Source organism: Pseudomonas sp. xss_4, assembly GCF_043104125.1.
Lineage (GTDB): Bacteria > Pseudomonadota > Gammaproteobacteria > Pseudomonadales > Pseudomonadaceae > Aquipseudomonas > Aquipseudomonas parafulva_B.
This window is the reverse complement of sequence record NZ_JBICKJ010000048.1, coordinates 54,793-158,393: the sequence shown is the minus strand read 5'-3', so window position 1 is coordinate 158,393 and position 103,601 is coordinate 54,793. Positions and strand designations below refer to the sequence as shown.

The following is a 103,601-nucleotide window of genomic DNA, read 5'->3' as shown; positions in this document are numbered from 1 at the left end:
GTGCCGCGATGGGCCGCATAGCGGCCCCAGCAATATGAGCTGCGAAGCTGAAATCCTGGGGGCTGCTTCGCAGGCATCGCGGCCGCTCCGGCAAGAACGCGCCTAAGATTGGATCGCCCAATTAACGCCCTTCGCCAAAAACCGACAAGTCTAGAGGCCGCAGCGCCCCCATCCAGATCGCATGATCGCGGTGGTCTGCCAGCTCATCCCCGGTAAGCGGGTGCAAAAAGACCACCAGCCCCCTGCGGTGCAACGCCAGCCAGGGCAGCACCACGCCAATAAGCTCAGGCTCGAACGCCAACTGACAGCTCCAGTCCGGATGCGGCCCAACAGGCCTGGTGTGCATACGCCCCATGGTGACCGGAAACAGCGCGGCTGCCTCCTCGCACAAGGCTCGCGCCTGCTCCAAGGTGGAGGCGTCGTAGTACACGTGGGCGTGATAACCCTTGATTCTCTGCACAGCTACTCCTGATGTGCGTCGATTCTGACAACATGCCACAAGCGGGCCCAGCATCTCAGAGGCAACGCTCGTGCTCAAGCCAATCCACGAAGCGTGCGATCAACGCCCCGCGACGCTTGCGCGGCGGCAATACGGCGTAATACCCACGTGCCGACCGCAAGGTGCCCTCCAACGGCCGGCACAGCAACCCTTGGTCGACCAGCCCATCCACCAGATGCCGCCAGCCGATCGCCATGCCCTGGCCCGCGATGGCGGCCTGGATCAACAACGTGTAGTTGTCGAACCGCAGCTGCCCCGCAGGCGGCGCGCTGGTCACCCCGAGCCCGCGAAAGACACCTGCCCAGTCGAACCACCGGCTCGCCTGCTCACCCTTGAGATGCAGCAGCGGCAAACGCTGCAAAGCCGCGGCAGACAAGGGTTTGCCATGGACAAGGCGAGGGCTGCATACCGGGAAAACCTCCTCATCGAACAGCCAACGGCTCTCGCCTTGATGAAAACGCCCATCGCCGAATAGCACCGCCACGTCAATGTCCGGGCGCAACATGCCTTGGCTTCGCTCACCCGTCACCAGGCTTACATCGACCTGTGGATACGCTTCATGAAAGCGCTGCAGACGGGGTATCAACCAGAACGCAGCGAATGCAAAATCCGTCGCCACCTGAAGTACTTCACGCTGATGGCGCCCGCTTGCGCGGGCCACGCCATCGTCCATGGTTTGCAACCCCTGGCTGGCGTACTCGAACAACACTTGGCCCGCCTCGGTCAGCTCGATGCCCCGGTAGATGCGGTCGAACAGCCGCGCGCCCAGTTGCGCCTCCAGGCGTTTTACCTGCTGACTGATTGCCGGTTGCGTGGTGCCCAGCTCCAAGGCAGCTGCCGTAAAGCTGCGCAAGCGTGCGGCCGCCTCGAACACGCGTAGGGTATCCAACGACAATCCAGCAAGGTGTTCAAACATAAGCCTGGCTAATCCCACGCATTGCCCTACGGGGGCTTTACCCATGTTATGCACAGCCGCATCGTGGTAGGCAAGCATTGCGCATAACCTTCAACGATGGGAGCTTGCATGAAACGCCCTAATATCCTGTTCATTATGGCTGATCAGATGGCAGCACCCTTGCTGCCCATCTACGCCGACTCACCCATACAGATGCCTCATCTCACTCGTCTGGCTGCACAGGCCGTGGTGTTCGATTCGGCTTACTGCAATAGCCCGCTGTGCGCCCCCTCGCGTTTCACCCTCGTCAGTGGTCAGCTCCCTAGCCGTATTGGGGCCTATGACAACGCGGCTGACTTCCCCGCCGATATCCCCACCTACGCCCACTATCTGCGCCGCTTAGGCTATCGCACGGCGCTGTCCGGCAAGATGCATTTCTGCGGGCCCGATCAACTGCACGGCTATGAGGAACGCCTGACCAGCGATATCTACCCGGCCGACTACGGCTGGGCCGTGAATTGGGATGAGCCTGACGTGCGACCAAGCTGGTACCACAACATGTCCTCAGTGCTGCAGGCCGGGCCATGCGTACGTACGAACCAGCTGGATTTTGACGAGGAAGTGGTGTTCAAGGCGCGTCAGTATTTGTATGACCATGTCCGTGAAAACGACGGCCGCCCGTTCTGTCTGACAGTGTCCATGACCCACCCTCACGATCCCTACACCATCCCCAAACGCTACTGGGATCGCTACGACGGTGTGGATATCCCGTTACCCAAGCACACGGATAGCCAAGCCTCGCTCGATCCCCACTCCCAGCGATTGCTCAAGGTCTACGACCTTTGGGACAAACCGCTCCCTGTGGACAAAATCCGCGATGCCCGGCGGGCCTACTTCGGCGCTTGCAGCTACATCGACGACAATATCGGTCAATTGCTGCACACCCTTGAGGAATGCAACCTCGCCGACGACACCTTGATCGTGTTCTCGGGCGACCATGGCGACATGCTGGGTGAGCGCGGCCTCTGGTACAAAATGCATTGGTTCGAGATGTCAGCCCGTGTACCGCTCCTGATCCATGCCCCGCAACGCTTCTCGGCCGGACGCGTCAGTGCGTCCGTCTCGACCTGCGACCTGCTGCCTACCCTGGTCGAGCTGGCAGGTGGGGCTGTGGATAAATCCCTTCACCTGGACGGCCGCTCACTGCTTGGCCACCTGCAAGGGCAGAGCGGTCACGATGAGGTGATTGGTGAATACATGGCCGAGGGTACCGTCGGCCCGCTGATGATGATCCGCCGGGGTTCCTACAAGTTCGTGTACAGCGAGGACGACCCCTGTCTACTCTATGACCTGAGCCGCGACCCGTACGAGCGGGAGAATCTGGCTACCAGCCCGGATCATCAGGCATTGCTGCAGGGGTTCGTCACCGAGGCGCGCCAGCGCTGGGACATACCCGGCCTGCGCGAGCAGGTGCTGGCCAGCCAGCGACGTCGCCGTCTGGTGGCCCAGGCACTGGCCATTGGCAAGTTGAGCAGCTGGGATCACCAACCTTGGGTGGACGCCAGTCAGCAGTACATGCGCAACCACATCGATCTTGACGACCTCGAGCGCAAGGCACGTTATCCACAGCCCGCCCCACTGGATTGAAAAGAGAGCCCGCCATGCATACGTTCGCAGCTACCTTGTTCGCGCTAGCCGTCAGCCTGAGTACGCTTAACGCCCAGGCCGCCGATAACAACGCGCAATGCTCAACCGTCAAGCTGGCCGACCCCGGGTGGAGTGACATCGCCACCACCAACGCAGTGGCCCGGCTGTTGCTTGAACCCCTGGGGTACCAGGTGAAGGTGGAGAGCCTGGCGGTGCCGATCATCTATGGCGGGCTCAAGGATGGCCAAGTCGATGCCTTTCTTGGGAGCTGGATGCCTGCGCACCAAGGCTTCCATGACAAGTTCGTCGCCAACGGGGATGTGCAGCAGCTCTCGCGTAACCTGCAAGGAACCGAATTCACCCTGGCGGTGCCGGACTATGTGTGGAAAGGCGGGGTACGTGATTTCGCGGACTTGAACAAGCACGCCGATCAGTTTGGCAGGAAGCTGTACGGCATTGGCTCAGGCGCGCCGGCCAATCTCTCGCTGCAAGAGATCATCAAGGGTGATGCCTTCGGCCTGAGCAAATGGAAACTGGTGGAGTCCAGCGAGCAGGCCATGCTGGCCCAGGTGGATCGAGCGGTCAAGAAACAGCAGTACATAGCCTTCCTCGGCTGGACGCCGCACCCCATGAACGTGAAGCTGAACATGCATTACTTGACCGGTGGCGAGAAGTGGTTCGGTAGCAAAGGCGACGTGTTCACGCTGACACGTAAGGGTTATCCACAAGCCTGCCCGAACGCGGCAAAGTTGCTGAGCAACCTGAGCTTCACGCTGGACATGGAAAACACCATCATGGCCGAGGTTCTGGATAAGAAGATCAGCTTCGACGAGGCGGCCAGGGCCTGGGTGAAAGCGCACCCCGAGGCACTGGATGGCTGGCTGAACGGCGTGACCACCAAAGCGGGTGCAGACGCCGTCGCGGCCGTGAAACAAACCTTGTAAACAGCGAGTGGAGAGCGGGTCTGTCTGCGGTTGATTCGTGAAACAGATCACTCTCCAGAACAGACACATCCTGGGGATTTGACCACCCTATGCATCGCCTCATACGCCTGCTGCCCTTTCTAGCCTGGCTGCCGCGCCAGACGCCCCGCAGCTTGCGTCAGGACCTGCTGGTAGGTTTGAGCGGCGCCATCCTTGCGCTCCCGCAATCCATCGCCTATGCCCTGATCGCCGGCCTGCCAGCGGAATATGGGCTGTATGCAGCCATCGTCCCGGTGCTGATCGCCTGCCTGTGGGGGTCCTCCTGGCACCTGATCTGCGGACCGACGGCGGCCATTTCCATCGTGCTTTACGCCAGTGTCAGCCCGTTGGCAGTAGCAGGAAGCGATGACTACATCACCCTTGTGCTGCTGCTGACCTTTCTGGGCGGTGTCTTCCAGTTGCTGCTGGGGCTTCTGCGTTTCGGGGCCTTGGTCAATTTCGTCTCGCATTCGGTAGTGATCGGCTTCACCCTTGGGGCTGCCGTGGTCATCGCGCTGGGGCAGCTGCCCAACCTGCTCGGGCTGGATTTGCCCAGCCAGGCCACCGCCTTGAAGACGGCTCAGGACTTGGCCAGCCATGCCGGCGAAATGGATGTGCCGTCCTTGATACTGGGGGCGCTTACCGTTGCAGTGGGCATGGCGCTGAAACTATGGCGCCCCCGCTGGCCTAGCCTGTTGATCAGTCTGTTGGCCGTCAGCCTGCTGGCGTGGCTGCTGCCCGGCGTGTTCGAGCACGTGCCGCGTGTACCGGTGTTCGAGGGGCGCCTGCCACCTCTGAGTGCCGTGCCGCTGCTGGACATGGACCTGATACTGCGCCTGCTCCCCAGCGCCGTGGCCGTTGGCATGCTGGGACTGGTGACCAGCTTGTCCATCGCCCGTTCGTTGTCTGCGCGCTCCGAGCAACTGATTGACGCCGACCGGGAAATACGAGCCCAAGGGCTCTCCAACATCGTCGGTGCGTTCTTTTCCGGCTACCTCTCATCGGGCTCGTTCACCCGATCGGGCCTGAGCTATGACGCAGGCGCACGCTCGCCCATGGCCGGGGTGTTCTCGGCGCTGTGGGTAGCGGTGTTCGCCGTCGCCGGTGCCGGCCTGATCGCGCACCTGCCGATTCCGGCGATGGCTGGCAGCATTCTGTTGATTTGCTGGGGGCTGGTTGATCGCAAGGCCATCGGCGCATTGCTGCGTGTGAGCCGCGCCGAGTTCGTGGTCATGGCGCTGACGGCAGCGGCCACCTTGCTCCTGGAATTGCAGACGGCCATCTATGCCGGTGTGCTGGTTTCCCTGTTCTTCTACCTCAAGCGCACCTCGCGTCCGCGCATCCACCAGAGCCGCGAAGGCGATGCGGACATCTTGCGTGTAGGCGGCTCGATCTTCTTCGGTGCCGCGCATTACCTGCAAGTACGCCTGCAGCGCTGCCAGGGCCCGCAGGTGGTCATGGATGCGCGGCAGGTCAACTTCATCGACTATTCAGGGGTGGACATGCTGCACCGCGAGGCGAGGCGGCTGCAGCGAACGGGCGGCAGCCTGACCTTGCGCGGCGCCAGGCCACAGGTGATCGAAGAGTTGCACAAGCTCGAAGGCCCGGCGCGTTGCCCAATCCGGTTCGAGGACTGAGCAGCCACATGAAGCGCCGCTCAGGCGCTCAGATTGCTGTCAGCCCCGCGCCAGCTGGCGGCGCAGTTCAGCGAGAACCGGAGCAGTGTCCGGCCGCACACCGCGCCACACATAAAAAGCTTCGGCGGCTTGTTCGGCCAGCATCCCCAGACCGTCCAGCACCTTGGCAGCGCCATGTTGGGTGGCCCACTGGCAGAACGGCGTTGGCGCCTTGCCATACATCATGTCGTAGCACACCGTGCGACCGGGTTCGATGAGGCTGCTGGCAATCGGTGGCAGCTCACCGGCCAGGCTGGCCGAGGTTGCATTGATGATCACGTCCACCGCCTCTTGCAACCAGGCGAACCCGCTGGCCACCACCGGCCCCAGCTCATCGAACGCCTCGGCCAGGCGTTCGGCCTTTTCCACCGTGCGGTTGGCGATCACCAGTGACTGCGGGTTTTGCGCTAGCAGCGGCTCCAGCACCCCGCGCACGGCGCCGCCGGCACCGAGGACAAGGATGCGTTTACCTGCCAGTTCCACACCGGCATTGACGGTCAGGTCACGGACCAGCCCCGCACCGTCGGTGTTGTCCCCCTGCAAAGTACCGTCGTGCAGCTTGCTGAGCGTGTTCACCGCGCCTGCACGACGCGCGCGCGGGGTAAGGCTGTCGCACAGGCGATAGGCTTCTTCCTTGAATGGCACGGTGACGTTGGCACCGCTGCCTTGCTTGAAAAAGCCGCGCGCGCAGTCACTGAAGTCGTCCAGCGGCGCCAGCAGCGTGGCGTACTCCAGGTCCTGGCCGGTCTGTTCGGCGAACAGGCGATGAATCAGCGGCGACTTGCTGTGGCCGATCGGGTTGCCAAAAACGACGTACTGGTCCATGACGGCTCCTTGAATGGTTACAGGCTTACTGGCCGAGCCAGTCACGGTCTTGCAGGAAGTACTCGGTCAGCCGCGCCTCTTCACTGCCTGGCGCGGGTTTCCAGTCATAGCCCCAGCGTACCTGCGGTGGTAGCGACATGAGGATGGACTCGGTGCGCCCGCCAGACTGCAGCCCGAACAACGTGCCACGGTCGTAGACCAGGTTGAACTCGACGTAGCGGCCCCGGCGAAACTCCTGGAATTCCCGTTGCTGTGGGGTATAGGGCGTACCCTTGCGGCGCTGCACGATGGGCAGGTACGCGTCGATATAGGCATCGCCGATGGCGCGGATGAAGGCGAAGCAGGTATCGAAGTCCCACTCGTTCAGGTCATCGAAGAACAGCCCGCCGATGCCACGGGGCTCACCCCGGTGCTTGAGGTGAAAATACCGGTCGCACCAGGCCTTGTAGCGTGGGTAAACATCGGCGCCAAAGGGCGCGCACGCCTGTTCCGCGATTCGATGCCAGTGCACGCAATCTTCCTCTACACCGTAATACGGCGTCAGGTCGAAGCCACCGCCGAACCACCAGACCGGCTCTTCGCCTTCCTTCTCGGCGATGAAAAACCGCACGTTGGCGTGGGAAGTAGGCACGTGGGGGTTATGCGGGTGGATCACCAGCGACACCCCGAGCGCCTGGAAACCGCGCCCAGCCAACTCCGGCCGATGGGCGCTGGCTGAAGGCGGCAACCCGGTGCCGAACACATGGGAGAAATTCACCCCGCCTTTCTCGATGACGGTGCCTTCGCCGATCACCCGCGTACGGCCCCCACCACCCGCTTCGCGCACCCAGGCGTCCTCGACGAAGCGGGCGCCGCCGTCTTCGCGTTCCAGGGCTGAGCAGATGCGGTCTTGCAAGTCGAGCAGATAGGCTTTCACAGCCTCGGTGCGGCTAATCATCGGGTCACCAGGAGCGGGCAGGAAACAAGTGGCGCGTAGCATAACACCGCCTGCCAGCGCCCCGCAGTTGACGGCAGTCAAGCAAAGGCGTCCGATAGAGGCCCCTTTCCCGATCCCGAATCCAGGAGTACGAGATGGCCAAGCGTATCCAGTTCAGCCAGCACGGCGGCCCCGAAGTGCTGCAGTGGGTTGACTTCGAGCCCGCTGACCCTGGGCCTCAGCAAGTGCGCGTGCGCAACCACGCTGTGGGCCTGAACTTCATCGATACCTATTTCCGCAGCGGTTTGTACGCGCCGCCGTCCCTGCCTTCGGGCCTGGGTACCGAAGGGGCAGGGGTAGTCGAGGCCGTGGGCCCTGGCGTGTCCCGATTGAAGGTCGGCGACCGCGTGGCGTATGGCGGGGGCCCATTGGGCGCCTACGGCGAGGTGCACACGCTGCCTGAGGCCAACCTGGTCAAGCTGCCAGAGGCCATCAGCTTCGAACAGGCTGCCGCCGTCATGCTCAAGGGCCTGACCGTGCAGTACCTGCTCAAGCAGACCTACGCTGTGCAACCTGGCGATGTAATCCTGTTCCATGCGGCCGCAGGCGGTGTGGGTTCGCTGGCGTGCCAGTGGGCAAAGGCGCTGGGTGCCAAGCTCATCGGTACCGTGAGCTCTGCCGAAAAAGCCGAGCGGGCCAAGGCCTTGGGCGCCTGGGCCACCATCGACTACAGCCAGGAGGATGTCGCCAAACGGGTGCTGGAGCTGACCGACGGCAAGAAATGCCCAGTCGTGTATGACGGGGTGGGCGCCGACACCTGGCTGACGTCGCTCGATTGCCTGCAAGCGCGGGGGTTGATGGTGAGCTTCGGCAATGCCTCGGGTGCGGTGAGTGGGGTGAACCTGGGCATTCTGGCGCAGAAGGGCTCGCTGTACGTCACACGGCCGACCCTGGCGACTTATGCCAACAACGCCGAGAACACCCAGGCCATGGCTGATGACCTCTTCGCCATGATTGCCAGCGGCAAAGTGACGGTGGATATCCAGCAGCGCTACCCGCTCAGCGAAGCGGCCAAGGCCCAGAGCGAGCTGTCGGCGCGGCGGACTGTGGGGTCCACTGTTTTGTTGCCTTGATTGGCAGAAGGTCGCGTTATGGCGACCAGGTGCTTGCCTTGGTTTTTGTAGTGTTGCGCAGATCGAGCGCCACGCGGGCGGCGCTCGATCTCACAGGCGCGATAAACCTAAAGGCGAACACCTGTCAGCCCTCACACCTTCTTCTGCGACGGCGGAGTCGACTCGATGCCATCCAGGATGGCCTCGACTACGCCTTCTGCCATTTCAATCGCATGCAGGTTCGACCAGAACATGCCACGGCCTTCTTCTCGCAGGTAATCCAGGGCTTTGTAGCCGGTTTCGTAGGCGCTACGCAGGTACAGGGCTACGTGGACCAGAGCGTCCTCGGCGGAAATGTTCGGGTTGACTGCAAACAGCGGCTCGTGACCTGCGTCGCAGCGGCCAAATGGGTGGGCGGAAGTAGAAGGAAGGGGTGGATCAGGTACGATTTTTTTCAAGGCTTGCTCCAGACGATGAAGCTGGCGCCAAGCCGTTACCACACGGTTAAGGCGGCAGCTGTACGCGAGGTGGTAAACCGGGCTGGAGCGCTCCCGGCAGGCATGACGCCTCCCGCGCACAGCTGCCATAGCTGTGACGCCCCAGGTACATCCGGGTTACCACACCCGATCGCCAAGGTATTTGGCGACAGCTGAAGCCTATGGGGAGAGGTTCCTACTGAAAAGGTGATGGAAGGGGACGCGGCTCGTAGGATATTTCCCAAACCGAATATCAAACAACCGCCTTGGCAAAAATCAGAAAAAACCAAGTCGTCATGAGGGGGATGGCTCAGGCGCTCGGTCCAAGCCTGGCCAACAGCATGGCCCGCAGGTGCATCAACCCGGCCGCACCACTTCACCGGTAGCCAGATTGCGAATCAAACTCGGGTTCTTCCGCCCGCCCAACGCCCCACCCAGCACCAGATCCAGTTGTCCGTGGAAGTACTGCTCCACCCGCAGCCGGGTCTTTGCCGCAGGGCGCCCGCCAGGGTTGCACGACGTGGAGATCAGCGGCCCGACCAACGCGCACAGCTCGCGCACCACGGGGTGGTCGCTGACGCGAAGCGCTACGGTGTCGTGCTGCCCGGTCACCCATTCAGGTAACAGATCCTGATGCGGCACCAGCCAGGTGTTGGGACCAGGCCAGGTGCTGGCCATCCGGTCGATCCAGTCTTCGGGGAAGTCTTCGAACAGGAAGTCGAACTGGCGGATGTTGTCAGCGACCAGGATCAACCCCTTATCCACAGGTCGCGACTTCAGTGCCAGCAGCCGATAGACCGCGTCCTCGTTCCACGGGTCGCAGCCCAGGCCCCAGACCGCCTCCGTCGGGTAGGCGATCACTGCGCCAGCCCGGATTTCACGTGCGGCTTGTTGCACACGAAAACTGCTCACCATTGATGTTTCTCCACTGGGAATGTTGCCTGGGCGCAGTTTACTCAGCCCGAGCGGGCAAACCAACGCCCCGCTTGATTGCTGACCCGGCCAGCAAGCTCCAGTTCGGTGAGCTGCGCCAGTACCTCTGCCAGCGGCTGCTCACTGCAATGGGCTAGGCTTTCGGTGCTCTGCGGTGCCGCATGCAGCAGCGCCAGCAGCGGGTGATCGAAGGTGTCTGCAGCTGCCGGAGGCAGGTTCTGCCAGCCTTGCAGGGTTTCGAGTATCTGCTCGACGCTTTCGACAAGCAGGGCGCCGTCGCGGATCAGCTGGTGACAGCCTTTGGCGCCGGGGTGATGAATGGAGCCGGGAATGGCATAGACCTCACGGCCCTGCTCGGCGGCGAGCCGGGCCGTGATCAACGAGCCACTGGCCAAGCTGGCCTCGACCACCAGCACACCCAACGAAAGACCGCTAATGATGCGGTTGCGCCGGGGAAAATTACCGGGCAGCGGCCCGGCGTCGAGCGGATACTCCGACACCAGTGCACTGCCGTTGTCGATCATCGCCTGGGCCAACGGCTTGTGCCGCTGTGGATAAAGTTTTTCAAGCCCTGTGCCCAGTACGCCTATCGTGGCCCCGCCAGCCTGCAGCGCAGCACGGTGAGCGGCACCATCGATGCCTACCGCCAGGCCACTGGTGACGACGAAGCCCGCCTGGGCAAGGTACCTGGCAAATGCGCCAGCCGTGTCCACCGCCGGCGGCGTCGCGCGGCGGCTGCCCACGATCGCCAGTTGTGGGCGGCTGAGCAGTGAAGCGTTCCCCGCCACGAACAGCAGCGGCGGGGCATCGTCGATTTCGGCGAGCAGTGCGGGGTAGTCTGGGCTGTCCCACATCAGCAATTGCTGGCCCGGACGCTCTAGCCAGCGCATTGCAGCACTGGCCGCATCCCGCACTTGAGGGCTGCGCCTTGCATCGATGCTGGCATGGGGGATGCCCAGTGCGCGCCAGGCAGCACCGGGGGCACTGAGCGCCGATGAGGCACTTCCGAAGGCCTCGATCAGGGTAGAAAAGCGGCGCAAGCCGGTCTCAGGAAGGCAATGCAGGCGCAACCGCGCCTCCAGTTCTGCAGGCGGGCAAGTAGATAAAGAGCAATCAGACATCGGCAATCATCCTTGATGCGAAACGGTGGATTCAGGCTGCGCAACCTGTGGATAACTCTGTGAGTAACACTTTGAAAAGCTGTCCATTGGCTGGGGGCTATCACGCCAATAGTCACCCTAGACGAGGTTGCCTGGTGCCGAAGTCCGCGTTTCCCTTTATTATGTGTGTTCAGTTTTCAACCAAACGCACAGTGACTGCCTGACCTTATGGCCATTTTGAACATTCTCGAATTCCCGGACCCGCGCCTGCGCACCATCGCCAAACCGGTGACGGCGTTCGACGACGCCCTGCGCCAGCTGATCGACGACATGTTTGAAACCATGTACGAAGCCCCTGGCATCGGCCTGGCTGCGACCCAGGTCAACGTGCACCAGCAAGTCGTGGTGATGGACCTCAGCGAAGACCGCAGCGAACCTCGCGTCTTCATCAACCCGTCGGTCGAGGAACTGACCGATGACATGGGCCAGTACCAGGAAGGTTGCCTGTCAGTGCCGGGCTTCTACGAGAACGTCGATCGGCCCCTGCGCGTGAGGGTCAAGGCCCAGGATCGTGACGGCACACCGTTCGAGCTGGAATGCGAAGGCCTGCTGGCGGTGTGCGTGCAGCACGAGTTCGATCACCTCAATGGCAAGCTGTTCGTCGACTACCTGTCACAGCTCAAGCGGGATCGAATCAAGAAGAAGCTGGAAAAACAGCACCGCCAGCAAGCCTGATTCCCACCTTCCAGAAGGCTTGCTCCGGCAAGCCTTTTTCTTTTTGCAGCGAGAACACCATGCGCATCGTCTTTGCAGGCACTCCCGAGTTTGCCGCCGAACATCTCAAGGCTTTGCTCGACAGCCCGTACGAAGTCGTGGCCGTCTACACCCAGCCCGATCGCCCGGCAGGCCGCGGTCAGAAGCTGATGCCCAGCGCCGTCAAGGCGCTGGCCGTGGCCCATGACATCCCGGTGATGCAACCACCAAGCCTGCGCAATGCCGAGGCCCAGGCACAATTGGCAGCCTTGGCACCCGACCTGATGGTCGTGGTTGCCTACGGCTTGATCCTGCCTCAGGCGGTACTGGACATCCCGCGCCTTGGCTGCATCAACAGCCACGCGTCCCTGCTGCCACGCTGGCGCGGGGCGGCCCCGATTCAGCGGGCAGTGCAGGCGGGCGATGCCGAAAGCGGCGTGACCGTCATGCGCATGGAAGCGGGCCTGGACACCGGCCCCATGCTGCTCAAGGTCGTCACCCCGATCAACGCCACTGATACCGGCGGCAGCCTGCACGATCGCCTGGCGCAAATGGGGCCGGCGGCCGTCATCCAGGCCATCGCCGGGCTGGCCGATGGCACCTTGCACGGCGAGACGCAGGACGACGCCCTGGCTACCTATGCGCACAAGCTGAACAAGGACGAAGCGCGTCTGGACTGGTCCCTGCCAGCTGAACAGCTGGAGCGCCTGATTCGGGCATTCAACCCTTGGCCGATTTGCCACAGCACGCTCGACGGGGAAACCGTGAAGGTGCTGGGTGCGTGCTTGGCCACAGGGCAGGGCGCACCCGGTGAAATCCTGGCGGCAAGCAAAGACGGCCTGGTGGTTGCCTGCGGCGAGCAGGCGCTCAGCCTGACCCGCCTGCAATTGCCGGGTGGCAAAGCGCTAGCCTTCGCTGACCTGTTCAACAGCCGCAAAGAGAAATTCACGCCAGGCAAGGTGCTCGGCCAATGAACCCACGCCTGGCTGCCGCCCGTGCCCTTGCCGCTGTGCTCAGCGGCAAGGCCTCCCTCAACAGCTCCCTGCCCGCGCAACTGGACAAGGTCGAGGACCGTGACCGCGGGCTGACCCAAGACCTGGCCTTTGGTACCGCCCGTTGGCAGCCGCGCCTGGGCCTGCTGGCAGCGCAGCTGTTGCAAAAGCCCTTCAAGGCCGCCGATGCCGATGTGCAGGCGTTGTTGCTGATTGGCTTGTACCAGTTGTTCTATACCCGCATCCCGGCTCATGCCGCCATTGGTGAAACCGTGGGTTGCGCCGACAAGCTGAAAAAACCCTGGGCCAAGGGGCTGCTGAACGCGGTGCTGCGCCGTGCACAGCGCGACGGCGAAGCCATGCTGGCCGACATGGAGCGCGACCCGGTAGTGCGCACCGCCCATCCACGCTGGCTGCAAAAGGCGCTCAAGGCCTTCTGGCCGGACCAGTGGGAAGCCATCTGCGCCGCCAACAATGCGCACCCGCCGATGATCCTGCGCGTCAACCGCCGCCATCACAGCCGCGACGGCTACCTGAAGCTGCTCGCCGATGCAGGCGTCCAGGCCCAGGCCTGCGCGTATAGCCGTGACGGTATCGTGCTGGCCGAGCCGCGGGATGTTCGCGGCCTGCCAGGCTTTGCCGAGGGCTGGATCAGCGTCCAGGACGAAGCCGCGCAACTGGCCGCCGACCTGCTAGAGCTGGCGCCCGGTCAACGCGTGCTCGACGCATGCTGCGCCCCGGGAGGCAAGACCTGCCATGTGCTGGAGGCCGAAGCCGGGCTCTCTCACGTGGTGGCCATCGACCTTGAAGCCAAGCGCCTGGTGCGCGTGCGCGAAAACCTCGACCGCCTGAGGCTCGACGCCGAACTGATCGCCTGCGATGCCCGCGACACGGCCAGTTGGTGGGATGGCAAACCGTTCCAGCGCATCCTGCTGGACGCTCCTTGCTCGGCCACTGGCGTCATCCGTCGTCATCCAGACATCAAGCTCACTCGCCAGGCCGAAGACATCGCGCCACTGGCGGCCTTGCAAGGCGAGTTGCTCGATGCCCTGTGGCCAACACTGGAGGTGGGCGGCATGCTGCTGTACGCCACCTGCTCCAGCCTACCGACCGAAAATACCGAGGTGATCGGCGCGTTCCTGGCGCGCACGCCAGGCGCACGCGAGCTGGACCTGGCCACCGAAGCGGGCCTGCGCCAGACGCATGGGCGCCAGTTGTTGGCCCAGGAAGGCGGCCACGACGGTTTCTACTATGCCAAGCTGATCAAGATTGCCGCCTCGCGCGGTTGAGCACACTGGGGAGTAGCGGATGAAGATCATCATCCTGGGCGCCGGCCAGGTGGGCGGAACGCTTGCAGAGCACCTGGCCAGCGAGGCCAACGACATCACCGTGGTCGACACCGATGGCGACCGCCTGCGCGACCTGGGTGATCGCCTGGATATCCGCACCGTGCAGGGGCGTGGGTCGCTGCCTACGGTGTTGCGACAGGCAGGCGCCGAGGACGCCGACATGCTGGTTGCCGTGACCAACAGCGACGAGACCAACATGGTCGCGTGCCAGGTGGCCTACTCGCTGTTCCACACACCGACAAAAATCGCCCGGGTGCGCGAGTCGGCCTACCTGACCCGCGAAGAACTGTTCGACAACGACCACATCCCGGTCGATGTGCTGATCAGCCCAGAACAGGTCGTCACCCACTACATCAAGCGCCTGATCGAACAGCCCGGTTCGTTGCAGGTCATCGACTTCGCCCAGGGCAAGGCGCAGTTGGTGGCCGTGAAGGCGTACTACGGCGGCCCGCTGGTCGGCCAGCAGCTGCGCCAGATACGCGCGCACATGCCCCATGTGGAAACCCGGGTGGCGGCGATCTTCCGCCGTGACCGCTCGATCACACCGCGCGGTGACACGGTGATCGAGGCCGATGACGAGGTGTTCTTCATCGCCGCCAAAAAGGATATCCGGGCGGTCATGGGTGAGCTGCGCCGCATCGATGAAACCAACAAGCGTGTCGTCATCGCTGGCGGCGGGCAGATAGGCGAGCGCCTGGCCGAAGCCATCGAAAGCCGCTACCAGGTAAAAATCATCGAGATGAACCCGGCACGCTGCCGCTACCTGTCCGATACGTTGGACAGTACCGTGGTGCTGCAGGGCAGCGCATCGGACAAGGACCTGATGCTGGAAGAAAACATCGCCGACACCGATATCTTCCTGGCTCTGACCAACGATGACGAAGCCAACATCATGTCGTCCCTGCTGGCCAAGCGCCTGGGTGCACGCAAGGTCATGACGATCATCAACAACCCGGCCTATGTAGACCTGGTGCAGGGGGGTGAAATCGACATTGCCATCAGCCCGCAATTGGCCACCATCGGCACTTTGCTGGCGCATGTGCGCCGTGGCGATATCGTGAGCGTGCATTCGCTGCGTCGTGGTGCAGCCGAAGCCATCGAGGCGGTGGCCCACGGTGATGCGAAGTCGAGCAAGGTGGTGGGCAAGGCAATCGAGGACATAACCCTGCCCCCAGGCACGACCATCGGTGCCATCATTCGCCACGACAGTGTGCTCATCGCGCACGACACGACAGTCATCGAATCAGGTGACCACGTGATCCTATTCGTTGTGGACAAGAAACACATTCGGGATGTGGAAAAGCTGTTCCACGTCGGCTTGAGTTTCTTCTAGGAGGCGGGACATGCGCCAATCGTTGGAAAACATGCTGGCCAAGGGTGTGGATAACCCATTGCTGCGCTTTGGCTTGGGCAAGGCTTGGCTCGACGAAGGCAATGGCGCGCAGGCTGCAGTGCACCTGGCTCGCTGTGTCGAGCAGGACCCCAAGTACTCGGCAGCCTGGAAGTTGTTAGGCAAGGCCTACCAGTTGCTGGCGGACCTGCCAGCGGCGCGCAAGGCCTGGGAAGACGGCATCGCGTCGGCGCAGGCCCATGGTGACAAGCAGGCCGAGAAAGAGATGACGGTGTTTCTCAAGAAACTCGACAAACGCTGAGCTCGCTAGCGCCGACGCATCGGCTGCCAGACAGCCGCTGCTGGCGATGCGCGCCTCAATACCAGCGCGCCTCACCTGCCGGACGCTTCTTGAAGCGCTTCATGCTCCACATGTACTGGCTGGGATACTCGCGCACATACCGCTCGACCACCTTGCTCATCGCGGCCGCCGACTCGTGCACGTCGGTGCTATACATCGCCTCCGGCGCGGCTTCCAGAAACACCTTGAAGCCTGAGCCATCAGGCAGACGCAGGGCATGCAGGAAAACCCCGACTGCCTTGCCGCCAGCCAGCATGTTCGGCACGAACTTGCTGGTCAGCGCCTCAGTGCCCAGGAAGGGAACGAATACACCCGCCGATTCGGCCGGCTCGGGGTCGGCCGGGATGCCGACCTGGCCACCGCGCCGAACTTCCTTGATCACACTGAGGATGCCTTCCTTGGTCGAAGGTGCCACGCGGTTGCCCATCTGCACACGCTGCTCGCGCAGCAGGTCGTCCACCGCCTTGAGCTTGGGTGGCCGGTAAAAAATGATCGGCTTGCATTGGTTGCAATAGAAGTGGTTCAGCACTTCCCAATTGCCCAAATGGCTGGTGATACCCACAACCCCCTTTCCTGAAGCCAGGGCCTGCTCCAGCACTTCAAGCCCATGCACTTCCTTGACCAGTTCCAGCGAACGGTGTGGGGGCCAGATCCAGGCGCAGGCGCTTTCGACGAAGGATTTGCCGATGTCCCGCAGTGCCTGGCCGACCAGCTGCTCGCGGGCAACCGGGTCCATCTCGGGGAAGCATTTGGCCAGGTTGATGCGCACCACGTTGCGCGAGCCATTGGGTATTTTCCACATCAGCCAGCCGATGCCGGCCCCGACGCGTTGCACCGCACCCCAAGGCAACTTGGCGAACAGTCGCAGCACCCCGACCATCAGGGCGCCCTTGAACTTTTCCACAGGCGAGTTCCTTATTTCAGCAAGACGGGCATTGTAACCCTTCAGTGGGACAAGGCGGCGTAGCGATCACAGTCGGTGGTGTGGTCCATGACCATGCCGGTTGCCTGCATGAAGGCATAGCAGATGGTCGGGCCGACGAAGGTGAAGCCGGCCTTGCGCAACGCCTTGCTCATGGCTTGGGCTTCTTCGGTCACGGCCGGGACTTCGCTGCGCGTGTTGAAATGATTGATCTTCGGGGCGCCGCCGACGAACGACCATAGCCACTCGGCGGGGTTATCCACAGCCAGCCAGGCCTGGGCATTGCGCCTGGCAGCCTTGAGCTTGAGCCGATTGCGGATAATGCCGGCATCCTGCATCAACGCCTCGATGCGCTCGTCGCTCATCACCGCGAGTTTCGCAGGATCGAAGCCCTCCAGCACTTCACGGTAGCGCTCGCGCTTGCGCAGCACGGTGATCCAGGAAAGCCCTGCCTGGAACCCTTCGAGCAAAAGCATCTCGAACAGCAACGCCGGGTCACGCTGGGGCGTTCCCCATTCCTGGTCATGGTAGGTCTGGTACAACGGATCGTCGGTACACCAAAAGCAGCGTGGCATAAGGCTCCAATGAGTAGAGGGCGAGGCGAATCAGGTTATACTCCCGCTCTTTACATCCGCATCCCCAGATACAGGTGAATTTCGTGAGCCAGCCTACGCCAGCCGTGCGTACCTTCCAAGACCTGATCCTCGCCCTGCAGAACTACTGGGCCGAGCAAGGTTGTGTGGTGCTTCAGCCCTACGATATGGAAGTAGGCGCCGGCACTTTCCACACCGCTACCTTCCTGCGCGCAGTGGGTCCAGAAACCTGGAACGCCGCCTACGTGCAGCCAAGCCGTCGCCCTGCCGACGGGCGGTATGGCGAAAACCCCAACCGCCTGCAGCATTACTATCAATTCCAGGTGGTGCTCAAGCCCAACCCGGCCAACTTCCAGGAGCTGTACCTCGGCTCGCTGAAGGCCATCGGTCTGGACCCGTTGGTGCACGACATTCGCTTCGTCGAAGACAACTGGGAATCGCCAACCCTCGGCGCTTGGGGCCTGGGCTGGGAAATCTGGCTCAATGGCATGGAGGTGACCCAGTTCACCTACTTCCAGCAGGTCGGTGGTATCGAATGCTACCCGGTGACCGGTGAAATCACCTATGGCCTGGAGCGCCTGGCCATGTATATCCAGGGCGTGGACTCGGTCTACGACCTGGTATGGGCCGATGGTCCGTTCGGCAAGGTCAGCTACGGCGACGTGTTCCACCAGAACGAAGTGGAGCAGTCGACCTACAACTTCGAGCACGCCAACGTCGAGAAATTGTTCGAGCTGTTCGACTTCTACGAAAGCGAAGCCAACCGCCTGATCAAGCTGGAGCTGCCGTTGCCGACCTATGAAATGGTCCTCAAGGCATCCCATACGTTCAACCTGCTCGATGCCCGTCGCGCCATCTCGGTGACCGAGCGCCAGCGTTACATCCTGCGGGTGCGAACCCTGGCCCGCGACGTGGCGCAAAGCTACCTGCAGGCCCGTGCGCGCATGGGCTTCCCGATGGCGACCCCCGAACTGCGTGACGAAGTGTTGGCTAAGCTGGAGGCTGCACAATGAGTGCTCAAGATTTCCTGGTAGAACTGGGCACCGAAGAGCTGCCACCCAAGGCCCTTGCGACCCTGGGCGACGCGTTTTTGGCCGGTATCGAAAAAGGCCTGCAAGCTGCTGGCCTGAACTACACCGGCAAATCGGTCTACGCCGCGCCGCGTCGCCTGGCGGTGCTGATCCGTCAACTCGATGTGCAGCAGCCTGACCGCAGCATCAACATCGATGGCCCGCCCCTGCAAGCGGCCTTCAACGCAGAAGGCGAGCCGACCCAGGCTGCACTGGGCTTTGCCAAGAAGTGCGGTGTGGAGCTGGCCGACATCGACCGTAGCGGCCCCAAGCTGCGCTTCTCCCAGCACATCCCCGGCAAGGCGACCGCAGGCCTGCTGCCGACCATCGTCGAAGACTCGCTCAACGACCTGCCTATTCCCAAGCGCATGCGCTGGGCGGCAAGCCGTGAAGAGTTCGTGCGTCCGACCCAATGGCTGGTGATGCTGCTAGGCGATCAGGTGGTCGACTGCACCCTGTTGTCCCAGAAAGCCGGCCGCCAATCGCGCGGGCACCGCTTCCACCATCCGGAAAACGTCACCATCAGCGCCCCGGCCAACTATGTCGAAGACATGCGCAAGGCCTACGTGCTGGCCGATTTCAGTGAGCGTCGCGACCTGATCGCCAAACGCACCGCCGAGCTGGCCATGCAGCAGGAAGGCACCGCTATCGTGCCGCCCGCGTTGCTGGACGAGGTGACCGCGCTGGTCGAGTGGCCGGTACCGCTGGTGTGCTCGTTCGAAGAGCGTTTCCTGGAGGTGCCGCAAGAAGCCTTGATCACCACCATGCAGGACAACCAGAAGTACTTCTGCCTGCTCGACAGCGAAGGCAAGCTGCTGCCGCGCTTCATCACCGTGGCCAACGTCGAGAGCCGCGACCCCAAGCAGATCGTGCAGGGTAATGAAAAGGTCGTGCGTCCGCGCCTGACCGACGCCGAGTTCTTCTTCAAGCAGGACAAGAAGCAACCGCTGGAAACCTTCAACGAGCGCTTGAAGAATGTGGTATTCCAGGCCCAGCTGGGTACGGTCTATGACAAGGCCGAGCGAGTATCGAAACTGGCAGCGTTCATTGCGCCCTTGATTGGCGGCGATGCTCAACGGGCCGCGCGTGCCGGCTTGCTGTCCAAGTGCGACCTGGCCACGGAAATGGTCGGTGAGTTCCCAGAGATGCAGGGCGTAGCCGGCTACTACTACGCGCTCAACGACGATGAACCGCAGGATGTGGCGCTGGCGCTGAACGAGCAGTACATGCCACGCGGTGCTGGTGCAGAACTGCCTCAGACCTTGACCGGTGCTGCCGTCGCCATCGCCGACAAGCTCGATACCCTGGTGGGTATCTTCGGCATCGGCATGCTGCCAACCGGCAGCAAGGACCCGTACGCCCTGCGCCGCGCCGCACTGGGCGTGCTGCGTATCCTGATCGAGAAGCAGCTGGACCTGGACCTGACCGGTGCCGTGCAGTTCGCGGTCAAGCAATACGGGGCCAAGGTCAAGGCTGCCGGGCTGGCTGACCAGGTGCTGGAGTTCATCTTCGACAGGCTGCGTGCTCGATACGAAGACGAAGGCATCGACGTCGCCACCTACCTTTCGGTTCGCGCGCTTCAGCCGGGTTCTGCACTGGACTTCGATCAGCGCGTTCAGGCTGTCCAGGCCTTCCGCAAGCTGCCCGAAGCCGAGGCACTGGCCGCCGTCAACAAGCGCGTGTCGAACCTGTTGAGCAAGGCAGAAGGCGCCATCGCCGAACAGGTCGAGCCCAAGTACTTCGACAACGCCAACGAGTTCTCGCTGTACTCGGCCATCCAGCAAGCCGATCAGGCTGTGCAACCGATGGCTGCTGCACGCCAGTACAGCGAGTCGCTGGCGCGCCTTGCCGCACTGCGTGATCCGGTCGATGCCTTCTTCGAGGCCGTGATGGTCAATGCCGAGGACGCCAAGGTACGTGCCAACCGATATGCCCTGCTCAGCCGTCTGCGTGGGCTGTTCCTGGGCGTGGCCGACATTTCGCTGCTGGGGTAAGCCTTGAAACTGCTGATTCTCGATCGTGACGGGGTCATCAACCAGGACTCCGACGCCTATATCAAGTCGCTGGATGAATGGGTGCCCATCCCTGGCGCCATCGAGGCGATCGCGCAGTTGAGCAAAGCGGGCTGGACGGTGGCCGTGGCCACCAACCAGTCCGGTATCGCCCGTGGTTATTACCCAATCGCGACGCTCGAGGCCATGCATGCGCGCTTGCGCATGCTGGTGGCCGAGCAGGGCGGTGAGGTGGGGCATATCGTGTATTGCCCGCATGGCCCCGATGAAGGCTGCGACTGCCGCAAGCCCAAGCCGGGCCTGTTGCGGGCCATCGCCGAGCATTACCAGGCAAACCTTGAGGGCGTCTGGTTCGTGGGCGATAGCCAAAGTGACCTACAGGCTGCGCTGGCCGTCGATGCACAACCTGTTCTGGTAAAGACAGGCAAAGGCGAACGCACCCTGGAGAAGGGCGTTCCGGCCTCAACCCTGATCTATGACGATCTGGCTGCCATCGCCAGAGCACTTATCTAAACGGTGCGCCTTTGGGCGCACTTTTCTAAAAGCGGGCAAGTCCCGCAATGGTACGAACCACTATGTCGATCCTGCAGGCGATCAGAGTCTTTCTTTTTTACCTGCTGCTGGGTACCAGTTCGCTGCTCTGGTGCTCGCTGAGCTTCTTCGTTGCGCCATTTCTGTCGTTCCCCAAGCGCTACAGATTCATCAATGTGTACTGGTGCCGCTGCGCTATTTTCCTGGCACGCGTCATCGTAGGCATCGATTACAAGATTACCGGCGCTGAAAACGTGCCAGCCGAGCCTTGCGTGATCTTGTCGAATCACCAGAGCACTTGGGAGACGTTTTTCCTGTCCCAGTATTTCTCGCCGCTCAGCCAAGTGCTCAAGCGTGAACTGCTGTATGTGCCTTTCTTTGGCTGGGCCATGGCCATGCTGCGCCCCATTGCCATCGACCGCGACAACCCCAAGGAAGCCTTGCGCCAGGTGGCCAAGAAGGGCGATGAACTGCTCAAGCAGAAAACCTGGGTCCTGATTTTCCCGGAGGGCACACGCGTACCTTTTGGCACGGTGGGCAAGTTCTCTCGAGGCGGAACGGCGCTGGCGGTAAACGCTGGGCTACCGGTATTGCCCATTGCCCATAATGCCGGCAAGTACTGGCCGAAGAATGGCTGGGGCAAGCACGCTGGCACCATCGAAGTGGTGATCGGCGAACCCATGTACGCCAACGGCACAGGCCCTCGCGCCATCGCCGAACTCAATGACCGCGCCCAGGCCTGGAACGAAGCCACCCAACGGGGCTTGGGCTCTGTTGCGCAGGTCGAAGAAAGCACGCAGGCCCAGGCCTGAGCCGCTTGTGGATAACGTGTGAGCAAATTATGGATTAGCTGTTGCGAAAACTAGCTAAGCCTATGAATTTGCTGCATATTTGTTCTTTATTGATTTTTTGGAAAAACGTGCATAAGTTTTTTCAGGGCATAAAAAAACCGGCTTTTAGAGCCGGTTTTTTTATAGCTGCGGTTTAGCGAATCACACCTTGTCGATGTCCACATCCTTGGTCTCTTTGAGACAGAAGATGCCCACTACCAGGCTGATGCCTGTGACCAGTACCGGATACCACAACCCGTAGAAAATATCCCCGGTGTAGACCACCAAGGCGAACGATACCGTGGGCAGGAAACCGCCGAACCAGCCATTGCCGATGTGGTAGGGCAAGGACATGGAGGTGTACCGGATACGCGTAGGGAACAGCTCGACCATCACGGCAGCCAGCGGTCCATAGGTCATGGTGGCGATCAGGATCATGGCCACAATCAACACCACCACCATCACGCTGTTGACTTGGGCCGGATCAGCCTTGGCGGGGTACCCTGCCTGCTCGACCGCCGCACGCATGGCCGCTTCGTCATAGCCATTGATGGTTTTGTCGCCGATGCTCACGACCACGTCGCTGCCATCTACGCTTACCGAGTTGTAGGGTAAACCCTGCTTGACCAGGAAGGTCTTTACCTTGTCGCAAGGGCTATCGAAGCGGGCTTTGCCCACAGGGTCGAACTGGAAGGTGCAACCTTTCGGGTCAGCGGTGACGACGATGGGTGCCTGGCGGCTGGCGGTGTCGATCTGCGGGTTGGCGTAGAAGCTAAGGGCCTTGAACAAGGGGAAGTAGAGCACCGTGGCCAACAGCAGGCCCAGCATCAATATCGGTTTGCGCCCAATCCGATCGGACAGCCATCCAAAGAACACGAAAAACGGCGCCCCGATCACCACGCTGATGATCAGCAGGGTGTTGGCCTGGGCCGGGTCCATCTTCAACATCTGGGTCATGAAAAACAGCACGTAGAACTGTGCCGTATAGAAGGTGACAGCCTGACCCGCATTGATACTGAACAGGGCCGTGAGCACGACCTTCAGGTTTGGCCAGGACGTAAACGACTCACGGATTGGCGATTTGCTGATCTTGCCCTGTGCCTTCATTTTCACGAAGGCCGGGGACTCGTGCATGCTCATCCGGATCCAGGTCGAGATCCCCAACAGCACGATGGACAGCAGAAACGGCAGCCGCCAGCCCCAGGTTTCGAACTGATCACCACTCACGTAACGGCTGCCCAGTACCACCAGCAATGACAGCAACAGACCCAAGGTGGCGGTGGACTGAATGAACCCAGTATGGAACCCCCGCTTGCCAGGTGGTGCATGTTCGGCCACGTAGGTGGCTGCACCGCCGTACTCACCGCCCAGCGCCAGGCCTTGCAGCATGCGCAGCACGACCAGGATGATCGGCGCTGCGATGCCGATGCTGGCATAGGTGGGCAAAAGGCCAACGGCGAACGTGGACAGTCCCATCAGCACGATGGTGATGAGAAAGGTGTACTTGCGCCCGATCATGTCCCCCAGGCGGCCGAACACCAGCGCGCCAAACGGTCGCACCAGAAAGCCCGCGGCAAACGCCATCAGTGCAAAAATGAACGCGGTGGTGTCGTTGACGCCCGCGAAAAACTGCTTGCTGATCACGGCAGCCAGGGCGCCGTAGAGGAAAAAGTCGTACCACTCGAAAACCGTACCGAGCGATGACGCGAAGATGATCTTGCGTTCTTCACGACGACTGGGGCGGCTGGCGGCCGCATCCTGCTCTTGGATGTAATCCGACATCGTTGCTGTCCTCGGCCCGCAGGCCACAGTGATTATTCTTGTTGTTCCACTGCCGACAGCGTCCGACTACGCGCTGTCGTATTGCACACCCGGTCAGGGTGTTGGTACTGCATCCTGGTTGAGGAAGGTCGTAGTGGCTACTCCTTTCAAAATAAGCTGCGCCGCCTTCTCGGCGATCATCAGGGTAGGTGAACAGGTATTGCCCGACGTGATCTGGGGCATGATCGATGCGTCTGCCACGCGAAGGCCTGGGATGCCATGAACACGAAGCTGGTCATCGACCACATCCATAGGGCCATTGCCCATGCGGCAGGTCCCTACGGGATGGAAGATCGTCGTGCCTATCTTGCCCGCCGCTTCGTGCAGCTGTTCTTCGGTCTGCAGGGCAGGCCCTGGCAGATATTCCTTGGGCGCAAAGGCGGCAAGGGCAGGGGCCTGCACAATGCGCCGGGTGAGACGAATGGCGTCGGCGGCGACGCGCAGGTCCTGGGGGTCGCTGAGGTAATTGGGGTCGATCAAGGGCGCGCTGTGCATGTCTGCACTGCGAATATCGATACGTCCACGGCTCAGTGGCCGCAAATTGCACACCGAAGCCGTGAAGGCTGGAAACTGATGCAACGGCTCGCCAAAACGCTCCAGTGACAGAGGCTGCACGTGGTACTGCAAGTTCGCAGTGGCCTGGTCGGGGCTTGAACGCACGAATGCGCCCAGCTGGCTCGGGGCCATGGCCAGCGGACCGCTGCGATCGTACAGGTAGCGCAGGCCCATGCCCATCTTCCCCCACAGGCTATTGGCCATCTGGTTGAGGGTACGTGCGTTGCCGATCTGGTAGATCAGCCGTAGTTGCAAGTGATCCTGCAGGTTGCTACCCACACCCGGTACGGCATGGCGCACCCCGATACCCAAGCCCTCCAGCAACTGCTGTGGACCAATGCCCGAGCGTTGCAGGATGCCGGGCGAGCCTACTGCACCTGCACACAGCACAATCTCTCGTCGCGCCGAGAACTCGTGCCAGCTGCCCTGCCAATAGGCTTTAACTGCGCGAGCACGCGTGTTGCTGAGCAGCACCTGGTCCACCTGCACATCGGTCAGGACACTCAGGTTAGGGCGGTGTTTGATGGGGCGCAAAAAGGCTTTGGATGCGTTCCAGCGAACACCACTGCGCTGGTTGACCTGAAAATATCCACAGCCTTCGTTGTCACCCGTATTGAAGTCATCGACCTTGGTAATACCCGTCTGCTCGGCTGCATCGCGGAAAGCGTCGAGGATCGGCCAGCTGTAGCGTTGGCGCTCTACACGCCATTCACCGCTACTACCATGGTGTTCGCTGGCACCGCCATGGTGGCTTTCGCTTTGCTTGAACAGCGGCAACACGTCTTTCCAGGCCCAGCCCCGGTTGCCTAGGCTAGCCCAGTGATCGTAGTCAGCTGCCTGGCCACGCATGTAAATCATGCCATTGATCGAAGAGCACCCGCCCAGGACCTTGCCACGAGGGTAACCCAGCGATCGACCTTGCAGCCCAGGCTGGGCCTCGGTCTTGAAGCACCAGTCCGTGCGCGGGTTACCGATGCAGTACAGGTAGCCCACTGGCACGTGAATCCAAGGGTAGTTATCCCGCCCACCGGCTTCGAGCAGCAGCACCCGGCATGACGGGTCGGCAGACAACCGGTTTGCCAGCAAGCAGCCAGCGGGGCCGGCACCCACGATCACATAGTCGTAGGCAGAATCGACTGATGACATAGAGGACCTCAGGGCCTGTTTTTGTTCTTGTCCCCAACCAGCTTAGTGAGTAATTTCGCGGAAGAAACACGCGATTTCGCGCACCCGTTGTGCGTTTAAGCACAGCGATACCTCGTGGAGCGTCGGCACCTAACACCTGGGTGTTCGATACAGATATGCAAGGACCAGCATGTTCGATTGGAATGATTTGCGGTTTTTCCTGGAGCTGCAACGCAGCGGGCGCTTGTTGACGGCCGCCAAGCGTCTGGAGACGACCCACAGCACCGTTGCGCGTCACATCGAGCGTATCGAGCAGAGCCTGGGCACTGCGTTGTTCGTTCAGCATGCGCAGGGGTATGAGCTGACGCCGTCTGGTCAGGCACTGCTCAAACATGCCGAAGCCATGGAGAACACCGCCTTGCTGGCGCAGGAGGAAATCACCCAGGCCATCACGCCGCTGGGCAAGATCCGCCTCGGCGTCACGGAGGGGATCGGCATCATGTTCTTCACGCCACGGATGAATGAGCTGTTCGAGCGCTACCCTGGCCTGGAAGTGGAGTTGGTTGCGGTGCCGCGTTTCGTCAGCATCCTCAACCGTGAAGCGGAAATCAGCATTCACCTGGAAAGGCCAAGTGCAGACTTGCTGATCACCCGCAAGCTGACCGACTACCGGCTGGCCCTCTATGCCAGCGCAGCGTACCTGGAGCGTGCCGCGCCATTGCGCAACCGCGAAGACCTGGCGCGGCACAGTTGGATCGGCTACGTGGACGACTTGCTGTTCAGTCAGGAGCTGCTGTTTCTCAACAGCTTCTGCCGATCGCCGAACGTGGTATTTCGCAGTACCAGCGTGATTGCCCAGCAAGCGGCGGCGCGTGCTGGGCTGGGTATCGCCGTGCTACCCAACTACATGGCGCGGCACGACCCAACGCTGGTTAGGGTGCTGCCGGGGGAAACCATCCAGCGCAGTTATTGGATCTGCACCCGGCGCGAACTGCATAAATCCGTGCGCCTGCGCGTGGTATGGGATTACCTGCTGAACCTGTGTGCCGCCGAGCAGGATGCGCTGCTAGCCCCCTAGCGCTCTGCTGATCAACAACGCCGCTGCGGCCCAGCCTGCGATGGCGAACAGTTGTTGCAGGCGGGGGCCCTCCAGCCTTGCCGCCAGTGGCCGGGCTACCAGCAGGCCCAGTACCGCACCTAGCGCAAATGGCGCACCCACCTGCCAGCGCATGCTCCCTGCAAGGGTGGCGGTAGCGACACTGCCCAAGGCGACCAGCGCGATGACTGCCAGGGAGGTAGAGACGATGCTGACCATACGCAAGTTGGTGTAGCGCCGCAGGGCAGGGACGATGACAAAGCCGCCGCCCACCCCCAGCAGGCCTGACAGCAACCCCGACAGCGCCCCGGTGCCGGCAAGCGCCCGAGCGCACGGAAGCGTCCAGCGTAACCGGCCCTGCAGAGGGTTGAGTACACAGGGCTCGATGAAGCGATGTGCACCTGAGTCTGCGCCATTCAATTGCTGACGGGCCTTCAACCAGGTGCGCATGCACGCGTAGATCAGGATGCCAGCAAATATCAGTTGCAGCGGTGCGTTGGGCAAGCGGTGCGCGAGCATCAGCCCCAGGGGCGTGAACACGATGCCCACTGCTGCGATGAACAGGGCCGCACGGTAGCGCACCACGCCCTGGCGCAAGCCCAAGCCGGCACCCACCGCGGCCGACAGCCCCACAGCCAGCAAACCGATCGGGGCGGCCTGCGCCATCGAAAGTCCCAGGCCGAACACCAGCAACGGAACCGCAAGGATGCCGCCACCGGCACCGGTCAGTGCCAAGACCGCGCCGATGATCGTGCCTAGGCCTGTACTGAGCCACGCCTGATCGATCACTGGGCTGCCTCGGTCGTGCTTGCTACCGGCTTGGCCAGCCATTCACGGCCCTTGAGCATGCCTTGCCAGTACAAGGGTGGTAGCAGGCGAGCTTTGAGCAGCCAGGCCAGCCGTGTGGGTTTGCGGCCGTCAAGGAGCCATTGGGGAAAGCTCGGCTTGAGCGCGCCACCATAGCCAAACTCGGCCAGCACGATCTTGCCGCGCTCGACCGTCAGTGGGCAGGACCCGTAGCCATCATAGTGCGCCAGGCCCGTGCGTCGGCCCAGGGCCACCAATACATTGTTGGCCACCACCGGCGCTTGCTTGCGTGCAGCGGCTGCCGTCTTCGCGTTGCTGGCATTGATCACGTCCCCAAGGGCGTGCACATGGGCGAATGTACGATGGCGCAGGGTCGCGGGATCCACATCCACCCAGCCAGCGCCATCGGCGAGGCAGCTGTGACGAATGAAGTCGGGGGCGACCTGCGGCGGTACCACATGCAGCATGTCGAACGGCTCGGTGCGAAGGTGCTGAGTGCCATCCGCAAACGTATGGGCGAACACAGCCTGCTGCTTCGGTCCATCCACCGCGATCAGACGATGGCCGAAGTTGAGGTCTACCGAGTACTTGTCGATATACGCCATCAAGGCAGGCACATAGGCCGGCACCCCGAACAAGGCATTGCCGGCATTGAAAAAGCTGGCTCGCACAGTGCCCAGTCGGCCCTGGCGCAGCCAGTGGTCGCACGAAAGGTACAGCGCTTTTTGCGGTGCGCCAGCGCATTTGATGGGCATGGGCGGCTGGCAGAACACGGCGCGGCCTTGCCTGAGGCCTTGCACCAACTCCCAGGTATAGGGCGCCAGGTCATAGCGGTAATTGGACGTGACGCCATGCTCGCCCAGGGTATCGGCCAGCCCATCGATGGCCGTCCAATCCAGCTTCAATCCGGGGCAGACCACCAGCTGTTCATAGGTGAAAGCCCTGCCATCTGCCAGCAGGACCTTGCGACAATGTGCATCGAACCCTTGCACCTGTGACTTGATCCAGCGCACCGCGCGAGGGATGACGGACGACATCGGCCGAGCCGTGCTCGGGGCATCGAAGACCCCAGCACCGACCATGGTCCAGCCGGGTTGGTAGTAATGGACCTCGGCGGGGTCTATCAGGGCAATGTCCAGCGAGCGGTCGCGCTTGAGGAGGCTGGACGCCGTCGCAATGCCAGCAGCACCGGCGCCTATGATGATGATCTGGTGATGAAAGGCTGGGACGGAAGAGGGCACGGCGGGCATGGTTGATCCTGACTGTCTGGTTATGGGATGTGCCTGACTACAGCGAATTGAGGGGAATCTTCAGGTAGCGCACCCCATTGGCTTCAGGCGCTGGGAACTGGCCGCTGCGCATGTTCACCTGGACGGCGGGCAGGATCAGGACAGGCATGTCCAGCGTTCGATCACGCGCTTGGCGCATGGCAACGAAGCTGTCTTCGTCGATACCCTGGTGGATGTGAATGTTCTGAGTGCGCTGCTCGGCCACGGTGGTCATGTACCGCAGCTCGCGCCCTTCGGGCAGGTAGTCGTGGCACATGAACAGCCGGGTGCCATCTCCAAGGGCCAGGAGGCGGTGGATCGACCGATACAGGGTCCGAGCATCGGCGCCAGGGAAGTCGCATCGCGCAGTACCGTAGTCCGGCATGAACAGCGTGTCGCCGACGAAGACTGCCGACTCGCCTTCATGCTCGATGAGGTAGCTCATGCAGGCAGGCGTATGCCCAGGGGTATGCAGGGCTTGAGCCTGCAGATTGCCTATCTGGAAAATGTCTCCATCGTCGAACAGGACGTCGAACTGGCTGCCATCACGGGCGAAGCCAGGTTCAGCGTTGAACAAACTGCCGAAGACTTTCTGGACCTGGGTGATGCAAGCGCCGATTGCAATGCGGCCTCCCAGCTTGTCTTTGAGGTAGGCAGCAGCGGACAGGTGATCTGCATGCACATGGGTTTCCAATATCCACTGCACCTGGGCGCCAAGCGCTTTCACGCGTTCGATCAGGCAATCTGCAGAGGCTGTGGTCACGCGCCCGGCCTTCGGGTCGTAATCCAGAACGCTGTCGATCAAGGCGCAAGCACGCGTTTCGCCATCCATGACCAGGTAGCTGATGGTTGAGGTGGCGCTGTCGAAGAACGCTTCCACGTGAAGGTTATTGCCAATGATCATTCAAGTCTCCCATTCGGCTCCCCCTCGTTGGCTGCATTTTTCCAGAGGGCGCCATACCTATCCCCATCAAGATGCATGCCACCTCACTGATGCTCGCCTGGAGCCCAGAATTGGCGGAGTGACAGGCAAATGGCAGCTTCGTTGGCAGTGAACAGTGGCAGTCAGGTGTCAGTCGATGGCAGCAGCTGGCAGTCCTTGCTACCCTCGAACTCGTTATCCGACTGGTGCCGTCATGTCCGAACCTCACCCTTCCGTGCTTGCCTTGGTGTCTTTCCTGGAGCACGACGTACTGCCCGCCATCGTGCTGGACACCGACTACAACATTCTGGCCGCCAACGCCGCTTATCGACGTCAGTTCGGCCAGGACCAGCAGGCGCCGCTTGGGCAGAAATGTCACAAGGTCTCACACCATTACCACGTTCCCTGCGACCAGGCCGGCGAGGACTGCCCGATGCGCAAGGCCTGGTCCAGCAAGGTGCCCGAGCGTGTGCTGCATGTGCATCACACCCCACGCGGGCCGGAACATGTGGATGTCGAACTTCGGCCGATCCTGGATGAGCAGGGCAGGGTGATTGCTTTCGTCGAACGGCTCACCCGTATCGTCATCGCATCTGCCCAGCCTCAGGAACAGGGCCTAGTGGGCCAGGCACCTGCATTCAAGGCGGCATTGGCCAGCTTGCAACGCGCGGCGCCGGCTGACATCCCTGTCTTGCTCCAGGGTGAGTCCGGCACCGGCAAGGAACTGTTCGCGCGCGCATTGCACATGGGCAGCCCCAGAGCCGATGGGCCCTTGGTCGTGGTCGATTGCACCAGCCTGACGGAGGCGCTTTTCGAAAGCGAACTGTTCGGTTATGAGAAGGGCGCATTCACCGGTGCGCACCAGCGCAAGACCGGCCTGGCGGAAGCTGCCCATGGCGGTACGCTGTTCCTGGACGAGATAGGTGAGGTGCCCTTGGCCATGCAGGTCAAGCTGTTGCGCTTGATCGAAACCGGCAGCTTCCGGCCAGTAGGTAGCCTGCGCACCGTGCATTCGGACTTCAGACTGGTGTCGGCAACCCATAAACCCTTGAGGCAGATGGTGGCCGACGGGACGTTCAGGGAGGACCTGTACTATCGGATCAGTGGTTTCCCCATCCGCATGCCTGCACTGCGCGAGCGTAGCGAGGATTTGCCTCTGCTGATCCAAAGCCTGCTGAAAAGAATCGCAGGGCCCAGCGCGCCCACGCTCGGTGATGCAGCACTTGATCAACTGAGGATGTATCCGTTTCCGGGGAACATCCGCGAGCTACGCAACATCCTGGAGCGGGCACGTCTGTTTGCCGATGAAGGCGTCATTGAGCCGGAACACTTGCCCGAAGACGTGGTGTCGCTCCCTGCCGAAGTGCGCGCCAACGCAAGTCGCCCGGCAGATCTCATACAGGTGCTCAGTCATTTCAAGGGGTCGCGCAGTGAGCTGGCCAAGTACTTGGGGATCAGCGAACGTACGTTGTATCGGCGCTTGAAAGCGGCGGGCATTGCCGACGTACATTGACGCCCTGCACGCAAGCCGAACCCGGGGCATTGCTCGCCCTCGTCGCACGTCGCTCTTGCAGAATCATGCAAGCGATTGGCAGAAATCGCATAACCCGTATTACCTCATGCCTCCTAATCTTGGGTTCACCCGCTGCCATCAAGGTGGCTTTTCCAAGCTGAAGCAGGAGCGACATATGGACGGTATTCAAGGCAAAGTCGTCGTCATCACCGGGGCCAGCAGCGGTATCGGTGAAGCAACAGCCCGCTTGCTCGCAGGCAAAGGCGCCAGCGTAGTGCTGGGTGCCCGTCGCATTGATCGCCTACATGCGGTCGCCAACGAGCTTCGCTTGGCGGGAGGTACAGCCGATGTACAGGCGCTGGATGTCACGCGCTTGGACAGCATGCAGTCCTTCGTTGATTTCGCCATGTCGCTGCACGGTCGCATTGACGTCCTCATCAATAACGCTGGGGTCATGCCGCTTTCAAAACTCGAAGCACTCAAGGTCCAAGAGTGGGACCGGATGATTGACGTGAACATTCGAGGCGTGCTGCATGGCATCGCCGCGGCGCTTCCAGTAATGCAGCGACAGCGTGCAGGGCAGATCATCAATATCGCATCCATTGGCGCCTATACGGTTAGCCCAACCGCTGCGGTGTACTGCGCCACCAAATATGCAGTACGTGCGATTTCTGAAGGTCTGCGTCAGGAAGTAGGGGGCGACATTCGGGTGACGCTGATCGCGCCAGGCGTCACCGAGTCGGAGCTGGCCGATAGCATTTCAGATGCAGGCGGCCGAGCGGAGATGCAGGCGTTTCGCAAGGTCGCAATACCTGCTTCAGCCATCGCTCAAGCGATAGCGTATGCGGTTGCGCAACCGGCAGAGGTGGATGTCAGTGAACTGATCGTGCGACCCACGGCAAGTCCGTTCTGAGCTTTACCCTTGAGCCGATGGGGGTGAGCTTGCCTACCCAAAGATCGGGAAATAAAAAGCCCGCTGGCGCGGGCTTGATGATGACCGGTTAAACTCGAATTTCGAAGCTACCCGGTCATGTGACGGTCGAGGCTAATCAGAAGTCCAGGTTGGAAACCGACAGTGCATTGCTTTCGATGAAGTCACGGCGCGGTTCAACGGCATCACCCATCAGGGTGTTGAAGATCTGGTCAGCCGCGATTGCATCTTCAATCGTGACCTTCAGCATCCGGCGCACTGTTGGGTCCATGGTGGTTTCCCACAGCTGATCCGGGTTCATCTCGCCCAACCCTTTATAGCGCTGGATGGTATGGCGCTTGGTGGTCTCGTTCATCAACCAGTCCAGGCCCTCCTTGAACTCGACGATGGCTTTGCGACGCTCGCCACGCTGCACATAAGCGCCTTCGCCCAACAGGCTGGACAGCTTGGCACCTACGTTGACTACGGTGCGGTAGTCGTTGCTGCCGAAGAAGTCACGGTTGAACGTGATGTAACTGGCAAGCCCGTGGGAGGTAATTTCCACCTCAGGCAGCCATACGTTACGTTCCTTGTCTTCACGCAGGCTGGCCTTGTAGACCAGGCCCGATTTCTGGGTCGAATTCAGGCGCTCGTGCAACTGGTTCTTCCAGGCTTCCATCACGGCATGATCACCCAGCTGCTCGAGGGTGACTTCAGGCAGATAGATAAAGTGCTCGGTTAGCTCCTGCGGGTACAAGCGCGACAGACGCTTGAGGGTCTTCATCACACCGCGGAACTCGTTGACCAGGGCTTCCAGTTGCACGCCGGATACCGGTGGCGCGGACTCGTCCAGGTGCAGGCTGGCGTCTTCCAGGGCCGATTGGGTCATGTACTCTTCCATGGCCTCATCGTCCTTGATGTACTGCTCTTGCTTGCCGCGCTTGACCTTGTACAGCGGTGGCTGGGCGATGTAAATGTAACCGCGCTCGACCAGCTCCGGCAATTGGCGGAAGAAGAAGGTCAGCAGCAACGTACGAATGTGCGAACCGTCAACGTCAGCATCGGTCATGATGATGATGTTGTGATACCGCAGTTTTTCGATGTTGTACTCTTCCCGACCAATGCCGCAGCCCAACGCAGTGATCAATGTCCCCACTTCCTGGGACGAGATCATCTTGTCGAACCGAGCTTTCTCCACGTTCAGGATCTTGCCTTTGAGCGGCAGAATGGCCTGGGTCCGACGGTTACGCCCCTGCTTCGCAGAGCCGCCTGCGGAGTCACCCTCGACCAGATAGAGTTCAGATAGGGCAGGGTCCTTCTCCTGGCAGTCAGCCAGCTTGCCTGGCAAGCCCGCGATATCCAGTGCACCCTTACGGCGGGTCATCTCACGCGCTTTGCGGGCAGCTTCACGAGCACGCGCAGCATCGATCATTTTCCCGACGACAGCCTTGGCTTCGTTCGGGTTTTCCAACAGGAAATCGGAGAAGTACCTGTTCATCTCCTGCTCGACAGCGGTTTTCACTTCCGACGAAACCAGCTTGTCTTTAGTCTGCGAGCTGAACTTGGGATCGGGCACCTTGACCGAAATGATTGCAGTCAGGCCTTCACGGGCGTCGTCCCCGGTGGTCGAAACCTTGTTCTTCTTTGCCAGGCCTTCTTGCTCGATGTAGCTGTTCAGGCTGCGGGTTAACGAAGAACGGAAGCCTACCAAGTGCGTACCGCCATCACGCTGCGGGATGTTGTTGGTAAAGCACAGCAGGTTCTCGTTGAAGCTGTCGTTCCACTGGAGAGCAACTTCTACGCCCACACCGTCTTCACGCTGCACGCTAAAGTGGAACACCTGAGCGTTTACCGGCGTCTTGTTGGTATTCAAGTACTCGACGAACGCCCGCAGGCCGCCTTCGTATTTGAAGAACTCTTCCTTACCACTTCGCTCGTCTTTCAGCAGAATGCCAACGCCCGAGTTTAGGAAGGACAGTTCACGAATGCGCTTGGCCAGGATGTCCCAACTGAAGTGAATATTCTTGAATGTCTCAGCGGACGGCTTGAAGTGAATATGAGTACCGGTCGTCTCGCTCTCGCCAACGATCGCCATCGGCGCCTGAGGCACACCATGGACATACGTCTGCTCCCAGATCTTGCCGCTGCGACGTACCGTCAGTATCAATTGCTCGGACAATGCGTTGACGACCGAAACACCTACCCCGTGCAATCCACCGGATACCTTGTAGGAGTTGTCATCGAACTTACCGCCTGCGTGCAGCACCGTCATGATGACTTCTGCTGCCGACACGCCTTCTTCTTTATGCACATCGACCGGAATGCCACGGCCGTTGTCACGCACGCTGATGGATTCATCAGGGTGGATAATTACTGTGATGTCGTCGCAATGGCCGGCCAGGGCTTCGTCGATGGAGTTGTCGACCACCTCGAATACCATGTGGTGCAGGCCGCTACCATCATCGGTGTCGCCAATGTACATGCCGGGACGCTTGCGCACGGCATCCAAACCTTTTAGCACCTTGATGCTGGAGGAGTCGTACGTCTGATTTTCGCTCATGCCTTCACTCCCGATGGTCGTGGGTCTGGGTGATACGGCCCTGTTCCACGTGGAACAAAGCAACCGGCGTTTCCGTCTGCCAGCCTTCCCTCAATAATTCATGATCTACACAGGTGATGAATACCTGGCAGCGTAATTCTTCAAGCAAGCGACACAGTGCACGGCGATGTTGCTCATCGAGCTCCGATGGCAAATCGTCCACGAGATAAATGCAGTGGCCGCGTCGCGCTTGGCCAACCAAATGACCTTGAGCTATCCGCAATGCGCATACCACCAGCTTTTGTTGGCCACGGGACAGGATGTCTGCTGCGTTGTTTGCAGCTAATCGAAGTCGCAAATCTGCCCGTTGCGGACCCGCCTGCGTGTGTCCCATCTGTTGGTCACGGAGAATAGAAGCAGCCAACACATCCTGCAGTTCACGGTCTTTGTCCCAGCCTCGGTAATAGCTCAAGGTCAGACCGTCGAGTTCAAGCAACTCGCTCAGGGTCTTTTCGAATACAGGCTTCAGGGCCTTGATATATTCGCGGCGGTACTCATCTATTTCGGCGCTGGCCAAGCACAACTCTCGGTCCCAAGCGGCTTGCGAAGCTGGGTCAAGTGTACCATGCCGCAACCATGAGTTCCGCTGCCGGAGGGCCTTCTGCAGGCGCTGCCACGCAGGCATGAAACGGGGTTCCACGTGGAACACACCCCAATCCAGGAACTGCCGCCTGATTTTTGGGGCACCTTCCAGTAGCCGAAAGCTATCTGGGTTGATGAGCTGCAATGGAAGCAATTCAGCAAGTTGTGCCGCGCTACGCGCATTCTGCCCATCGATCCTGATGGTGAAATCACCCTGACGTTCGCGAGACACCCCGAGGTTGCAGGTACCTCCTTCGGCGAGGAGCACCTCTCCGAATACCGTACAAGACGCTTGCTCATACTGGATCACCGGGTTCAAGCGCGTACTGCGAAAGGATCGAGCCAGACCGAGCAAATGAACGGCTTCGAGAAGACTTGTCTTGCCGCTCCCGTTATCGCCATAGAGCACGTTGATACGCGGGGAGGGGGAGAGCGTCACCGGGTGCAGATTTCGCACCCCGGTGACGATGATACGCCTAAGTGACATTGGGCCTGCTTTGCTTACAGCCGCATCGGCATGACAACGTACGAAGAGTCGTCATTGCCTGCCTCCTGCAGCAATGCACTGCTATTGGAGTCTGACAAAATCAGGCGTACCTGCTCAGTAGTCATCACGCCCAGCACATCCAGCAGATAACTAACGTTGAAACCAATCTCAAGCGAGCTGCCGTCGTAATCGACGCTGATTTCTTCCTCAGCCTCTTCCTGCTCGGGGTTATTGGCTTGGATCTTCAACTGGCCGGCAGCAAGCAACAAACGAATCCCGCGGTACTTTTCGTTGGACAGGATAGCGGTGCGGCTGAATGCCTCGCGCAAAGCTTGGCGATCGCCGATTACCAGTTTGTCACCACCCTTGGGCAGCACGCGCTCGTAGTCGGGGAATTTCCCGTCGACGAGCTTGGAAGTGAATGTGAATTCACCTGTCGTTGCGCGGATATGGTGCTGGCCAAGCACGATGCTAACCATGCCTTCAGGCTCGGTCAGCAAGCGAGCAAGCTCAAGAATACCTTTGCGCGGCACGATTACCTGGTGGCGGTCGTCCTGTTCGATCGGTGCACTCATCGAGCACAAGGCCAGGCGATGACCATCCGTGGAAACGGCGCGCAGGGTATTGCGCGAAACCTCCAGCAGCATACCGTTAAGGTAGTAACGGACGTCTTGCTGGGCCATGGCGAAGCTGGTGCGCTCGATCAATCGACGCAGTTTGCTCTGCTCCAGATTGCACGTGAGCGAGCCAGGGCCTTCTTCAACGGTCGGGAAATCATTGGCAGGCAATGTCGACAGTGTGAAGCGGCTACGCCCGGCCTTGACCAGCAGTTTCTGCTCATCGAGCTTGATGTCGATCAGCACGTCACTGGGCAGGCTTTTGCAAATGTCCATCAACTTGCGGGCTGGGACAGTGATCTCGCCAGGCTCGGCAGGTTCTTCCAGTTGCACACGGCCAACCAGTTCAACCTCAAGGTCGGTACCGGTCAGCGACAGTTGCTGGCCTTGTACGACCAGCAAAACATTGGAAAGCACCGGCAACGTCTGCCGGCGCTCGACGACACCTGCCACCAGTTGCAGAGGTTTGAGCAAGGCTTCGCGTTGAATGGTGAAATGCATGGTCTAGTCCCTTGCCTTCATATGGCTGCGCTGACGCCCCTCAGGTCGTCAGCGTGCGCAGCAGGTTCTTGTAGTCCTCGCGGATATCCGCGTCGGATTCTTTCAGTTCATTGATCTTGCGGCAGGCATGCAACACAGTCGTATGGTCGCGCCCACCAAACATGTCGCCGATTTCTGGCAAGCTGTGGTTGGTCAGCTCCTTGGAGAGCGCCATCGCCACCTGGCGTGGACGTGCCACCGAACGGGACCGGCGTTTGGACAACAGATCAGAGATCTTGATCTTGTAGTACTCGGCCACCGTACGCTGGATGTTATCCACACTCACCAGCTTGTCTTGCAATGCCAGAAGGTCCTTCAGGGATTCGCGGATCAATTCGATGGTGATGTCGCGCCCCATGAAGTGCGAATGAGCAATCACTCGCTTCAGGGCGCCCTCGAGCTCACGCACGTTCGACCGAATACGCTGAGCGATGAAGAAGGCGGCATCGTGCGGCAGTTCCACCTTGGCCTGATCGGCCTTCTTCATCAGGATCGCGACGCGCGTTTCCAGTTCCGGCGGCTCTACGGCCACCGTGAGGCCCCAGCCAAAGCGCGATTTGAGGCGTTCCTCGAGCCCTTCGATTTCCTTGGGATACCGATCGGAGGTGAGAATCACCTGCTGGCCACCTTCAAGCAATGCGTTGAAGGTGTGGAAAAACTCTTCCTGTGAACGCTCCTTGCGCGCGAAGAACTGAATGTCATCAATGAGCAACGCATCGACCGAGCGGTAGAAGCGCTTGAACTCGTTGATCGCATTGAGCTGAAGTGCCTTGACCATATCGGCGACGAAGCGCTCGGAATGCAGGTACACCACCTTGGCATTCGGGTTCTTTCTGAGCAGGTGGTTACCCACGGCATGCATGAGGTGGGTTTTACCCAGGCCCACACCGCCATAAAGGAACAATGGGTTGTAACCGTGCTTGGGGTTGTCGGCAACTTGCCAGGCGGCAGCACGGGCCAGCTGGTTCGACTTGCCTTCCACAAAGGTGTCGAACGTGAACGTGCGGTTCAGGTAGCTGGTGTGCTTGAGGGCACCCTCTACCTGTACCGTGCGCTGCTCCGTCCTACCCGCGGGGGCCTGAGCAGGTTCGGCCATGGCATCGAAGCTATCCCTAGAAGAAGGCTCGACCACATCGTTGGCGTTTGCAGGCGCGGGGTCAAGTGTCGCCATTGGAGCAGGCTCGGACGGCGTGACGGCGGGGGCCTTGGGCGTCGTTTGAACCAGGGAGGCTGCAACAGCCGCGCTTACCGGGGCATTAGGTGCTGCACGGGGCGCAGAGCTGCGCCGGCTGCCAATAAGCAGCGACAACGCGGGGGCTATGCCCGTGCCTTTTTCTCCCAAAAGCTCAAGCAAACGCCCCAGGTACTTTTCATTGACCCAATCGAGAACGAAACGGTTAGGCGCATAGACGCGCAACTCGTCGCCTTCGGCTTCGACCTGTAACGGACGGATCCAGGTGTTGAATTGCTGGGCAGGCAGTTCATCGCGCAGAAGCTCCACGCACTGCTGCCAAAGTTCCACTGACACGGATATCCCCTGAGCTTGAAAGCCACGAAGGCTGAAACAAACGGCCATTGTACCGGGCACGCGCTCAGTTATCCACATGCAGACACGTCGGCATTCATGGCAAACCAGCCATCAAATGACCGAAACACCACTTATACACTGTGCATAAGCCTTGTGTATAACTAGACCTAAGGGCTATGCACAACCCTATGAATCGACCTGTGCATAACCTGCCTGTGTATAACCACCCTACTTATGCACAGCTTAAATTCAAGCCTGCAACAGCTGTAGCACGGCTTTCGAACAGGGTTTAAAAATGCTGTACATCGCTTAATTCAAGGCCTGCACCAGGTTATCCACAGAAAGTTATCCACTTAAGAGTATTAAGATCTTTAAAGAAGCTTTTTATATGTCTTTCTTATTTTTCATGTTGAGCGGTGTTGCCTTGCCGAGCTTCATATAGGTGTCCGTGCCACTAGCCCAGGCCTACGCCCGTTCATCCCACACCTAAAGGAAAGGTTGGTTGGAAATTGACCTATGGGCTTGCTTTCTCTAGAATCGCCGGTCTCTTAAAAGGGGGCCATCCCGGCCCGTCGTCGACAAACCCAGGTAACACGCCATGAAACGTACTTTCCAACCAAGCACCATCAAGCGCGCGCGCACTCACGGTTTCCGTGCCCGTATGGCTACCAAGAACGGCCGCGCTGTTCTGTCGCGTCGTCGTGCCAAAGGCCGTAAGCGTCTGGCCATTTGATTTTTCGGCACAGGTGGTGAGTCAGGACTTCAGTCGGGAAAAGCGACTGCTTACACCCCGGCATTTCAAAGCGGTCTTCGACTCCCCAACCGGCAAGGTTCCAGGGAAAAACCTGCTGATCCTTGCTCGCGAGAACGGTCTGGATCACCCGCGCCTAGGCCTGGTGATTGGCAAGAAAAGCGTCAAGCTCGCCGTTCAACGCAACCGCCTCAAGCGCTTGATGCGCGATTCCTTTCGTCTGAACCAGCATTCACTTGCCGGGTTGGATATCGTGATCGTCGCGCGCAAGGGATTGGGTGAGATAGAAAACCCGGAATTGCACCAACACTTCGGCAAACTCTGGAAACGCCTGGCGCGCAGCCGACCGGCACCAGCAGTCTCCGCCGATTGCGCAGGGGTAAGCAGCCAAGATGCGTAAACTGGCACTCGTTCCGATCCAGTTTTACCGTTATGCCATTAGTCCTCTGATGGCCAGCCACTGCCGTTTCTACCCCAGTTGCTCTTGTTACGCCTACGAAGCCATCGAAAACCACGGTCTCTGGCGTGGTGGATGGCTAGCCGTTCGTCGCCTGGGGCGTTGTCATCCGTGGAACGACGGCGGTTTCGACCCCGTTCCACCCGCTCCTTCCTCCCGAACTTCTTCGATAGCCGAGTAATCATGGATATTAAACGCACGATCCTGATCGTCGCCCTGGCAATCGTGTCCTACGTCATGGTCCTTAAATGGAACCAGGACTACGGCCAGGCTGCCCTGCCGACTCAGAATACTGCTGCCAGCACGAACAACCCTGGTTTGCCCGATGGCGTACCTGCCGGCAATGCCGGTGCTGGTGCCAGCGCCGATGTGCCAAGCGCCACTGCTGAAACCCGCACTGCCGATCTGGCACCCGTGGCTGTCAGCAAGGATCTGATCCGGGTCAAGACCGATGTGCTGGACTTGGCTATCGATCCGGTAGGTGGTGACGTCGTCCAACTGAACCTGCCGCTGTATCCACGCCGTCAGGACCATCCGGATATCCCGTTCCAGCTGTTCGACAACGGTGCAGAGCGCGTCTATCTCGCGCAAAGCGGGTTGACCGGTGCCAACGGTCCAGATGCCCGTTCGACCGGTCGCCCCCTCTACGCTGCTGATCAGAAGCGTTATCAGTTGGCCGATGGTCAGGACCAGTTGGTGGTAGACCTGAAGTTCAGCGACAACGGGGTCAACTACATCAAGCGCTTCAGCTTCAAGCGCGGCGAGTATGACCTGAACGTCAGCTACCTGATCGACAACCAGAGCAGCCAGGCCTGGAGCGGCAACATGTTCGCCCAGCTCAAGCGCGATGCCAGTTCCGATCCGTCGTCGAGCACTGCCACCGGCACCGCGACCTACTTGGGTGCGGCCCTGTGGACACCTTCGGAGCCCTACAAAAAGGTCTCGATGAAGGACATCGACAAAGGTAGTTTGAAAGAAAATGTGTCCGGCGGTTGGGTAGCATGGCTTCAGCACTACTTCGTGACCGCATGGATCCCGGCCAAGTCTGACAACAATGCGGTGCAAACCCGCAAGGACAGCCAGGGCAACTACATCATCGGCTACACCGGCCCGGCTATCAGCGTACCTGCGGGCGGCAAGGCCGAAACCAGCGCCATGTTGTATGCCGGTCCCAAGATCCAGTCCAAGCTCAAGGAGTTGTCCCCAGGCCTGGAGCTGACCGTCGACTACGGTTTCCTGTGGTTCATCGCACAGCCGATCTTCTGGCTCCTGCAACATATCCACAGCCTGCTGGGTAACTGGGGCTGGTCGATCATCGTGCTGACCATGCTCATCAAGGGCCTGTTCTTCCCGCTGTCCGCTGCCAGCTACCGTTCCATGGCACGTATGCGTGCTGTTTCGCCCAAGCTCGCAGCGCTCAAGGAACGCTTCGGCGATGATCGCCAGAAGATGTCCCAGGCGATGATGGAGCTGTACAAGAAAGAGAAAATCAACCCGCTGGGCGGTTGCTTGCCAATCCTGGTCCAGATGCCAGTATTCCTGGCCCTCTACTGGGTACTGCTGGAAAGCGTCGAGATGCGTCAGGCACCTTGGATGCTGTGGATTACCGACCTGTCGATCAAGGATCCGTTCTTCATCCTGCCGATCATCATGGGCGCTACCATGTTCATTCAGCAGCGCCTGAACCCGACCCCGCCGGATCCGATGCAGGCCAAGGTGATGAAAATGATGCCGATCATCTTCACCTTCTTCTTCCTGTGGTTCCCAGCCGGTCTGGTGCTGTACTGGGTTGTGAACAACTGCCTGTCCATCACGCAGCAGTGGTACATCACGCGCAGCATCGAGGCCGCCAACAAGAAAGCGGCTGCCTGACGGGCTGCTACGCTAGCTTGTGAATAAAACGCCCCCTCGTGGGGCGTTTTTGCTATCTGTCGTATTTGTCGTAGAGGCTCCCCAGCATGAATACTGTGCGTGAAACCATTGCCGCCATCGCAACTGCCCAAGGCCGCGGCGGCGTAGGCATCGTGAGGTTGTCAGGACCACTGGCTGCCCAGGCGGGCCAGTGGATAACCGGCCGCAGCCTGCAACCGCGTCATGCTCATTACGGCCCATTCCGCGACGAGGAGGGGGTGGTACTGGATGAAGGTATCGCGCTGTTCTTTCCGGGGCCCAACTCATTCACCGGTGAAGATGTACTTGAGTTGCAAGGCCATGGCGGCCCCGTGGTCCTGGATATGCTGCTACAGCGCTGTGTACAACTGGGGTGTCGCCTGGCCAGGCCAGGGGAGTTCAGCGAGCGGGCATTTCTCAATGACAAGCTTGACCTGGCTCAAGCCGAGGCCATCGCCGACTTGATCGAAGCCAGCTCCAGCCAGGCAGCGCGAAATGCACTGCGATCGCTGCAGGGCGAATTTTCCAGACATGTCCACAGCCTCACCGAAGCGTTGATCGCGCTGCGCATCTACGTGGAGGCCGCCATTGATTTTCCCGAGGAAGAAATCGACTTCCTGGCCGATGGCCACGTGCTGTCGATGCTCGATGCCGTGAGGGATCATTTATCCACAGTGCTGCGTGAGGCGGGCCAAGGGGCTTTGCTGCGTGATGGCATGACAGTGGTCATCGCTGGGCGACCCAATGCAGGCAAGTCGAGTCTGCTCAACCAGCTAGCGGGACGTGAAGCGGCGATCGTAACGGATATCGCCGGCACGACCCGGGACACCCTGCGCGAACATATCCACATCGACGGCATGCCGCTTCACGTGGTGGACACAGCTGGGCTACGTTCAACAGATGATCATGTGGAAAAGATCGGTGTCGAGCGAGCGCTACAAGCGATAGGCGAGGCAGACCGGATATTGCTGGTTGTGGACTCCACAGCCCCTGAAGCTGACGATCCCTTTGCTTTATGGCCCGAGTTTCTGGACCAGCGTCCGGATCCAGCACGGGTAACCCTGATACGCAATAAAGCGGATCTGAGTGGGGAGCCAGTAGCGCTGCACCAGGGTGAAGATGGACAAGCCACCATCACGCTGAGCGCCAAAGGAGAGGGTGGGGGGCTGCAGCTGTTGCGCGACCATCTCAAGGCCTGCATGGGCTATGAACAAACCGCCGAGAGTGGTTTCAGCGCCCGTCGACGGCACCTGGATGCCTTGCGCCAGGCCAGTGAGCACCTTGAGCACGGTCGTGCGCAGCTGACCCTCGCAGGTGCAGGTGAATTACTGGCAGAGGACTTGCGTCAGGCGCAGCAGGTGCTTGGGGAAATCACCGGGGCCTTCAGTTCCGACGACTTGTTGGGGCGGATTTTCTCGAGTTTCTGCATCGGCAAGTAACAAACAACCTGGTCCCGGACCAGCCAACCGCCCTTTAGGGGCGGTTTTTTTTGGCTTGAAATAAGCCTCCAGCGAAGGGACAGCCAGGAACGGTAGCCGCTAAGCCCTGTGGAAAACCCTATCTGAGCTCCGTTGATAAGCGCTAATTTTTCTTGAGGATAAATCGCCCTGTGGGTAACCCTGCATTTCATCCACAGGCTATTCCCTGTTATCCAAAAGGCTCAGCGGGGTTAAAGCACAGGGTTCAGGATCTCTGTACAACACGCGTTTCCTGGTCTTGAAGACCTTATCCACAGATATCGCTGTGCATAAGAATAAACATAAAAACAAAGCTTTTATAAATCTATCTTCGTTGATTTCTGTTGTGTGCCATTCATCCACAGCCTGATCAAAATTTGCTCAGACGGTTTCAATGAGGGGGGTGATGTCCCTATACTTGTCGGCTTACCTTTTCTATTTGCACAACAGGCACGAGGTGCGTGGTGGATTTCCCTTCCCGTTTTGAAGTGATCGTCATCGGCGGCGGCCATGCCGGTACCGAGGCTGCGCTTGCGTCTGCACGCATGGGTGTCAAAACCCTGCTGCTGACCCACAACGTGGAAACCCTCGGGCACATGAGTTGCAACCCTGCCATTGGTGGCATCGGCAAAAGCCATCTGGTCAAGGAAATCGATGCCCTGGGCGGCGCCATGGCGCTGGCCACCGACAAGAGTGGCATTCAGTTTCGCGTGTTGAATAACCGCAAGGGCCCAGCCGTTCGCGCCACGCGTGCACAGGCTGACCGCGCCATCTACAAGGCGGTTGTGCGTGAGATTTTGGAAAACCAGCCCAACCTGTGGATATTTCAGCAGTCCTGTGACGACCTGATCGTTGAACAGGATGAAGTCAAAGGCGTGGTCACCCAGATGGGGCTGCGGTTCTTTGCAAACTCGGTCGTGCTCACCACCGGCACCTTCCTGGGCGGCCTGATCCATATTGGTATGCAGAACCACTCGGGAGGACGCGCAGGGGATCCGCCCTCCATCGCGTTGGCGCATCGCATGCGTGAATTGCCGCTACGCGTCGGCCGCCTGAAGACAGGTACGCCGCCTCGTATCGACGGTCGCTCCGTGGATTTCTCGGTCATGACCGAGCAGCCCGGCGATACGCCTATCCCGGTGATGTCGTTCATGGGCAATGCGGGCATGCATCCGCGCCAGGTGAGCTGCTATATCACTCACACCAACGCCCGGACACATGACATCATCGCTTCGAACCTTGACCGTTCGCCCATGTACTCGGGGGTCATCGAAGGGGTAGGGCCACGTTACTGCCCGTCGATCGAAGACAAGATCCACCGCTTTGCGGACAAGGAAAGCCACCAGGTATTCATCGAGCCTGAAGGCCTGACCACTCACGAGCTCTACCCCAACGGTATTTCCACTTCGCTGCCCTTCGATGTGCAGCTGGAGTTGGTGCGCTCGATCCGGGGCATGGAAAACGCGCATATCGTCCGCCCAGGCTACGCCATCGAATATGACTACTTCGATCCGCGCGACTTGAAGTACAGCCTGGAAACCAAAGTCATTGGTGGTCTTTTCTTCGCTGGCCAGATCAACGGCACCACCGGTTACGAAGAAGCCGGTGCGCAAGGCCTGTTGGCCGGGACCAACGCCGCACTGCGCGCTCAGGGCCGCGAGGCCTGGTGTCCGCGGCGCGATGAAGCCTACATCGGCGTGCTGGTCGACGACTTGATCACCTTGGGCACTCAAGAACCGTATCGCATGTTCACATCCCGGGCCGAATACCGGTTGATCCTGCGGGAGGACAACGCCGACCTGCGTCTCACAGAAAAAGGGCGAGCGCTGGGGTTGATCGACGACGAGCGCTGGGCCGCCTTCTGCACCAAGCGCGACGGTATCGAAAAAGAAGAGCAGCGGCTGAAATCGACCTGGATAAGGCCCAACACCGAGCAAGGCCAAGCCGTTGTGGACAAGTTTGGTACGCCATTGAGCCACGAGTACAGCCTGCTGAACCTGCTGGCACGACCCGAAATCGACTATGCAGGGTTAATGGCGGCTACCGGCGGTGAGTCGATCGATCCACAGGTCGCCGAGCAGGTCGAGATTCGCACCAAATACGCGGGTTACATCGACCGTCAGCAGGACGAAATCGCGCGGCTGCGCGCCAGTGAGGACACGCGCCTGCCTGTGGATATCGAGTACGCCACGATTTCGGGGCTGTCCAAAGAGATTCAGGGCAAGCTCAGCCAGACCCGTCCCGAAACCCTGGGGCAGGCCTCGCGCATTCCAGGCGTGACGCCGGCGGCCATTTCCCTGTTGCTCATCCACCTGAAAAAACGCGGTGCAGGCCGCGAGCTGGAGCAAAGCGTTTGAGTTCCCTGGTTACCTCCCAACATGCCGAAGAGTTGTCCACAGGTGCCCGCCAGTTGGCTGTGCCCCTGAGCCCTGAACACCATGAAAAACTGCTGGGCTACCTGGCCCTGTTGATCAAGTGGAACAAGGCCTACAACCTCACCGCCGTCCGGGATCCGGACGAAATGGTTTCGCGTCACCTGCTCGACAGCCTCAGCGTGATGCCGTTTATCCACAGCGAGCGCAGCAACTGGCTGGATGTCGGCAGCGGCGGAGGCATGCCAGGTGTGCCCATGGCTATCCTGCATCCCCACAAGCGGATCACCGTACTGGATGCCAATGGCAAGAAGACGCGCTTTCTGACCCAGGTGAAAATGGAGCTCAAGCTGGACAACCTTACGGTTATCCACAGCAGGGTCGAGGGGTACACGCCGGCCCAGCCGTTCGACGGCATCATCTCCCGCGCTTTCAGCAGCATGGAGAATTTCACCAACTGGACCCGCCACCTGGGCGACACCGGGACGCAGTGGCTTGCAATGAAGGGGCTGCATCCTGCCGATGAACTGGTAGCATTGCCCGCAGACTTCACAGTGGAAAGCGAGCAGGCCCTGACCGTTCCGGGTTGCCAGGGCCAACGTCATCTGCTGATACTGCGCCGCAAGGCTTGACTGGGAACAGACGCATCAATGGCTAAGGTATTCGCAATCGCGAACCAGAAAGGTGGTGTGGGCAAGACCACCACCTGTATCAATCTCGCTGCCTCGCTGGTGGCGACCAAGCGTCGTGTGCTGCTGATCGACCTCGATCCGCAGGGCAATGCCACCATGGGCAGCGGCGTGGACAAGCACGAGCTCGAGCACTCTGTGTACGACCTGCTGATCGGAGAGTGTGACCTGGCCCAGGCCATGCACTATTCCGAGCATGGTGGGTTCCAGCTGTTGCCGGCCAACCGTGACCTGACCGCTGCCGAAGTCGTGCTGCTGGAGATGCAGGTCAAGGAAAGCCGCCTGCGTAATGCGCTGGCGCCCATTCGTGATAACTACGATTTCATCCTCATCGACTGCCCGCCTTCATTGTCGATGCTGACGCTCAATGCCTTGGTGGCTTCCGATGGCGTGATCATCCCCATGCAGTGCGAGTATTACGCGCTGGAAGGGCTGAGCGACCTTGTGGACAACATCAAGCGGATCGCTGCCAAGTTGAACCCCGCGCTCAAGATCGAGGGGTTGCTGCGAACCATGTATGATCCGCGGCTGAGCCTGAACAACGATGTATCGGCGCAGCTCAAGGAGCATTTCGGTTCGCAGTTGTACGATACCGTCATTCCGCGAAACATCCGCCTGGCCGAAGCACCCAGCTTCGGTATGCCGGCATTGGCCTACGACAAGCAATCGCGCGGCGCACAGGCCTACCTTGCCCTGGCCGGAGAACTGGTTCGTCGTCAACGCCGCCAGTCCCGCACTGCACAAGCAACTTAAGGAATCCGCATGGCCGTCAAGAAACGGGGTCTCGGACGTGGGTTGGATGCGCTGCTCAGCGGTCCATCCGTGAGCGCGCTCGAAGAGCAGGCTGTAAAGATCGACCTCAAGGAGCTTCAGCACCTGCCCGTCGAGTTGATTCAACGGGGCAAGTACCAGCCACGTCGCGACATGGACCCGCAGGCGCTCGAAGAACTGGCTCACTCGATCCGCAGCCACGGCGTGATGCAACCGATCGTGGTGCGCCCGGTTGGCGATGAGCGCTATGAGATCATCGCCGGTGAGCGGCGCTGGCGCGCGACTCAACAAGCCGGTCTGGACACCATTCCGGCCATGGTCCGCGAGGTCCCTGACGAAGCGGCCATTGCCATGGCCCTGATCGAAAACATCCAGCGCGAGGACTTGAACCCTCTGGAAGAAGCGCTGGCCCTGCAGCGGTTGCAGCAGGAGTTCGAGCTGACCCAGCAGCAAGTGGCCGATGCCGTGGGCAAGTCGCGGGTGACCGTGGCCAACCTGCTGCGGTTGATCACGTTGCCTGAAGCGATCAAAACGATGCTCGCCCATGGTGACCTGGAGATGGGTCACGCACGGGCTTTGCTAGGCCTGGAAGAGAATCGCCAGGAGGAAGGGGCGCGTCATGTTGTCGCACGTGGGCTGACCGTACGTCAGACCGAGGCGCTGGTGCGCCAATGGCTGAGCGACAAGCCTGATCCGGTAGAACCCGGCAAACCTGATCCGGACATTGCACGCCTGGAACAGCGGCTTGCAGAGCGTTTGGGCTCGGCTGTACAGATTCGCCACGGCGCTAAAGGCAAGGGCCAACTGGTGATTCGCTATAACTCGCTCGATGAGTTGCAGGGCGTACTCGCACACATTCGCTGAAACAATTCCTGTTGTAGCGCGCAATCGGAAATCACTACGAATAGTTGAATAGGGGTTAATCCACCCCTATACTCTGCGCGCATTTTGTCGGCACAAATTATGCCAAGTCATCGCTGACTGGCAGGCCGATTCACGGGGAGCAGTTGTGATGGAAATCCGCACGCCAAACCGGTTGCCTTTCCATCGCTGGGCGGTTTTTCCGGTATTGCTGACGCAATTCGTCGTGCTGCTGCTGGCAACCTTGGTGTTGTGGCAGTTGGCTGGGACGGTCAGCGGATATTCAGGGCTCTGCGGAGGCCTGATTGCCTGGCTGCCCAATGTTTATTTCGCCTGGAAGGCTTTTCGCTTTAGCGGAGCTCGGGCGGCGCAGGCCATCGTCAAGTCGTTCTACGCTGGCGAGGCAGGCAAGATGATTTTGACGGCAGTGCTCTTCGCACTGACCTTCGCAGGAGTGAAGCCACTGGCGCCGCTGGCAGTATTCGGCGTCTTCGTGTTGACCCTTTTGGTCAGCTGGTTCGCGCCCCTGCTGATGAATAAAAGACTTTCGAGACCTTAGGGCGTTTGAGGCAACCATGGCAGCAGAAACCGCTTCGGGCTATATCCAGCACCACTTGCAGAACCTGACTTACGGTCAACTACCAGACGGCAGCTGGGGCTTCGCCCATTCGGCTGCAGAAGCCAAGGCTATGGGCTTCTGGGCATTCCACGTGGATACCCTGGGTTGGTCCGTCGCACTGGGTCTGATCTTCCTGTTCATCTTCCGCATGGCGGCCAAGAAGGCGACTTCTGGCCAACCGAGCGGCCTGCAGAACTTCGTCGAAGTGCTGGTGGACTTCGTCAACGGCAGCGTGAAGGACTCCTTCCACGGCCGTAGCCCGGTGATCGCGCCGCTGGCGCTGACCATCTTCGTCTGGGTATTCCTGATGAACGCCATCGACCTGGTACCGGTCGACTGGATTCCTCAGCTGGCCATCCTGATCTCGGGTGATCCGCACATTCCGTTCCGCGCCGTGTCGACCACCGACCCGAACGCGACCCTGGCCATGGCCTTCTGCGTGTTTGCGCTGATCATCTTCTACAGCATCAAGGTCAAGGGCCTGGGTGGCTTCATCGGTGAGCTGACCCTGCACCCGTTCGGCAGCAAGAATATCTTCCTGCAGATCCTGCTGATCCCGGTCAACTTCCTGCTGGAATTCGTGACCCTGATCGCCAAGCCGATCTCGCTGGCACTGCGTCTGTTCGGCAACATGTACGCCGGCGAGCTGGTGTTCATCCTGATTGCCGTGATGTTCGGCGCCGGCATCCTGTGGCTCAGCGGCCTGGGTATCGTGCTGCAATGGGCGTGGGCTGTGTTCCACATCCTGATCATCACCCTGCAAGCCTTCATCTTCATGATGCTTACCATCGTCTACTTGTCGATGGCTCACGAAGATAACCATTAAGACCGCCTGGCGTGTCTGATAGCCTTCCCCGCTCGTTTGGGGGGAGGGCTTAAAAAGTCCGCAAGGGCATGCTGTACCAAACGATTCGTTTTACCGCTTCAAACTAAAAAACCTAACCAATACGACGTAAAAGTCGGGAGGAAAGATGGAAACTGTAGTTGGTCTGACCGCTATCGCTGTTGCTCTGCTGATCGGCCTGGGTGCTCTGGGTACCGCCATTGGTTTCGGCCTGCTGGGCGGCAAATTCCTGGAAGGCGCTGCTCGTCAGCCTGAGATGGTTCCGATGCTGCAGGTCAAAATGTTCATCGTTGCCGGTCTGCTCGACGCCGTCACCATGATCGGTGTTGGTATCGCTCTGTTCTTCACCTTCGCGAATCCCTTCGTTGGTCAAATCGCCGGCTAATCACTCGTTTCGACGAGTTGATGGGTGTGATGGACAAAGACCGAGCGAGGTGTTGGCGTGAACATTAATGCAACCCTGATTGGCCAATCCGTTGCTTTTCTGATTTTTGTACTCTTCTGCATGAAGTACGTATGGCCTCCGGTCATCACTGCTCTGCAAGAGCGTCAAAAGAAGATTGCAGACGGCTTGGACGCTGCCAACCGCGCAGCTCGCGACCTGGAGCTGGCCCAAGAGAAAGTGGGTCAGCAACTGCGTGAAGCAAAGGCACAGGCAGCTGAAATCATTGAGCAAAGCAAGAAACGCGCTGCTCAGCTAGTAGACGAAGCCCGTGAACAGGCTCGTGTCGAAGCTGACCGTGTGAAGGCTCAGGCTCAGGCCGAGATCGAACAGGAACTGAACAGCGTCAAAGACGCCCTGCGTGCCCAAGTGGGTGCCCTGGCTGTTGGCGGTGCTGAAAAGATCCTTGGCGCCACAATCGATCAAAACGCGCATGCAGAGCTGGTTAACAAACTGGCCGCTGAAATTTAAGCGAGGGCGATCATGGCAGAACTGACCACGTTGGCCCGACCTTACGCTAAGGCTGCCTTTGAGCATGCCCAGGCCCATCAGCAACTGGCCAATTGGTCAGCCATGCTCGGCCTGGCTGCTGCAGTGTCCGAAGACGACACCATGCAGCGCCTGCTCAAGGCCCCGCGACTGACAAGCGCAGAAAAGGCCGCCGCATTCATTGACGTTTGCGGTGACAAGTTCGATGCATCGGCACAGAATTTCATTCATGTTGCCGCGGAAAACGACCGTCTCCTGCTTCTGCCGGAGATTGCCGCTCTGTTCGACCTGTACAAGGCAGAACAAGAGAAATCCGTGGACGTGGAAGTCACCAGTGCTTTTGCGTTGAACCAAGAACAGCAAGACAAACTCGCCAAGGTTCTCAGTGCACGGCTCAGCCGGGAAGTGCGCCTGCACGCGTCGGAGGATGCCAGCCTGATCGGCGGCGTCGTCATCCGCGCCGGCGACCTGGTAATCGATGGCTCTGTTCGCGGCAAGATCGCGAAACTGGCCGAAGCATTGAAATCTTGAGTTTGAAGGGGCAGCAGAGCAATGCAGCAACTCAATCCTTCCGAAATTAGTGAAATCATCAAGGGCCGCATCGAGAAGCTCGATGTCGGCTCCCAAGCCCGTAACGAAGGTACCGTCGTAAGCGTTTCCGACGGTATCGTACGGATCCACGGTCTGGCCGACGCTATGTACGGCGAAATGATCGAGTTCCCGGGCGGCGTATACGGTATGGCACTGAACCTGGAGCAAGACTCCGTAGGTGCAGTGGTACTGGGTGCGTACACCTCCCTCGCCGAGGGCATGAGCGCCAAGTGCACCGGTCGCATCCTGGAAGTTCCGGTTGGTAAGGAACTGCTGGGTCGCGTCGTGGACGCACTGGGTAACCCGATCGACGGCAAAGGTCCGCTGAACAACACCGAGACCGACGCGGTCGAGAAAGTTGCTCCAGGCGTGATCTGGCGTAAGTCGGTAGACCAGCCTGTACAGACTGGCTACAAGTCGGTCGACGCCATGATCCCGGTTGGCCGTGGCCAGCGTGAGCTGATCATCGGTGACCGTCAGATCGGTAAGACTGCCATGGCGGTCGATGCGATCATCAACCAGAAAAACAGCGGTATCTTCTGCGTATACGTGGCCGTCGGCCAGAAGCAGTCGACCATCGCCAACGTCGTGCGCAAGCTCGAAGAAGCCGGTGCCCTGGCCAACACCATCGTTGTTGCCGCCAGCGCCTCGGAATCGGCTGCACTGCAGTTCCTGGCGCCGTACTCCGGTTGCACCATGGGCGAGTACTTCCGTGACCGCGGTGAAGATGCCCTGATCGTCTACGATGACCTGTCCAAGCAGGCTGTTGCCTACCGCCAGATCTCCCTGCTGCTGCGTCGTCCACCAGGACGTGAAGCGTACCCAGGCGACGTGTTCTATCTCCACTCCCGTCTGCTGGAGCGTGCATCGCGCGTTTCGGAAGAATACGTCGAGAAGTTCACCAACGGCGCAGTCACTGGCAAGACCGGTTCCCTGACCGCTCTGCCGATCATCGAAACCCAGGCTGGCGACGTTTCGGCGTTCGTTCCGACCAACGTGATTTCCATCACCGACGGTCAGATCTTCCTGGAATCGGCCATGTTCAACTCGGGCATCCGCCCTGCAGTGAACGCCGGTGTTTCGGTATCGCGTGTAGGTGGTGCCGCTCAGACCAAGATCATCAAGAAGCTGTCCGGTGGTATTCGTACCGCACTGGCTCAGTACCGTGAACTGGCGGCATTCGCCCAGTTCGCGTCCGATCTGGACGAAGCGACCCGCAAGCAGCTGGAGCATGGTCAGCGCGTTACCGAGCTGATGAAGCAGAAGCAGTACGCGCCGATGTCCATCGCGGACATGGCCCTGTCGCTGTACGCCGCTGAGCGTGGCTTCCTGACCGACGTAGAAGTCTCCAAGGTCGGCAGCTTCGAGCAAGCACTGATCGCCTTCTTCCACCGTGATCACGCCGAACTGATGGCGAAGATCAACGTGAAGGGTGACTTCAACGACGAAATCGATGCAGGCATGAAAGCCGGTATCGAGAAGTTCAAGGCCACCCAGACCTGGTAAGCCGCAGCGGGGGCCCAGGCCCCCGCTTGCTAACCTGATAGGTGATACATGGCAGGCGCAAAAGAGATTCGCAGTAAGATTGCGAGCATCAAAAGCACGCAAAAAATTACCAGCGCCATGGAAAAAGTGGCGGTCAGCAAAATGCGCAAGGCACAACAGCGCATGGCTGCTAGCCGTCCTTATGCGGAGCGTATCCGCCAGGTGATCGGTCATCTGGCCAACGCCAACCCGGAATACCGCCACCCGTTCATGATCGAGCGCCCTGTAAAGCGCGCGGGTTACATCGTGGTGAGCAGTGACCGTGGTCTGTGCGGTGGCTTGAATACCAACCTGTTCAAGGCCTTGGTCAAGGACATGAACGAAAACCGCGAACAGGGCGTGGAAATCGACCTGTGCGTGATCGGCAGCAAGGGTGCGACTTTCTTCCGTATCTTTGGCGGCAACGTAGTAGCCGCGATCAGCCACCTGGGCGAAGAGCCATCGATCAATGACTTGATCGGCTCCGTCAAGGTCATGCTGGACGCCTACCTCGATGGCCGTATCGATCGCCTCTCGGTGGTTTCGAACAAGTTCATCAACACCATGACCCAAAAGCCGACGGTCGAGCAGTTGGTACCGTTGGTGGCAACCCCGGATCAGGATCTCAAGCATCACTGGGACTACCTGTACGAACCCGACGCAAAAGAGCTGCTGGACGGCTTGATGGTGCGTTACGTGGAGTCGCAGGTGTACCAGGCGGTGGTCGAGAACAATGCTGCTGAACAAGCAGCCCGGATGATCGCCATGAAGAACGCCACAGACAACGCCGGTGACCTGATCAGCGAACTCCAGCTGATCTACAACAAGGCGCGTCAGGCTGCGATCACCCAGGAGATCTCGGAAATCGTCGGCGGCGCTGCCGCGGTTTAACGGTTCAAAAATTCAGAGGATCCAGCTATGAGTAGCGGACGTATCGTTCAAATCATCGGCGCCGTCATCGACGTGGAATTCCCACGTGACGTCGTGCCGAGTGTTTACAACGCGCTGAAAGTACAAGGCGCGGAAACCACCCTGGAAGTTCAGCAGCAGCTGGGCGACGGCGTGGTTCGTACCATTGCGATGGGCTCGACCGAAGGTCTGAAGCGCGGTCTGGACGTCGTCGATACCGGCGCGGCCATCTCCGTTCCTGTCGGTAAGGCTACCCTGGGCCGCATCATGGACGTCCTGGGTAACCCAATCGACGAAGCCGGTCCGATCGGTGAAGAAGAGCGTCGTGGTATCCACCAGAAGGCACCTTCGTTCGCTGACCAGGCCGGCGGCAACGACCTGCTGGAAACCGGGATCAAGGTTATCGACCTGGTTTGCCCGTTCGCCAAGGGTGGTAAAGTTGGTCTGTTCGGTGGTGCCGGTGTCGGCAAGACCGTGAACATGATGGAACTGATCCGTAACATCGCCATCGAGCACAGCGGTTATTCCGTGTTCGCCGGTGTGGGTGAGCGTACTCGTGAGGGTAACGACTTCTACCACGAGATGAAGGACTCCAACGTTCTCGACAAAGTAGCGCTGGTCTACGGTCAGATGAACGAGCCACCAGGAAACCGTCTGCGCGTTGCGCTGACTGGCCTGACCATGGCTGAGAAATTCCGTGACGAAGGTAACGACGTTCTGCTGTTCGTCGACAACATCTATCGTTACACCCTGGCCGGTACCGAAGTATCCGCACTGCTGGGCCGTATGCCTTCGGCAGTAGGTTACCAGCCGACCCTGGCCGAAGAGATGGGCGTTCTGCAAGAGCGTATCACTTCGACCAAGGAAGGTTCGATCACCTCCATCCAGGCCGTTTACGTGCCTGCGGATGACTTGACCGACCCGTCGCCAGCGACCACCTTCGCCCACTTGGACGCCACCGTCGTTCTGTCCCGTGACATCGCCTCCCTGGGTATCTACCCAGCGGTTGACCCACTGGACTCGACTTCGCGCCAGCTGGACCCGAACGTGATCGGTACCGAGCACTACGAAACTGCCCGTCAGGTTCAGTATGTTCTGCAGCGCTACAAAGAGCTGAAGGACATCATCGCGATCCTGGGTATGGACGAGCTGTCCGAGACCGACAAGCAACTGGTAGCGCGCGCTCGTAAGATCCAGCGCTTCCTGTCGCAGCCGTTCTTCGTGGCCGAGGTCTTCACCGGTTCGCCAGGCAAGTACGTTTCCCTGAAAGACACCATCGCTGGCTTCAGCGGCATCCTCAAAGGTGACTACGACCACCTGCCAGAACAAGCGTTCTACATGGTCGGCAGCATCGACGAAGCGATCGAGAAAGCCAAGAAACTGTAATCCCGGCGCCCCGCAAGGGGCGCTAATCAGGTTGAGGCAAGCAGATGGCTATGACAGTCCATTGCGATATCGTCAGCGCGGAAGGAGAAATCTTCTCCGGTCTGGTCGAGATGGTAGTAGCGCACGGCAACTTGGGCGATCTGGGTATCGCACCAGGCCACGCCCCGCTGATCACCAATCTCAAGCCGGGTCCGATCACGCTGACCAAGCAGGGTGGCACTCAAGAGGTGTACTACATCTCCGGTGGCTTCCTCGAAGTGCAGCCGAACATGGTGAAGGTTCTTGCCGACACCGTGCAACGTGCTGCCGACCTGGACGAAGCTCAGGCTCAGGAAGCCCTCAAGGCTGCCGAGAACGCGCTGAACACCAAAGGCTCGGACTTCGACTACGGCGCTGCTGCCGCACGTCTGGCCGAGGCTGCGGCTCAGCTGCGTACTGTCCAGCAAATGCGCAGAGGCAAGTGATCGGCTGCGGCCATCATTTGTGTAGCGATTGAGTAAAAGGGTAGCCTCGGCTACCCTTTTTCTTTTTTCGATTTTCCCCTTTCGGTCAAGCAACTGACCGCCCAGGATTGGTAGCCAGTCATGTCCCTCGATATCGTTATTCTTGCCGCCGGCCAAGGCACCCGCATGCGCTCGTCGCTGCCCAAGGTATTGCACCCGGTAGCGGGCAACTCCATGCTCGGTCATGTTATCCACAGCGCTCGCCAGCTTCAGCCGCAGGGCATCCACGTGGTGATAGGCCATGGGGCAGAGTTGGTTCAAGCGAGACTGGCAGGTGACGACCTCAACTTTGTCATGCAGGACAAGCAACTGGGTACGGGGCATGCCTTGGCGCAAGCTTTGCCGACACTGTCCGCGGACACCGTGCTGGTGCTGTATGGCGACGTGCCGCTCATCGAAGTGCCGACCTTGCAGCGCTTGTTGGCCAAAGCCAGCGAGCAGCAACTGGGTTTGCTCACGGTTACGCTCGAGGATCCGACGGGCTATGGCCGCATTGTGCGTGATGCGCATGGGCAGGTAACGGCAATCGTCGAGCACAAGGACGCTAACGAGGCACAGAAGTCCATTCGCGAAGGCAACACCGGCATCCTGGCGCTTCCTGGCGCTCGCCTGGCAGATTGGATGGGCCGCTTGTCGAACAACAATGCCCAGGGTGAGTACTACCTGACTGATGTGATCGCCATGGCAGTCGCTGATGGCCTGTTGGTCGCCACCGAGCAACCTGACGATCCCATGGAAGTGCAGGGTGCCAATGACCGCCGTCAGCTTGCCGAACTGGAGCGTCACTACCAGTTGCGTGAGGCCCGCCGCCTGATGGCGCAGGGTGTGACCTTGCGTGACCCTGCGCGTTTCGATGTCCGGGGCGAAGTGACGGTCGGCCGGGATGTGCTGATCGACATCAACGTCATTTTGGAAGGCAAGGTTGTCATCGAAGACGACGTGCAGATTGGCCCTAACTGTGTGATCAAGGATTGCACGCTGCGCAAAGGTGCCGTGATCAAGGCCAACAGTCACCTAGAGGGTGCCGTCATGGGCGAGGGGAGTGATGCAGGTCCATTTGCACGCTTGCGTCCGGGGACCGTACTCGATGCAAAGGCCCATGTGGGTAACTTCGTCGAGCTGAAGAATGCCCATCTTGGTGAAGGCGCCAAAGCTGGGCATCTGTCGTATTTGGGTGATGCCGAAATCGGCGCCCGCACTAATATTGGTGCGGGCACCATCACCTGTAATTACGATGGGGCCAACAAGTTCAAGACGGTCATGGGCGAAGACGTCTTCATCGGCTCCAACAGCGCCCTCGTCGCGCCTGTGGAAATCAAGGCCGGGGCCACGACTGCTGCGGGCTCGACGATTACTCAGTGTGTGGAAGCAGGTGAATTGGCGGTAGCACGCTCTCGCCAGCGCAACGTTTCGGGGTGGAAGCGTCCAGAGAAGATCAAGAAGCCCTGATTATCCACAGCTCTTTCGAGGCCGGCCTTGTGCATAACAAGCCGGCCTTTTTATTTCCCAGGCATTAGCTGGCTAACGCTGGCCATACGGCTGGGTATGGTTATCCACAGCGAGACGACGGGGTTGACGGATCCGCGCATTTAGGTTTTGATTGCGATCATTATCTTTCGAAACGAAACTTAAAGCGCCGATGTCGAAACGAAACACGCCACAACGCCGCCATAACATACTGGCCCTGCTCGCGGAGCAGGGCGAGGTCAGCGTGGATGCGCTGGCGAGACGGTTTGACACGTCCGAGGTCACTATCCGCAAGGACCTGGCGGCACTGGAAAGCAATGGTTTGTTGCTGCGCCGCTACGGCGGGGCTGTAACCATGCCGCAGGAGTTGCTGGCGGAGCCGGCGCAACCCGTGTCGGCCTACAAGCGTGCCATTGCACGTGCCGCTGTGAACCTCATCCGCGAACACGCTCGGATCATCATCGACAGCGGCAGTACCACCGCCGCCATGATCCCTGAACTCGGTCGCCAGCCGGGCCTGGTGGTCATGACCAATTCGCTCAATGTTGCCCGGGCCATCAGCGAACTCGAGCACGAGCCGGTGCTGCTGATGACAGGTGGCACCTGGGACCCGCATTCCGAGTCCTTTCAAGGCCAGGTGGCCGAACAGGTTCTGCGCTCGTATGACTTCGACCAGTTGTTCATCGGGGCCGATGGCATCGACCTGGAACGCGGTACCACCACATTCAACGAATTGCTGGGTCTGAGCCGCGTCATGGCCGAGGTCGCCCGTGAGGTGATCGTGATGGTTGAGTCGGACAAGGTCGGCCGCAAGATTCCCAACCTCGAACTGCCGTGGGGCAGGGTGCACACCCTGATCTCGGACGAACGCCTGTGCGAACAGGCACGCGCACAAATTAAAGCACGCGGCGTCAATCTGATCTGCGCCGCTATCAGTCAGGAGTAACCAAGCATGTGTGGAATTGTAGGTGCTGTGGCCGAACGCAACATTACCGCCATCCTTATCGAGGGCCTGAAGCGTCTTGAATACCGTGGGTATGACAGCGCAGGCCTGGCGGTGCTGACGCCCGAGGGCGAATTGCAACGCCGTCGCCGCATCGGCAAGGTCAGCGAGCTTGAAGCAGCCGTCGCGCTCGAGCCAATCGCAGGACGGCTCGGCATCGCGCATACGCGCTGGGCAACCCATGGCGCGCCTACCGAAACCAATGCCCACCCGCATTTCTCAGGCCATGACGTGGCCGTTGTGCACAACGGCATCATCGAGAACCACGAGGAACTGCGCGAGGAACTGAAGGGATTGGGCTATGCCTTCGTGTCCCAGACCGATACCGAAGTGATCGTCCACCTGATCGACCATCTCCTCAAGGGCATTCCCGACCTGGCAGACGCCTTGAAGGCTGCGGTCAAGCGCCTGCACGGTGCCTATGGCCTGGCATTGATCAGCAAAAGCCAGCCTGACCGCCTGGTCGCTGCGCGTAGCGGCAGCCCGTTGGTGATTGGCCTGGGCCTCGGTGAAAATTTCCTTGCCTCTGACCAACTGGCCCTGCGGCAGGTCACCGATCGCTTCATGTATCTCGAAGAGGGCGATATCGCCGAGATCCGTCGCGACCACGTCGCCATCTGGGACCACGATGGCCATCCTGTGCAGCGTGAAACCGTGCAGTACCACGAAGGCGCCGAGGCCGCTGACAAGGGCCAGTACCGTCACTTCATGCTTAAGGAAATCCACGAGCAGCCGCGGGTGGTGCAACGCACATTGGAAGGTCGCTTGGGCCATGACCATGTCCTGGTACAGGCATTCGGTCCGCAGGCAGCCGAGCTGTTTGGCAAAGTGCGCAATGTGCAGATCGTAGCCTGTGGTACCAGCTATCACGCCGGCATGGTTGCACGTTACTGGCTGGAAAGCCTGGCGGGGATACCCTGCCAGGTAGAAGTAGCGAGCGAGTTCCGTTACCGCAAGGTGGTCGTGCAGCCCGATACGCTGTTCGTTTCCATCTCCCAGTCAGGCGAGACCGCCGATACCCTGGCAGCGCTGCGCAACGCCAAGGAGCTGGGCTTCCTTGGCAGCCTGGCGATCTGCAACGTGGGCATCAGCTCGCTGGTGCGTGAATCCGACCTGACATTGCTGACCCTGGCCGGCCCGGAAATCGGCGTCGCTTCGACCAAGGCCTTCACCACCCAGCTGGTGTCGTTGATGCTTCTGACCTTGGCCTTGGGCCAGGTGCGCGGCACCCTGGACAAGGGCGTCGAAGCTGAACTGGTCGAGGAACTGCGCCGCCTGCCAACACGTTTGGGTGAAGCATTGGCCATGGACGCAACCGTCGAGAAAGTCGCCGAGTTGTTCGCTGACAAGCATCACACCTTGTTCCTGGGCCGCGGCGCTCAATACCCGGTGGCTATGGAAGGTGCGCTCAAGCTTAAGGAAATCTCCTATATCCACGCCGAAGCCTACCCCGCGGGCGAGCTCAAACATGGCCCGCTGGCGCTTGTGGATAACGACATGCCGGTGGTGACCGTTGCGCCGAACAACGAACTGCTGGAGAAGCTCAAGTCCAACCTGCAGGAGGTGCGTGCACGCGGCGGTGAGCTGGTGGTCTTCGCTGACGAGCAAGCCGGGTTGAGCAATGGCGAAGGGACCCATGTGATTCCGGTCCCACATATCGCGGATGCGCTGGCGCCGATTCTGTACACCATTCCTTTGCAGTTGCTCTCGTACTATGTCGCCGTGCTCAAGGGGACTGATGTTGACCAGCCGCGGAATTTGGCGAAGTCGGTGACGGTGGAGTGAGGGCAGCGTTTCGACAGTGCCAGCTTAACGTCGAGCAAAAGCCGTGAAATACGGTCGGTGATCATCTGATCGACCGGCAGTCAAAACCCCCGTTTTCACGGGGGTTTTTTATTGGCGATTATTCATGCTCTTGCGCTTCAGAGTTGGTTGGGCCGAAACCATATACCCAATACTTCCTGCGGCCGTCTCGAATCTCGGTGCTTTAACATCAGATAGATGGAATTGAGTTGATATATCATAACGTTTAATTGGTTATGATATAACGTCTAAAGGCTCAGCACTTTTTAGCGAGCTTACCGGCACCTGATCTCTTCCCTGTCTACTCACCCAGGAGCACCCATGCGAGTCACCCCGGCCTCCCTTGCCATGTTCACGGTAATGGTTACCCCTGAACTGTTCGCCGACCAACCCGGCAGTTCCATAATCACCCTTGGCGCCGTGAACATCACGCAAGACGCCAAGGTGGCGCTGAGCACCGAGAACGTGCTCACTTCGGTCGATGTGCTGGGCGGTGATCAGGTCGAGGACAAGAACGTCATGAACAGCTGGCAGCTGCTGGGCCAAATGCCGGGCATACAGCTCACCGAAACAGGGCAGGGGGCCGAATCGGGCAAGGTAACGTTCCGCGCTTTCAACGGCGAAGGGTACATCAACGGTATCAAGACGCTGATCGATGGGATCCCGAGCAACGTCAACAGCGGCAACCAGCGCTTCATCGACATGATCTTTCCCCTGGATATCGACTACATCGAAGTGGTCCGGGGCACGAACGACCCGCGTTACGGGTTGCACAACATCGCGGGCAACATCAACTTCGCCACGCGCCAAGGCGGCAACTATATAGATAGCCGGCTGACCTATGGCAGCTTCGACACGCGTGAGGTGCAGTTGGCGGTCGGGCGCGAGGAGGGGAATTTTGCCCAGAACTACTTCCTTGCCAAGCAGGACAGCAATGGCTACCGCGATCACAGCAACTCGAACAAATATGCGCTGGGAGGTAAGTGGTTCGTTAGCAACGACGAGCAGAATTTCCGCATTGGGCTGATCGCGCGCCTGTACCATCACCAGGCTCAGGAGTCCGGGTTTCTAACCCGTGAACAGATGCACGTTAGCCGCACGCAATCACCGGCAAAGAACGCCAATGACGGTGATGACCGCGACATGAAGCATCTCAGCCTGCACGCGGATTGGCAGCTCAATGATGACCTGAGCCTTAGCAGCAAGCTGTATTACAACGACTACAACGATGACCGCACCATCACCTTCACGGACTACCGCCCCGGTAACGCGCCCCGTCAGCGTCGGCAATGGGACGAACAGCAGACGGGCATGCTCAATAACCTGACATGGCGCGTGAACGAGCACCTTACCCTCGACGGCGGTGTCAACTACGAGGAACAGGACAACCGCTACGGTCGCGAGCGCTACAGCTTCAGCCTTCCGACCAACTTCGATACCGTACCGGCGCGCGTGCAGAATGACGATCGCTACACCCTGCGCAACACCGGTGCCTATGTTCAGGCCGTTATCCAGCCCATCGAGTCACTGAAGATCATACCGGCCATGCGGGTGGATAAGTTCACCGGCAATACGCAGCTCTTGGGTGGCGTCAAAGGCTCGCTGCAAGACTACGGCTGGATCCGACAGCCCAAGCTGAGCGTCATTTACAGCGTTACTCCCGATATCGACGTTTACGCCAATTGGGGGCGTACCTTCCAGATACTCACCGGCTCTACCGAGCCCGCCTACCTGACCCCAGGGCAGCCTTCATACGATCCGTCGATCAACACAGGCAAAGAAGTCGGTATCAAGTTCAGACCGTTCGAGGGCGCCCAAGCGCGGGTCGCGATCTGGCAGCAGGATGCTACCGATGAAGTAGCAAACATGCCCAGTACCGGGACCACGGTCGGGCTGGGTGAAACGCGCCGCCGCGGTGTGGATTTGCAGATCAATGCCCAGCTGGATGATCAGTGGACTGTCTATGCCTCCCACGCCATCCAGGAAGCCAAGGTGATCAAGGCGTTTTCTGCTGCCGGGCAATCACTCTCGGGTAAGGAGGTGTTCTCCACGCCTCGGTACGTGAGCACCGTGGGTGTCGATTATCGTTATAACGATGACTGGAAGTTCGGTCTGCAGGGCAGGGCACAGGGGAGCTACTACATAGACGAGCTCAACGAGCAAGGCAAATACGGTGGGTTTGTCGTCGCGGACGCCAGCGTCAGCTACCGCATCACGTCCGCTGCCAGCGTCGATGTGCAGGTCAAGAACCTGCTGGATCGCAAATACGAATACGTCTGGTACGACAACTTCTTCTGGGGCGGTGACGACCAGGCGATGTTCTCGCCGGCACCTGGCCGGTCAGCATTCGTTTCCCTGAATCTGAAACTGTAGCCCCCGCCTGCAACGTTCGTTTTACAGACAGTTCCTACAGATGGTCTACGCTGAACCGGTGGCTTTCGAAATGTCTTGGGTCTTGCCCCGTACATGGGAAGGAAGGGTTACATGCTTGCTCAGCTTCCGCCGGCTTTGCAGAGTCTACACTTGCCGTTGCGTTTGAAATTATGGGACGGCAACCATTTCGACTTGGGCCCCAGCCCGCAAGTGACCATTCTGGTCAAGGAGCCTCAACTCATTTTCCAGCTCACCCATCCAAGCATGGATGAGCTGGGTACCGCTTTCGTGGAAGGCAAGCTCGAGCTCGAAGGCGACATCGGCGAGGCTATCCGTGTTTGCGACGAGCTCAGCGAAGCACTGCTGCCCGACGATCGCGATCACGCTCCCCAGCGCCTGGCCCATGACAAGCGAACCGACGCCGAAGCCATTTCCTACCACTACGATGTGTCCAACGACTTTTACCGGTTATGGCTGGACCAGGACATGGTTTATTCCTGCGCCTATTTCCGTGAGCCGGACAACACACTGCAACAGGCCCAGCAAGACAAGTTCGATCACCTGTGCCGCAAGCTGCGCCTGGCGACCGGTGACTATTTGCTGGATGTGGGATGTGGATGGGGAGGTCTGGCGCGCTTCGCTGCACGTGAATATGGGGCGAAAGTCTTTGGCATCACGTTGAGCAAAGAACAGCTCAAGCTCGGACGGGAACGTGTGGAGGCCGAAGGCCTGGGCGACAGTGTAGACCTGCAGATTCTTGATTACCGCGACCTGCCACAAGACGGGCGCTTCGATAAGGTCGTCAGCGTGGGCATGTTCGAGCATGTCGGTCATGCCAATCTACCGCTGTATTGCAAGACGCTATTCGGCGCAGTGCGCGAAGGCGGCCTCGTCATGAACCATGGCATCACGGCCAAGCATGTGGATGGCCGCCCGGTGGGTCGAGGCGCTGGAGAATTCATCGACCGCTACGTATTCCCGCACGGTGAGTTGCCCCACTTGTCGATGATCAGCGCCGCTGTCTGTGAGGCTGGATTGGAAGTGGTCGACGTGGAAAGCCTGCGCATGCACTACGCCAAGACTCTGCACCACTGGAGCGAGAACCTGGAAAACCAGCTGCACAATGCGGCTGCTTTAGTGCCGGAAAAGACACTGCGTATCTGGCGTCTTTATTTGGCAGGTTGCGCCTATGCGTTCGAGAAAGGCTGGATCAATCTGCATCAAATACTGGCGGTCAAGCCCTACGCGGATGGCCATCATGATCTACCTTGGACGCGTGAGCATCTCTACCGTTAGCGCTCACCTCCTGTGTGCCAAGCTTCACCGAACTCGCTCCAGGAGTGAGGTCGGTGAAGCTTGGCGCGTTTTACAACACCGGTGAAATCAACCTTGCGATGCGCATGCCCACCTGCTGTAGCCGATGGGTGGCCTCGGTTTCCTCAACCGTTATCTCTCGCGCATTGGCAAAGTCTTCGTTGAGCATGCGTTCGACCGTATCGGCGAATGCCTTGTCGATGGTGAGCAAGGTGATCTCGAAGTTCAGACGGAACGATCGATTATCCAGGTTGGCGCTGCCGACAGCGCTGATGTCGTCATCCACCAACACGACCTTCTGGTGCAGGAACCCAGGCTGATAGCGGAACATGCGTACACCGGCGCGTACCGCTTCGAATGCGAACAGGCTGGAGGCGGCGTACACGATCTTGTGGTCTGGTCGAGACGGAATCAGGACACGCACATCTACCCCGCGTAGGGCTGCTAGCCGCAGGGCAGCGAATACCGCTTCATCGGGAACGAAATACGGGCTCGTTACCCAGACGCGATGCTTGGCCGAGTGGATAGCCTCCAGAAAGAACAGCGAGCAGGTTTCCTTGGAGTCTGCAGGGCCACTGGCCAATGCCTGGCACAGAACGCCGTCATCCGGATAGTTGTCCTGGAGGATCAGGGGAGGCAACTGCCGAGTTACCCAGTACCAATCTTCAGCGAACGATTCCTGCAGGCACGCTAGCACTGGCCCACTGATTTGCACATGAGTATCACGCCAGGGGGAAAGCTTGGGGTTAGCGCCCAGGTACTCGTCGCCGACATTGTGACCACCCACAAAGCCGACCAAGCCATCAACCACGACGATCTTGCGATGATTGCGAAAGTTGACTTGGAGGCGATTGAACAAGCCTCGACGGGTAGCGAATGCATGTATCTGCACACCTCCTGCACGAAGCCGCTGGCTGTAGCGGCGGGGCAGGGAATGGCTGCCGACACCGTCATAAAGCACAAACACCTGAACGCCTTCGGCCGCCTTGCGCAGCAGTATCTGTTGCAAGGCCCGCCCAAGTTCATCGTCATGGATGATGAAAAACTGCACCAGTACAACGCGCGTCGCTTTCTCGATGGCTTCGAACACCGCCTCGAAGGTGCGCTTGCCATCAATCAACAGCTCGACCTGATTATTGGCCAGGCACGGCATTCGGCTGAGTCTGGGCATTGCGCGCAAGGCAGCGTAGCTGTCCGATGCGCGAGCGGCGAGAGCTTCTTCGACCCAAGGGCGCCAATTCAGGCTGGCCATGGCGACATGCATTTCCTGATTGGCCTGGCGCCTGGCCTTTATGTAGGCATTGAAGGAGCGCGCACCGAATATCAGGTAAGGAATGAGCGTCAGGTAAGGAATGAAGAAAAGCGGCATGGCCCAAGCGATGGCGCCTTGAGCAGTACGGACTGTGAACAACGCATGGAGCGCGGCGATAATACCTAGCAGATGAATCACGCCAAGTAGATAGCCAAAAAAAAGGGGGCTGTGGTAATCCATATGCATCCTGCTTGTCGAATACACCTTAGGTAACAGAACACGAACGTGGTTCGCCTGCAACAAGCGGTTCGTTTCAACGTCTAACTCAAACATCGTCGGGGTGACCGGCATTTCCAGGAGTGTGTTTTCCATGAAAATTCGTATGCCGTTGCTGGCGCTGGCCTTGTGCGCAAGTTGCGTAACGGCCCAGGCCCAAATGCTTCAACCCGGCTTGTGGGAGCTGACTACCAGCAATATGCAGGTCGATGGCAAGCCGCTACCTGATATGGATTTCATGCTCAGTCAGTTGAAGAACCTACCGCCCGATCAACGGGCGATGATGGAAGGCATGCTTGCCAAGCAAGGTGTCACCGTGGGTGGTAAAGGGGTGCGTTCCTGTCTTACCCCTCAGCAGGTGGCAACCAATGACATTCCCCTGCAGGATCCAAAGTCCGGCTGTACTCAAAAGATTACCGATCGCACCGGCAACGTTTGGAAGTTTCAGTTCAGCTGCCCCAAGGCCCAGGGCAATGGCCAGGCTACCTTCCTGAGTGACAAGGAATTCACTACACAAGTAAGTGGTACTTTCAATGCGTCGGGTGTTCAGCAGCAGGGCAGCATGAATACACGTGCGGTATGGCTGGGCAATGACTGCGGTACGGTCAAGCCTCGGACGTGATGTTCCACTGCCACTGGGCAGTTGCTACGGCGTCGTGGGCATGCAGGCTTTCAGCATGTTCCACGCGCACTTTGAACGCTTTACTCCATTCCACAGCCCTTAGCGCCGCATAAACTCGCCTGGCTGCGTCCTCGCAAAACATCAAATTTTGTCCATTTGCCAGGGCGAATGCTTGCTCATCGGCGCGCTTCACGGCGGTTTGTACCGCAGTGCCCAAGGCTTGCTCGGCCTTGTCTATCACCTCGGTTATGGGGAGATCAGGATGATTATCCTCGAGCCTGACACTTATCTTCGCCATGCTCCTCTGGCTGTGAGGCGTCGCTACGATGCCTTCCGAAGTGCCCAGCCACGCAACGACCTCATCACTATCCACGTTTCCTATGCCAAATCGCGCTTGAAACTGTCGCTGAATAAGCTGTCGAGCCAGCGCCGCTGAACAAGGGCATGTAGACGAGTAGGGTATCGAAACGGATAGTTCCACGTGGAACATTTCATGTTCGATCCGTGCATGGATCTCGACGTCATAGCTTTTCCACCCGGCAAGAGGACTAACCAAGGCAGGCCGTTTAAGCAAATGCTGATAGCTCAATCGCACGTATGCCGCAGACGATTGCCCATCATGACTGTTGAGAAAACTCGCTAAAAGGCGACGCAGCAGCAGCGGACGCAGCGGCTCCTGTTCAAGATTTTCAAGCGCCAGGTACAGACGCGACATGTGTATGCCGCGTGAGTTGCCATCCACAAGGTTAACACCCGCATCTGCCGTAGCTGCTACCAGACGGCCCCCGATCTGCATCGGCATGGCTATACCGCACATCCCTACCCAGTCCAATGGTGTGGTGGAATTCAGATGCTGTGCAGCGACGTCGGGAAGCGGGGGATGGGACATGGGATTTCCAAGGCTATGCGTGTATGTGGAACATTGGGTCCACTGCGGATGGGCGCAGTGAGGTAGCGGCTGAGTCGTCAGCAATGCGCCGTGAAATGGGCTGGTCGTTTTCTATTCATTACACAGAGCTCTTGTCAGGAACCACTTGGCTAAATTGTATTGTTACTTTATAACATTATGCAATGCATCGTTTCGAATGCGCCTGTGTGATGAGGTTTTGCCATGTCCAATCGTCTTCCTGTCACTGTGCTCTCCGGGTTTTTGGGCGCAGGGAAAAGCACGCTTCTCAACCATGTTCTGCGCAATCGCGAAGATCTTCGTGTCGCGGTCATCGTCAATGACATGAGTGAGATCAACATTGACGCCAGCGAAGTCCAGCGCAATGTCACCCTTAACCGGGCCGAAGAAAAGCTGGTGGAAATGAGTAATGGCTGCATCTGCTGCACGCTGCGTGAAGATCTGCTTGAAGAGGTTGCACGCCTGGCCGAGGCGGGGCGCTTCGATTACCTGCTGATTGAATCGACTGGTATCTCAGAACCTCTGCCTGTGGCTGAAACCTTTACCTTCCGTGATGAGCAAGGCCGCAGCCTGTCGGATCTGGCGCGTCTCGACACCATGGTCACCGTAGTGGATGCCTTGAATTTCATGCGTGATTATCAAGCCGCGCAGAGCCTGGAAAGCAGTGGCCAGACATTGGGAGAAGACGATGAACGCTCGATCAGCGACTTGCTGATTGAGCAGGTAGAGTTTGCTGATGTATTGCTGTTGAGCAAAATCGATCTGGCCAGTCAGGCCGAACGGGAAGAGCTTTCAGCCATCCTCCGTAGCCTGAACCGCCGAGCCCAGATCATTCCAATGGTCATGGGTCAGGTTCCCCTTGCCAGGATTCTGAACACCGGCTTGTTCGACTTCGACCAGGCAGCGCAAGCGCCCGGCTGGTTGAAGGAGCTTCGCGGTGAACACACACCGGAAACAGAAGAATATGGCATCCAAGCGACCACCTGGACCGCACGACGGCCTTTTCATCCGCAGCGGTTCCATGACTTTGTCCACACGCCCTGGAGTAATGGCCGGTTACTACGTTCTAAAGGGTTCTTTTGGTTGGCGAGCAAATATAAAGAAGCGGGCAGTTGGTCTCAGGCAGGCGGCATGATGCGCCATGGTCTGGCTGGTCGCTGGTGGTGTTTCGTACCCCGCGAACAGTGGCCGGAGGATGTGGATAACGTTGCAGCCATTCTTGAACATTGGTTGCCAGATACTGGCGACTGCCGGCAGCAGTTAGTGTTCATAGGTCAAGATCTGGATGTGGCTCAATTATCCACAGCTCTTGATCAGTGCCTGTTGACGGATGAAGAAATGGCACTCGAGCCCATGGGCTGGTTGCGTTTTCCCGATCCATTCGGCCCCTGGGACGAGCAGGTGGCAGCGTGAGTAAGCCAGAGGCTGTGGATATCCGTCAGGTGTTTGGCCAGACTCCCCAGGCAATGGCGCAAGTCCTGCAGGACGGTGTCAATCTCGCTGTCTGGCAGCGACAACTTCCGCCTCAGCTTCACGACTTTGCAGAAGTTGCGGCGGGGCTTAGTGGGTCGTTAGCGGATCAGCGGGTGCTCGAGGTCGATGAGCATCAGGTCCCAGTGATCGATGCGCTGCTGCAGGAGGCTGTGGATATCTACGGCTATGACGCTTTCGTCGCGGATGTCACATGGCTCGTGTCGGCTTATAGCTGCTTGCTTGGCGCGCGTCGCGTGGGTTTGCGCGTACGTGCACTGACCAGTCCGATGTGCCCACGCTTCCATGTGGATAACGTTCCGCTGAGACTGATTACAACGTATGCGGGACCGGGTAGTGAGTATGTGCCAGAGCAGGAAGTGGCGCGAAATGCATTGTCCACAGGCTATGCCGCTGTGGATAAGGTGATGCGCCTGAATGCTGGTGACGTGGCGTTATTCAAGGGCGAGCTTTGGGAGGGCAATGAAGGCGCAGGCGTCGTACATCGTTCCCCTTCAGGACCATCCCGGCTGTTGCTCACGCTTGACTGGCTAGCCTGACAGCGCATAGTTGAGCAAACCGCTCGCTTGAAGAACCCTTATGCTCCGCAATATTCCCACCCATGTCATTGCTGGCCAGCTGGGGGCCGGCAAGACCACACTGATTCATCACCTGCTTCAGCAGAAGCCTGATCACGAACGCTGGGCCGTATTGGTCAACGAATTTGGGGCAGTAGGGCTGGATGCGGCACTTTTGTCCACAAGCCGGAACGGCATCGCGATAGCCGAAGTGGCAGGGGGCTGTTTGTGCTGTGTCAATGGCGTGCCGTTCCAGGTAGGCCTGGGCAGGCTTCTGCGCCAGTGCGAGCCGCACAGGCTGTTCATAGAACCATCCGGTCTGGGCCATCCCCTTCAATTGCTTGATCAATTGGCCCAGGCGCCTTGGCACGATGTGCTGACAGTTCAGCCATTGGTAGTCGTTGCTACACCCGCGTCTCTGTGTATTGGCAAGCAACTATCAACTGCCCAATCAGCGGCATTGGAAGCCTGTGAAACGCTAGTTATCAATAAATCCGAGGCTGTGGATAAAGATTTCAAGCTGTTGATAAATCAAGAATTTTTAGGCAAAAGGTTGATATGGACGACGCAGGGTCGGCTTCCTTTCAAATGCCTACCTGTTCATCAAAACGAGATTGTTGACAGCTCTAACACCAATATCGGGATTGTCGACAATCTGCCAAAGGCACCGCTGGCTCTTTGGACGAACCGGCGTGAGCCGATACGCCAGGTATTTCAAGGAGAGGATGGGTGGAGCATAGGCTGGCGCTGGCACCCCGCACAGCAGTTTTATCCACAGGCAGTAGATGAGCTGCTGAAGACGTTGGCGTGGCGACGTGCCAAGGGTGTTATCCACACTGCACAAGGAAGGCGCTCCTTCAATGCACTAGAAGGTGAGTTGGCACCTTGGCAGCCCAGTGAATGGGCAGCCGACAGTCGCCTGGAGTTGATTTTCGAAAGGCCTCAGCCTGTGGACGAGCTGCAAGCCCGCGTGCAGGAGTGCCTTATGCCTTGATCAGTTGTGCCAACGGTCATGTTGTTGGCGCCACTGCTGCATTTCGATCACATTGTCTGCGCGTGGGGGCGTCTTGATTTCGAAGGGGTAGGGTGCAAGCTCTATCTGCACGCTGTGCGCGCCGAACTGAGTCACGGTACCAGGGTGACGTTGCTCTCCCGTCACGGTAAATTCGAAGCCGTAAATGCGTGCCAGGCGCTTGTGACCGTTGGCATCACGCACGAAGGCAATACGTTTGAGCGCGACGGCGTCATCCAGCAACTGAAGGTCAAGCTTGGCGCAATGTTGTTTGACCCGTTCCAAGGCCTTCTCGCGCAGACCGTGGTTGTGCCACAGCCAAGCGCCTGCCGTGGCCATCACCATCAGGACAAACAGGTTCTCCAGGGTCAACATGTGCGTAGGCTCCAAACAGATCGATCCAGCTTAACTGCGTCCCTGGCCTGTCGTACAGGTGGCAATCACGTTCATACTGCGCGTTGCATGATTCTTGAACAGCTTTGGAAATGACTCGCATGAAACGCACCCCGCACCTGCTCGCCATCCAGTCCCATGTGGTGTTCGGCCATGCCGGCAACAGCGCTGCGGTATTTCCCATGCAGCGTGTCGGCATCAATGTGTGGCCGCTCAACACGGTGCAATTCTCCAATCACACTCAGTATGGCCAGTGGAGCGGAGACGTGCTTGCTCCAACGCAAATTCCTGCGTTGGTGGAAGGCATTTCCAACATCGGTGAGCTGGGGGAGTGTGATGCCGTGCTCTCAGGCTACCTCGGCAGTGCCGAACAGGGGCGCGCGATTTTGGAAGGCGTGGCGCGAATTAAGGCCGTCAACCCGCGGGCCTTGTACCTGTGCGATCCGGTCATGGGCCACCCTGAGAAAGGGTGCATCGTATCGCCGCAGGTCAGCCAGTTTCTGTTGGAGCAAGCGATCACCAAGGCTGACATTCTGTGCCCCAACCAGCTGGAGCTAGACAGCTTCTGTGGCCGGCGCGCCGCATCACTGGAGGATTGCGTAGGCATGGCGCGCAGTCTTTTGCTCAAAGGGCCCAAGGTTGTGCTGGTCAAGCATCTGGCTTACCCAGGACGCGCAGAGGACCAGTTCGAGATGCTGTTGGTGACTGCCGAACACAGCTGGCACCTGCGCCGCCCACTGCTGGCCTTCCCGAAGCAACCGGTGGGCGTGGGTGACCTGACTTCCGGTCTGTTCATGGCGCGGGTACTGCTTGGCGACAGCTGGGAGCAGGCATTCGAGTTTGCAGCCTCCGCCGTACACGAAGTACTGCTGGAAACTCAAGCCTGCGCCAGTTACGAGCTACAGCTGATACGTGCCCAGGACCGCATAGCCCACCCGCGCGTGCGTTTTGAAGCGAGGCTGTTGAGCGCTTAGACGCCGTCGGTTTTCAGGTTCTGGTAGCGTTTTTCCAGTTCCTGGCGAATCTGCCGTCGCTGCTGGCCTTGCAGGAATCGGCGTTTCTCCTCGCTACTCTGCGGTTGGCGCGGCGGGACCGAGACTGGCCGTCGATTATCGTCCACGGCCACCATGGTGAAAAAGCAGCTGTTGGAATGGCGCACCGAGCGTTCACGAATGTTCTCGGTAACAACCTTGATACCGACCTCCATGGAGGTATTGCCGGTGTAGTTCACCGACGCCAGGAAAGTTACCAACTCGCCCACATGCACCGGCTCGCGAAAGATGACCTGGTCGACTGACAGCGTGACTACATAGGAGCCTGCATAGCGGCTGGCACACGCATACGCGACTTCGTCGAGGTACTTGAGCAGCGTGCCGCCATGTACGTTGCCAGAGAAATTCGCCATGTCGGGTGTCATCAAGACGGTCATGCTCAGTTGGGCGTTTCCAGGTTCCATAAAATGCTCACGGTAAGATTGCGCGCAATCGCGCCAAAGGCTAGCAGGGGCTCTGTTCTGATGAGGCGGCAGCCTGCGTTTAACGGGACGCTCCCATGCTTTGAGGCGTCACGCTGTTTACGCCAGTGACGGCCTTATAGCAGCCGATCTGTTTCATCATATTGCATCGACGGTTCATGGGAAGACGCGATGTTACTCTGAGTACGCCCATGCAACATGGGCAGTCTTTCAATGAATACAGTGTGTACTCGCTGCTTGCTTGGCCCGCCTCGGCGCAGGCGCGGTCTGCCTGGTAGAACAGCCCAAGACGAGAGAAGGAGAATCACGTCATGCATGCCATCAGCTTCATTCAGGACCTGGCGGTCATCATGCTGGTTGCAGGCGTGGTCACCATTGTTTTTCATCGTCTCAAGCAGCCAGTGGTCCTCGGCTATATCGTCGCCGGTTTCATCATAGGCCCTCACACGCCCCCCTTCGGTCTCATTCACGACGAAGACACCATCAAAACCCTCGCCGAGCTCGGCGTGATCTTCCTGATGTTTTGCCTAGGCCTTGAGTTCAGTCTGCGTAAGCTGTTCAAAGTGGGCGCCACGGCCTTCATAGCCGCCTTTCTGGAAATTGTGCTGATGATCTGGATCGGCTTCGAGATAGGGCGTTGGTTCGGCTGGAACACCATGGACTCCTTGTTTCTGGGCGCCATTCTCGCCATTTCCTCGACCACGATCATCGTCAAGGCTCTCAATGACCTGAAGATGAAGAACGAACGGTTTGCACAGCTGATATTCGGCGTGTTGATTGTCGAAGACATACTGGGTATCGGCATCATCGCATTGCTTTCGGGTATCGCCGTCAGCGGCACCGTCAGTTCGGGAGAGGTATTTTCAACCGTCGGCAAGCTGTCGCTGTTCATGATTGTTGCCTTGGTGATTGGCATTCTGTTGGTACCGCGCGTACTGGCTTATGTGGCCAAGTTCGAAAGCAACGAGATGCTGCTGATCACAGTGCTGGGTCTGTGCTTCGGTTTTTGCCTGCTGGTCGTGAAACTCGAATACAGCATGGTCCTGGGGGCCTTCCTGATTGGTGCCATCATGGCCGAGTCGCGGCAGTTGCTGAAGATCGAGCGTTTGATCGAACCCGTCAGGGACTTGTTCAGCGCTATATTCTTCGTCGCGATCGGTTTGATGATTGATCCGCAGGTATTGGTCGACTACGCCTGGCCGATTTTGGTCATCACCTTGGCCGTTGTATTGGGCAAGATGCTGTCCTGTGGAATGGGCGCTTTCATCGCTGGCAACGACGGGCGCACGTCGTTGCGGGTAGGTATGGGCCTGTCTCAGATTGGCGAGTTTTCCTTCATCATTGCGGCCTTGGGGATGACCCTGCAGGTGACCAGCGACTTTCTCTACCCGGTGGCAGTCGCCGTCTCGGCCATCACCACGCTACTGACGCCCTATCTGATTCGCGCCGCTGATCCGCTGTCGATAAAACTGGGCAACGTAGTGCCTGGGCGGCTGGCTCGTGTGCTGTCCTTGTACGGGGAATGGCTGCGCAATATCCAACCCCAGGGCCAGAGTGCCATGGTAGCGGCGATGATACGGCGCATACTGTTGCAGGTAGGTGTAAACCTGGCATTGGTCATCGCCATATTCTTCAGCGGCGGTTACTTCGCAGGGCGGCTTGGCACTTGGCTCAGTCAGTGGGTGAGCGATGTGAGCCAGCAGAAGGCGGTGATCTGGGGGGCTGCGCTACTGCTCTCGCTACCATTTCTGATCGCGGCTTACCGCAAACTCAAGGCCCTATCGATGCTGCTGGCTGAGATGGGCGTCAAACCGGAAATGGCCGGGCGCCATACTCAGCGCGTACGGCGCGTGATTGCAGAAGTCATTCCGCTGATTTCGCTGCTGGTGATCTTTTTGCTGCTGTCGGCGTTGTCGGCGAGCATTCTTCCCACTAATGAACTGCTGCTGATCATTGCCATAGTGGCAGCGGTGGTGGTCGCCTTGCTGTGGCGTTGGTTCATCCGGGTGCATACACGCATGCAGATTGCGTTGCTGGAAACGCTGGAGAACAACCGGGACAACGGCCACTGACCCTGTGGCGAACGCTGCAGGCGGGCCGTGCTCACGGCCCGCAAGGTCCTTAGACCGAGGTGAGGGTGAGCCTGATCAGCTCTCTAGCCAGACGTCCCGTGCCCAATGCCAAACCGATTCCCAGCTGTCCTCACCGACAAGTTCCTCATCGGCATCCCACAGCACCACGGTGCCATCTTCCTCGACGCAATAGTAGTTGTCGCCGTCCTGGCACAGCGGAATCAGTTCCCGAGGCACCCCGGCGTCCCAGGCATTTGCTGCAACGTCCGGAAGGTAGGTGTGCGACTGCGGGTCAGTCACTGTGACAGGTTCCAGCGAGCCATAGACGACGTCGCTGACGTTCAGCAGAAATTCCTTGAACACGAACGGAATGTTGATGAACAGCTGCTCTTCGATTTCAACCAACTGATCCTCGTCTGGAAGCTCAAGGGGGACCGGTACTGGCTCGTTGGCTTCACGGAGTTGTTCGATCACTTCTTCCACGATTCACTTCCTCTGACCTAGATGACAACGCTGCGGGTTATACCCTAGTAGTGCGCTATGGCAAAAGCAAAAACCCCGGGGAGGCCCGGAACACTGTTCACTTGTAATCGTTGGGCCGCAGGGCAGCGCCAAGTGAGCAGCATCACGGGGCAAACCCGAGGTTTTTTTTGGACAGCAGGACAGGGTTAACTGTTTTGAAGAATACTTGCGGCGAGCCAGAATTGTTGGGGCCGCGAAGCGGCCCCACGTAACAACTGCTTTGAATAGCAGAGCTGGATTACCCGTTCTGACGGATACCCGCGACCAGCCAAGGCTGGTTCTCGCCCTTGGCGCGTACCATGTGCCAGCTCTCGCTGAACTGTTCACCTTGGTCGAAGCGCGAGTTCTTCGATACGCCACGGAAGGTGAGGGTAGCGTCAGTACGGTCGTCACGCTCATCCACGCCGTCCAGCTGTACATCAAGGTTGTCGATGTAAGTGGACTGGAAGCCATCACCCAGCTCGGCACGCTCGCGCTTAAGGAACTCGAGCATCTGCGGGGTCACGAACTCGGCGATCTTGTCCATTTCATTGGCGTCCCAGTGCTGCTGCAGCGACTGGAAGTGGTTACGGGCAGCTGCCAGGAAGCTTTGTTCGTTGAACCAGGCTGGCGCGTTGATGACAGGCGATGGCGCTGCCGCCGGTGCAGCCGAACCGCCGAAGATGTTTGGCTGTGCGGCCTGACCATGCACTTCACGTTGCATGGGGGCATTGCCAGGCATGGCCATGTGCGGCTGCTGCTGACGTCGCCGTGCGGCGATGAAGCGGAACACCAGGAAGGCGATGAGCGCGATGATCAGGAAGTCCATGATCTGGAAGCCTTCGAAGCCGTCACCCATGAACATGGATGCCAGCAGACCACCGGCGGCCAAGCCCGCCAGGGGGCCCAGCCAGCGCGAAGCACCACTGGCGGCGGCCGGTGCGCGGCCAGGAGCGGTCGGCGCGGCGGCAGGCGTGTTCGGCGTAGCTTGACGGGTCTGGTGAATAGGCGCGGAGCCAGCGCTCTTGCCGCCGCCAAATCGCTTGGCGTTGGCGTCCAGGCTCAGCGTCAGGCCGACGCAGAGCGCCAGTGCGATGCTAAGAAAACGTTGCATAAATGGGATATCCCCTGTTGTGGATTGCACGCGCGTCATGGTGCACATGTTCCAAGGCATATGACCAGCGACATAATGTTTCGAGCTTTTGCTTGATATGACTTATTTGAGCAGGCAACGACGCAGGCGTTCCTACTTGAGTTCGCCCCTGGACTGACGGCCTGTCCTCAGATTGCTTCAAGCTTGGCGTAGCCCACCATCAACCATTTGCTGCCTTCGGCAAAGTTGACCTGTACACGAGCCTGGGCCCCGGAGCCTTCGAAGTTCAGGATGACCCCTTCACCGAAAACGGAGTGCTGCACGCGCTGGCCGAGGTTGAATGCGGTTTCGGGGATATCCGCATTGGCAAACAGGTGGCTGTTGAGGGCTGTCTTCGGAGTGCCGAACGGGCGGCTGACACTGTTCGACAAACGTACTTCCTGCACCAGACCAGCCGGAATCTCGCGTACGAAGCGAGACACCTTGTTGTAGGTCTCACTACCGTAGAGCCGTCTTGTCTCGGCATACGTCATGACCAACTGACGCATGGCGCGGGTAATGCCCACGTAGGCCAGGCGGCGTTCTTCCTCAAGACGACCTGGCTCCTCCAGGCTCATCTTGTGCGGGAACAGTCCTTCCTCCATGCCCACCAGGAACACGTAGGGGAACTCCAGACCTTTGGCACTGTGCAAGGTCATCAGCTGCACACTGTCCTCGTGCTCGTCAGCTTGCGTGTCGCCGGCTTCGAGCGAGGCGTGACCAAGGAAGGCGGACAGTGGGGAGAGGTCGGCGTCCTCTTCGGTCGATTCGAAGTTGCGCGCTGCGCTAACCAGTTCCTCAAGGTTTTCCACCCGTGCCTGACCCTTTTCACCTTTTTCTTCCTGGTGATAGATGATCAGCCCGGACTGTTCGATGGTGGTCTGCGTCATGGTATGCAGCGGCATGTCTTCGACCTTGGCCGCAAGCCCGTCGATCAACTCGATGAACGCACCCAGCGCGCTGGCAGCCCGGCCCTTGAGCGCTTTTGCGGCGATGAGCTGGCACATCGCCTGCCACATCGAGACCTGGCTGTGACGTGCATGCTCGCGAATGGCCTCGACGGTTTTCTCGCCAATGCCGCGCGGCGGCACGTTGATCACGCGTTCCAGCGCCGCATCGTTGCCGCGGCCTTCAATCAGTCGCAGGTAGGCCATTGCATTCTTGATCTCTGCACGCTCGAAGAAGCGTTGGCCACCATAGATACGGTAGGGAATCCGCTCGCGCAGCAAGGCTTCCTCGAGCACCCGTGACTGGGCGTTCGAGCGATACAGAATAGCGATTTCGTCACGCGCGTTGCCTTGCTTGATCAGGCTTTCAATGGTCTCGACCACATAGCGTGCTTCGTCGTGTTCGTTGTAGGCGGCGTACAGCGTAATGGGTTCACCTTCACCCATGTCAGTCCACAATTCCTTGCCCAGGCGCCCGCTGTTATTGGCAATCAGGGCGTTGGCAGCCTTGAGGATGCCCCCGGTGGAGCGGTAGTTCTGCTCCAGGCGGATCAACTCGGCATCTGGGAAGTCGGCCGTGTACTGGTGGATGTTCTCGATCTTGGCGCCGCGCCAGCCGTAAATCGACTGATCGTCGTCCCCCACCGCCATCAGGCTGTCGCCACCACGGGCCAGCAGACGCAGCCAGGCGTACTGCACGGCGTTGGTATCCTGGAACTCATCGACCAGCACGTGACGGAAGCGGCGTTGGTAGTGGGCCAACAGGCCTGGGTGATCGCGCCACAAATCCAGGGCGCGCAGCAGCAACTCGGAAAAATCGATGACACCGGCGCGCTCGCAGGCCTGCTCGTACGCGGTGTAGACATCGCGCATGGTGGTCAGGAACAGGTCGCCGCCTGGCTGAATGTGCTGCGGGCGCAGGCCTTCGTCTTTCTGGCCGTTGATGAACCATTGGGCCTGGCGTGCCGGCCACTTCTGTTCGTCCAGCCCCAGCTCGCGCATCACCCGTTTTACCAGGCGCTGCTGATCGTCGCTGTCGAGAATCTGGAAGTTCTGCACCAGCCCCGCTTCCTGCCAGTGGGCACGCAACAGCCGATGCGCCAGACCGTGGAATGTCCCCACCCACATCCCTGCAGGGTTGATGCCCAACAATTGCTCGATCCGGTGGCGCATTTCAGCAGCAGCCTTGTTGGTGAAGGTCACCGACAGGATCGAGTGCGGGGATGCCTGCTCCACCTGGATCAGCCAGGCGATGCGATGCACCAGCACACGGGTTTTACCGGAACCGGCGCCAGCAAGCACCAGTTGACGCCCGACCGTAGCCGCTACAGCCTGGCGTTGGGCATCATTGAGGGAATTCAGCAGGAGGGAAAGGTCATCTGTGCTCATCTCGCCATTCTAGGGGGACGCTGAGCCAGGGGCAAACATCTACTGTATGAATATTCACCTTAGGCCCCTGCCGTTCATCGCGACAAGGGCGCCTGGGTCACACCAGGGCGCCATCTTTGGCGCACTGGCTGGCTACATCAGTCGAGCGCCTGGAGGTCTTCGATTGCGATGCGCAGGCTGCCATCTGCATGGATGATCTCCAGCATCTTGAAAACACACGGCCCTTCACGCAGGTATTCGACAGTCTTCTCGGTCAATACAGCATTGGCGATGACCCCAGTGTCCACCAGCTTGAGTTGCAGAACCTCCCAGCCGCCCCGGTGGCGAATTGCCGGCTCGACTAGTACCGGCTCGAACGCCGGACTTGGCACGGTGACGACACCGTGAACCCGGAAGGATTTCTGACCGCCTGCGGTCTGGTTGTAAGCAACGAAGTCTTTGAGTGTGCTCATGGGAGCCTCCTTGATGGTGAAAGTAGCGCATATGCGCATCGCTACTGTCTCCGTATCAAAGCTGGGCTACGATTGGGCAACGCTTCACCCGTGCCAGTTTCTGCCATGGCGGGCGAGCAGGCTGTTGGCCTGCTCAGGACCATTGCTCCCGGCAGGGTACGAGCGCGGAGTCTGGAAATGCGCTTCCCAGCCCTTGATGATGGGATCCACCCACGCCCAGGCGGCTTCGACCTCATCGCGTCGCATGAACAGGGTCGAGTCGCCTTCCAGCACGTCCAGCAACAAACGTTCGTAGGCTTCCCAGCGACGTGTCTTGCTGAAGACCTGGGCCAGGTTCAGGTCCAGGTCGACCGGCTCCAGGCGCATGCCCTTGCCGGGGATCTTGGTCATCATGCGCAGGCTGATGCGCTCGTCTGGCTGTAACTGAATCAACAGCTGGTTGACCTGGCCACCCTCGAACAGCGCATGCGGTACAGGTTTGAACTGGATGACGATCTGCGAGGAGCGCCGGGCCATGCGCTTGCCCGTGCGCAAGTAGAAGGGCACGCCAGCCCAGCGCCAGTTGTCGATGTGCACTTCGATGGCGACGAAGGTTTCGGTATCACTGTCGTTATCGACGTCCTTTTCAAAGTAATACGCGCCTACCTCCTGACCGCCGATATATCCGGCCCCGTACTGGCCACGAACAGTTTTCTCCTGGACGTCTTGTCCGGTAATCGGCTGAAGCGCTCGGAGAATTCGCACTTTCTCATCACGCACGGCCTCGGCTTCGAACTGCGCAGGCGGCTCCATGGCCACCAGGCAGAGCAGCTGGAGCAGATGGTTCTGCAGCATGTCGCGCATGGCCCCTGCTCGGTCGTAGTAGCCACCACGGTTCTCCACGCCCAAGGTCTCACCGACACTGATCTGCACGTGATCGACCTGCCCATTGCGCCACACCGGCTCAAGGAGTGCGTTGGCAAAGCGCAAGGCCATAAGGTTCTGGACGGCTTCCTTGCCCAAGTAGTGATCGATACGGAACACCTGCCGCTCTTCGAACACCGCTCCGATCGCTTCATTGATGGCAGTGGCCGACAACAAGGAGTGCCCGATCGGTTTCTCGAGCACAATACGCGCTTCGCTGTCGGCCAGCCCTGCGGTATGCAAATGGCTGGCAATGGGCGCGAACAGCGAAGGCGCGGTGGCGAGATAGAACACGCGCATCAAGCCCCCGGGCTCGCCCAGGTAGCGTGCCAGCCGAACGAAATCAGCACTCTGGGTCGCATCCATCGCGAAGTAGTCGACCCGGGCACAAAAGCGTCGCCAGATGTCTTCGTCAAAGTCGCGAAGAGCGATCTGTGCCCGGCAATGCCGCTCTGCAAGCTTGAGGTAGTCACTGCGCGGCAGAGGGCGCCGAGCCAGGGCGATTACCCGCACGGCAGGGTCGAGGCGATTGTCACGAAACAAGTGGTAGAGCGCGGGCAGCAACTTGTGCAGGGCCAGGTCGCCCGTGCCGCCAAAGACCAGAATGTCGCAAGGAATAGTCAAACCACCACGCTCCACGTTCGTTTAACTGGGCGGGTTGCCGTCCATGTAGTATAACTACAAGAAAGCTACAACCCGGCCAGCCGATCATAACCGAGTCCAGCCCGTGAATCTGTTGCAACATATCGCCCAATCGCGCCACCTGCTGCGCAAATCGGAACTGAAAGTGGCCGATCACGTGCTGCTGGACCCGGCCGCCGTCATGCACAGTTCGATGGCTGACCTGGCACATAGCGTCGGTATCAGTGAACCGACCATCGTTCGTTTCTGCAGGGCTATCGGGTGCTCGGGGTTTCAAGACCTGAAGTTGAAACTGGCGCAGAGCCTGGCCGCCGGGGCTAGTTTTGGTCAGTTTGCTATTCATGAAGACGACTCCGTCGCCGATTACAGCCTCAAGATCTTCGACACGACCCTGCATACCTTGATGGAGGTGCGTGAGCACCTTGACCCACAGGCGCTTCAGCAGGCCGTCAGCGCCATGGCGCAGGCGCAGCGTGTGGAGTTCTATGGTTTCGGCGCGTCCGGGGCCGTGGCAGCCGATGCCCAGCACAAGTTCTTCCGTTTGCTGCTCAGCGCGGCGGCGTACTCTGACCCGCACATGCAGGCGATGTCCGCCGTGACGCTCAAGCCTGGCGACGTAGCGGTGTGCATTTCGCAATCAGGCCGCTCGAAGGACTTGCTGATCACGGCCAACCTGGTCCGTGAAAGCGGCGCCAACCTGATCACGTTGTGCCCCAGCCAGACCCCGCTGGCCGAGCTGTCCACGGTCAACCTGGCCATCGACGTTCATGAAGACACCGAGATCTATACGCCTCTGACCTCGCGCATTGCTCACCTGGTGGTCATCGACGTGCTGGCCATGGGCGTTGCCATGGCGCGCGGTCCAAGCTTGGTCAATCACCTCAAGAGCGTCAAGCGCAGCCTGCGTAGCCTGCGACTGTCGCCCAAGTCGATCAAAGCCCATGACGACTGAAGCCTGCTTCGGTTCCACGGGACGGCGCCATCATCGTTCACGACGCTGTCATCATCGCGCCTTCAAACGGTAAAACCATCGGGTCATTCTGAGCCTTCCGCATCCTTCCCGGGAATCAGGCAATGGCTCGTGACCACGACGGCATCTACCAACCCAACGCCAAGGCTCGCAAACAGCAGGAAAAGGACCAGCGACGCATGGAGTACCGCCGCGCTATCGAAAGTTACTGTGACCAACGGCAACTCTTGCGTGATGTCGCTGATTATCCTGACTTCGAAGGGCTCACTGCCTGGCAGGCAGCAGCGACGACTGACCCGAAAAACGCTCGACCAATGCGCTGATCAATGACCGCTCGCTGCGTATGAAGGCCTGAAAGGCGAGTGCGACCGGCGATTGTCGCTTGGCCTTGGATTGAACCACGCACCAGCTGCGGTACAGCGGCAACTCCTCGACAGGCAGTTCTACCAGGTTTCCCGTGGCCAGCTCCATGTTCACGGCATGGCGGGTCAACAATGCGATACCCAACCCGGCTATCACGCATTCACGCTGGGCATCGGCCGAAGCCACTTCGAGGGTTTGGGTGAAATGCACGCGCTTTTCCTTGAAATACTCCTCGCAAGCCTTGCGGGTGCCTGAGCCTTGTTCGCGTATCAGCAGCGTATGGGGCTCGAGGTCTTGCAGGCGCAGCCGCGGCAGCCTACACAGGGCATGCTCAGGCGGTGCGACGGCAATGATCGGGTTGTTCAGGAACGGCAGGAAGTCCAGCCCCATGTCCTGCGGCACCATGGACATGATGATCAGGTCATCACGGTTATCGGACAGCCGCCTGATGGCCTGTGCCCGGTTGACTACGGTCAAGGTCAGGTTGACTTCCGGGTGCCGCCGCTTGAATGCCGCGAACAGATGCGGCACGAAATATTTGGCGCTGGACTCGATCGCCAGCTTCAACTGCCCTTGCAATGACCCTTGCATGTCCGACAACTGCATATCCAGGCTCTCCAGCCGCCCGAAGATGTCGTGACTGGCACGTTGCAGCGCTTCGGCGGCTTCCGTGAGGTACAACTTCTTGCCCACGTATTCGAACAACGGCTGGCCAATCAGCTCTTCGAGTTGACGGATCTGTAGACTAACGGCGGGTTGCGTGAGCGCCATCTCTTCGGCCGCGCGGCTATATGAGCGAAGATCACACACCTCATTGAAGACCTGCAATTGACGCAATGTCATACGCATCAAGGACTTACGCATTTTGTTCGACTCGTCGGCAATACCTTGTAACTTCACTATAAGCTTTTGCTAATACTGCCCCTAACAAATATTGATTTTTGTTTATCGACCTACAGCGCTAGGGTGAATCTGCGACTGGCCAAACAACAACAGGCCACGCGCCGACCGGTAGAACCGTGTCGACTGTTCATACGGCTTTGGGAAGAATCCAGTGATAAAAAAAATCCTGATCGCCAACCGAGGTGAAATTGCAGTTCGGATCGTGCGCGCTTGCGCCGAAATGGGCATCCGCTCGGTAGCGATCTTTTCCGACGCCGACCGGCATGCGCTGCATGTGAAGCGTGCAGACGAAGCCTACAGCATTGGCGCAGAGCCACTGGCCGGGTATTTGAATCCTCGCAAGTTGGTGAACCTGGCAGTGGAAACGGGCTGCGATGCCTTGCACCCTGGCTATGGCTTTCTCTCGGAAAATGCGGAGTTGGCCGAGATCTGCGCCGAGCGCGGGGTCAAGTTCATCGGGCCTGCTGCCGACGTCATTCGCCGCATGGGCGACAAGACCGAAGCGCGTCGCACCATGATCGCCGCGGGCGTTCCGGTCACCCCAGGCACAGAGGGCAACGTCGCCGACATTCACGAGGCGCTCAGTGAAGGCGATCGTATTGGTTACCCAGTAATGCTCAAGGCGACGTCGGGTGGTGGCGGCCGTGGTATTCGCCGCTGCAACAGTCGCGAAGAGTTGGAGCAGAACTTCCCGCGCGTGATTTCCGAGGCCACCAAGGCATTCGGTTCGGCAGAAGTGTTCCTGGAAAAGTGCATCGTCAACCCCAAGCATATCGAGGCGCAGATTCTCGGCGACAGCTTCGGCAATGTCGTGCACTTGTTTGAGCGCGACTGCTCCATCCAACGCCGTAACCAGAAGCTCATCGAAATTGCACCGAGCCCGCAACTTACCCCAGAGCAACGCGCGTACATCGGCGACTTGGCAGTACGTGCAGCCAAGGCGGTGGGCTACGAGAACGCCGGTACCGTTGAGTTTCTGCTGGCCGATGGCGAAGTGTATTTCATGGAAATGAACACACGCGTGCAGGTCGAGCACACCATCACCGAGGAAATTACCGGTATCGATATCGTGCGTGAGCAGATCCGCATCGCATCGGGCCTGCCCCTGTCGGTGAAGCAGGAAGATATCCAGCACCGTGGTTACGCCCTGCAGTTTCGCATCAATGCCGAAGACCCGAAGAACAACTTCCTGCCCAGCTTTGGCAAGATCACTCGTTATTACGCGCCAGGTGGCCCCGGTGTGCGTACCGATACCGCCATTTACACCGGCTACACCATTCCACCGTTCTACGACTCGATGTGCCTGAAGCTGGTGGTGTGGGCATTGACGTGGGAAGAGGCCATGGATCGCGGCCTGCGGGCCTTGGATGACATGCGTGTACAAGGGGTCAAGACCACTGCGGCGTATTACCAGGAAATCCTGCTTAACCCGGAATTTCGTAGCGGTCAGTTCAATACCAGCTTCGTTGAGACCCACCCGGAACTGACCAACTATTCGATCAAGCGCAAACCCGAAGAGCTGGCCCTGGCCATCGCTGCCGCCATCGCCGCCCACGCAGGCATTTGAATACAGCAGCAAGCTGCCAAACCCAGATTGCCAGCCAGCGCCAACGCGTCTGTGCAGGCCGGCTGAGGCGTGAAGCTTGCCGCGACGAGGAGATAACAATGTCCAAGAAGATTCACGTAACCGATACGATCCTGCGCGACGCCCACCAGTCTCTGCTGGCCACCCGTATGCGCACCGAAGACATGCTGCCGATCTGCGAGAAACTCGACAAGGTCGGTTATTGGTCGCTGGAAGTCTGGGGGGGCGCCACCTTCGATGCCTGCGTGCGCTTTCTGAAGGAAGACCCGTGGGAGCGCCTGCGCAAACTGCGTGCAGCACTGCCCAACACGCGCCTGCAAATGCTGCTGCGCGGCCAGAACCTGCTGGGTTACCGTCACTACAGCGACGATGTGGTCAGGGCATTCGTCGCCAAGGCCGCCGTCAATGGCATCGACGTATTCCGCATCTTCGACGCCATGAACGATGTGCGTAACCTGCGTGTGGCCATCGAGGCGGTCAAAGCCTCGGGCAAGCACGCCCAGGGGACCATCGCCTACACCACCAGCCCGGTGCACACCATCGAGGCGTTCGTGAACCAGGCCAAGCAAATGGAGGCCATGGGTTGCGACTCGATCGCCATCAAGGACATGGCCGGCCTGTTGACCCCGTTTGCCACGGGCGAGTTGGTCAAGGCGCTCAAAGCCGAGCAATCGCTGCCTGTCTTCATTCACTCGCACGACACCGCCGGCCTGGCCGCCATGTGTCAGCTCAAGGCTGTGGAAAACGGCGCCGACCACATCGATACCGCCATCTCCAGCTTCGCCTGGGGCACCAGCCACCCGGGTACCGAGTCGATGGTTGCTGCGCTCAAGGGTAGCGAGTTCGACACCGGCCTGGACCTGGAACTGCTGCAGGAAATCGGCTTGTACTTCTACGCCGTGCGCAAGAAGTACCACCAGTTCGAAAGCGAGTTCACCGCCGTGGATACCCGCGTGCAGGTCAACCAGGTGCCGGGTGGCATGATTTCCAACTTGGCCAACCAGCTGAAAGAGCAGGGCGCGCTCAACCGCATGAACGAAGTGCTGGCAGAGATCCCGCGTGTGCGTGAAGACCTCGGCTTCCCGCCGCTGGTGACGCCGACCTCGCAAATCGTTGGCACCCAGGCGTTCTTCAACGTGCTGGCCGGCGAGCGCTACAAGACCATCACCAACGAAGTGAAGCTGTACCTGCAAGGCGGTTACGGTAAAGCCCCTGGCGTGGTCAACGAGCAGCTGCGCCGCCAGGCGATCGGCAGCGAAGAAGTGATCGACGTGCGCCCGGCCGACCTGCTCAAGCCAGAGATGACCAAGCTGCGTGCCGACATCGGTGCCTTGGCCCGTTGCGAAGAGGACGTGCTGACCTTTGCCATGTTCCCGGACATTGGTCGCAAGTTCCTCGAAGAACGCGAAGCCGGCACCCTTACCCCGGAAGCGTTGTTGCCAATTCCGGAGGCTGGCGCCGTTTCTGCGCCAGGCGGTGAAGGCGTCCCGACCGAGTTCGTCATCGACGTGCACGGTGAAACCTACCGCGTCGACATCACTGGCGTTGGTGTGAAAGCCGAAGGCAAGCGCCACTTCTACCTGTCGATCGACGGCATGCCGGAAGAAGTGGTGTTCGAACCCCTTAACGAGTTCGTTGGCGGCGGCGGCAGCAAGCGCAAGCAGGCTAGCGAGCCGGGTCACGTGAGTACCAACATGCCCGGCAACATTGTCGATGTGCTGGTCAAGGAGGGTGACATGGTCAAGGCCGGCCAGGCCGTGCTGATCACCGAAGCCATGAAGATGGAGACAGAAGTGCAGGCGGCCATAGCCGGCAAGGTCGTGGCAATCCACGTGGCCAAGGGCGACCGTGTCACGCCGGGTGAGATCCTGATCGAGATCGAGGGCTGAGTAGACCCTAATCTATAAGCGGTTTACCTCGGGGGAGCGGATGCTCCCCTTTTTCTTTGCTGGATTCACCGGCCTCTTCGCGGGTAACCCGCTCCCATAGGATCGCCGCAGGTTCCGACATCGAGTTAATCCTGTGGAAGCTGGCTTGCCGGCGATAGGGCCGGTGAAGCCAGCGCAAAAATCAGTCTTTGCGGCAAGCCTCGAGGGTTTCTACTTGGCCCTCTGGCTGTTGATTCTCATCACTCAACCACCGCTCAAACCCGGTAGCCACCTGCGGCCACTCATCATCGGTAATCGAATACCAGGCCGTATCGCGGTTGTGGTCCTTCACCACCAAGTGCTTGCGGAACACCCCTTCGAAGGTGAAACCAAAGCGCTCTGCCGCGCGCTTGGAGCGGGCGTTGGCGTTGTTGCACTTCCACTCCAGCCGGCGGTTGCCCAGTTCGAAGCTCAGCTTACCCAGCAGGTACACCGCCTCGGTGCCCTTAGGGGTGCGCTGCATGGCGGCGCCGAAGGCGATGTGGCCGATTTCGATCCGGCCGTGGTCGGGCACAATCGACATCAGGCTGAGAATGCCCTGAGCCTGGCCGGTGGTACGGTCGATGACGGTGTAGAACAGCGGGTCGCGGCCTGCGGCGTTGCCGTCCAGCCAGCGGTCGAAGGCGGCACGCTCGGTGAACGGGCCATAAGGCAGGTAGTCCCATAGCACCGGGTCGGCGGTTGGGCCCTGCAGCACTTCCCAGAGGTCGTCGCCATGGCGCGCAGGGTGGAGCTTTTCCAGGCGGATGAAGCGGCCCTCGATGGGCTCGGCCTGGGGCGTTGCGGCGGGTTTCCAGTTCAATGCGTCTGTCATGTTCAGCCTACAAGCCTTTGCGAAATTGGATAAAGCCCGAGCGCTCGGCAACCTGCTGATACAGGCTGACGGCGGTGGCGTTGGTTTCGTGGGTCAGCCAGTGCACCTTAATGCAGTTATCGCCCTTGGCTGTGGTGTAGACGTGCTCGATCAGCTGGCGACCAACGCCCAGACCACGCTGCGCGCTGTCGACGTACAGGTCCTGTAGGTAGCAGGAGTTCTCGATGCTCCAGTTGGAACGATGGTAGATGAAGTTGACCATCCCCACCGCCTTGCCATCCACCCAGGCCAGTGCCGAATGGGTCGGCTCACTCGGGTCGAGCAGGCGCTGCCAGGTGCTCAGGCTGACGTCATCTGCCAACTCGGTTTCGTAGAAGTGCAGGTAGGCTTGCCACAGGGCGTGCCAGGCGGCGTGATCTTGAGCGGTGACAGGGCGCAGGGTAACGCTGGGCATGGGCTATTCCTTCAAAGCTGGCGCATGTGCGCTGCGAGTTGGTTATCCAGTTGATCGGGGCTGGCGGTCAGGCCTTCGCGCACGCCGGCGATGTCTTGTTTGGAGCGGTTCTGGCTGAGCTTGCGCGCACCTTGCAGGCGGGCGATGGGCAGGCGGATACCGACGATGGCGCGGAGCATGCCGTCGAGGTAGTCAGCCGGGGCGTCGGTGACGCTCCATGGCTCGTTGCGGCCTTGTTCGTGGCGCTCGGTCAGGCGGCTGACGATAGTCAGCAACGCTGCTGGGTCTTGGATTATCTCGGCCGGACCATAAGCGTGTACTGCCAGGTAGTTCCAGGTCGGCACGACCTTGGGGTTATCGGCTTTGCTTGGGTAGTACCCGGGGCTGACATAGGCATCGGCGCCGGGGAAGACCAGCAGGGCTTCGCCACCTTGTGCCAGGTCCTCCCATTGGCGGTTGGCCCGTGCCAGGTGCGCATAGACGGTCCCTAGCTTGCCTTCGCCGGTATCGACCAGCACCGGCAGGTGTGTGGCCAACAAGCCTTGTTCTCCTTGGCTGACCAGCACGGCCAGGCGGGTATCGAGCATATGCTGATGCAGGCGGCCGAGGTCGTCTTCCTGGTGAGGTTTGCTGTTGTACATGCTCGGTTTCCTTGTGCAATGGTGCCATCCTAAGCAGGCTATTGGTTCTGGGTAAGAGCCATTACTGCCTGTTTTGATAGGTCCAATACCATGAGCGATAGCCCCCTCGTTTTGCCTTTCGACCCTTCCGGAATTGCCTTGGATCACCGCCGCGGGCTTAGCCAGCAGCTGTACCAGGCGCTGCGAGCGCGGGTGCTGGATGGGCGCCTGAGCAGCGGAACCCGGTTGCCGGCCACCCGTGAGTTGGCCACCATGCTGGGGTTATCACGCAACAGCGTGGTGCGGGCCTATGACCAGTTGTACGCCGAGGGCTACATCGAAAGCCGGGTGGGTGATGGCACTTACGTGAGTCGGCTACCAAAACTATCCACACAAGTATCCACAGGGTTATCCCATGGGTTATCAACAGACTTATCCACATTTCCTGTAAATGATACTGAGGATTTATCCAGCAACCGGCGTTTCAGTGACGCTTTGCAGCGACTGAAAACCAACTACTTGCCGCCGCCAAGAAGCGGTCAGCCCCGTGCTTTTCGCGTCGGTATTCCCGCATTCGACCTGTTCCCGTTTGACGTCTGGGCCAAGCTGCAGGCGGGTTTCTGGCGTCATCCGAGCCCCGCTCAACTGGGTTATGGCGATCCGGCGGGCGAGCCGATGCTGCGCGAACTCATCGCTGCCTACTTGCGACGCTCGCGTGGGCTGAGTTGCATGGCTGAACAAATTGTGATCACCAGTGGTGCACAACAGGCCATCAGCCTTTGTGCACAGTTGCTGCTGCAACCAGGCGACGGTGTGGCTGTGGAAAACCCGGGCTATCGGGCAGCCGGTCATGCCTTCGTACTGGCGGGTGGCCGGGTGCGTGGTGTAGCGGTGGATGAAGAGGGGATGGATTGCACTCGGCTAGCGCAATTGGAGGATTGCCGGCTGGCCTACGTGACGCCTGCTCATCAGTACCCGACCGGGGTGACCATGAGCCTGGCGCGTCGCCTGTCACTCCTGGCCTGGGCCGAGCGTAACGACGCCTGGATTATCGAGGACGACTATGACGGTGAGTACCGATACCGTGGCGCGCCCTTGGCCCCGCTTGCAGCGCTCGACCCGCACGGGCGGGTGCTGTATGTCGGCACCTTCGGCAAAATCGCCTTCCCGGCGCTGCGCCTGGGTTACCTGGTGCTGCCGCCGCCGCTGGCCCAAGCGTTCAGCCAGGGCAAGGCGTTGGCGGTGCGGCATTCTGAGGTCAGCAGCCAATGCGTGATGGCCGAGTTCATGGCCCGTGGGCACTTTCAGCGGCATATCCGGCGCATGCGCAAGGCGGCGTTGAGCCGGCGCAATGTGCTCAAGGCCGGCTGGCCTATGGATATTCCCGGGTTGGGTGCCATGCCGGCAGTGGCGGCCGGGCTGCATGTGAAGGTAGATGTGGATAACTTTGCGCGTGAGCAGGAACTGGTAGCCAAGGCTGAAGCGGTGGGCGTAGAGGTGACGGCGCTGAGCAGTTTCTGGTTGGCGGACAGCGAGGTGCCTGTGGATAAGCGGGCAGGGCTGGTGCTGGGGTTTGCAGCGGTGCCGGAAGGGGAAATTGCCGATGCCTTGATGAAACTGCGCAAGGCTTGGCGGCCACTTCGCGGTTAAACCCGCTCCAACAGGATCTGCACAGCACTTAAGGTCAGCGCTGTACCTGTGGGAGCGGGTTTACCCGCGAAGCAGGCGACTCAGGTCCCGGACTTGATTCTGGTCCATGCGCGGGTCCGCGCACGCTCCGCATCTCGCGCCAATGGCTTGAGGGTGTACAGCTTGGTCATTGCCTCTGCCGTCGGGTACAGGTTGGGGTTGTTGCGAATCGCTGGGTTCACCTTGTCGGTCGCATCCTTGTTCGGGTTGGGGTACCCGACAAAGTCGCTGATCGGCGCAATCACCTCCGGCCGCAGGAGGTAATTGATGAACTTATAGGCGTCTTCCGGGTTGGCCGCGTTTTTCGGTATCGCCAGCATGTCGAACCAGATCGGTGCGCCTTCCTTGGGCAGGCGCATGTCCACCACGACACCGTTGTTGGCCTCGCGGGCACGGTTGGCAGCCTGCGAGAAGCTGCCGCTGTAGCCCACGGCGACGCAGATATCGCCATTGGCGATGTCTGCCATATACTTCGACGAGTGGAAGTAGGTGATATACGGGCGAATCTTCAGCATCAGCGCCTCGGCCTTCTTGTAGTCGGCCGGTTTGTCACTATTGGGTGGCAAGCCCAGGTGCTGCAGGGCCAGCGGCAGAATCTCCGACGGCGAGTCGAGCAGGGCGACGCCACATTGCTTGAGCTTGGCAATGTTCTCTTCCTTGAAGATCAGGTCCCAGCTGTCCACCGGCGCATTGTCGCCGAGCGCAGCCTTGACCTTGGCCGGGTTGAAGCCGATCAGTATGGTGCCGTACATGTACGGCACGGCAAACTTGTTACCTGGGTCGTTGGCCTCGATCAGCTTCATCAGGGCCGGGTCCAGGTGTTGCCAGTTCGGCAGCCTGCTGCGATCGAGCGACTGGAACACGCCGGCCTCGATCTGCTTGGCCAGAAACACGTTGGATGGCACCACCACATCGTAACCAGAGTTGCCGGTCAGCAACTTGGCTTCCAGCGCTTCATTGGTATCGAAGATGTCATACACCAGCTTCACACCGCTGTCCTTTTGGAAGTCAGTCAGCGTCTGCGGGGTGATGTAATCGAACCAGTTGTACACGCGCAGCGTGCGCTGTTCGGCCTGGGCGTGCAGGGTACCTGCGCACAGTACTGCAGCAACGAGAGGGGCGAGTAGCTGTTTGAGGGTGGCCATTATCGAGCTCCGGGTTGTGCGCGTTGGAAGCCTTCGAGCACGTTGACGGCGTTGATGCCGATTTCTTCCACGGCATAGCCACCTTCCATCACGAACAGGGTGGGCTTGCCGAGCTGCGCGATGCGCTTGCCCATCTCCAGGTAATCAGGACTGTCGAGCTTGAACTGGGAGATCGGATCGTCCTTGAATGTGTCCACCCCCAGCGATACCACCACTACCTCCGGCTCATACGCGGCGATGCGCTCGCAAGCGTCTTCCAGAGCTGCTCGCCAGGTCGACCAGTCACTGCCTGCCGGTAGCGGATAATTCACGTTGCAGCCCTCGCCGGCACCGGCTCCGGTTTCGTCGGCATAGCCCAGGAAGAAGGGGAACTCATCCTGAGGATCACCATGAATGGAGGCGAAGAAAACATCGGCGCGGCTATAGAAAATGTCCTGGGTACCATTGCCGTGGTGGTAGTCCACGTCGAGGATGGCCACCTTTGCTCGCCCTTGGTCGAGGAAGGCCTGGGCAGCGATGGCTGCATTGTTCAGGTAGCAGTAGCCCCCCATGACGTCGCCTGCCGCGTGGTGCCCCGGTGGACGACACAATGCGAACGCGGCGTGGGCACCCTGCTCGATGGCCGCTTGCGCCGTGAGCGCGACCTGGGCTGCGCTGTAGGCGGCCTGCCAGGTGCCTGCCGTGATGGGCGCCCCTGCATCGAAACTGTAGTAACCCAGCTCACCGTGCAACCCGGTGGGCTTGACCGCCCGCAACGTGCGAGCAGGCCAGGTATAGGGAAGCAGATCGCCCTCCTGGCCCATGGCTGCCCAGCGCGCCCAGGCACCTTCGAAGAAGTCGAGGTAGTCGGCACTGTGTACGCGCAGCAACGGCGCACGGCCAAAATCGTCAGGGCCTCTGACCTCACCCAGCTCGCGTTTGCGTACCTGGGCCAGGACGTGATCGGCACGCGAGGGCATTTCGAAGCAAGGCATGAGCTTGCCGTCGATCAGCTCGCAGCGGCCATGGTGCAGACGGTGATCATCGGAATAGATCGTCAGCATTGTTGTTCTCCGGTGGGTACTGGCGTGCATCCATTGTCACGAACGGGGCCGCTTAGCGAGAACGTCCGAATCGGCCAAAAGAGGATAGATATGGCCAACGTCGACCACCTTCATCTTCGCGGCAGTTTCCCTGGGCCTAGCAGCAGGGTCAGCCACGAAACCGAGTCGGCGCCACGCCACTCCAGCGCACAAAGGCATGACGGAAACTGGCCGTCTCGCTGTACCCAAGCGTTTCGGCAATGCGGTGGATCGGCATGTGCCCGTCGGCGAGCAGTTCCTTGGCCCGTTCGAACTTCAACTCATCGAGCAATTGCTGATAGCTGCTGCCCAGCGCCTGCAAATGACGGCGAAGCGTACGGGACGAGCAGTTCATCTGCCGTGCCAGGCCCTCCAGGCCCGGCGCCGCTTCCAGTTGATTGACAAGCAGTTGGCGGACGCGCCCCAGCCATGCCTGCCGGCCGGTGAACTCGAGGTTCAGGCGTCGGCATCGCTCTTTCATGGCCTTGTGGGTGATCGGGTCGGCCAGGGGAAGTGGCGCGTCTAGCCAGTGCCGCTCGAAGGCAAAGGCATTGTCATGGGAGGCGAAGGTGGTCGGGCACTGGAACATGCGCCTGTAGCACGCGTGGTAATCCGGGCGCAGGTGCTCGAAGCGAGCCCCGAGCAGCGGCAGATCGAGGCCTAGCAAGTCGTCGCAGATGACCTTCAACGACACCATGCAGAATTCGGCGTTGAAAGCGCTGAGCGCAGGGCTGTCCCGATAATCGCTGGCGCTGAGCCAGACACTGTGGCCGTCGTCGACCAGACGCAAGGTAAAAACTGTTCCCAGCAGTGCCGGATACTCCAAGGCCAGGCTCAGGGCGTCACCCAAAGTGGCACTGGACAGCAGGGCGTACCCCAGCATGCCGTAGGAAGACACGCGCATGCGCTGGCCCAACTCCAGGCCAATATCCTCCCGACGTGCCACGGCATTGGCACAGACCTGCAGTTCCTGCTGGGTCGTGATGCGTGCATCGGCATGGCCAAGGTCCGCTGGGCCTATGCCGCTCCCGGCCAGCAGTTCCGAGGCTTCGCAGCCTTGAGCCTGGAAGACGTTGAGAATCAGCGAAACCGCGTTGAGGGTGGTCAGGTGGCTGTGCAGCATGCTGGGTGGTCCCGTAGGTCTGGGACGCATTACCGAGCAAGTTGTATGCCGAGTGCCGTCAATGCCTGCCAACCGGCACCGGGCGGGCAAAAAAAAGCCCGAAGCATACGCCCGGGCTTAGGAAAGGTTGAGAGGTGTCTAGTCCCTCGACCTGGTGAGACGGTTACAACGTGCTGGTCAGGCCTTGAGCGGAACCAGACGCGGGGCAATCATGTTTTCCGGGCGCAGGATGTCGTCGAGCATCGCGTCGTCCAGCAGCTTCTCTTCGCGCACCAGTTCAAGCACACCGCGGCCGGTTTCCAGGGCAACGCGAGCGATACGGGTGGCGTTTTCGTAGCCGATATAAGGGTTCAGGGCAGTGACCAGGCCGATCGAGTGCTCGACCAGTTCACGGCAGCGCTGCTCGTTGGCGGTGATGCCGACGATGCAATGCTCGCGCAGCATGTCCATGGCGCGTTGCAGCAGGCGAATCGAGTCGAAGATCTTGTAGGCGATCAACGGCTCCATCACGTTCAACTGAAGCTGGCCGCCTTCGGCCGCGACGGTCAGGGCCAGGTCGTTGCCCATGATAGCGAAGGCCACTTGGTTCACCGCTTCAGGGATCACCGGGTTTACCTTGCCTGGCATGATCGAGCTGCCTGGCTGACGGGCCGGCAGGTTGATCTCGTTGATGCCGGTACGCGGGCCGCTGGACAGCAGGCGCAGGTCGTTGCAGATCTTCGACAACTTGACCGCGGTGCGCTTGAGCATGCCGGAGAACAGTACGAAGGCGCCCATGTCGGAGGTGGCTTCGATCAGGTCGGCAGCCGGTACCAGCGGCTGGCCACTGATGGTTGCCAGACGCTGTACGGCCAGAGCTTGGTAGCCCGGGTCGGCGTTGATGCCGGTGCCAATCGCGGTGCCACCCAGGTTGATCTCGGTGAGCAGCTCAGGTGCCAGCGAGCGCAGACGGTTGAGGTCTTCGGTCATGGTGGTGGCAAAAGCGCGGAATTCCTGGCCTAGGGTCATCGGCACGGCGTCCTGCAGCTGGGTACGACCCATCTTCAGTACGTGGTCGAACTCTTTACCTTTGGCAGCAAAGGCCTGGATCAGGCTGTCGAGGCTGGCCAGCAGGGCGTCGTGGCCCAGCAGCAAGCCCAGGCGAATAGCGGTGGGGTAGGCGTCGTTGGTCGACTGCGCCATGTTCACATCGTTGTTGGGGTGCAGGTACTGGTATTCACCCTTCTGGTGACCCATGGCCTCCAACGCAACGTTGGCGATGACTTCGTTGGCGTTCATATTGGTGGAGGTACCGGCACCCCCTTGAATCATGTCGACCACGAACTGCTCGTGGTAGTCGCCCTTGATCAGACGGGCGCAGGCTGCACTGATGGCAGCGTGCTTTGCATCGCTCAGGTGGCCCAGCTCACGGTTGGCATCGGCAGCCGCCTGCTTGACCATGGCCAAGGCCACGACCAGCTTGGGGTAGTGCGACAGGGGGACGCCAGAGAGGTGGAAGTTGTTGGCAGCGCGCAGGGTCTGGATGCCGTAGTAGGCATCGGCAGGAACTTCAAGGGTGCCCAACAGATCTTTTTCGACGCGGAACGATGCAGCAGCGGACATGATAAATATCATCTCGAGTTTGACCCGGCACATGCCGGAATGGCGCCAATCCTAGGCCCTAAGGTGTTTTTGCGGCCAATGCTGTTGCACGCTAACCTATGCACAAACGGCATAGTGATAGATGTGACGCCGATTGATTTTCGAGCGTGTTCCATTTTGGTGCACGGCAGGGGAGCGGCCCAATGAACCTTGAAAGCAAATGGCTGGAGGACTTTAGTGCCCTGGCCTCAACCCGCAGTTTTTCCCAGGCGGCGGAGCGGCGCTTCGTGACGCAGCCGGCCTTCAGCCGCCGGATTCGTAGCCTGGAGGCAGCCTTGGGGCTTACCCTGGTCAACCGTTCCCGCACCCCTATCGAGCTGACAGAGGCGGGCCAGCTGTTTTTGGTAACAGCCCGTACGGTTGTCGACCAACTGAGCGAAATTCTTCGCCATTTGCATCATCTCGAGGGTGGCCAGGGCGAAGTGATTCAAGTGGCGGCCGCGCACTCGCTCGCGTCGGGCTTCTTCCCGCGCTGGGTGGCCCAGCTGCGCAACGATGGGCTGAACATCGCCACCCGGCTTGTTGCCACCAACGTCGGCGATGCAGTGCATGCCTTGAGGGAAGGCGGCTGCGACCTGATGCTAGCGTTCTACGACCCTGATGCAGCCTTGCAGATGGACGCCGAAATCTTTCCCTCGCTGCACATGGGCACCACCGAGATGTTGCCCGTTTGTGCCGTGGATGCCGCAGGCAAACCGTTGTTCACCCTGGAGGGTGAAACCAGCGTGCCATTGTTGGCCTACAGCGCCGGCGCCTTCCTTGGCCGTTCGGTGAACCTGCTGCTGCGCCAGCGCAATCTGCGCTACACCACCGTCTATGAAACCGCCATGGCTGACAGCCTCAAGAGCATGGCCCTGGAGGGGATGGGGGTGGCATGGGTACCGCGACTGTCCATGCGCGGTGAACTGGAGCGTGGGGAACTTGCGATCTGCGGTGGCAGCCAGTGGCACGTGCCGCTGGAAATTCGCCTGTATCGCTGCGCCTTGGTCCGCAAGGCCAACGTGCGCTTGCTGTGGCGCAAACTGGAGTCGACCAGCGTCCAAAGCGAGGCATCATTTTGAATTGTATTTCAGATAATCCGCGATGGTTGCGCGGTTCTTGTCGCTGTAGCGATAGCAGTTCGAGCGAGCGGTTACCCGTGGGTGAGTGTAGGTTTCGCATACCCAGCCGTTGAACTTAAGTTCGGCATCTTCGTGGGTAGCGCCCAGCATGTGGCCGATTTCATGGGCGGGAGCGCCATACGCGGCGATTGATGAGATAGCCGTGTTCTGCTTCGTGTAGGCAAGTCCAGCGGTGTAGTTCCAACCGCTTCGATCGTAACTGTCGCGGGTTAGCAGCAGGTGTTTGTCCACGAATGAAAAAGGGCTATGCCGCGTTTTTTCATGGATGCCGTCGGTAAACACTTCCAGTATTTGCGACGATGGCATGCCTGCATACGCAATATCGGTGATAAGAGGTACGTTTCGCTGAAAGATCACTTCAATGGGGTGATCGGTAAAACGGCGCATTTCCTTAAGCCAATGCTCAAAGTAGTCGTTGTGCAGTTGAGCGTCCTGCATGTCGGCCAAGTCGTCATGAATATAGACGTTGACGGTCAGTGAACGGGCTGCCGAAGCGTTCAATGCCTGCACACTGAACAGAAGGGCAAGCGAGATCGTTGAGAGGCGTGGAATAGTCATGTGCACCTGCCTGGGTCATTGATTGAAGGCCCTAGCATTCAGCGTGCAGCGCCCAGGCAGCAGCGGGAAAAACTTGTCCCGCGAGACAGCTTGCCCTTTGATCCGGCATGTGCTTATGGGGGTGGGCGCTCCCTTCATGAATACGCTACAATCCTGCGCCTTCGGCCGACCTGGTCGATTCATAATCCGTATGACAAGCCACGCCGGTCCACCTGCGTGGCTTGTTGCTTTTAGCGCGCCAGAAGGCGCTTGCAGGAGAGGCTCGACGATGAGTGCACTGGTTGGCGTGATCATGGGCTCCAAGTCCGATTGGTCCACCCTTAGCCACACCGCCGATATGCTGGAAAGACTCGGCATTCCCTACGAGGTGAAGGTGGTTTCCGCCCACCGTACGCCGGATCTGCTGTTCCAGTACGCCGAAGAAGCTGACGGTCGGGGCATCGAGGTGATCATCGCCGGTGCCGGTGGTGCGGCCCACTTGCCTGGCATGTGCGCGGCCAAGACCCACCTGCCGGTGCTGGGCGTGCCCGTGCAGTCGTCGATGCTTTCAGGTGTTGATTCGCTGCTGTCGATCGTGCAGATGCCGGCCGGCGTGCCGGTTGCCACGCTGGCCATCGGCCGCGCGGGCGCGATCAATGCCGCGCTGTTGTCGGCCAGCATCCTCGGCGCCAAGCACCCTCAGTACCACGCGGCGTTGAAGCAGTTCCGCACGGAACAGACCGACACCGTGCTGGATAACCCAGATCCGCGTCAGGCTTGAGGTTCAACCCATGAAAATCGGTGTAATCGGAGGCGGCCAGCTGGGTCGCATGCTAGCACTGGCGGGTACTCCGCTGGGCATGAACTTCGCCTTCCTCGACCCGGCGCCTGATGCCTGTGCCGCCTCTCTGGGCGAGCACCTGCGCGCAGGCTATAGCGACCAGGAGCAGCTGCGCCAGCTGGCCGACCAGGTTGACCTGGTTACCTTCGAGTTCGAGAGCGTTCCGGCCGAGACCGTGGCTTTTCTTTCGCAGTTCGTGCCGGTGTACCCAAGTGCCGAGGCCCTGCGCATCGCCCGCGACCGTTTGTTCGAGAAAAGCATGTTCCGTGACCTGGGGATCCCCACCCCTGCGTTCGCCGACATCCTGTCGCAGGCAGACCTAGACGCCGCAGTGGCGAGCATCGGTCTGCCAGCGGTGCTCAAGACCCGGACGTTGGGCTACGACGGCAAGGGCCAGAAAGTCCTGCGCACCGCGCAGGACGTGGTAGGCACCTTTGCCGAACTGGGCAACGTGCCGTGCCTGCTCGAAGGCTTCGTACCCTTTACCGGTGAAGTATCGCTGGTCGCTGTGCGGGCCCGCGATGGCGAAACACGGTTCTACCCGCTGGTGCACAACACGCACAACAGCGGCATCCTGCACCTGTCGGTCGCCAGTCAGGCGCACCCGCTGCAAGCGCTGGCTGAAGACTACGTCGGTCGCGTGTTGCAACAACTCGATTATGTCGGGGTCATGGCGTTCGAATTCTTCGAGGTCGACGGCGGGCTCAAGGCCAATGAAATTGCACCGCGCGTGCACAACTCCGGGCACTGGACCATCGAAGGCGCCGAGTGCAGCCAGTTCGAAAACCACGTGCGTGCCATCGCCGGTTTGCCATTGGGTTCCACGGCCAAGGTCGGCGAGAGCGCCATGCTCAACTTCATCGGTGAAGTTCCCCCAGTGGAGCAGGTCGTGGCCATCGACGACTGCCACCTGCACCACTATGGCAAGGCGTTCAAGGCCGGGCGCAAGGTCGGACATGCCACATTGCGGTGCCAGGACATGGCCACGCTCGAGCACAAGATTGCGCAAGTGCAGGCGCTGATCGGCAACTGATCGAGCGTCAATTCGAACTTCTGCATCCGGCGGGCCCTCTGAAGTGGCAACACGCCAAAGCGCAGCCTAGGCTTTGGCGTGTTCCATCTTTACTGCAAGGGGATTGCCATGGGTATCATCGGAACCATTTTCATCGGCCTCATCGTCGGCTTGCTGGCTCGTTTCATCAAACCGGGCGACGACAGCATGGGCTGGATCATGACCATCCTGCTCGGTATCGCTGGCTCGCTGTTGGCCACCTATGGCGGTCAGGCGCTTGGTATCTATCAGGCAGGTCAGGCAGCCGGCTTCTTTGGTGCACTGGTAGGCGCCATCATCCTCCTGGTGATCTACGGATTCATCAAGAAACGCTGAATACTGGTTAGAATGCCGGCAATTCATCCCGAGTTGCCGAGCATTCCATGCGTGCCTTCTTCATTGCCCTCCTGTTGTCGGCCAGTTCCCTGGCCCATGCCGAACTGCCCGAGACCGACTGGCTGGAATTGATGCCCAAGTCGGACCAAAAGGCACTCGAGCAGATGCCTGAAATCGACCACAACTCCCCTGAAGCCATGGGTACCTTCACCGCCAAAGGCGGCTTGAAGCAGAGCAAGGGGTTGCCTGCGGTCATGTACTCGACCAAAACCGTGCCTGCCCTCAACGGCAAGGACATTCGCCTGGGCGGCTACCCTGTGCCGCTTGAAAGCGATGCAAAGGGCAACAGCACCCTGTTCTTTCTGGTGCCCTACCCTGGTGCGTGCATCCACGTCCCGCCACCACCACCTAACCAGCTGGTGTTGGTGCGCTACCCAAAAGGGCTGAAGATCGATGACATCTACACACCGGTGTGGGTCAGCGGCACGCTGAAGGTGGAAAAGGTCAGCAACGACCTGGCCGACGCGGCCTATGCCTTGGACGCCGCGAAGGTGCGGGTAGTGGTGGACGCCGATCTTTGAGGCGTGTGTGGGACTAGGCCTTTGAGATCACTTCACAATCGATCCTGACCCCCAGCGAGCTGCTGGCCCCGGGCTGCAACTGCACCACGTCATCCCATACGTTCGCCGTCTCGATGCACAGCATGCGCTGCCAGCCGTCATCGGCCATGTCCGGTAATTCCTTGGCCCGTGCGGTCCAGGGGTTCCAGATCACCGCTGAACGGGATCGGCTGCTGGTCAGGATGATCCGCCTGCCCCAGGACGGGTCGACGATGCTCAACGTTTGCGGCGTATTCAGATAGATCCGGTCCGTCTCGCCGCTAAACATCAGCGCGCCCTCCTGATGGCGCTGTTGCCAGTCGGACAGGGTTTCGATGTAAGACAAACCTTCGACACCGTGGACCTCGGCCTGGCGCACATCACTGACTGCAAAGTAACTGTGCAAGGCCTGGCTGAGGGTGACCGGGCTATGGCCAAGGTTGCGGCTGGTCAGTTGCAGCGTCAACGCCGCGTCCAGCACGACCACCAGCTTGAGCTCCACAGTGTGCGGCCACCCGGGCAACCCACCTTGCGCTTCGGCCATTTCGAACTCGATCCGCAGGCTTTCGCCCACTTCCTCAACGCCCAGCAATTGCCAGTCACGCGTCCGGACAAGCCCATGGGCTGGCGCGTGTTCAGCGTGGTACATGGACTGCACGGTTTCGGGGTTGCGCTGCAGGTTGCCGAACCAGGGCCAGCACACAGGCGCCCCTGCCCGAACCGACTTCCCCTGGCGGAAAATGGCCTCGTCGCTCAACCAGAGCAATGGCGGCTCGCCAGTGCGCTGATAGCTGAGGACCTGCGCACCCTGGCGGGCGATCAGTAGTTCGGCGAAGCTGCTGCGGATACGCCAGCAGTGAAGCTCGCCATGTTGCTCGGTCGATACCTGGAAGGTGGCCATTGCGTCATCTCATTAGTTGCCAGTGGGCCTTGGACCCGGTCGCAGGCAATGAGTTTACCGCCGGCAGGCCTCAGCGACGAGGGACGGAACGGGTACGGCCGCTGCCATCGATGGCGACGAAGACGAAGACGGCTTCGGTCACCTTGCGCCATTCGCTGGACAGTGGATCGTCGCTCCATACTTCGACCATCATCTGGATGGAGCTGCGTCCGATCTCCAGCGTCTGCGTATAGAAAGACAACTGTGCGCCCACGGCCACCGGTACCAGAAACGCCATGCGATCTATCGCCACGGTGGCAACGCGGCCACCGGCAACACGGCTGGCCATGGCGGTACCTGCCAGGTCCATCTGGGCGACCAGCCAGCCGCCGAAGATATCGCCAAAGCCGTTTGTTTCCCGTGGCAGTGCGGTGATCTGCAGAGCAAGGTCGCCCTGCGGAATTGGATCTTCTTGTTCGAGCTCAATCATGCGGTGGGGGCCTCTGACCCGTGACGCTTTTCTTGGATGCGGCGCTTAGGCCGGTAAACGATTCAGCTGACAACATACTACGCCGATTCGTATGACGGGACGGCCGTGGGAAATGCTTCGAAACCGTCTGAGTATAGTGACCGGTGTTTTCGCACAATATCCCACGCTAGCAAGACACATTTCGTACGAAACGCCAGTATATAGAGCATCTACGCGAGCGACGACCATGCGTTCTTGCAGGTCGGTAAGGATTGCGTGTCGCTTTCAGCCGTGTCCGGCAATTTGCTATCTTCGCCTTCGCCTTGAACAAGCCGCATCCCGTGTGGCCTTGCCCTATAAAGAGAATAACCGTGATGACTTCCGCGCCGAGCAGTATCGAGCAGGCCCCGCGGCCGCTGACCCGCAGTGACTACAAGACCCTTTCACTATCTGCACTGGGCGGTGCGCTGGAGTTCTACGACTTCATCATTTTTGTGTTCTTCGCCACCGTGGTTGGCAAGCTGTTCTTTCCGGCCGACATGCCCGAGTGGCTGCGGTTGATGCAGACGTTCGGCATTTTCGCCGCAGGCTATCTGGCACGGCCCCTGGGCGGCATCATCATGGCGCATTTTGGCGACCTGCTGGGCCGCAAGAAGATGTTCACCCTGAGCATCTTCATGATGGCCCTGCCCACCTTGATCATGGGCCTGTTGCCAACCTACGCGCAGATTGGCCTGTGGGCGCCGATCCTGTTGCTGTTGATGCGGGTGATCCAGGGGGCGGCCATCGGCGGAGAAGTGCCAGGCGCCTGGGTATTCGTCTCGGAGCATGTGCCGGCGCGCAATACCGGTTATGCCTGCGGCACGCTCACTGCCGGTTTGACTGCCGGTATTTTGCTGGGCTCGCTGGTCGCGACCTTGATCAACAGCGTCTACAGCGCTGAAGAAGTGGCCAGCTATGCCTGGCGAATCCCGTTCCTGCTGGGCGGCGTGTTCGGTCTGTTTTCGGTTTACCTGCGCCGTTGGCTGCATGAAACCCCGGTGTTCGCAGAAATGCAGCAACGCAAGGCCCTGGCCGAAGAGCTGCCGCTTCGGGCCGTGCTGCGCGATCATCGCGGGCCCATCGTGCTGTCCATGTTGCTGACCTGGGTGTTGTCGGCAGGCATCGTGGTGGTGATCCTCATGACACCAGCCTTGCTGCAGAGCATCTATCACATCAGCCCTACCGACTCGCTCAAGGCCAACAGCCTGGCGATCGTGCTGTTGAGCCTGGGTTGCATTGGCGCCGGTAGCCTGGCCGATCGCTTCGGTGCAGGCCGTGTGTTCGTCATCGGTAGCCTGATGTTGCTGGTCAGTTCCTGGGCGTTCTACCACAGCTTGCCAACGCGGCCGGAGCTGTTGTTCCCGTTGTATGCGGTGACCGGCTTGTGCGTGGGTGTGATCGGCGCAGTGCCCTATGTGATGGTAAAGGCATTCCCGGCTGCGGTGCGCTTCAGCGGCTTGTCGTTTTCCTACAACGTCGCCTATGCCATCTTCGGCGGCCTGACGCCGATGGCGGTAACCGGGCTTCTGAAAGTCAGCCCCATGGCGCCTGCTTACTATGTGGCTGTACTGTGCGTGGTCGGCTTTTCGGTAGGTCTGTACTTGCTCGCCAAAAAGCGTTGAATCGCCTTGCCCACTGACACTTGCTCCCTGCAGGCAGCGCTTCGACACGATGATGGCATTTCATCCAATTGTCACAATCAAGTCATATCGTGTTCATGCGCGCTGCAGATACTGGCCCCCGTTCCCTCTCAGCACCCCCATTCCAGCTAGGAGCAAGGCATGAAATTGAAGCGTTTGATGGCGGCCCTTACCTTTGCCGCCGCTGGCGTTGCAACCGCCAACGCAGTGGCCGCTGTCGATCCTGCTATCCCGACCTACACCAAGACCACGGGTGTTTCGGGCAACCTCTCCAGCGTCGGCTCCGATACCCTCGCGAACCTGATGACCCTGTGGGCCGAGGCTTACAAAAAGGAATACCCGAACGTCAACATCCAGATTCAGGCAGCGGGCTCTTCCACGGCGCCACCGGCGCTGACCGAAGGCACCGCCAACCTCGGCCCCATGAGCCGCAAGATGAAGGACGTCGAATTGCAGGCGTTCGAGCAGAAGTACGGCTATAAACCGACCGCCATCCCGGTTGCGGTCGACGCCCTGGCGGTGTTCGTGCACAAGGACAACCCGATCAAGGGCCTGACCATGGCCCAGGTCGATGCCATCTTCTCCTCGACTCGTTTGTGTGGTGGCAAGGCCGAGATCAAGACTTGGGGCGATGCCGGAGTAACCGGCGACCTCGCCAACAAGCCGATCCAGCTGTTCGGCCGCAACTCGGTGTCCGGCACTTATGGGTACTTCAAGGAAGAAGCCCTGTGCAAAGGGGACTTCAAGCCCAACGTCAATGAGCAACCCGGTTCCGCCTCCGTGGTGCAGTCCATCAGCTCGTCGCTCAATGGCATTGGCTACTCGGGCATCGGCTACAAGACGGCCAGCGTCAGGACCGTGCCGCTGGCCAAGAAAGACGGCGGCGAGTTCGTCGAGGACAACGAGACCAACGCCCTGAACGGCAGCTACCCGCTTTCGCGCTTCCTGTACGTTTACGTCAACAAGGCACCGAACAAGCCGCTGGCCCCGCTGGAGGCCGAATTCGTGAAGCTGGTACTGTCGCAGGCCGGCCAGCAGGTGGTCGTCAAGGATGGCTACATCCCGCTGCCTGCCAAAGTCGTCGACAAGACCCTGGCCGACCTGGGCCTGTCCCACGCCGGCAACGTCGCCAAGCAGTAATCGAACCCTGCAGGGGCAAGCCGTTGGGCTAGCCTCTTCAGCACTCCCAGCCCGGGGCCAGCCTTACTGTGCTTCGGGCTTTCGTGCGTCACTGCATTGTCATGTTTTTGTCATACGGGACCGCTAGGGTGTGCCCCATGAATGATCTGGCCAACTCCACAATGACCCAAGATTCCCAGCCTGCACGCATCGATTTCAATACCCCGCAGTTGCAGCGCAAGCGCCGCCTGCGTGCGCTCAAGGACCGCCTGACGCGCTGGTACGTGCTGGTAGGCGGGCTGGCAGTGCTGGCTGCGATCACCTTGATCTTCTTTTACCTGGCGTACGTGGTACTGCCGTTGTTCCAGGGCGCCGAGCTGACCAGCAGGCAGGCATTGCAGCCTGCCTGGCTCAAAGAGGAGGCGGGCAAGCCGTTGATGATCGCCCTCGAGGAGCAGAACCTGGTTGGCATGCGGGTTTCGGACAAGGGCCAGGTGCTGTTCTTCGATACCAAGACCGGCGCAGCGCTCGAACGCGTCGACTTGCCCATCCCTGCCGGCGTACAGGTGTCTTCGATCGGTACCGATCAGCCAGGCAGCCCGATGGTGATGCTGGGGTTGTCCAATGGCCAGGCGTTGGTGTTCACCCATACCTACAAGATCACCTACCCCGGCAACAAGAAAACCATTACGCCGGCCATCGACTACCCCTATGGCGAACAGCCTTTCGTGCTGGATGAGCAGGCGCGGGCGCTGGAGCACGTCAGCGCCAGTGTCAATGGCGACACGTTGTTGCTGGCAGGCTCTACGGGCGCGCACCTGCAGGTCCTCGCGTTGACGCGCAGCGAAAACATGCTGACCGCCGAAGTCACCACCGAGCAGACCCGTATCGAGTTGCCGCAAATGACCGAAACGGTGAAGAACATCTTCATCGATCCGCGCCAGCAGTGGCTGTACGTGATCAACGGTCGTGCCACTGCCGACGTGTTCAGCCTGCGCGACAAGAGCCTCAACGGGCGCTATTCCCTGGCGCAGAGCGCCGATACCGAAGTGACGGCCACTGCCCAGCTGGTAGGCGGCATTTCACTGATCATCGGTGACTCGCACGGTGGGCTGGCCCAGTGGTTCATGGCCCGTGACCCGGACGGGGAGTCTCGTTTCAAGCAGATTCGTACCTTCCAGTTGGGCACGTCGCCCATCGTGCAGATCGACGCCGAGGAGCGTCGCAAGGGCTTCATCGCCCTGGACGCAGAAGGCAAGCTGGGTGTTTTCCACAGCACGGCGCACCGTACCCTCCTGGTCGAGTCCGTGGCCCAGGGCCCGGGTATCCTTGCCCTGTCACCGCGCGCCAACCGCATCATGATCGAAGAGCCCGGCAGGTTGTTGCCATTGAAGCTGCACAACCCCCATCCGGAAGTGTCCTTCAGCGCGCTGTGGGGCAAGGTGTGGTACGAGAATTATGACGCGCCCAAGTACGTGTGGCAGTCGACCGCGTCCAATACCGATTTCGAGCCCAAGCTGAGCCTTTCGCCCCTCACGTTCGGTACCCTCAAGGCGGCCTTCTACGCCATGATCCTGGCCGCGCCGCTGGCCATTGCCGCCGCGATCTATACGGCCTACTTCATGGCCCCTGGCATGCGCCGCAAGGTCAAGCCAGTAATCGAACTGATGGAGGCGATGCCCACGGTCATTCTGGGGTTCTTCGCGGGGCTGTTCCTGGCGCCGTACCTGGAAGGCCATCTGCCAGGGGTGTTCAGCCTTTTCCTGCTCATGCCGGTCGGCATCCTGCTGGCAGGGTTCACCTGGAGCCGGCTGCCTGAATCCATTCGTCTGCGGGTACCGGATGGCTGGGAGGCGGCGATCCTGATCCCGGTCATTCTGCTCACCGGCTGGCTTGCCCTTGGCATGAGCCCACACCTTGAAAGCTGGTTCTTTGGCGGCGACATGCGCCTGTGGATCACCAATAACCTGGGTATCACC

At 59.7% G+C, this 103,601-nt stretch carries 96 protein-coding genes (1 of these 96 running past the window's edge); 58 read left to right on the top strand and 38 right to left on the bottom strand.

The annotated features are described in order from the left end of the window. Positions 1-121: 121 nt before the first annotated feature. Together ACF8GB_RS10080 and ACF8GB_RS10075 are read right to left on the bottom strand one after the other, a co-directional pair. Positions 122-460 carry a DOPA 4,5-dioxygenase family protein gene (locus ACF8GB_RS10080; protein ID WP_196136767.1) on the bottom strand — a complete coding sequence of 113 codons (339 nt, stop codon included), beginning with the start codon at positions 458-460 and terminating at the stop codon, positions 122-124. A gap of 55 nt (positions 461-515) precedes the next feature. Beyond that, entirely contained in the window at positions 516-1,415 is a 900-nt protein-coding gene (locus ACF8GB_RS10075) for a choline sulfate utilization transcriptional regulator (RefSeq protein WP_196126618.1), read from the bottom strand. Positions 1,416-1,523: 108 nt separating this feature from the next. On the opposite strand from ACF8GB_RS10075, the gene betC reads away from it, so the two are divergent. The 3 genes from betC to ACF8GB_RS10060 all read left to right on the top strand — a co-directional run bounded on the left by betC (position 1,524) and on the right by ACF8GB_RS10060 (position 5,640). Beyond that, a complete protein-coding gene (gene betC / locus ACF8GB_RS10070) occupies positions 1,524-3,041 on the top strand; it encodes a choline-sulfatase (RefSeq protein WP_392526941.1) in 1,518 nt (505 codons plus the stop codon). A 14-nt stretch (positions 3,042-3,055) separates the two neighbouring features. Continuing rightward, on the top strand, positions 3,056-3,985 hold the full coding sequence (gene choX, locus ACF8GB_RS10065; RefSeq protein ID WP_145254170.1) for a choline ABC transporter substrate-binding protein: 930 nt from the start codon (positions 3,056-3,058) through the stop codon (positions 3,983-3,985). Positions 3,986-4,074: 89 nt separating this feature from the next. After that, positions 4,075-5,640: a SulP family inorganic anion transporter gene (locus ACF8GB_RS10060; protein WP_392526940.1), complete on the top strand. Its 1,566-nt coding sequence runs from the start codon at positions 4,075-4,077 to the stop codon at positions 5,638-5,640. A 39-nt stretch (positions 5,641-5,679) separates the two neighbouring features. Here the strand turns inward: ACF8GB_RS10060 and aroE are convergent, their stop codons facing one another. Beyond that, positions 5,680-6,504, bottom strand: a complete 825-nt coding sequence (gene aroE, locus ACF8GB_RS10055) for a shikimate dehydrogenase (protein ID WP_196121370.1) — start codon at positions 6,502-6,504, stop codon at positions 5,680-5,682. A gap of 25 nt (positions 6,505-6,529) precedes the next feature. Continuing rightward, positions 6,530-7,441 (bottom strand): oxygen-dependent coproporphyrinogen oxidase, encoded by a 912-nt coding sequence (hemF, locus tag ACF8GB_RS10050; protein ID WP_144963788.1) that lies wholly within the window; start codon positions 7,439-7,441, stop codon positions 6,530-6,532. Between the two features lie 134 nt (positions 7,442-7,575). Between hemF and ACF8GB_RS10045 the strand changes: the two genes are divergently transcribed. Next, positions 7,576-8,553, top strand: coding sequence for an NADPH:quinone reductase (locus tag ACF8GB_RS10045; protein WP_058638755.1), 978 nt, complete (start codon positions 7,576-7,578; stop codon positions 8,551-8,553). 131 nt (positions 8,554-8,684) lie between these two features. Here the strand turns inward: ACF8GB_RS10045 and ACF8GB_RS10040 are convergent, their stop codons facing one another. The 3 genes from ACF8GB_RS10040 to dprA all read right to left on the bottom strand — a co-directional run bounded on the left by ACF8GB_RS10040 (position 8,685) and on the right by dprA (position 11,062). Continuing rightward, positions 8,685-8,990: a hypothetical protein gene (locus ACF8GB_RS10040; protein WP_392526939.1), complete on the bottom strand. Its 306-nt coding sequence runs from the start codon at positions 8,988-8,990 to the stop codon at positions 8,685-8,687. 375 nt (positions 8,991-9,365) lie between these two features. Beyond that, the gene (locus tag ACF8GB_RS10035; RefSeq protein ID WP_027913284.1) at positions 9,366-9,923 is read right to left on the bottom strand and encodes an L-threonylcarbamoyladenylate synthase; all 558 of its coding nucleotides are present in this window, start codon (positions 9,921-9,923) and stop codon (positions 9,366-9,368) included. 41 nt (positions 9,924-9,964) lie between these two features. After that, complete coding sequence (gene dprA / locus ACF8GB_RS10030) at positions 9,965-11,062, bottom strand: DNA-processing protein DprA (RefSeq protein ID WP_145254154.1); 1,098 nt, start codon at positions 11,060-11,062, stop codon at positions 9,965-9,967. A 207-nt stretch (positions 11,063-11,269) separates the two neighbouring features. Here dprA and def point away from each other — a divergent pair, with 207 nt between their 5' ends. The 5 genes from def to ACF8GB_RS10005 are packed head-to-tail and all read left to right on the top strand — an operon-like array spanning position 11,270 to position 15,787. Beyond that, entirely contained in the window at positions 11,270-11,776 is a 507-nt protein-coding gene (gene def, locus ACF8GB_RS10025) for a peptide deformylase (RefSeq protein ID WP_023532616.1), read from the top strand. 59 nt (positions 11,777-11,835) lie between these two features. Continuing rightward, positions 11,836-12,768, top strand: a complete 933-nt coding sequence (fmt, locus tag ACF8GB_RS10020) for a methionyl-tRNA formyltransferase (protein ID WP_058638758.1) — start codon at positions 11,836-11,838, stop codon at positions 12,766-12,768. Beyond that, positions 12,765-14,075, top strand: a complete 1,311-nt coding sequence (gene rsmB / locus ACF8GB_RS10015) for a 16S rRNA (cytosine(967)-C(5))-methyltransferase RsmB (RefSeq protein ID WP_078477759.1) — start codon at positions 12,765-12,767, stop codon at positions 14,073-14,075. The genes fmt and rsmB overlap by 4 nt, the downstream gene beginning before the upstream one ends. Positions 14,076-14,094: 19 nt before the next feature. Continuing rightward, positions 14,095-15,468 carry a Trk system potassium transporter TrkA gene (gene trkA, locus ACF8GB_RS10010; protein WP_058602697.1) on the top strand — a complete coding sequence of 458 codons (1,374 nt, stop codon included), beginning with the start codon at positions 14,095-14,097 and terminating at the stop codon, positions 15,466-15,468. A gap of 10 nt (positions 15,469-15,478) precedes the next feature. Further along, a complete protein-coding gene (locus ACF8GB_RS10005) occupies positions 15,479-15,787 on the top strand; it encodes a tetratricopeptide repeat protein (protein WP_078477758.1) in 309 nt (102 codons plus the stop codon). A gap of 55 nt (positions 15,788-15,842) precedes the next feature. Here ACF8GB_RS10005 and ACF8GB_RS10000 read toward each other — a convergent pair whose 3' ends face one another. Together ACF8GB_RS10000 and ACF8GB_RS09995 are read right to left on the bottom strand one after the other, a co-directional pair. Beyond that, positions 15,843-16,730: a lysophospholipid acyltransferase gene (locus ACF8GB_RS10000; RefSeq protein WP_058638761.1), complete on the bottom strand. Its 888-nt coding sequence runs from the start codon at positions 16,728-16,730 to the stop codon at positions 15,843-15,845. A 41-nt stretch (positions 16,731-16,771) separates the two neighbouring features. Next, positions 16,772-17,323 carry a DNA-3-methyladenine glycosylase I gene (locus ACF8GB_RS09995; RefSeq protein WP_058638762.1) on the bottom strand — a complete coding sequence of 184 codons (552 nt, stop codon included), beginning with the start codon at positions 17,321-17,323 and terminating at the stop codon, positions 16,772-16,774. 83 nt (positions 17,324-17,406) lie between these two features. On the opposite strand from ACF8GB_RS09995, the gene glyQ reads away from it, so the two are divergent. From glyQ to ACF8GB_RS09975, 4 genes are read left to right on the top strand one after another with little or no spacing between them, the layout of a single operon-like run. Then, positions 17,407-18,354, top strand: coding sequence for a glycine--tRNA ligase subunit alpha (glyQ, locus tag ACF8GB_RS09990; protein WP_023532379.1), 948 nt, complete (start codon positions 17,407-17,409; stop codon positions 18,352-18,354). Then, positions 18,351-20,405 carry a glycine--tRNA ligase subunit beta gene (glyS, locus tag ACF8GB_RS09985; RefSeq protein ID WP_058602700.1) on the top strand — a complete coding sequence of 685 codons (2,055 nt, stop codon included), beginning with the start codon at positions 18,351-18,353 and terminating at the stop codon, positions 20,403-20,405. The genes glyQ and glyS overlap by 4 nt, the downstream gene beginning before the upstream one ends. A 3-nt stretch (positions 20,406-20,408) precedes the next feature. After that, positions 20,409-20,936, top strand: a complete 528-nt coding sequence (gmhB, locus tag ACF8GB_RS09980; protein WP_100850530.1) for a D-glycero-beta-D-manno-heptose 1,7-bisphosphate 7-phosphatase — start codon at positions 20,409-20,411, stop codon at positions 20,934-20,936. A gap of 47 nt (positions 20,937-20,983) precedes the next feature. Beyond that, positions 20,984-21,766: a lysophospholipid acyltransferase family protein gene (locus ACF8GB_RS09975; RefSeq protein WP_326383985.1), complete on the top strand. Its 783-nt coding sequence runs from the start codon at positions 20,984-20,986 to the stop codon at positions 21,764-21,766. Positions 21,767-21,946: 180 nt separating this feature from the next. Here ACF8GB_RS09975 and ACF8GB_RS09970 read toward each other — a convergent pair whose 3' ends face one another. After that, a complete protein-coding gene (locus ACF8GB_RS09970) occupies positions 21,947-23,566 on the bottom strand; it encodes an MFS transporter (protein ID WP_058602703.1) in 1,620 nt (539 codons plus the stop codon). A gap of 93 nt (positions 23,567-23,659) precedes the next feature. Then, positions 23,660-25,306 carry a GMC family oxidoreductase N-terminal domain-containing protein gene (locus ACF8GB_RS09965; protein WP_326383984.1) on the bottom strand — a complete coding sequence of 549 codons (1,647 nt, stop codon included), beginning with the start codon at positions 25,304-25,306 and terminating at the stop codon, positions 23,660-23,662. 169 nt (positions 25,307-25,475) lie between these two features. Here ACF8GB_RS09965 and ACF8GB_RS09960 point away from each other — a divergent pair, with 169 nt between their 5' ends. Then, a complete protein-coding gene (locus ACF8GB_RS09960) occupies positions 25,476-26,363 on the top strand; it encodes a LysR family transcriptional regulator (RefSeq protein WP_027913298.1) in 888 nt (295 codons plus the stop codon). On the opposite strand, the gene ACF8GB_RS09955 is transcribed toward ACF8GB_RS09960, so the two are convergent. From ACF8GB_RS09955 to ACF8GB_RS09945, 3 genes are read right to left on the bottom strand one after another with little or no spacing between them, the layout of a single operon-like run. Then, a complete protein-coding gene (locus ACF8GB_RS09955; protein WP_392475590.1) occupies positions 26,352-27,170 on the bottom strand; it encodes a sulfite exporter TauE/SafE family protein in 819 nt (272 codons plus the stop codon). The two genes, ACF8GB_RS09960 and ACF8GB_RS09955, sit on opposite strands and share 12 nt — an antisense overlap. Further along, on the bottom strand, positions 27,167-28,438 hold the full coding sequence (locus tag ACF8GB_RS09950; RefSeq protein ID WP_058638767.1) for an FAD/NAD(P)-binding oxidoreductase: 1,272 nt from the start codon (positions 28,436-28,438) through the stop codon (positions 27,167-27,169). Before ACF8GB_RS09950 ends, ACF8GB_RS09955 begins: the two co-directional genes overlap by 4 nt. Positions 28,439-28,475: 37 nt before the next feature. Beyond that, a complete protein-coding gene (locus tag ACF8GB_RS09945) occupies positions 28,476-29,360 on the bottom strand; it encodes an MBL fold metallo-hydrolase (protein WP_058602706.1) in 885 nt (294 codons plus the stop codon). A gap of 232 nt (positions 29,361-29,592) precedes the next feature. On the opposite strand from ACF8GB_RS09945, the gene ACF8GB_RS09940 reads away from it, so the two are divergent. Continuing rightward, the gene (locus tag ACF8GB_RS09940) at positions 29,593-30,891 is read left to right on the top strand and encodes a sigma-54-dependent Fis family transcriptional regulator (protein WP_058638769.1); all 1,299 of its coding nucleotides are present in this window, start codon (positions 29,593-29,595) and stop codon (positions 30,889-30,891) included. 175 nt (positions 30,892-31,066) lie between these two features. Then, positions 31,067-31,804 carry an SDR family oxidoreductase gene (locus ACF8GB_RS09935; protein WP_058638770.1) on the top strand — a complete coding sequence of 246 codons (738 nt, stop codon included), beginning with the start codon at positions 31,067-31,069 and terminating at the stop codon, positions 31,802-31,804. A gap of 136 nt (positions 31,805-31,940) precedes the next feature. On the opposite strand, the gene gyrB is transcribed toward ACF8GB_RS09935, so the two are convergent. The 4 genes from gyrB to dnaA are packed head-to-tail and all read right to left on the bottom strand — an operon-like array spanning position 31,941 to position 38,154. Next, on the bottom strand, positions 31,941-34,361 hold the full coding sequence (gyrB, locus tag ACF8GB_RS09930; protein ID WP_058638771.1) for a DNA topoisomerase (ATP-hydrolyzing) subunit B: 2,421 nt from the start codon (positions 34,359-34,361) through the stop codon (positions 31,941-31,943). Positions 34,362-34,365: 4 nt separating this feature from the next. Continuing rightward, positions 34,366-35,469 carry a DNA replication/repair protein RecF gene (gene recF, locus ACF8GB_RS09925; protein WP_145254132.1) on the bottom strand — a complete coding sequence of 368 codons (1,104 nt, stop codon included), beginning with the start codon at positions 35,467-35,469 and terminating at the stop codon, positions 34,366-34,368. 14 nt (positions 35,470-35,483) lie between these two features. After that, on the bottom strand, positions 35,484-36,587 hold the full coding sequence (gene dnaN, locus ACF8GB_RS09920) for a DNA polymerase III subunit beta (RefSeq protein WP_023532585.1): 1,104 nt from the start codon (positions 36,585-36,587) through the stop codon (positions 35,484-35,486). A 40-nt stretch (positions 36,588-36,627) separates the two neighbouring features. Further along, a complete protein-coding gene (dnaA, locus tag ACF8GB_RS09915) occupies positions 36,628-38,154 on the bottom strand; it encodes a chromosomal replication initiator protein DnaA (protein ID WP_392526938.1) in 1,527 nt (508 codons plus the stop codon). Positions 38,155-38,752: 598 nt separating this feature from the next. Here dnaA and rpmH point away from each other — a divergent pair. The 23 genes from rpmH (at position 38,753) to cfaB (ending at position 62,651) form a co-directional block, all read left to right on the top strand. Next, positions 38,753-38,887, top strand: a complete 135-nt coding sequence (rpmH, locus tag ACF8GB_RS09910) for a 50S ribosomal protein L34 (protein WP_003253163.1) — start codon at positions 38,753-38,755, stop codon at positions 38,885-38,887. Positions 38,888-38,900: 13 nt separating this feature from the next. Then, entirely contained in the window at positions 38,901-39,305 is a 405-nt protein-coding gene (gene rnpA / locus ACF8GB_RS09905; protein ID WP_058603069.1) for a ribonuclease P protein component, read from the top strand. After that, positions 39,298-39,543 (top strand): membrane protein insertion efficiency factor YidD, encoded by a 246-nt coding sequence (gene yidD, locus ACF8GB_RS09900; protein ID WP_078477749.1) that lies wholly within the window; start codon positions 39,298-39,300, stop codon positions 39,541-39,543. Before rnpA ends, yidD begins: the two co-directional genes overlap by 8 nt. A gap of 2 nt (positions 39,544-39,545) precedes the next feature. Next, entirely contained in the window at positions 39,546-41,234 is a 1,689-nt protein-coding gene (gene yidC / locus ACF8GB_RS09895; protein ID WP_392475586.1) for a membrane protein insertase YidC, read from the top strand. A gap of 86 nt (positions 41,235-41,320) precedes the next feature. Next, complete coding sequence (gene mnmE, locus ACF8GB_RS09890; RefSeq protein ID WP_058638773.1) at positions 41,321-42,691, top strand: tRNA uridine-5-carboxymethylaminomethyl(34) synthesis GTPase MnmE; 1,371 nt, start codon at positions 41,321-41,323, stop codon at positions 42,689-42,691. A 482-nt stretch (positions 42,692-43,173) separates the two neighbouring features. Further along, positions 43,174-45,066, top strand: coding sequence for a tRNA uridine-5-carboxymethylaminomethyl(34) synthesis enzyme MnmG (gene mnmG, locus ACF8GB_RS09885; protein WP_058603070.1), 1,893 nt, complete (start codon positions 43,174-43,176; stop codon positions 45,064-45,066). Next, the gene (gene rsmG / locus ACF8GB_RS09880; protein WP_058602714.1) at positions 45,063-45,713 is read left to right on the top strand and encodes a 16S rRNA (guanine(527)-N(7))-methyltransferase RsmG; all 651 of its coding nucleotides are present in this window, start codon (positions 45,063-45,065) and stop codon (positions 45,711-45,713) included. Before mnmG ends, rsmG begins: the two co-directional genes overlap by 4 nt. A gap of 18 nt (positions 45,714-45,731) precedes the next feature. Next, positions 45,732-46,523, top strand: a complete 792-nt coding sequence (locus tag ACF8GB_RS09875) for a ParA family protein (RefSeq protein ID WP_023532809.1) — start codon at positions 45,732-45,734, stop codon at positions 46,521-46,523. 9 nt (positions 46,524-46,532) lie between these two features. After that, positions 46,533-47,405, top strand: a complete 873-nt coding sequence (locus ACF8GB_RS09870) for a ParB/RepB/Spo0J family partition protein (RefSeq protein WP_058602715.1) — start codon at positions 46,533-46,535, stop codon at positions 47,403-47,405. Positions 47,406-47,553: 148 nt separating this feature from the next. Further along, complete coding sequence (locus ACF8GB_RS09865; RefSeq protein WP_023532288.1) at positions 47,554-47,961, top strand: F0F1 ATP synthase subunit I; 408 nt, start codon at positions 47,554-47,556, stop codon at positions 47,959-47,961. Positions 47,962-47,977: 16 nt separating this feature from the next. Further along, on the top strand, positions 47,978-48,847 hold the full coding sequence (gene atpB / locus ACF8GB_RS09860) for a F0F1 ATP synthase subunit A (RefSeq protein ID WP_023532311.1): 870 nt from the start codon (positions 47,978-47,980) through the stop codon (positions 48,845-48,847). Positions 48,848-48,992: 145 nt separating this feature from the next. Beyond that, positions 48,993-49,250: a F0F1 ATP synthase subunit C gene (gene atpE / locus ACF8GB_RS09855; RefSeq protein WP_003097235.1), complete on the top strand. Its 258-nt coding sequence runs from the start codon at positions 48,993-48,995 to the stop codon at positions 49,248-49,250. A gap of 57 nt (positions 49,251-49,307) precedes the next feature. Then, the gene (locus ACF8GB_RS09850) at positions 49,308-49,778 is read left to right on the top strand and encodes a F0F1 ATP synthase subunit B (protein ID WP_011536505.1); all 471 of its coding nucleotides are present in this window, start codon (positions 49,308-49,310) and stop codon (positions 49,776-49,778) included. Positions 49,779-49,790: 12 nt separating this feature from the next. Continuing rightward, the gene (locus ACF8GB_RS09845) at positions 49,791-50,327 is read left to right on the top strand and encodes a F0F1 ATP synthase subunit delta (RefSeq protein WP_023532623.1); all 537 of its coding nucleotides are present in this window, start codon (positions 49,791-49,793) and stop codon (positions 50,325-50,327) included. Between the two features lie 21 nt (positions 50,328-50,348). After that, the gene (gene atpA / locus ACF8GB_RS09840) at positions 50,349-51,893 is read left to right on the top strand and encodes a F0F1 ATP synthase subunit alpha (RefSeq protein ID WP_023532736.1); all 1,545 of its coding nucleotides are present in this window, start codon (positions 50,349-50,351) and stop codon (positions 51,891-51,893) included. 48 nt (positions 51,894-51,941) lie between these two features. Continuing rightward, complete coding sequence (gene atpG / locus ACF8GB_RS09835; RefSeq protein WP_058602716.1) at positions 51,942-52,802, top strand: F0F1 ATP synthase subunit gamma; 861 nt, start codon at positions 51,942-51,944, stop codon at positions 52,800-52,802. Positions 52,803-52,829: 27 nt separating this feature from the next. Then, positions 52,830-54,206, top strand: coding sequence for a F0F1 ATP synthase subunit beta (gene atpD, locus ACF8GB_RS09830; RefSeq protein WP_023532615.1), 1,377 nt, complete (start codon positions 52,830-52,832; stop codon positions 54,204-54,206). Between the two features lie 44 nt (positions 54,207-54,250). After that, complete coding sequence (locus ACF8GB_RS09825) at positions 54,251-54,670, top strand: F0F1 ATP synthase subunit epsilon (RefSeq protein ID WP_023532701.1); 420 nt, start codon at positions 54,251-54,253, stop codon at positions 54,668-54,670. A gap of 120 nt (positions 54,671-54,790) precedes the next feature. Beyond that, positions 54,791-56,158, top strand: coding sequence for a bifunctional UDP-N-acetylglucosamine diphosphorylase/glucosamine-1-phosphate N-acetyltransferase GlmU (glmU, locus tag ACF8GB_RS09820; RefSeq protein ID WP_392526937.1), 1,368 nt, complete (start codon positions 54,791-54,793; stop codon positions 56,156-56,158). 190 nt (positions 56,159-56,348) lie between these two features. Beyond that, positions 56,349-57,122, top strand: a complete 774-nt coding sequence (locus tag ACF8GB_RS09815) for a DeoR/GlpR family DNA-binding transcription regulator (RefSeq protein WP_058602719.1) — start codon at positions 56,349-56,351, stop codon at positions 57,120-57,122. Between the two features lie 6 nt (positions 57,123-57,128). Beyond that, complete coding sequence (glmS, locus tag ACF8GB_RS09810; protein ID WP_197843927.1) at positions 57,129-58,964, top strand: glutamine--fructose-6-phosphate transaminase (isomerizing); 1,836 nt, start codon at positions 57,129-57,131, stop codon at positions 58,962-58,964. 339 nt (positions 58,965-59,303) lie between these two features. Next, positions 59,304-61,355 (top strand): TonB-dependent receptor, encoded by a 2,052-nt coding sequence (locus tag ACF8GB_RS09805; protein WP_326383949.1) that lies wholly within the window; start codon positions 59,304-59,306, stop codon positions 61,353-61,355. A gap of 111 nt (positions 61,356-61,466) precedes the next feature. After that, positions 61,467-62,651, top strand: coding sequence for a C17 cyclopropane fatty acid synthase CfaB (gene cfaB / locus ACF8GB_RS09800; RefSeq protein ID WP_145254126.1), 1,185 nt, complete (start codon positions 61,467-61,469; stop codon positions 62,649-62,651). A 70-nt stretch (positions 62,652-62,721) separates the two neighbouring features. Here the strand turns inward: cfaB and cls are convergent, their stop codons facing one another. Then, entirely contained in the window at positions 62,722-64,161 is a 1,440-nt protein-coding gene (gene cls / locus ACF8GB_RS09795) for a cardiolipin synthase (protein ID WP_392526934.1), read from the bottom strand. Positions 64,162-64,291: 130 nt separating this feature from the next. Here cls and ACF8GB_RS09790 point away from each other — a divergent pair, with 130 nt between their 5' ends. Beyond that, on the top strand, positions 64,292-64,819 hold the full coding sequence (locus tag ACF8GB_RS09790) for a DUF3617 domain-containing protein (RefSeq protein WP_058638780.1): 528 nt from the start codon (positions 64,292-64,294) through the stop codon (positions 64,817-64,819). Here the strand turns inward: ACF8GB_RS09790 and folE2 are convergent. Next, positions 64,803-65,708: a GTP cyclohydrolase FolE2 gene (gene folE2 / locus ACF8GB_RS09785; protein ID WP_392526932.1), complete on the bottom strand. Its 906-nt coding sequence runs from the start codon at positions 65,706-65,708 to the stop codon at positions 64,803-64,805. The genes ACF8GB_RS09790 and folE2 overlap by 17 nt on opposite strands. 222 nt (positions 65,709-65,930) lie before the next feature. On the opposite strand from folE2, the gene zigA reads away from it, so the two are divergent. The 3 genes from zigA to ACF8GB_RS09770 are packed head-to-tail and all read left to right on the top strand — an operon-like array spanning position 65,931 to position 68,768. Next, on the top strand, positions 65,931-67,139 hold the full coding sequence (gene zigA, locus ACF8GB_RS09780; protein ID WP_392526930.1) for a zinc metallochaperone GTPase ZigA: 1,209 nt from the start codon (positions 65,931-65,933) through the stop codon (positions 67,137-67,139). Then, entirely contained in the window at positions 67,136-67,756 is a 621-nt protein-coding gene (locus tag ACF8GB_RS09775; RefSeq protein WP_392526929.1) for a DUF1826 domain-containing protein, read from the top strand. The genes zigA and ACF8GB_RS09775 overlap by 4 nt, the downstream gene beginning before the upstream one ends. Before the next feature lie 40 nt (positions 67,757-67,796). Beyond that, entirely contained in the window at positions 67,797-68,768 is a 972-nt protein-coding gene (locus ACF8GB_RS09770; RefSeq protein ID WP_392526927.1) for a CobW family GTP-binding protein, read from the top strand. Here the strand turns inward: ACF8GB_RS09770 and ACF8GB_RS09765 are convergent, their stop codons facing one another. Then, a complete protein-coding gene (locus tag ACF8GB_RS09765; RefSeq protein ID WP_326383953.1) occupies positions 68,769-69,161 on the bottom strand; it encodes a DUF3301 domain-containing protein in 393 nt (130 codons plus the stop codon). A gap of 119 nt (positions 69,162-69,280) precedes the next feature. Here ACF8GB_RS09765 and pdxY point away from each other — a divergent pair, with 119 nt between their 5' ends. Further along, complete coding sequence (gene pdxY / locus ACF8GB_RS09760; protein ID WP_058638785.1) at positions 69,281-70,153, top strand: pyridoxal kinase PdxY; 873 nt, start codon at positions 69,281-69,283, stop codon at positions 70,151-70,153. Here pdxY and ACF8GB_RS09755 read toward each other — a convergent pair. Continuing rightward, a complete protein-coding gene (locus ACF8GB_RS09755; protein WP_023532667.1) occupies positions 70,150-70,635 on the bottom strand; it encodes an acyl-CoA thioesterase in 486 nt (161 codons plus the stop codon). The genes pdxY and ACF8GB_RS09755 overlap by 4 nt on opposite strands. Before the next feature lie 329 nt (positions 70,636-70,964). Between ACF8GB_RS09755 and ACF8GB_RS09750 the strand changes: the two genes are divergently transcribed. Next, complete coding sequence (locus tag ACF8GB_RS09750; RefSeq protein ID WP_196185260.1) at positions 70,965-72,725, top strand: cation:proton antiporter; 1,761 nt, start codon at positions 70,965-70,967, stop codon at positions 72,723-72,725. 75 nt (positions 72,726-72,800) lie between these two features. Here ACF8GB_RS09750 and ACF8GB_RS09745 read toward each other — a convergent pair whose 3' ends face one another. From ACF8GB_RS09745 to zwf, 5 genes are all read right to left on the bottom strand, one after another. Further along, positions 72,801-73,208, bottom strand: coding sequence for an SMI1/KNR4 family protein (locus ACF8GB_RS09745; RefSeq protein WP_023532298.1), 408 nt, complete (start codon positions 73,206-73,208; stop codon positions 72,801-72,803). Positions 73,209-73,485: 277 nt separating this feature from the next. Continuing rightward, entirely contained in the window at positions 73,486-74,340 is an 855-nt protein-coding gene (locus ACF8GB_RS09740; protein WP_058602732.1) for a Tim44 domain-containing protein, read from the bottom strand. Positions 74,341-74,507: 167 nt separating this feature from the next. Beyond that, positions 74,508-76,694: a DNA helicase II gene (gene uvrD, locus ACF8GB_RS09735; RefSeq protein ID WP_058602733.1), complete on the bottom strand. Its 2,187-nt coding sequence runs from the start codon at positions 76,692-76,694 to the stop codon at positions 74,508-74,510. Positions 76,695-76,831: 137 nt separating this feature from the next. After that, complete coding sequence (locus ACF8GB_RS09730; RefSeq protein WP_058638788.1) at positions 76,832-77,146, bottom strand: hypothetical protein; 315 nt, start codon at positions 77,144-77,146, stop codon at positions 76,832-76,834. A gap of 84 nt (positions 77,147-77,230) precedes the next feature. Next, on the bottom strand, positions 77,231-78,673 hold the full coding sequence (zwf, locus tag ACF8GB_RS09725; protein ID WP_078479367.1) for a glucose-6-phosphate dehydrogenase: 1,443 nt from the start codon (positions 78,671-78,673) through the stop codon (positions 77,231-77,233). A gap of 103 nt (positions 78,674-78,776) precedes the next feature. Between zwf and hexR the strand changes: the two genes are divergently transcribed. Next, positions 78,777-79,643: a transcriptional regulator HexR gene (hexR, locus tag ACF8GB_RS09720; RefSeq protein WP_023532857.1), complete on the top strand. Its 867-nt coding sequence runs from the start codon at positions 78,777-78,779 to the stop codon at positions 79,641-79,643. A gap of 122 nt (positions 79,644-79,765) precedes the next feature. Further along, on the top strand, positions 79,766-79,984 hold the full coding sequence (locus tag ACF8GB_RS09715) for a PA3496 family putative envelope integrity protein (protein ID WP_078479366.1): 219 nt from the start codon (positions 79,766-79,768) through the stop codon (positions 79,982-79,984). On the opposite strand, the gene ACF8GB_RS09710 is transcribed toward ACF8GB_RS09715, so the two are convergent. Next, positions 79,926-80,888, bottom strand: a complete 963-nt coding sequence (locus ACF8GB_RS09710; protein ID WP_058638789.1) for a LysR family transcriptional regulator — start codon at positions 80,886-80,888, stop codon at positions 79,926-79,928. The genes ACF8GB_RS09715 and ACF8GB_RS09710 overlap by 59 nt on opposite strands. A 190-nt stretch (positions 80,889-81,078) precedes the next feature. Between ACF8GB_RS09710 and ACF8GB_RS09705 the strand changes: the two genes are divergently transcribed. After that, entirely contained in the window at positions 81,079-82,494 is a 1,416-nt protein-coding gene (locus tag ACF8GB_RS09705; protein WP_392526923.1) for an acetyl-CoA carboxylase biotin carboxylase subunit, read from the top strand. Between the two features lie 98 nt (positions 82,495-82,592). Next, the gene (gene oadA, locus ACF8GB_RS09700) at positions 82,593-84,401 is read left to right on the top strand and encodes a sodium-extruding oxaloacetate decarboxylase subunit alpha (RefSeq protein WP_058638790.1); all 1,809 of its coding nucleotides are present in this window, start codon (positions 82,593-82,595) and stop codon (positions 84,399-84,401) included. A gap of 181 nt (positions 84,402-84,582) precedes the next feature. On the opposite strand, the gene ACF8GB_RS09695 is transcribed toward oadA, so the two are convergent. Genes ACF8GB_RS09695 through ACF8GB_RS09685 form a run of 3 tightly spaced genes read right to left on the bottom strand, consistent with a single transcriptional unit; the run spans position 84,583 to position 86,349 of the window. Continuing rightward, on the bottom strand, positions 84,583-85,254 hold the full coding sequence (locus ACF8GB_RS09695; RefSeq protein WP_058638791.1) for a GNAT family N-acetyltransferase: 672 nt from the start codon (positions 85,252-85,254) through the stop codon (positions 84,583-84,585). A 7-nt stretch (positions 85,255-85,261) separates the two neighbouring features. After that, the gene (locus tag ACF8GB_RS09690) at positions 85,262-85,708 is read right to left on the bottom strand and encodes a GNAT family N-acetyltransferase (RefSeq protein WP_058638792.1); all 447 of its coding nucleotides are present in this window, start codon (positions 85,706-85,708) and stop codon (positions 85,262-85,264) included. 11 nt (positions 85,709-85,719) lie between these two features. After that, on the bottom strand, positions 85,720-86,349 hold the full coding sequence (locus ACF8GB_RS09685; protein WP_078479364.1) for an FMN-binding negative transcriptional regulator: 630 nt from the start codon (positions 86,347-86,349) through the stop codon (positions 85,720-85,722). A gap of 90 nt (positions 86,350-86,439) precedes the next feature. Here ACF8GB_RS09685 and ACF8GB_RS09680 point away from each other — a divergent pair, with 90 nt between their 5' ends. Continuing rightward, positions 86,440-87,978, top strand: coding sequence for a PLP-dependent aminotransferase family protein (locus ACF8GB_RS09680; RefSeq protein WP_392526921.1), 1,539 nt, complete (start codon positions 86,440-86,442; stop codon positions 87,976-87,978). Between the two features lie 80 nt (positions 87,979-88,058). Here ACF8GB_RS09680 and ACF8GB_RS09675 read toward each other — a convergent pair whose 3' ends face one another. From ACF8GB_RS09675 to aspA, 4 genes are all read right to left on the bottom strand, one after another. Beyond that, on the bottom strand, positions 88,059-89,162 hold the full coding sequence (locus ACF8GB_RS09675; protein WP_058638801.1) for a polyamine ABC transporter substrate-binding protein: 1,104 nt from the start codon (positions 89,160-89,162) through the stop codon (positions 88,059-88,061). Next, positions 89,162-90,205 carry a histone deacetylase family protein gene (locus tag ACF8GB_RS09670; RefSeq protein ID WP_058602743.1) on the bottom strand — a complete coding sequence of 348 codons (1,044 nt, stop codon included), beginning with the start codon at positions 90,203-90,205 and terminating at the stop codon, positions 89,162-89,164. The genes ACF8GB_RS09675 and ACF8GB_RS09670 overlap by 1 nt, the downstream gene beginning before the upstream one ends. A 148-nt stretch (positions 90,206-90,353) precedes the next feature. Then, positions 90,354-91,346, bottom strand: coding sequence for an AraC family transcriptional regulator (locus ACF8GB_RS09665; RefSeq protein WP_058638803.1), 993 nt, complete (start codon positions 91,344-91,346; stop codon positions 90,354-90,356). A 177-nt stretch (positions 91,347-91,523) separates the two neighbouring features. Beyond that, complete coding sequence (gene aspA / locus ACF8GB_RS09660; protein ID WP_058602745.1) at positions 91,524-92,948, bottom strand: aspartate ammonia-lyase; 1,425 nt, start codon at positions 92,946-92,948, stop codon at positions 91,524-91,526. Positions 92,949-93,130: 182 nt separating this feature from the next. Here aspA and ACF8GB_RS09655 point away from each other — a divergent pair, with 182 nt between their 5' ends. After that, positions 93,131-94,048, top strand: a complete 918-nt coding sequence (locus ACF8GB_RS09655; RefSeq protein WP_326383957.1) for a LysR substrate-binding domain-containing protein — start codon at positions 93,131-93,133, stop codon at positions 94,046-94,048. Here the strand turns inward: ACF8GB_RS09655 and ACF8GB_RS09650 are convergent. After that, complete coding sequence (locus ACF8GB_RS09650) at positions 94,040-94,666, bottom strand: hypothetical protein (RefSeq protein WP_196185254.1); 627 nt, start codon at positions 94,664-94,666, stop codon at positions 94,040-94,042. The genes ACF8GB_RS09655 and ACF8GB_RS09650 overlap by 9 nt on opposite strands. A 268-nt stretch (positions 94,667-94,934) precedes the next feature. On the opposite strand from ACF8GB_RS09650, the gene purE reads away from it, so the two are divergent. The 4 genes from purE (at position 94,935) to ACF8GB_RS09630 (ending at position 97,454) form a co-directional block, all read left to right on the top strand. Further along, positions 94,935-95,426: a 5-(carboxyamino)imidazole ribonucleotide mutase gene (gene purE / locus ACF8GB_RS09645; protein WP_058638806.1), complete on the top strand. Its 492-nt coding sequence runs from the start codon at positions 94,935-94,937 to the stop codon at positions 95,424-95,426. A gap of 10 nt (positions 95,427-95,436) precedes the next feature. After that, complete coding sequence (locus ACF8GB_RS09640) at positions 95,437-96,519, top strand: 5-(carboxyamino)imidazole ribonucleotide synthase (protein ID WP_058638807.1); 1,083 nt, start codon at positions 95,437-95,439, stop codon at positions 96,517-96,519. A 108-nt stretch (positions 96,520-96,627) separates the two neighbouring features. Further along, positions 96,628-96,873, top strand: a complete 246-nt coding sequence (locus ACF8GB_RS09635; protein ID WP_058602748.1) for a GlsB/YeaQ/YmgE family stress response membrane protein — start codon at positions 96,628-96,630, stop codon at positions 96,871-96,873. A gap of 47 nt (positions 96,874-96,920) precedes the next feature. After that, the gene (locus ACF8GB_RS09630) at positions 96,921-97,454 is read left to right on the top strand and encodes a DUF3299 domain-containing protein (RefSeq protein WP_058638808.1); all 534 of its coding nucleotides are present in this window, start codon (positions 96,921-96,923) and stop codon (positions 97,452-97,454) included. A 13-nt stretch (positions 97,455-97,467) separates the two neighbouring features. Here ACF8GB_RS09630 and ACF8GB_RS09625 read toward each other — a convergent pair whose 3' ends face one another. Both ACF8GB_RS09625 and ACF8GB_RS09620 read right to left on the bottom strand, forming a co-directional pair. Then, positions 97,468-98,373, bottom strand: coding sequence for a D-hexose-6-phosphate mutarotase (locus tag ACF8GB_RS09625; protein WP_196185251.1), 906 nt, complete (start codon positions 98,371-98,373; stop codon positions 97,468-97,470). A 70-nt stretch (positions 98,374-98,443) separates the two neighbouring features. Next, entirely contained in the window at positions 98,444-98,842 is a 399-nt protein-coding gene (locus ACF8GB_RS09620) for an acyl-CoA thioesterase (protein ID WP_003253317.1), read from the bottom strand. 353 nt (positions 98,843-99,195) lie between these two features. Between ACF8GB_RS09620 and ACF8GB_RS09615 the strand changes: the two genes are divergently transcribed. From ACF8GB_RS09615 to ACF8GB_RS09605, 3 genes are all read left to right on the top strand, one after another. Next, positions 99,196-100,485, top strand: a complete 1,290-nt coding sequence (locus tag ACF8GB_RS09615; protein ID WP_196125164.1) for an MFS transporter — start codon at positions 99,196-99,198, stop codon at positions 100,483-100,485. Positions 100,486-100,644: 159 nt separating this feature from the next. Then, the gene (locus tag ACF8GB_RS09610) at positions 100,645-101,643 is read left to right on the top strand and encodes a phosphate ABC transporter substrate-binding protein PstS (RefSeq protein WP_023532412.1); all 999 of its coding nucleotides are present in this window, start codon (positions 100,645-100,647) and stop codon (positions 101,641-101,643) included. Positions 101,644-101,780: 137 nt separating this feature from the next. After that, on the top strand, positions 101,781-103,601 hold the 5' portion of the coding sequence (locus ACF8GB_RS09605) for an ABC transporter permease subunit (RefSeq protein WP_326383958.1). 468 nt of this gene lie beyond the right edge of the window; only the first 1,821 of its 2,289 coding nucleotides appear in the window; it begins with the start codon at positions 101,781-101,783; its stop codon lies off the right edge, out of view.

Excerpts from the sequence above, each read along its gene's own strand:
- ACF8GB_RS09730 (WP_058638788.1), bottom strand. The coding sequence starts at position 77,146 with ATGAGCACACTCAAAGACTTCGTTGCTTACAACCAGACCGCAGGCGGT.
- ACF8GB_RS09610 (WP_023532412.1), top strand. The coding sequence starts at position 100,645 with ATGAAATTGAAGCGTTTGATGGCGGCCCTTACCTTTGCCGCCGCTGGC.
- fmt (WP_058638758.1), top strand. The coding sequence starts at position 11,836 with ATGCGCATCGTCTTTGCAGGCACTCCCGAGTTTGCCGCCGAACATCTC.
- ACF8GB_RS09680 (WP_392526921.1), top strand. The coding sequence starts at position 86,440 with ATGAGCGATAGCCCCCTCGTTTTGCCTTTCGACCCTTCCGGAATTGCC.
- atpD (WP_023532615.1), top strand. The coding sequence starts at position 52,830 with ATGAGTAGCGGACGTATCGTTCAAATCATCGGCGCCGTCATCGACGTG.
- folE2 (WP_392526932.1), bottom strand. The coding sequence starts at position 65,708 with ATGTCCCATCCCCCGCTTCCCGACGTCGCTGCACAGCATCTGAATTCC.
- zigA (WP_392526930.1), top strand. The coding sequence starts at position 65,931 with ATGTCCAATCGTCTTCCTGTCACTGTGCTCTCCGGGTTTTTGGGCGCA.
- ACF8GB_RS09995 (WP_058638762.1), bottom strand. The coding sequence starts at position 17,323 with ATGCCACGCTGCTTTTGGTGTACCGACGATCCGTTGTACCAGACCTAC.
- gyrB (WP_058638771.1), bottom strand. The coding sequence starts at position 34,361 with ATGAGCGAAAATCAGACGTACGACTCCTCCAGCATCAAGGTGCTAAAA.
- rpmH (WP_003253163.1), top strand. The coding sequence starts at position 38,753 with ATGAAACGTACTTTCCAACCAAGCACCATCAAGCGCGCGCGCACTCAC.
- atpA (WP_023532736.1), top strand. The coding sequence starts at position 50,349 with ATGCAGCAACTCAATCCTTCCGAAATTAGTGAAATCATCAAGGGCCGC.
- rsmB (WP_078477759.1), top strand. The coding sequence starts at position 12,765 with ATGAACCCACGCCTGGCTGCCGCCCGTGCCCTTGCCGCTGTGCTCAGC.
- ACF8GB_RS09715 (WP_078479366.1), top strand. The coding sequence starts at position 79,766 with ATGGCTCGTGACCACGACGGCATCTACCAACCCAACGCCAAGGCTCGC.
- glyS (WP_058602700.1), top strand. The coding sequence starts at position 18,351 with ATGAGTGCTCAAGATTTCCTGGTAGAACTGGGCACCGAAGAGCTGCCA.
- glmS (WP_197843927.1), top strand. The coding sequence starts at position 57,129 with ATGTGTGGAATTGTAGGTGCTGTGGCCGAACGCAACATTACCGCCATC.
- ACF8GB_RS09975 (WP_326383985.1), top strand. The coding sequence starts at position 20,984 with ATGGTACGAACCACTATGTCGATCCTGCAGGCGATCAGAGTCTTTCTT.
- glmU (WP_392526937.1), top strand. The coding sequence starts at position 54,791 with ATGTCCCTCGATATCGTTATTCTTGCCGCCGGCCAAGGCACCCGCATG.
- atpB (WP_023532311.1), top strand. The coding sequence starts at position 47,978 with ATGGCAGCAGAAACCGCTTCGGGCTATATCCAGCACCACTTGCAGAAC.
- aroE (WP_196121370.1), bottom strand. The coding sequence starts at position 6,504 with ATGGACCAGTACGTCGTTTTTGGCAACCCGATCGGCCACAGCAAGTCG.
- ACF8GB_RS09630 (WP_058638808.1), top strand. The coding sequence starts at position 96,921 with ATGCGTGCCTTCTTCATTGCCCTCCTGTTGTCGGCCAGTTCCCTGGCC.
- ACF8GB_RS09670 (WP_058602743.1), bottom strand. The coding sequence starts at position 90,205 with ATGCTGACGATCTATTCCGATGATCACCGTCTGCACCATGGCCGCTGC.
- ACF8GB_RS10035 (WP_027913284.1), bottom strand. The coding sequence starts at position 9,923 with ATGGTGAGCAGTTTTCGTGTGCAACAAGCCGCACGTGAAATCCGGGCT.
- purE (WP_058638806.1), top strand. The coding sequence starts at position 94,935 with ATGAGTGCACTGGTTGGCGTGATCATGGGCTCCAAGTCCGATTGGTCC.
- ACF8GB_RS09965 (WP_326383984.1), bottom strand. The coding sequence starts at position 25,306 with ATGTCATCAGTCGATTCTGCCTACGACTATGTGATCGTGGGTGCCGGC.
- ACF8GB_RS09815 (WP_058602719.1), top strand. The coding sequence starts at position 56,349 with ATGTCGAAACGAAACACGCCACAACGCCGCCATAACATACTGGCCCTG.
- ACF8GB_RS09805 (WP_326383949.1), top strand. The coding sequence starts at position 59,304 with ATGCGAGTCACCCCGGCCTCCCTTGCCATGTTCACGGTAATGGTTACC.
- ACF8GB_RS10045 (WP_058638755.1), top strand. The coding sequence starts at position 7,576 with ATGGCCAAGCGTATCCAGTTCAGCCAGCACGGCGGCCCCGAAGTGCTG.
- dnaN (WP_023532585.1), bottom strand. The coding sequence starts at position 36,587 with ATGCATTTCACCATTCAACGCGAAGCCTTGCTCAAACCTCTGCAACTG.
- dprA (WP_145254154.1), bottom strand. The coding sequence starts at position 11,062 with ATGTCTGATTGCTCTTTATCTACTTGCCCGCCTGCAGAACTGGAGGCG.
- ACF8GB_RS10060 (WP_392526940.1), top strand. The coding sequence starts at position 4,075 with ATGCATCGCCTCATACGCCTGCTGCCCTTTCTAGCCTGGCTGCCGCGC.
- choX (WP_145254170.1), top strand. The coding sequence starts at position 3,056 with ATGCATACGTTCGCAGCTACCTTGTTCGCGCTAGCCGTCAGCCTGAGT.
- atpG (WP_058602716.1), top strand. The coding sequence starts at position 51,942 with ATGGCAGGCGCAAAAGAGATTCGCAGTAAGATTGCGAGCATCAAAAGC.
- ACF8GB_RS10005 (WP_078477758.1), top strand. The coding sequence starts at position 15,479 with ATGCGCCAATCGTTGGAAAACATGCTGGCCAAGGGTGTGGATAACCCA.
- ACF8GB_RS09640 (WP_058638807.1), top strand. The coding sequence starts at position 95,437 with ATGAAAATCGGTGTAATCGGAGGCGGCCAGCTGGGTCGCATGCTAGCA.
- ACF8GB_RS09625 (WP_196185251.1), bottom strand. The coding sequence starts at position 98,373 with ATGGCCACCTTCCAGGTATCGACCGAGCAACATGGCGAGCTTCACTGC.
- ACF8GB_RS09650 (WP_196185254.1), bottom strand. The coding sequence starts at position 94,666 with ATGACTATTCCACGCCTCTCAACGATCTCGCTTGCCCTTCTGTTCAGT.
- ACF8GB_RS09620 (WP_003253317.1), bottom strand. The coding sequence starts at position 98,842 with ATGATTGAGCTCGAACAAGAAGATCCAATTCCGCAGGGCGACCTTGCT.
- atpE (WP_003097235.1), top strand. The coding sequence starts at position 48,993 with ATGGAAACTGTAGTTGGTCTGACCGCTATCGCTGTTGCTCTGCTGATC.
- ACF8GB_RS09690 (WP_058638792.1), bottom strand. The coding sequence starts at position 85,708 with ATGCCCAGCGTTACCCTGCGCCCTGTCACCGCTCAAGATCACGCCGCC.
- ACF8GB_RS09675 (WP_058638801.1), bottom strand. The coding sequence starts at position 89,162 with ATGGCCACCCTCAAACAGCTACTCGCCCCTCTCGTTGCTGCAGTACTG.
- ACF8GB_RS09940 (WP_058638769.1), top strand. The coding sequence starts at position 29,593 with ATGTCCGAACCTCACCCTTCCGTGCTTGCCTTGGTGTCTTTCCTGGAG.
- ACF8GB_RS09665 (WP_058638803.1), bottom strand. The coding sequence starts at position 91,346 with ATGCTGCACAGCCACCTGACCACCCTCAACGCGGTTTCGCTGATTCTC.
- ACF8GB_RS09845 (WP_023532623.1), top strand. The coding sequence starts at position 49,791 with ATGGCAGAACTGACCACGTTGGCCCGACCTTACGCTAAGGCTGCCTTT.
- ACF8GB_RS09870 (WP_058602715.1), top strand. The coding sequence starts at position 46,533 with ATGGCCGTCAAGAAACGGGGTCTCGGACGTGGGTTGGATGCGCTGCTC.
- mnmE (WP_058638773.1), top strand. The coding sequence starts at position 41,321 with ATGAATACTGTGCGTGAAACCATTGCCGCCATCGCAACTGCCCAAGGC.
- betC (WP_392526941.1), top strand. The coding sequence starts at position 1,524 with ATGAAACGCCCTAATATCCTGTTCATTATGGCTGATCAGATGGCAGCA.
- def (WP_023532616.1), top strand. The coding sequence starts at position 11,270 with ATGGCCATTTTGAACATTCTCGAATTCCCGGACCCGCGCCTGCGCACC.
- ACF8GB_RS09970 (WP_058602703.1), bottom strand. The coding sequence starts at position 23,566 with ATGTCGGATTACATCCAAGAGCAGGATGCGGCCGCCAGCCGCCCCAGT.
- ACF8GB_RS09710 (WP_058638789.1), bottom strand. The coding sequence starts at position 80,888 with ATGCGTAAGTCCTTGATGCGTATGACATTGCGTCAATTGCAGGTCTTC.
- ACF8GB_RS09655 (WP_326383957.1), top strand. The coding sequence starts at position 93,131 with ATGAACCTTGAAAGCAAATGGCTGGAGGACTTTAGTGCCCTGGCCTCA.
- ACF8GB_RS09825 (WP_023532701.1), top strand. The coding sequence starts at position 54,251 with ATGGCTATGACAGTCCATTGCGATATCGTCAGCGCGGAAGGAGAAATC.
- aspA (WP_058602745.1), bottom strand. The coding sequence starts at position 92,948 with ATGTCCGCTGCTGCATCGTTCCGCGTCGAAAAAGATCTGTTGGGCACC.
- cls (WP_392526934.1), bottom strand. The coding sequence starts at position 64,161 with ATGGATTACCACAGCCCCCTTTTTTTTGGCTATCTACTTGGCGTGATT.
- yidD (WP_078477749.1), top strand. The coding sequence starts at position 39,298 with ATGCGTAAACTGGCACTCGTTCCGATCCAGTTTTACCGTTATGCCATT.
- cfaB (WP_145254126.1), top strand. The coding sequence starts at position 61,467 with ATGCTTGCTCAGCTTCCGCCGGCTTTGCAGAGTCTACACTTGCCGTTG.
- ACF8GB_RS10075 (WP_196126618.1), bottom strand. The coding sequence starts at position 1,415 with ATGTTTGAACACCTTGCTGGATTGTCGTTGGATACCCTACGCGTGTTC.
- ACF8GB_RS09615 (WP_196125164.1), top strand. The coding sequence starts at position 99,196 with ATGACTTCCGCGCCGAGCAGTATCGAGCAGGCCCCGCGGCCGCTGACC.
- hemF (WP_144963788.1), bottom strand. The coding sequence starts at position 7,441 with ATGATTAGCCGCACCGAGGCTGTGAAAGCCTATCTGCTCGACTTGCAA.
- ACF8GB_RS09790 (WP_058638780.1), top strand. The coding sequence starts at position 64,292 with ATGAAAATTCGTATGCCGTTGCTGGCGCTGGCCTTGTGCGCAAGTTGC.
- ACF8GB_RS09755 (WP_023532667.1), bottom strand. The coding sequence starts at position 70,635 with ATGGAACCTGGAAACGCCCAACTGAGCATGACCGTCTTGATGACACCC.
- ACF8GB_RS09770 (WP_392526927.1), top strand. The coding sequence starts at position 67,797 with ATGCTCCGCAATATTCCCACCCATGTCATTGCTGGCCAGCTGGGGGCC.
- ACF8GB_RS09950 (WP_058638767.1), bottom strand. The coding sequence starts at position 28,438 with ATGCCCGCCGTGCCCTCTTCCGTCCCAGCCTTTCATCACCAGATCATC.
- oadA (WP_058638790.1), top strand. The coding sequence starts at position 82,593 with ATGTCCAAGAAGATTCACGTAACCGATACGATCCTGCGCGACGCCCAC.
- ACF8GB_RS09875 (WP_023532809.1), top strand. The coding sequence starts at position 45,732 with ATGGCTAAGGTATTCGCAATCGCGAACCAGAAAGGTGGTGTGGGCAAG.
- ACF8GB_RS09765 (WP_326383953.1), bottom strand. The coding sequence starts at position 69,161 with ATGTTGACCCTGGAGAACCTGTTTGTCCTGATGGTGATGGCCACGGCA.
- ACF8GB_RS09960 (WP_027913298.1), top strand. The coding sequence starts at position 25,476 with ATGTTCGATTGGAATGATTTGCGGTTTTTCCTGGAGCTGCAACGCAGC.
- recF (WP_145254132.1), bottom strand. The coding sequence starts at position 35,469 with ATGTCACTTAGGCGTATCATCGTCACCGGGGTGCGAAATCTGCACCCG.
- uvrD (WP_058602733.1), bottom strand. The coding sequence starts at position 76,694 with ATGAGCACAGATGACCTTTCCCTCCTGCTGAATTCCCTCAATGATGCC.
- trkA (WP_058602697.1), top strand. The coding sequence starts at position 14,095 with ATGAAGATCATCATCCTGGGCGCCGGCCAGGTGGGCGGAACGCTTGCA.
- ACF8GB_RS09635 (WP_058602748.1), top strand. The coding sequence starts at position 96,628 with ATGGGTATCATCGGAACCATTTTCATCGGCCTCATCGTCGGCTTGCTG.
- ACF8GB_RS09750 (WP_196185260.1), top strand. The coding sequence starts at position 70,965 with ATGCATGCCATCAGCTTCATTCAGGACCTGGCGGTCATCATGCTGGTT.
- ACF8GB_RS09695 (WP_058638791.1), bottom strand. The coding sequence starts at position 85,254 with ATGACAGACGCATTGAACTGGAAACCCGCCGCAACGCCCCAGGCCGAG.
- pdxY (WP_058638785.1), top strand. The coding sequence starts at position 69,281 with ATGAAACGCACCCCGCACCTGCTCGCCATCCAGTCCCATGTGGTGTTC.
- ACF8GB_RS09935 (WP_058638770.1), top strand. The coding sequence starts at position 31,067 with ATGGACGGTATTCAAGGCAAAGTCGTCGTCATCACCGGGGCCAGCAGC.
- ACF8GB_RS09685 (WP_078479364.1), bottom strand. The coding sequence starts at position 86,349 with ATGTACAACAGCAAACCTCACCAGGAAGACGACCTCGGCCGCCTGCAT.
- ACF8GB_RS09740 (WP_058602732.1), bottom strand. The coding sequence starts at position 74,340 with ATGCAACGTTTTCTTAGCATCGCACTGGCGCTCTGCGTCGGCCTGACG.
- ACF8GB_RS09945 (WP_058602706.1), bottom strand. The coding sequence starts at position 29,360 with ATGATCATTGGCAATAACCTTCACGTGGAAGCGTTCTTCGACAGCGCC.
- ACF8GB_RS09865 (WP_023532288.1), top strand. The coding sequence starts at position 47,554 with ATGGAAATCCGCACGCCAAACCGGTTGCCTTTCCATCGCTGGGCGGTT.
- yidC (WP_392475586.1), top strand. The coding sequence starts at position 39,546 with ATGGATATTAAACGCACGATCCTGATCGTCGCCCTGGCAATCGTGTCC.